Annotated in this window: 116 protein-coding genes (2 of these 116 cut by a window edge); 39 read left to right on the forward strand and 77 right to left on the reverse strand. The window is 36.3% G+C overall.

The features are described 5' to 3' along the window. The 6 genes in view from mraY to mraZ are tightly spaced (at most 24 nt apart) and all read right to left on the reverse strand, a layout consistent with a single transcriptional unit that may run on beyond the window. Positions 1-460, reverse strand: partial view of a phospho-N-acetylmuramoyl-pentapeptide-transferase gene (gene mraY / locus BM201_RS12305; protein ID WP_092543068.1) — the start only. Its footprint begins 779 nt before the window's first position; only the first 460 of its 1239 coding nucleotides appear in the window; its start codon is at positions 458-460; the stop codon falls past the left edge of the window. Between the two features lie 24 nt (positions 461-484). Next, positions 485-1951: a UDP-N-acetylmuramoyl-L-alanyl-D-glutamate--2,6-diaminopimelate ligase gene (locus tag BM201_RS12310; RefSeq protein ID WP_092543070.1), complete on the reverse strand. Its 1467-nt coding sequence runs from the start codon at positions 1949-1951 to the stop codon at positions 485-487. Further along, complete coding sequence (locus BM201_RS12315) at positions 1948-3939, reverse strand: penicillin-binding protein (protein ID WP_092543072.1); 1992 nt, start codon at positions 3937-3939, stop codon at positions 1948-1950. Before BM201_RS12315 ends, BM201_RS12310 begins: the two co-directional genes overlap by 4 nt. 4 nt (positions 3940-3943) lie before the next feature. Then, a complete protein-coding gene (locus tag BM201_RS12320) occupies positions 3944-4261 on the reverse strand; it encodes an FtsL-like putative cell division protein (RefSeq protein ID WP_092543074.1) in 318 nt (105 codons plus the stop codon). 15 nt (positions 4262-4276) lie between these two features. Beyond that, entirely contained in the window at positions 4277-5173 is an 897-nt protein-coding gene (gene rsmH / locus BM201_RS12325) for a 16S rRNA (cytosine(1402)-N(4))-methyltransferase RsmH (RefSeq protein WP_092543076.1), read from the reverse strand. After that, positions 5160-5633, reverse strand: coding sequence for a division/cell wall cluster transcriptional repressor MraZ (gene mraZ / locus BM201_RS12330; protein WP_092543078.1), 474 nt, complete (start codon positions 5631-5633; stop codon positions 5160-5162). The genes rsmH and mraZ overlap by 14 nt, the downstream gene beginning before the upstream one ends. Positions 5634-5924: 291 nt before the next feature. On the opposite strand from mraZ, the gene BM201_RS12335 reads away from it, so the two are divergent. From BM201_RS12335 to BM201_RS12345, 3 genes are all read left to right on the forward strand, one after another. Continuing rightward, the gene (locus BM201_RS12335) at positions 5925-6689 is read left to right on the forward strand and encodes an alpha/beta fold hydrolase (RefSeq protein ID WP_092543080.1); all 765 of its coding nucleotides are present in this window, start codon (positions 5925-5927) and stop codon (positions 6687-6689) included. Positions 6690-6699: 10 nt separating this feature from the next. Then, on the forward strand, positions 6700-7302 hold the full coding sequence (gene yihA, locus BM201_RS12340; RefSeq protein ID WP_092543082.1) for a ribosome biogenesis GTP-binding protein YihA/YsxC: 603 nt from the start codon (positions 6700-6702) through the stop codon (positions 7300-7302). A 121-nt stretch (positions 7303-7423) separates the two neighbouring features. Next, positions 7424-8083, forward strand: coding sequence for a hypothetical protein (locus BM201_RS12345; RefSeq protein ID WP_092543084.1), 660 nt, complete (start codon positions 7424-7426; stop codon positions 8081-8083). 18 nt (positions 8084-8101) lie between these two features. Here BM201_RS12345 and BM201_RS12350 read toward each other — a convergent pair whose 3' ends face one another. From BM201_RS12350 to gldB, 3 genes are all read right to left on the reverse strand, one after another. Next, a complete protein-coding gene (locus BM201_RS12350; protein WP_092543086.1) occupies positions 8102-8464 on the reverse strand; it encodes a GTPase in 363 nt (120 codons plus the stop codon). Between the two features lie 184 nt (positions 8465-8648). Then, positions 8649-8987: a gliding motility protein GldC gene (gene gldC, locus BM201_RS12355; RefSeq protein WP_084841360.1), complete on the reverse strand. Its 339-nt coding sequence runs from the start codon at positions 8985-8987 to the stop codon at positions 8649-8651. Then, positions 8987-9949, reverse strand: a complete 963-nt coding sequence (gene gldB, locus BM201_RS12360; protein WP_092543088.1) for a gliding motility lipoprotein GldB — start codon at positions 9947-9949, stop codon at positions 8987-8989. Before gldB ends, gldC begins: the two co-directional genes overlap by 1 nt. Before the next feature lie 109 nt (positions 9950-10058). On the opposite strand from gldB, the gene nadE reads away from it, so the two are divergent. Together nadE and BM201_RS12370 are read left to right on the forward strand one after the other, a co-directional pair. Further along, positions 10059-10850: an NAD(+) synthase gene (gene nadE, locus BM201_RS12365; RefSeq protein ID WP_092543090.1), complete on the forward strand. Its 792-nt coding sequence runs from the start codon at positions 10059-10061 to the stop codon at positions 10848-10850. Positions 10851-10950: 100 nt separating this feature from the next. Next, positions 10951-11592, forward strand: a complete 642-nt coding sequence (locus BM201_RS12370; protein ID WP_092543092.1) for a response regulator — start codon at positions 10951-10953, stop codon at positions 11590-11592. A gap of 15 nt (positions 11593-11607) precedes the next feature. Here BM201_RS12370 and dnaG read toward each other — a convergent pair whose 3' ends face one another. The 4 genes from dnaG to BM201_RS12390 form a co-directional block, all read right to left on the reverse strand. Next, on the reverse strand, positions 11608-13590 hold the full coding sequence (dnaG, locus tag BM201_RS12375) for a DNA primase (protein ID WP_092543305.1): 1983 nt from the start codon (positions 13588-13590) through the stop codon (positions 11608-11610). 97 nt (positions 13591-13687) lie between these two features. Beyond that, entirely contained in the window at positions 13688-14749 is a 1062-nt protein-coding gene (locus BM201_RS12380) for a hypothetical protein (RefSeq protein WP_092543094.1), read from the reverse strand. 103 nt (positions 14750-14852) lie between these two features. Further along, complete coding sequence (locus BM201_RS12385) at positions 14853-15695, reverse strand: hypothetical protein (RefSeq protein ID WP_092543096.1); 843 nt, start codon at positions 15693-15695, stop codon at positions 14853-14855. After that, positions 15682-16242 (reverse strand): RNA polymerase sigma factor, encoded by a 561-nt coding sequence (locus tag BM201_RS12390; protein ID WP_084841353.1) that lies wholly within the window; start codon positions 16240-16242, stop codon positions 15682-15684. The genes BM201_RS12385 and BM201_RS12390 overlap by 14 nt, the downstream gene beginning before the upstream one ends. 243 nt (positions 16243-16485) lie before the next feature. Between BM201_RS12390 and rluF the strand changes: the two genes are divergently transcribed. The 9 genes from rluF to BM201_RS12435 all read left to right on the forward strand — a co-directional run bounded on the left by rluF (position 16486) and on the right by BM201_RS12435 (position 23534). Then, positions 16486-17316, forward strand: coding sequence for a 23S rRNA pseudouridine(2604) synthase RluF (rluF, locus tag BM201_RS12395; RefSeq protein ID WP_092543098.1), 831 nt, complete (start codon positions 16486-16488; stop codon positions 17314-17316). Between the two features lie 62 nt (positions 17317-17378). After that, positions 17379-17615 (forward strand): DUF7218 family protein, encoded by a 237-nt coding sequence (locus BM201_RS12400; RefSeq protein ID WP_092543100.1) that lies wholly within the window; start codon positions 17379-17381, stop codon positions 17613-17615. A gap of 1 nt (position 17616) precedes the next feature. Next, on the forward strand, positions 17617-18039 hold the full coding sequence (locus tag BM201_RS12405; protein WP_092543102.1) for a VOC family protein: 423 nt from the start codon (positions 17617-17619) through the stop codon (positions 18037-18039). A gap of 39 nt (positions 18040-18078) precedes the next feature. Then, positions 18079-19098: an AI-2E family transporter gene (locus BM201_RS12410; RefSeq protein WP_092543104.1), complete on the forward strand. Its 1020-nt coding sequence runs from the start codon at positions 18079-18081 to the stop codon at positions 19096-19098. A 19-nt stretch (positions 19099-19117) separates the two neighbouring features. Beyond that, the gene (locus tag BM201_RS12415; protein WP_245758633.1) at positions 19118-19525 is read left to right on the forward strand and encodes a YkvA family protein; all 408 of its coding nucleotides are present in this window, start codon (positions 19118-19120) and stop codon (positions 19523-19525) included. 312 nt (positions 19526-19837) lie between these two features. Further along, complete coding sequence (locus BM201_RS12420; protein ID WP_092543108.1) at positions 19838-20131, forward strand: hypothetical protein; 294 nt, start codon at positions 19838-19840, stop codon at positions 20129-20131. Between the two features lie 11 nt (positions 20132-20142). Beyond that, entirely contained in the window at positions 20143-20811 is a 669-nt protein-coding gene (locus BM201_RS12425; RefSeq protein ID WP_092543110.1) for a succinate dehydrogenase cytochrome b subunit, read from the forward strand. A 3-nt stretch (positions 20812-20814) separates the two neighbouring features. After that, positions 20815-22740 (forward strand): fumarate reductase/succinate dehydrogenase flavoprotein subunit, encoded by a 1926-nt coding sequence (locus tag BM201_RS12430; RefSeq protein WP_092543112.1) that lies wholly within the window; start codon positions 20815-20817, stop codon positions 22738-22740. Between the two features lie 44 nt (positions 22741-22784). Continuing rightward, entirely contained in the window at positions 22785-23534 is a 750-nt protein-coding gene (locus tag BM201_RS12435) for a succinate dehydrogenase/fumarate reductase iron-sulfur subunit (RefSeq protein ID WP_092543114.1), read from the forward strand. Positions 23535-23666: 132 nt separating this feature from the next. On the opposite strand, the gene BM201_RS12440 is transcribed toward BM201_RS12435, so the two are convergent. The 3 genes from BM201_RS12440 to argS all read right to left on the reverse strand — a co-directional run bounded on the left by BM201_RS12440 (position 23667) and on the right by argS (position 27940). Continuing rightward, on the reverse strand, positions 23667-24560 hold the full coding sequence (locus BM201_RS12440; protein ID WP_092543116.1) for a bifunctional 5,10-methylenetetrahydrofolate dehydrogenase/5,10-methenyltetrahydrofolate cyclohydrolase: 894 nt from the start codon (positions 24558-24560) through the stop codon (positions 23667-23669). 67 nt (positions 24561-24627) lie between these two features. Continuing rightward, positions 24628-25956 (reverse strand): signal recognition particle protein, encoded by a 1329-nt coding sequence (ffh, locus tag BM201_RS12445; RefSeq protein ID WP_092543118.1) that lies wholly within the window; start codon positions 25954-25956, stop codon positions 24628-24630. A 205-nt stretch (positions 25957-26161) separates the two neighbouring features. Continuing rightward, complete coding sequence (gene argS / locus BM201_RS12450; protein WP_092543120.1) at positions 26162-27940, reverse strand: arginine--tRNA ligase; 1779 nt, start codon at positions 27938-27940, stop codon at positions 26162-26164. Positions 27941-28196: 256 nt separating this feature from the next. Between argS and BM201_RS12455 the strand changes: the two genes are divergently transcribed. Together BM201_RS12455 and BM201_RS12460 are read left to right on the forward strand one after the other, a co-directional pair. Next, the gene (locus BM201_RS12455) at positions 28197-28622 is read left to right on the forward strand and encodes a hypothetical protein (RefSeq protein ID WP_092543122.1); all 426 of its coding nucleotides are present in this window, start codon (positions 28197-28199) and stop codon (positions 28620-28622) included. Between the two features lie 181 nt (positions 28623-28803). After that, complete coding sequence (locus tag BM201_RS12460) at positions 28804-29439, forward strand: MarC family protein (protein WP_092543124.1); 636 nt, start codon at positions 28804-28806, stop codon at positions 29437-29439. A 6-nt stretch (positions 29440-29445) separates the two neighbouring features. On the opposite strand, the gene BM201_RS12465 is transcribed toward BM201_RS12460, so the two are convergent. After that, on the reverse strand, positions 29446-29649 hold the full coding sequence (locus BM201_RS12465) for a hypothetical protein (RefSeq protein WP_084841338.1): 204 nt from the start codon (positions 29647-29649) through the stop codon (positions 29446-29448). 84 nt (positions 29650-29733) lie between these two features. Between BM201_RS12465 and BM201_RS12470 the strand changes: the two genes are divergently transcribed. Then, positions 29734-31179, forward strand: a complete 1446-nt coding sequence (locus BM201_RS12470; protein ID WP_092543126.1) for an SDR family oxidoreductase — start codon at positions 29734-29736, stop codon at positions 31177-31179. Further along, entirely contained in the window at positions 31148-32671 is a 1524-nt protein-coding gene (locus BM201_RS12475) for a BCCT family transporter (RefSeq protein ID WP_394333746.1), read from the forward strand. Before BM201_RS12470 ends, BM201_RS12475 begins: the two co-directional genes overlap by 32 nt. Here the strand turns inward: BM201_RS12475 and ctlX are convergent. The 38 genes from ctlX to rpsL all read right to left on the reverse strand — a co-directional run bounded on the left by ctlX (position 32668) and on the right by rpsL (position 57496). Beyond that, a complete protein-coding gene (gene ctlX / locus BM201_RS12480; RefSeq protein ID WP_092543128.1) occupies positions 32668-33594 on the reverse strand; it encodes a citrulline utilization hydrolase CtlX in 927 nt (308 codons plus the stop codon). The two genes, BM201_RS12475 and ctlX, sit on opposite strands and share 4 nt — an antisense overlap. Position 33595: 1 nt before the next feature. Continuing rightward, a complete protein-coding gene (locus BM201_RS12485; RefSeq protein WP_092543130.1) occupies positions 33596-34543 on the reverse strand; it encodes a dimethylarginine dimethylaminohydrolase family protein in 948 nt (315 codons plus the stop codon). Between the two features lie 42 nt (positions 34544-34585). After that, a complete protein-coding gene (locus tag BM201_RS12490; protein ID WP_092543132.1) occupies positions 34586-35869 on the reverse strand; it encodes a citrate synthase in 1284 nt (427 codons plus the stop codon). Positions 35870-36006: 137 nt separating this feature from the next. After that, positions 36007-37548, reverse strand: coding sequence for a glycogen synthase (locus tag BM201_RS12495; protein WP_092543134.1), 1542 nt, complete (start codon positions 37546-37548; stop codon positions 36007-36009). Positions 37549-37699: 151 nt separating this feature from the next. After that, positions 37700-38989 carry a phosphopyruvate hydratase gene (eno, locus tag BM201_RS12500; RefSeq protein ID WP_092543136.1) on the reverse strand — a complete coding sequence of 430 codons (1290 nt, stop codon included), beginning with the start codon at positions 38987-38989 and terminating at the stop codon, positions 37700-37702. Positions 38990-39193: 204 nt separating this feature from the next. Beyond that, the gene (gene carA, locus BM201_RS12505) at positions 39194-40306 is read right to left on the reverse strand and encodes a glutamine-hydrolyzing carbamoyl-phosphate synthase small subunit (protein ID WP_092543138.1); all 1113 of its coding nucleotides are present in this window, start codon (positions 40304-40306) and stop codon (positions 39194-39196) included. Between the two features lie 119 nt (positions 40307-40425). Next, positions 40426-40917 (reverse strand): 50S ribosomal protein L17, encoded by a 492-nt coding sequence (gene rplQ, locus BM201_RS12510; protein WP_092543140.1) that lies wholly within the window; start codon positions 40915-40917, stop codon positions 40426-40428. 34 nt (positions 40918-40951) lie between these two features. Further along, positions 40952-41944, reverse strand: coding sequence for a DNA-directed RNA polymerase subunit alpha (locus BM201_RS12515; RefSeq protein WP_013073240.1), 993 nt, complete (start codon positions 41942-41944; stop codon positions 40952-40954). Between the two features lie 20 nt (positions 41945-41964). Then, on the reverse strand, positions 41965-42570 hold the full coding sequence (gene rpsD, locus BM201_RS12520; protein ID WP_092543142.1) for a 30S ribosomal protein S4: 606 nt from the start codon (positions 42568-42570) through the stop codon (positions 41965-41967). 86 nt (positions 42571-42656) lie between these two features. Further along, complete coding sequence (gene rpsK / locus BM201_RS12525) at positions 42657-43049, reverse strand: 30S ribosomal protein S11 (protein WP_092543144.1); 393 nt, start codon at positions 43047-43049, stop codon at positions 42657-42659. An 8-nt stretch (positions 43050-43057) separates the two neighbouring features. Continuing rightward, entirely contained in the window at positions 43058-43432 is a 375-nt protein-coding gene (gene rpsM, locus BM201_RS12530) for a 30S ribosomal protein S13 (protein WP_013073243.1), read from the reverse strand. 2 nt (positions 43433-43434) lie between these two features. After that, positions 43435-43551 (reverse strand): type B 50S ribosomal protein L36, encoded by a 117-nt coding sequence (ykgO, locus tag BM201_RS12535; protein ID WP_010519235.1) that lies wholly within the window; start codon positions 43549-43551, stop codon positions 43435-43437. Positions 43552-43668: 117 nt separating this feature from the next. Continuing rightward, positions 43669-43884 (reverse strand): translation initiation factor IF-1, encoded by a 216-nt coding sequence (gene infA, locus BM201_RS12540; protein ID WP_013073244.1) that lies wholly within the window; start codon positions 43882-43884, stop codon positions 43669-43671. Between the two features lie 2 nt (positions 43885-43886). Beyond that, a complete protein-coding gene (secY, locus tag BM201_RS12545) occupies positions 43887-45221 on the reverse strand; it encodes a preprotein translocase subunit SecY (protein WP_092543146.1) in 1335 nt (444 codons plus the stop codon). Positions 45222-45232: 11 nt separating this feature from the next. Then, positions 45233-45685 (reverse strand): 50S ribosomal protein L15, encoded by a 453-nt coding sequence (gene rplO / locus BM201_RS12550; RefSeq protein ID WP_092543148.1) that lies wholly within the window; start codon positions 45683-45685, stop codon positions 45233-45235. 9 nt (positions 45686-45694) lie between these two features. Then, on the reverse strand, positions 45695-45877 hold the full coding sequence (gene rpmD, locus BM201_RS12555; RefSeq protein WP_217643063.1) for a 50S ribosomal protein L30: 183 nt from the start codon (positions 45875-45877) through the stop codon (positions 45695-45697). A 13-nt stretch (positions 45878-45890) separates the two neighbouring features. Next, entirely contained in the window at positions 45891-46415 is a 525-nt protein-coding gene (rpsE, locus tag BM201_RS12560; protein WP_084841321.1) for a 30S ribosomal protein S5, read from the reverse strand. A 6-nt stretch (positions 46416-46421) separates the two neighbouring features. Continuing rightward, positions 46422-46778 (reverse strand): 50S ribosomal protein L18, encoded by a 357-nt coding sequence (gene rplR / locus BM201_RS12565; RefSeq protein ID WP_092543152.1) that lies wholly within the window; start codon positions 46776-46778, stop codon positions 46422-46424. Between the two features lie 12 nt (positions 46779-46790). Beyond that, positions 46791-47333, reverse strand: a complete 543-nt coding sequence (gene rplF / locus BM201_RS12570) for a 50S ribosomal protein L6 (protein WP_092543154.1) — start codon at positions 47331-47333, stop codon at positions 46791-46793. An 18-nt stretch (positions 47334-47351) separates the two neighbouring features. Continuing rightward, positions 47352-47750, reverse strand: a complete 399-nt coding sequence (rpsH, locus tag BM201_RS12575) for a 30S ribosomal protein S8 (protein WP_092543156.1) — start codon at positions 47748-47750, stop codon at positions 47352-47354. Positions 47751-47805: 55 nt separating this feature from the next. After that, on the reverse strand, positions 47806-48075 hold the full coding sequence (rpsN, locus tag BM201_RS12580) for a 30S ribosomal protein S14 (RefSeq protein WP_013073252.1): 270 nt from the start codon (positions 48073-48075) through the stop codon (positions 47806-47808). A gap of 3 nt (positions 48076-48078) precedes the next feature. Beyond that, entirely contained in the window at positions 48079-48630 is a 552-nt protein-coding gene (gene rplE, locus BM201_RS12585; RefSeq protein ID WP_092543158.1) for a 50S ribosomal protein L5, read from the reverse strand. Positions 48631-48632: 2 nt separating this feature from the next. Continuing rightward, positions 48633-48944: a 50S ribosomal protein L24 gene (rplX, locus tag BM201_RS12590; protein WP_092543160.1), complete on the reverse strand. Its 312-nt coding sequence runs from the start codon at positions 48942-48944 to the stop codon at positions 48633-48635. Between the two features lie 12 nt (positions 48945-48956). Then, the gene (rplN, locus tag BM201_RS12595; protein WP_013073255.1) at positions 48957-49325 is read right to left on the reverse strand and encodes a 50S ribosomal protein L14; all 369 of its coding nucleotides are present in this window, start codon (positions 49323-49325) and stop codon (positions 48957-48959) included. A gap of 2 nt (positions 49326-49327) precedes the next feature. Beyond that, entirely contained in the window at positions 49328-49585 is a 258-nt protein-coding gene (gene rpsQ / locus BM201_RS12600; RefSeq protein WP_089373243.1) for a 30S ribosomal protein S17, read from the reverse strand. Positions 49586-49603: 18 nt separating this feature from the next. Beyond that, positions 49604-49795 carry a 50S ribosomal protein L29 gene (gene rpmC, locus BM201_RS12605; RefSeq protein WP_084841314.1) on the reverse strand — a complete coding sequence of 64 codons (192 nt, stop codon included), beginning with the start codon at positions 49793-49795 and terminating at the stop codon, positions 49604-49606. Between the two features lie 12 nt (positions 49796-49807). Next, positions 49808-50227 carry a 50S ribosomal protein L16 gene (rplP, locus tag BM201_RS12610; protein WP_092543162.1) on the reverse strand — a complete coding sequence of 140 codons (420 nt, stop codon included), beginning with the start codon at positions 50225-50227 and terminating at the stop codon, positions 49808-49810. A gap of 16 nt (positions 50228-50243) precedes the next feature. Further along, positions 50244-50960, reverse strand: coding sequence for a 30S ribosomal protein S3 (gene rpsC / locus BM201_RS12615; protein ID WP_092543164.1), 717 nt, complete (start codon positions 50958-50960; stop codon positions 50244-50246). 7 nt (positions 50961-50967) lie between these two features. Continuing rightward, a complete protein-coding gene (gene rplV / locus BM201_RS12620) occupies positions 50968-51375 on the reverse strand; it encodes a 50S ribosomal protein L22 (protein ID WP_092543166.1) in 408 nt (135 codons plus the stop codon). Between the two features lie 8 nt (positions 51376-51383). Further along, positions 51384-51662, reverse strand: coding sequence for a 30S ribosomal protein S19 (gene rpsS, locus BM201_RS12625; RefSeq protein WP_092543168.1), 279 nt, complete (start codon positions 51660-51662; stop codon positions 51384-51386). Positions 51663-51668: 6 nt separating this feature from the next. After that, the gene (gene rplB, locus BM201_RS12630; RefSeq protein ID WP_092543170.1) at positions 51669-52496 is read right to left on the reverse strand and encodes a 50S ribosomal protein L2; all 828 of its coding nucleotides are present in this window, start codon (positions 52494-52496) and stop codon (positions 51669-51671) included. A gap of 9 nt (positions 52497-52505) precedes the next feature. Continuing rightward, positions 52506-52796: a 50S ribosomal protein L23 gene (rplW, locus tag BM201_RS12635; protein WP_092543309.1), complete on the reverse strand. Its 291-nt coding sequence runs from the start codon at positions 52794-52796 to the stop codon at positions 52506-52508. Positions 52797-52805: 9 nt separating this feature from the next. Beyond that, entirely contained in the window at positions 52806-53432 is a 627-nt protein-coding gene (gene rplD, locus BM201_RS12640) for a 50S ribosomal protein L4 (protein ID WP_092543172.1), read from the reverse strand. After that, positions 53432-54043 carry a 50S ribosomal protein L3 gene (gene rplC, locus BM201_RS12645; RefSeq protein ID WP_092543174.1) on the reverse strand — a complete coding sequence of 204 codons (612 nt, stop codon included), beginning with the start codon at positions 54041-54043 and terminating at the stop codon, positions 53432-53434. The genes rplD and rplC overlap by 1 nt, the downstream gene beginning before the upstream one ends. A 142-nt stretch (positions 54044-54185) precedes the next feature. Then, the gene (gene rpsJ / locus BM201_RS12650) at positions 54186-54491 is read right to left on the reverse strand and encodes a 30S ribosomal protein S10 (protein ID WP_092543176.1); all 306 of its coding nucleotides are present in this window, start codon (positions 54489-54491) and stop codon (positions 54186-54188) included. A 10-nt stretch (positions 54492-54501) separates the two neighbouring features. Beyond that, positions 54502-56613: an elongation factor G gene (fusA, locus tag BM201_RS12655; protein WP_092543178.1), complete on the reverse strand. Its 2112-nt coding sequence runs from the start codon at positions 56611-56613 to the stop codon at positions 54502-54504. Between the two features lie 6 nt (positions 56614-56619). Next, complete coding sequence (rpsG, locus tag BM201_RS12660; RefSeq protein ID WP_092543179.1) at positions 56620-57096, reverse strand: 30S ribosomal protein S7; 477 nt, start codon at positions 57094-57096, stop codon at positions 56620-56622. 25 nt (positions 57097-57121) lie between these two features. Continuing rightward, a complete protein-coding gene (gene rpsL / locus BM201_RS12665) occupies positions 57122-57496 on the reverse strand; it encodes a 30S ribosomal protein S12 (protein ID WP_010230128.1) in 375 nt (124 codons plus the stop codon). 855 nt (positions 57497-58351) lie between these two features. Here rpsL and BM201_RS12670 point away from each other — a divergent pair. The 3 genes from BM201_RS12670 (at position 58352) to rlmB (ending at position 64121) form a co-directional block, all read left to right on the forward strand. Continuing rightward, positions 58352-61618, forward strand: a complete 3267-nt coding sequence (locus tag BM201_RS12670) for a SusC/RagA family TonB-linked outer membrane protein (protein ID WP_092543181.1) — start codon at positions 58352-58354, stop codon at positions 61616-61618. Beyond that, positions 61618-63048, forward strand: a complete 1431-nt coding sequence (locus BM201_RS12675) for a SusD/RagB family nutrient-binding outer membrane lipoprotein (RefSeq protein WP_245758634.1) — start codon at positions 61618-61620, stop codon at positions 63046-63048. The genes BM201_RS12670 and BM201_RS12675 overlap by 1 nt, the downstream gene beginning before the upstream one ends. 338 nt (positions 63049-63386) lie before the next feature. Continuing rightward, positions 63387-64121 carry a 23S rRNA (guanosine(2251)-2'-O)-methyltransferase RlmB gene (rlmB, locus tag BM201_RS12680; RefSeq protein WP_092543183.1) on the forward strand — a complete coding sequence of 245 codons (735 nt, stop codon included), beginning with the start codon at positions 63387-63389 and terminating at the stop codon, positions 64119-64121. On the opposite strand, the gene BM201_RS12685 is transcribed toward rlmB, so the two are convergent. After that, positions 64118-64864 carry a rhomboid family intramembrane serine protease gene (locus tag BM201_RS12685; RefSeq protein WP_092543185.1) on the reverse strand — a complete coding sequence of 249 codons (747 nt, stop codon included), beginning with the start codon at positions 64862-64864 and terminating at the stop codon, positions 64118-64120. The two genes, rlmB and BM201_RS12685, sit on opposite strands and share 4 nt — an antisense overlap. 85 nt (positions 64865-64949) lie before the next feature. Here BM201_RS12685 and BM201_RS12690 point away from each other — a divergent pair, with 85 nt between their 5' ends. After that, positions 64950-66224, forward strand: a complete 1275-nt coding sequence (locus BM201_RS12690; RefSeq protein WP_092543187.1) for a replication-associated recombination protein A — start codon at positions 64950-64952, stop codon at positions 66222-66224. Here BM201_RS12690 and BM201_RS12695 read toward each other — a convergent pair. Genes BM201_RS12695 through BM201_RS12720 form a run of 6 tightly spaced genes read right to left on the reverse strand, consistent with a single transcriptional unit; the run spans position 66221 to position 72046 of the window. Next, positions 66221-67054: a hypothetical protein gene (locus BM201_RS12695; RefSeq protein WP_092543189.1), complete on the reverse strand. Its 834-nt coding sequence runs from the start codon at positions 67052-67054 to the stop codon at positions 66221-66223. The two genes, BM201_RS12690 and BM201_RS12695, sit on opposite strands and share 4 nt — an antisense overlap. A 59-nt stretch (positions 67055-67113) precedes the next feature. Continuing rightward, positions 67114-67803, reverse strand: a complete 690-nt coding sequence (locus tag BM201_RS12700; RefSeq protein ID WP_092543191.1) for a YjjG family noncanonical pyrimidine nucleotidase — start codon at positions 67801-67803, stop codon at positions 67114-67116. Beyond that, positions 67790-69079, reverse strand: coding sequence for a polysaccharide deacetylase family protein (locus tag BM201_RS12705; protein WP_245758635.1), 1290 nt, complete (start codon positions 69077-69079; stop codon positions 67790-67792). The genes BM201_RS12700 and BM201_RS12705 overlap by 14 nt, the downstream gene beginning before the upstream one ends. Before the next feature lie 11 nt (positions 69080-69090). Then, positions 69091-69789, reverse strand: coding sequence for a RadC family protein (gene radC / locus BM201_RS12710; protein WP_092543193.1), 699 nt, complete (start codon positions 69787-69789; stop codon positions 69091-69093). A 49-nt stretch (positions 69790-69838) separates the two neighbouring features. Beyond that, entirely contained in the window at positions 69839-71191 is a 1353-nt protein-coding gene (locus tag BM201_RS12715) for a UDP-N-acetylmuramate--L-alanine ligase (RefSeq protein WP_092543195.1), read from the reverse strand. Between the two features lie 54 nt (positions 71192-71245). After that, complete coding sequence (locus BM201_RS12720) at positions 71246-72046, reverse strand: tetratricopeptide repeat protein (protein ID WP_092543197.1); 801 nt, start codon at positions 72044-72046, stop codon at positions 71246-71248. A gap of 282 nt (positions 72047-72328) precedes the next feature. Between BM201_RS12720 and BM201_RS12725 the strand changes: the two genes are divergently transcribed. The 4 genes from BM201_RS12725 to BM201_RS12740 all read left to right on the forward strand — a co-directional run bounded on the left by BM201_RS12725 (position 72329) and on the right by BM201_RS12740 (position 86077). Then, positions 72329-77062, forward strand: coding sequence for a T9SS type B sorting domain-containing protein (locus BM201_RS12725; RefSeq protein ID WP_092543199.1), 4734 nt, complete (start codon positions 72329-72331; stop codon positions 77060-77062). Between the two features lie 22 nt (positions 77063-77084). Further along, entirely contained in the window at positions 77085-78023 is a 939-nt protein-coding gene (locus BM201_RS12730) for a PorP/SprF family type IX secretion system membrane protein (protein WP_092543201.1), read from the forward strand. Between the two features lie 11 nt (positions 78024-78034). After that, positions 78035-79645, forward strand: coding sequence for an OmpA family protein (locus BM201_RS12735; RefSeq protein WP_092543203.1), 1611 nt, complete (start codon positions 78035-78037; stop codon positions 79643-79645). Positions 79646-79849: 204 nt separating this feature from the next. Next, a complete protein-coding gene (locus BM201_RS12740; protein ID WP_092543205.1) occupies positions 79850-86077 on the forward strand; it encodes an alpha-2-macroglobulin family protein in 6228 nt (2075 codons plus the stop codon). Here BM201_RS12740 and BM201_RS12745 read toward each other — a convergent pair. The 4 genes from BM201_RS12745 to BM201_RS18345 form a co-directional block, all read right to left on the reverse strand. After that, positions 86074-86601, reverse strand: a complete 528-nt coding sequence (locus BM201_RS12745; RefSeq protein WP_092543207.1) for a DUF4136 domain-containing protein — start codon at positions 86599-86601, stop codon at positions 86074-86076. The genes BM201_RS12740 and BM201_RS12745 overlap by 4 nt on opposite strands. A gap of 150 nt (positions 86602-86751) precedes the next feature. Continuing rightward, positions 86752-87768 carry a GTPase ObgE gene (gene obgE / locus BM201_RS12750; RefSeq protein WP_092543209.1) on the reverse strand — a complete coding sequence of 339 codons (1017 nt, stop codon included), beginning with the start codon at positions 87766-87768 and terminating at the stop codon, positions 86752-86754. A gap of 14 nt (positions 87769-87782) precedes the next feature. Further along, entirely contained in the window at positions 87783-88355 is a 573-nt protein-coding gene (locus BM201_RS18340; RefSeq protein ID WP_092543211.1) for an adenylate kinase, read from the reverse strand. A 10-nt stretch (positions 88356-88365) separates the two neighbouring features. Beyond that, positions 88366-88896: a phosphoribosyltransferase gene (locus tag BM201_RS18345; protein ID WP_092543213.1), complete on the reverse strand. Its 531-nt coding sequence runs from the start codon at positions 88894-88896 to the stop codon at positions 88366-88368. 120 nt (positions 88897-89016) lie between these two features. Here BM201_RS18345 and BM201_RS12765 point away from each other — a divergent pair, with 120 nt between their 5' ends. The 5 genes from BM201_RS12765 to BM201_RS12785 all read left to right on the forward strand — a co-directional run bounded on the left by BM201_RS12765 (position 89017) and on the right by BM201_RS12785 (position 94192). Beyond that, positions 89017-90177, forward strand: a complete 1161-nt coding sequence (locus BM201_RS12765) for a 5-(carboxyamino)imidazole ribonucleotide synthase (RefSeq protein WP_092543215.1) — start codon at positions 89017-89019, stop codon at positions 90175-90177. 123 nt (positions 90178-90300) lie between these two features. Then, positions 90301-90789, forward strand: a complete 489-nt coding sequence (purE, locus tag BM201_RS12770; RefSeq protein WP_013073294.1) for a 5-(carboxyamino)imidazole ribonucleotide mutase — start codon at positions 90301-90303, stop codon at positions 90787-90789. A 373-nt stretch (positions 90790-91162) separates the two neighbouring features. After that, complete coding sequence (locus tag BM201_RS12775) at positions 91163-93193, forward strand: M3 family metallopeptidase (protein WP_092543217.1); 2031 nt, start codon at positions 91163-91165, stop codon at positions 93191-93193. Between the two features lie 181 nt (positions 93194-93374). Further along, positions 93375-93926 (forward strand): sigma-70 family RNA polymerase sigma factor, encoded by a 552-nt coding sequence (locus tag BM201_RS12780; protein ID WP_092543219.1) that lies wholly within the window; start codon positions 93375-93377, stop codon positions 93924-93926. A 2-nt stretch (positions 93927-93928) separates the two neighbouring features. Then, entirely contained in the window at positions 93929-94192 is a 264-nt protein-coding gene (locus tag BM201_RS12785; protein WP_092543221.1) for a zf-HC2 domain-containing protein, read from the forward strand. Here the strand turns inward: BM201_RS12785 and BM201_RS12790 are convergent. Beyond that, positions 94170-94994, reverse strand: coding sequence for a UbiA prenyltransferase family protein (locus tag BM201_RS12790; protein ID WP_092543223.1), 825 nt, complete (start codon positions 94992-94994; stop codon positions 94170-94172). The two genes, BM201_RS12785 and BM201_RS12790, sit on opposite strands and share 23 nt — an antisense overlap. 191 nt (positions 94995-95185) lie before the next feature. Between BM201_RS12790 and gcvP the strand changes: the two genes are divergently transcribed. From gcvP to BM201_RS12810, 4 genes are all read left to right on the forward strand, one after another. Continuing rightward, the gene (gcvP, locus tag BM201_RS12795) at positions 95186-98035 is read left to right on the forward strand and encodes an aminomethyl-transferring glycine dehydrogenase (protein ID WP_092543225.1); all 2850 of its coding nucleotides are present in this window, start codon (positions 95186-95188) and stop codon (positions 98033-98035) included. 134 nt (positions 98036-98169) lie between these two features. Further along, positions 98170-99228, forward strand: a complete 1059-nt coding sequence (locus BM201_RS12800) for a 3-oxoacyl-ACP synthase III family protein (protein ID WP_092543227.1) — start codon at positions 98170-98172, stop codon at positions 99226-99228. 1 nt (position 99229) lies between these two features. Next, positions 99230-99748, forward strand: coding sequence for a methyltransferase (locus tag BM201_RS12805; RefSeq protein WP_092543229.1), 519 nt, complete (start codon positions 99230-99232; stop codon positions 99746-99748). A gap of 40 nt (positions 99749-99788) precedes the next feature. After that, a complete protein-coding gene (locus BM201_RS12810) occupies positions 99789-100286 on the forward strand; it encodes a hypothetical protein (RefSeq protein ID WP_092543231.1) in 498 nt (165 codons plus the stop codon). Positions 100287-100520: 234 nt separating this feature from the next. Here BM201_RS12810 and BM201_RS12815 read toward each other — a convergent pair whose 3' ends face one another. Then, entirely contained in the window at positions 100521-102686 is a 2166-nt protein-coding gene (locus BM201_RS12815; protein WP_175487035.1) for a TonB-dependent receptor, read from the reverse strand. Positions 102687-103211: 525 nt separating this feature from the next. On the opposite strand from BM201_RS12815, the gene BM201_RS12825 reads away from it, so the two are divergent. Together BM201_RS12825 and BM201_RS12830 are read left to right on the forward strand one after the other, a co-directional pair. Continuing rightward, the gene (locus BM201_RS12825) at positions 103212-103652 is read left to right on the forward strand and encodes a hypothetical protein (RefSeq protein WP_092543235.1); all 441 of its coding nucleotides are present in this window, start codon (positions 103212-103214) and stop codon (positions 103650-103652) included. Between the two features lie 127 nt (positions 103653-103779). Then, positions 103780-104634 (forward strand): glycosyltransferase family 2 protein, encoded by an 855-nt coding sequence (locus BM201_RS12830; protein WP_092543237.1) that lies wholly within the window; start codon positions 103780-103782, stop codon positions 104632-104634. 69 nt (positions 104635-104703) lie between these two features. Here the strand turns inward: BM201_RS12830 and pafA are convergent, their stop codons facing one another. After that, positions 104704-106344: an alkaline phosphatase PafA gene (pafA, locus tag BM201_RS12835; protein WP_092543239.1), complete on the reverse strand. Its 1641-nt coding sequence runs from the start codon at positions 106342-106344 to the stop codon at positions 104704-104706. Between the two features lie 115 nt (positions 106345-106459). Here pafA and BM201_RS12840 point away from each other — a divergent pair, with 115 nt between their 5' ends. Together BM201_RS12840 and BM201_RS12845 are read left to right on the forward strand one after the other, a co-directional pair. Further along, on the forward strand, positions 106460-107197 hold the full coding sequence (locus tag BM201_RS12840; protein WP_092543241.1) for an MlaE family ABC transporter permease: 738 nt from the start codon (positions 106460-106462) through the stop codon (positions 107195-107197). A gap of 2 nt (positions 107198-107199) precedes the next feature. Continuing rightward, positions 107200-107964 (forward strand): ABC transporter ATP-binding protein, encoded by a 765-nt coding sequence (locus BM201_RS12845; RefSeq protein ID WP_092543243.1) that lies wholly within the window; start codon positions 107200-107202, stop codon positions 107962-107964. Here the strand turns inward: BM201_RS12845 and BM201_RS12850 are convergent. The 8 genes from BM201_RS12850 to porV form a co-directional block, all read right to left on the reverse strand. After that, positions 107961-109379 carry a DUF389 domain-containing protein gene (locus BM201_RS12850; RefSeq protein WP_092543245.1) on the reverse strand — a complete coding sequence of 473 codons (1419 nt, stop codon included), beginning with the start codon at positions 109377-109379 and terminating at the stop codon, positions 107961-107963. The two genes, BM201_RS12845 and BM201_RS12850, sit on opposite strands and share 4 nt — an antisense overlap. Positions 109380-109401: 22 nt before the next feature. After that, positions 109402-110001 carry a SprT-like domain-containing protein gene (locus BM201_RS12855; protein WP_092543247.1) on the reverse strand — a complete coding sequence of 200 codons (600 nt, stop codon included), beginning with the start codon at positions 109999-110001 and terminating at the stop codon, positions 109402-109404. 9 nt (positions 110002-110010) lie between these two features. Next, positions 110011-110694, reverse strand: coding sequence for an SDR family NAD(P)-dependent oxidoreductase (locus tag BM201_RS12860; RefSeq protein WP_092543249.1), 684 nt, complete (start codon positions 110692-110694; stop codon positions 110011-110013). A gap of 1 nt (position 110695) precedes the next feature. Further along, a complete protein-coding gene (locus tag BM201_RS12865) occupies positions 110696-111643 on the reverse strand; it encodes a M28 family peptidase (protein WP_092543251.1) in 948 nt (315 codons plus the stop codon). A 69-nt stretch (positions 111644-111712) separates the two neighbouring features. Then, positions 111713-113338: a pyruvate dehydrogenase complex dihydrolipoamide acetyltransferase gene (locus tag BM201_RS12870; protein WP_092543253.1), complete on the reverse strand. Its 1626-nt coding sequence runs from the start codon at positions 113336-113338 to the stop codon at positions 111713-111715. A 5-nt stretch (positions 113339-113343) separates the two neighbouring features. Further along, positions 113344-114342, reverse strand: coding sequence for a pyruvate dehydrogenase (acetyl-transferring) E1 component subunit alpha (pdhA, locus tag BM201_RS12875; protein ID WP_092543255.1), 999 nt, complete (start codon positions 114340-114342; stop codon positions 113344-113346). A 109-nt stretch (positions 114343-114451) separates the two neighbouring features. Beyond that, entirely contained in the window at positions 114452-114934 is a 483-nt protein-coding gene (gene cdd / locus BM201_RS12880) for a cytidine deaminase (RefSeq protein ID WP_092543257.1), read from the reverse strand. 91 nt (positions 114935-115025) lie between these two features. Further along, positions 115026-115343 carry the 3' end of a type IX secretion system outer membrane channel protein PorV gene (porV, locus tag BM201_RS12885; protein WP_092543259.1) on the reverse strand. The gene runs 837 nt beyond the window's last position, so only the last 318 of its 1155 coding nucleotides appear in the window; its start codon lies off the right edge, out of view; it ends in the stop codon at positions 115026-115028.

Here is a 115343-nt window from a genome sequence, read left to right on the forward strand (position 1 = left end):
CGTGAAAATACATGATGCTTCCAACGATCAAACCTAGCCCTACCTGTCCAAGAATTTTAAACTTACCTGGCAAGCCTTCCTTATCTTTTTTGAATGTTTTTATATAATCATCCAAAAAACCAATGGCACCCATCCAAATGGTAGTGATGATCAATAAAATCACATAAATATTCTCTAATTTGGCCAATAGCAACACTGGTATCAAGGTTGAAATTATGATGATAATTCCTCCCATCGTTGGAGTGCCGGCTTTTTCGGTTTGCCCTTGCAAACCAAGCTCTCTTACGCTTTCGCCGATTTGTTTGGTTTGCAAATAGTTGATTATTCGCTTACCATAAATCGTTGAAATTAACAGCGATAAAAGTATTGCGATTGCCGAGCGGAATGAAAGATATTCAAACAGCTGGGCTCCCGGGAACTGATATTTATCTTCTAAAAATTGAAACAAATAATAAAGCATATCCTTAAATTCTGCCTTTTGGCGTTACTTTTTTAGCTGTTTTAAAAATTCACTCACGATCTTATAATCATCAAAATCATGTTTGTCACCATTAATTTCCTGGTAGGTTTCATGACCTTTCCCGGCGATTAAAATGATATCGTTGGCTTTTGCCATTTGGCAAGCCGTTTTGATCGCCTGTTTTCTATTAGTTACTGAAACTGTTTTATTAAAATTTTGAGGTTCAACCCCTTCTTCTATTTCTTCGATAATGGCATCTGCATCTTCAGTTCTTGGATTATCACTGGTAAAAATTACCTTAGAACTTAAAGCCGAAGCAATATGCCCCATTTTTGGTCTTTTAGTTCGATCTCTATCGCCACCACAACCAACAACCGTAATTAGCTCTTCATTCTTTGTTCTAATTGCGTTAATCGTTTCTAACACATTTTTTAATGCATCTGGGGTATGTGCGTAATCTACAATTGCGGTAATTTTTTCTTCGGAAGAAATGAAATACTGAAAACGCCCATTAACGGAATGTAGCTCACTTATAAACTTCAGGTTTTCTATAGTTTCTAATCCAAGTAATTCCGCAGCGGCATAAATCGCCAAAATATTGTAAGCGTTGAAGCTTCCGATTAACCGAGACCATACTTCCTGGTCGTTGATCTTCAGCAATAATCCTGTAAATTGATTTTCCAGAATTTGAGCTTTATAATCGGCATAATTTTTAAGTCCGTAGGTATACTGTTTCGCGTTGGTATTTTGCAGCATCACTTCGCCATTCTTGTCATCTACATTGGTTAATGCAAATGCTGAAGCTGGCAATTCATCAAAAAACCGCTTTTTCACATCACGATATTCTGCAAAGCTGTTATGATAATCTAAATGATCATGACTAAGATTGGTGAAAATTCCGCCAGCAAATTCTAATCCAGTTGTACGGTGCTGATCGATCCCGTGAGAACTTACTTCCATAAAGCAATATTCTACACCTTCTTCGTTCATTTCAGATAAATAATAATTGATCGTTACCGAATCTGGTGTTGTGCGCACCGCATCATACATTTTGTCGCCAACCATCACTTTTACCGTTGAAAGTAAACCAACTTTAAATCCTGCTTTGGTAAACAGATCATACAATAATGTTGCGATAGTTGTTTTACCATTGGTGCCGGTAACGCCAACCAACTTTAGTTTATCTGAAGGATTTCCGAAGAAATTAGCGGCCATATACGCCAAAGCTTCCTTAGAATTCGCAACCTGAACATAGGTCACTCCATTAACGATGTTTTCTGGAAGTTCTTCACAAATAATCACTAAAGCTCCTTTATTGATCGCTTTTTCGATAAAATTGTGACCATTAGAAAGGCTTCCGGTAATTGCTACAAAAACATCGTTCATTTCAACTTTTCTTGAATCGAAATGAATAGTATTAATAGCTACTGCAGTGTTTCCCACTACAGATTCCATTCTTACTTTGTATAATATGTCCTTAAGTATTTTCAACTTAACTTCAGATTTACTTGTTGGTTACTTTTTATTTTCTGGCCTGCGGTGATCGACTGACTTCTAACAATCCCATCGCCGTTAACCTGTACTTTTAAGCCAAGATTCTCTAAAAGCGGTATAGCATCCATTGCCGGCATACCTTTTACATTTGGCATCACCACTTTTTCTCCCTGAACCTTGGTATAATATTTTTCAAAATCCTGTTCTACTATTTCGCTTTCTACCTCTAAAGAAGGAAGCTCATCCATAATTGGAGTATCTGTATAGATCTTTTGTGCGATTCTTTTAAAAACAGGTGCCGCTACAATATTACCGTAGTAGCCTTTACTTCTTTTCGGCTTATGTACTACCACAATGCAAGAATACTTTGGATTATCTGCCGGAAAATATCCTGCGAAAGATGCAATATATCTTCCTGGTTCTATCCAATATTCGGTTTGACAAGTCCCTGTTTTTCCCGCCATAGAAAAATTAGGTGTATAGATATTCGCTGCAGTACCGCGTTTCACGGTATTCTTCATCATCTCGCGAACTTTTTTTGCAGTTTCTGGAGAACAGATCGCAGGATTAATAACCTCCCGATCCATTTTCACAATGGTCTTATCCCACTCTTTTACTTCTTTGATAAAACGTGGTTTCACCATTTCACCATCATTAGCAATCGCATTGTAAAACGCTAAGGTTTGCAGCGGAGTAATAGCAACGCCGTAACCAAAGGCCATCCAGGGTAGACTTAAACCGTTCCAACCTTTATCATCTGGATGCGGGATGCGAGGTGTTCCCTCTCCTTTTATCTCCAGACCAATTTTACGGGTAACACCCATATCGTCTAATCGATCCACGAATTTCTCAGGGTTATTCTTATATCCCTGCGTGATCATTTTTGTAAAAGCTGTATTCGAAGAAACTTCGAAAGCTCTGGCTGCAGAAATTTTGCCGTAGCCACCATGATGAGAATCACGTACAGCTCTTCCGTAGAAACGAACAACGCCATTTTCTGTATCCACAACCTGGTTAGTATCAATCACACCATCTTCTAAACCAGCAACCATCGCCATTAACTTGAAAGTAGATCCCGGCTCGTGCGCTTCGTAAACCGCATAATTTCTTTTTTCGTAATAGGTCCCTTCATCTGTACGACCAAGGTTAGACATGGCTTTGATCTCGCCTGTTGCGGTTTCCATTACGATTACGGTACCATGTTCAGCTTCAAAATCTTCAAGCTGTTTTAATAGAGCATGATGCGCAATATCCTGAATATTCACATCGATGGTAGAAATCACATCATAACCATCCTTAGGCTCAACTTCATTATTATCGCTAATTGGCTTCCACTGTCCTTTAGCTATCTTTTGCTTTAAACGATGCCCATCTGTTCCTCTTAGATAAGGACCAAAAGCACCTTCTAAACCTACTCTTGTAAAATACCCCTCATCATCCTGTCTCTCGTATCCAACGGTACGCTCGGCCATTTTACCTAGCGGATGCTCTCTAACAGTGCGCTGCTCTACTATAAGTCCGCCTTTGTAAGCTCCCAGATTAAAAATTGGGAACGTCTTGATCTTGATATATTCTGAATATCCAAGACCTCTTGTTATTAAAACATATCTTTGATTATGCGCTCTGGCGGTTCTTAATTTATGTACATAATATGAAGATGTATTTCCCAACATCTTGGCTAACTCTTTAGAAAGTGGCAGCACATTTTCTTCGAATACCTCATCTGAAACTGTTACTGCATCAAACCTGATATCATATTTTGGCACTGAAGCTGCTAAAAGACTTCCGTTAGAATCATAAAGATTCCCACGGTTTGCAGGAATAGTGAAATTTCGATAAACACGTTCTTCTGAAAGTTGTTTATAATGTTCTCCCTCTACAAACTGAATATCCATTAGCTTCACACCAACAGCTATCGCAAAGATGAACATGCATCCTGCAACAAAATATAACCTGTTTAATATGCCTTTATCGGTTGTTGCCATACAACTACTCGCTAACTTTTACTCTTAATTTATATGGTGGAATATCTGAAGGACCAATCCCAATTTTCTTCATTTCGTTGGTAACGGTAGATTCCATTTTGATTTTCATCAAATTAGAACGTCCTTCTAAAAACTCGCTTCTTAACTCTAAAACTTCTTCGTGTAATCGTGCAATTTCATGCACTTTACGCTCTGCGCTATGTGAACTTGCTATCATTATAATGGCCAAAACAGTACAAAAAACGATAAAACGCCAGTTTTTAAAGGCGTCTTCGTTAATCAAAAAATTGGCTTTAAGAATATTGTAAAAACCTTTCTTCATAAATCTACCCCGGTTTTATAGCTTTTTAGCTATTCTTAATTTTGCACTTCGCGCTCTATTATTCTCGCTAATCTCTTTTTTTGAAGGCACAATAAGCCCCCCTACCTTTTTAAAGGGCACTGAAATATTTCCGTAGAAATCTTTTTCAGGCTCTCCTTCAAAAAGTCCGCTTCTTATATATCTTTTCACCAAACGATCTTCCAAAGAATGGTAAGAGATTAAACTAATCCTCCCATTTTTCTCCACTATTTCTTCCGTTTGAAGCAAAAATTCTTTCAGCACTTCTATTTCCTGATTCACCTCTATGCGAATTGCCTGGTAGATCTGCGCTAAAATTTTATTCTCTTTTCCTTTAAATAAGTGAGGCTTTATAAGTTCATTTAAATCTTCACTATTTTCGATTAGATTATTTTTTCGTTCAGCAACGATGATTCTTGCTAATTTTGGAGCATTTTTTAGATCGGCATATTGATAGAATAAACTTTTTAATTGCTCTTCTTCATATTCATTTATAACCTGGTAAGCACTAAGAGAGCTCCCCTGGTCCATTCGCATATCGAGTTTAGCATTAAATCGAGTAGAAAAACCTCGTTCTGCTTCATTAAACTGATGCGAGGAAACTCCAAAATCACCTAAAATTCCATCTACTTTTTTAATACCATAAAACCTCAAAAATCGCTTTAAGAATCTAAAATTTTCATTGATGAGTGTAAAGCGAGGATCATCTATTATATTTTGTAAAGCATCGGTATCCTGATCAAAACCAAAAAGTTTCCCCTTCTTCCCCAATCTGCTTAAAATTTCACGTGAGTGACCACCGCCACCAAATGTAACATCTACATACACGCCATCGGGTTTGATATTCAAACCGTCTACAGACTCCTTTAATAATACCGGATTATGATATTCCATCAACATCGAAATCGTCAATTCCCATTACCTCTTCTGCCAGATCTGCAAAATCATCGCTTGCAGCCTCGATTGCTTCTTCGTACTTATCTTTATCCCAAATCTCCACAATGTTTATTGCTGAAGAAAGCACAATCTCTTTCTTAATACCTGCAAAACCAACAAGATCTTTTGGAATAAGCAACCTGCCATTTCCATCTACCTCTACGGTTTTTACACCAGCTGTGAATCTTCGAATAAAGTCGTTGTTTTTCTTTTTAAAGCGATTAAGTTTGTTCATTCGTTGCATAAGTTTATTCCACTCTTCCATGGGATACAACTCTAAACAAGACTGAAAGACAGCCCTTTTAATCACAAAACCTTCCTGAAGCATAGGCATAAGTTGTTTCTTAAGGGCTGAAGGCACCATAAGCCTACCCTTAGTGTCAACTTTACACTCGTATGTTCCAATAAGATTTACCACAAATTTGCTTTACAAAGTCAAATATATTGAAAATATTACCACTTTTTACCACATCTTCCCACATTGTTGATAAGTTTTCCCGCCGTATTTAACTGAAACACTACCAAATAGCGCTATTCTCTTCGGTTCCAAGAGTTTATTTTCTCCGCTTAAATTTGTGTTAAAATTCCCACTTCCAAATTGCGTTAATAAATATTACTGAAAACCGCTAATCACTTTGCTATTGCTCAAAAATGATTATACTTGTAATGAAATCGCTATATTTGCGATTGCTAACCGCAAAGGGTATCAATGAAAAATAATTTAAGGAAAGAGGGAAAATTCACATATTTAGAGATAGGCGAAGGAACTCCGATAGTTATTTTACACGGACTTATGGGCGGCCTAAGTAATTTTGACGGAGTAGTAGATTATTTCCCTTCCAAAGGATATAAAGTCTTAATCCCAGAACTTCCGCTTTATTCTATGTCCCTTCTTAAAACAAGTGTTGGAACTTTCGCTAAATATTTGAAGGAGTTTGTAGATTTTAAAGGTTTAAACGAAGTTATTCTATTAGGAAATTCCCTAGGTGGGCATATCGCACTGTTAACAACTAAACTTTATCCAGAAATCGTAAAAGGTCTTGTGATCACAGGAAGCTCTGGTCTTTACGAAAATGCAATGGGCGAAAGTTACCCGCGTCGTGGTGATTACGAATTTATAAAAAAGAAAGCCCAAAACGTATTTTATGATCCTGCGGTAGCTACTAAAGAAATTGTAGACGATGTTTATGAGACCGTTGGTGATCGCAATAAACTGGTAAAAACCTTAGCCATTGCAAAAAGTGCTATTAGACACAATATGGCCAAGGATCTACCAAAAATGACTACTCCTACCTGTATCATTTGGGGAAAGAACGATAATGTTACTCCGCCTGAAGTTGCTGAAGATTTTCACCGACTTCTACCAGATTCAGACCTTTATTGGGTAGACAAATGTGGTCACGCCGCCATGATGGAACATCCAGATCTTTTTAACGAGTTATTATCTGACTGGTTAACGAAAAGAAATTTCTAAACATATATCGATGAAGATCAATACTGCTGAATTTGTAATTAGTAACTCTAAAGTTGCTAAATGCCCAAACAGCCCATTACCAGAATATGCTTTTATTGGGCGTAGTAATGTGGGAAAATCTTCATTAATAAATATGCTTACCGGTCGTAAAAGTCTGGCAAAAACCTCAGCAAAACCAGGAAAAACTCAGCTTATTAATCATTTCCTGATCAATAAGAACTGGCATCTTGTCGACCTACCGGGTTATGGTTATGCTAAAGTTTCAAAATCTGCTAAAAGAGTATTTCAGAAATTTATCACCAATTATTTCGAAGAACGCAAGCAATTGGTTTGTGCTTTTGTTTTGATCGATAGTCGTCATAAACCACAGCCTATCGACATGGAATTTATGCAATGGCTAGGCGAACATGCGATCCCATTTTGCATGATCTTTACCAAAGCAGATAAATTGAAGCCTAAAGAGTTAGAGAAAAACATCCAGAATTACCAGCAGGAAATGCTTCAGTTTTGGGAACAAATGCCGCATTTTTTTGTCACATCTTCTACTGCAAAAACCGGCGGAGAAGATATTCTTGAATTTATCGATAATCTTAACAACGAAGTTACCGAGTAAGGTTTAAGTTTTTTTCAGCTATTACTGAAAAAGGAACATAATAAATTCCCTACATTAGATTTCACACATAACCACCCTTGGTGTTTACCAACATCTCCGGGTTTAAGTTTAATATTTCATAATGAATAATCATTTCTATGTATTCGCTTTTATCGTTTTAATACTACAATCTTGTGTAACTCCCAAAATAACAAAAAGTTATCTGGATGAAAATGGGAATACTATTTCAAGAAACAAATTTTACAATGAGTGGCACCATAACGCCAGCAAAGGAAGGTGGGATACAAAAAAAGGGGATACTATTGAAGCCAGATTAACTGCTAAACCTAGAATAGAAAGACTTGAAGGGAATTACCAGTTACTATCTATCATTCTTGAAGAATTAAGCCATAAAAGATATCCTCGCAATACTATTTTTCTAATCTCATACTACTTCAAAGACGATTTATGTAATCCAGCGCGTAATAGCAGTAATAACAATTGGCAAAAACACAGAGTTGCAGCGCTAAGAAAGCACGTAGCACCCCAAAAAGTAACTATAGAAAAACAGTACAAAAATGTAGAAACTTTAGTTATAACTCAGGAAGGGATAAATTATGAACCTATAAAGAATTTTGATTATTTATTTACAGATACTAATAATCGAATATTTAATCATATTTTTAGAGAACCTAGTCTTTGTGGTGGTTTTGCTATTATTAAACCAAACGGTCAGATTTTAGTTTCTAACGGAGAATCAAGATTAGATTTTACCGCACAATATATAGATCCTGAAGTTTGAGAAAAATCTTTCTAAAATTCAAACTCGATTTTCGATAATTTCGATCAATTTTTCTACGGAAGAAATCTCATTAAATTCCTTTGCCGAAATTAGCACCTGAAGATCTCCAATTTCAGCAAAAAGTATCGCCGGAAAATCAAACTTCAGTAAATATTTTGAAGCAAAAGCACTTAGAAACTCATCTTTATGATAAAACTCCATTTCGAGATTCGACGATTTTCGATAGTTTTTCCAGGCTTTCTTTTCTCCAGCCAAACCATGAGTTACCGCACAAAGTTTACAGGAATAGGTTTCTGGTTTCAAAAACTTATGAGCCGAGTCTAAAACAGAATTCCACGTCCCCGAATTTGCGTTATAAACAAAGATGAGTTTCTTATGCAAGATTACTTTTTTAAATGTCCATAATGAGTCATAATGGGCTACCGTTACCCTGAACTTGATTCAGGGTCTCATCCTCAAGGTATGGTTTTATAAATCTCTATGAGATTCCGGATCAAGCCTGCCTCGCCGGCTGGCAGGTCCGGAACGACAAAATCATTAAATATCATAAATAACGGAAAACCAATTACTTTTTGGTTATTTCTAATTTCTCTGCGAAATAATCACAAAAATCGCCCATTGTATCGGCCATTTTATCATCTTGTGTAGCGCGATAGTAAGTCTCTTTCATAGAAACTAAGGTTTGATGAAAGAATTTTTTCATCTCGTCTACCGGCATTTCCTTAGTCCAAAGATCGATTCTAAGCGTTTCCTGCGATTTGCTATCCCACACAGAAAGCATTAATGCTTTAGCCTCTTCTTTATGAATATTACCATCTTCTGCACTCCAATAAATTTCTTCAGGAACCTTGTTTTCATCGGTGATCACTTCAATATTTATATCAGATTTTTTATAAGCTGCCATTATTTCTTTGGTTTATAATTTGCGTTATTAAAAATTGTTTCAGCATCTGCCTGCAACATTTGTTTTACAGAAACTTCGTTTTTATCCATATACGATTTTACCATTTGCCAACCAATATACTGCCCCAGTCTGTCGGGAGTTTCTGCATCTAATGACAAATAAAATTTAGAAAATGGTGCAGGGTATAAAAATCGAGGTGCTAAATTAGAATCTGTATCAAAAATAAGCTCATTATCTACAAAATATCGCCAGATCATTTCTTCGTTATCTTCAGCAAATTGCCATTGCGATTCAGTATAACCAATTTTACGCCAATTTGTTTGCTGTGGAAGCCAAATGTCTTTTAAATACAATAGCTTGCCAAAATAGATCATCTGCGCTAAAAAAGTCCTGGATTTTGCACGCGGAACATACTTTTCAGCAATACTATTTGCCGCATCTGGCACAATTTGATCTTTGGTAAAATTCCGCTTAAAATATTCAACGATACCAATATAGAATTTATGGTCTTCACCAAGATAGGTATCCAGCGACACAAAAAGATAATCGCCGGTATAAATTGTTTTATTTTTATAATCTACTTCTGAAGTCACCGTAATTACATCGGGCGCTTTAAACTCTGGAAAATAATATTTTACATGTTGAAAAAGTGAATAAAACTCATCTTCAGATTCGCTAAAATCGGCATACTTTTTTGCTACTTCCCGGTTAATTTCCAGCTGAATCGTATCCTTCATTTTATTGATCCAAACACTATCGGGATACTGCTGCGGAAATAGATAAGGAAAATCATTTTTTAACTGCGGAAGATCTTTTGGTGAAGCTTCAGCAAAAAGCCTGTCAAAACGTGTAATATCAAAATCTACATCAACTTTAGCTATTTCCTGCTCCTTTTTTGATGCAGAATCACACGAAATTAGACTTAGAAATAGAAAAAAGGCAAATAAAATTCTCTTCATCATAAGCTTTTGTCAAAAATCACGGGTTTTGGCTTTTGCCCTTTTATTAATAATGTTTAAGTATTAGATTTGTGTGCAAAGGTATTATTTACAAACTAATTCACCCAACATTATGCAAACCACAAAAGTAATCGATCACATTGTAAACTGGTTAAAGGACTATGCTAAAAACGCCAAAATGAACGGATTTGTTGTTGGGGTGAGTGGCGGAATCGATTCAGCTGTAACTTCAACACTTTGTGCAAAAACGGGTTTAAATGTTTTGGTTTTAGAAATGCCTATTCACCAGGATCCTTCTCACGTTAGCCGTGCACAAAAACATATTGCTTCTCTAAAAGAACGATTTTCGAATGTTAGCAGCGAACGTGTAGATCTTACGCCGGTTTTCGAAAGCTTTCGAAGTGCTTTACCAGAAGTTGAAGCATCTGCCAATGTAGACCTAAGTTTAGCAAATTCTCGAGCGCGTTTAAGAATGACTACTTTGTACTATTTCGCCGGATTGCATAAGTATTTGGTTGGCGGTACCGGGAATAAAGTTGAAGATTTTGGCGTTGGTTTTTACACAAAATATGGTGATGGCGGTGTAGATCTTAGCCCAATCGCAGATCTTATGAAAAGTGAGGTTTATGCATTAGGAAAAGAATTGGAGGTAATCGAAGACATTATGATCGCCGCACCAAGTGATGGTTTATTTGGTGATAGCCGAAGTGACGAAATGCAACTTGGCGCCAGCTATGATGAATTAGAATGGGCAATGAAAATGCAGGATACCGGTAAAACTGAAGCCGATTTTGAAGGTAGAGAAAAAGAAGTTTACACCACCTATTTAAAACTAAACACAGCGAATTCACATAAAATGGATCCTATCCCGGTATGCGAAATACCTGTTCATCTTAAAAATTAAACGTTTTATCGAAATTGCAGCGATTACAGGAGGTTTATTAGCATTATCACTTAATTTTAGATTAGAGTTACACTTTAAACATAGCTAACTATATCCTAAAATGAGTACCGTTTTAATTGCCGATCAGCACCCCGTAATCGCCGAAAGTATTAAGTATATCTTAGAAACTAACGATTTTATCAACGTCATTGGCCATGCTGCCACAGGTAACGAGCTTTTTAGATTTCTGGAAAACAGGCGACCAGATGTGCTAATGATCGAAATCGATCTGCCGCAATTAAATGGAATTCATGCGTTGCGACAAATTAAACAACAATACCCACATATTAAGATTTTGGTGTTTAGTTGTCATCCAGAGGAAATGTATGCACTAAGTGCTATTAAAGCTGGTGCTGCAGGATATATTTCGAAAACAAATTCGGCTGAAATTGTAAATAAAGCGATCAAACAGGTGGCTCGCGGTGGTATCTATTTGAATGAAGAAATTACTCAGAAATTAAATAGCGGTATATCCAAAGGACAAAATCAGATTTCTAGATTTAAGAAACTTTCTTCTCGTGAAACTGAAGTTCTAAATTTACTTAGTAGTGGTAAGCGTAATAAAGATATTGCTGAAGCTTTAAATATTAACGAAAAAACGGTAAGTACGTATAAAGCGAGATTGCTTAAAAAATTAGATGCCGATAGTATCGCAGATCTTATTACCCAATCCCGACTTTTACAAATAAGTCCTGTAGTTTAAATTCGTGTAGTTGGATTAACTAGTAACTCTATTAAGCTTTTCCTCTATAGTTTTTCGAAGCTGAATATAATCCATTATTTCTTCCAGTTTTTCTGAATTATCAACTTCTGCATTCAACTCGGTTATAGAACCTTGTAACTCCTTGATCTTACTCATCAATAAATGACGACGGAAGTTTAAAATAGTTTCTGAAACCAATCGATCTATCTGCTCATCTTTCGATTTTACGGGAATATCCTGCCGCATCCAGTCACTTAACTGGTATTGTTCCTCAGCCATAAGAATATCGGTCACAATTGCCGATTTTTCAGGTGGCATCTCACTTATAAATTTCTCAATAACTAGCTTTTCTTCCCGATTGTAATATTCAATTAACTGCTCGTATATCGCTCTAAAATCTGGATTGGCCAAAGCAACCTCATCTTCCTGAAGGTCCAGGTAGATCTTACGAGAAACTTTTCGTTCTACGTTCGCACTTTTTAAGATCGGTTCGCCAGATTCATCAGCTTCCAAAAACATTTCTTCAAACTCTCGCTTTTCATTTCCGTAGAGTAATAGCGCACTTACAATGCCTTTTTCAAGCACATGTAATTCGTCTACTCGACGTATAGTTTGTTGTTCTTGTTTTGGTTGATCATCTCTTACAACCTGAAAGCTTTTTTGGTCTTTTTTTGCCGCTCTTTGTTGATCCTGGGCTCCTTTTTTTGTGAGTTGCGCCAGCGTAGAAAATAAAACATCTTCTGAAATATCCATGATCCTGGAACATTCCTGAAGATATACTTCCTGCTGAATGGTATCTGGTATTTTTGCGATACTACTTACCATATCCCGAATTAAAGCCGCCTTTTTCACAGGATCGTTCTTAGCATCTTTCATTAATAAAGACGCCTTAAAACTTATAAAATCGGTCGCGTTTTCTGCTAAAAACTCTTTTAACTCCTCTTCAGAATTTTTACGCGCAAAACTATCGGGATCTTCACCTTCAGGGAAACTGCAAACTTTAACGTTCATTCCCTGCTCCAGGATCAAATCGATCCCGCGCAACGAAGCTCTAATGCCGGCGGCATCGCCATCAAAAAGTACTGTAATATTCTTAGTTAAACGGCTAATCAAACGAATTTGCTCGTTTGTTAATGCTGTTCCCGAAGAAGAAACCACATTCTGTACCCCGCTTTGATGAAACTGAATAACATCTGTATAACCTTCAACCAAATAGCAATTATCTTCTTTTGCTATGGCCTGCTTAGCATACGAAATACCATACAGCACTTTACTTTTATGGTAAATATCACTCTCTGGCGAGTTTAGATATTTTGCAGCTTTTTTATCTGAAGTTAAAATTCGGCCTCCAAAACCTAAAACCCGCCCAGACATCGAATGGATAGGAAACATCACCCTGCCTTTAAAACGATCGAATTGTCGCTCGCCTTTTACGATCGATAAACCAGTTTTTTCCAGGTAGTCCAGTTTATAACCTTCAGCTAAAGCTTCTTTGGTAAAAGCATCCCATTCGTCTAAGCAATATCCAAGCTGAAACTTTTTGATGGTTTCATTCGTAAAACCGCGCTCTTTAAAATAGCTTAGCCCAATAGCCTGGCCGGCATCGGTTTTATGCAGAATCTTCTGAAAATATTTATTGGCAAATTCAGAAACCAGATACATACTTTCACGCTCATTGGCCTGCTCTTTCTGCTCATCGGTTTGCTGAGTTTCTTCAATTTCGATCCCATATTTTTTTGCCAGATATTTTATGGCTTCGGGATAGGTAAAATGTTCGTGCTCCATTAAAAAGGCCACAACATTTCCTCCCTTTCCGCTAGAGAAATCCTTCCAAATTTGTTTTACCGGCGAGACCATAAAACTTGGTGTGCGCTCGTCTGTAAACGGACTTAATCCCTTAAAGTTTGTTCCCGATTTTTTAAGCTGAACAAAATCCTGGATCACCTCCTCTACTCTGGCGGTTTCAAAAACACTATCTATGGTACTTTTAGAAATCAAATTTGGATGTTTTTTGAAGGTTTTCTTATTCTCAGAAAATAGAAAAGACCTCATCGCATAGGCGACAAGGTCTGCAAAAATACAAATTATATAGTGACTAGTCTACATCAAATCTTAGCCCTAGAGAGAAATTATTAAGCTCTGTATTTGGGCTGGCAAAAATAGGGTTAAGATCATATTTTGCGTAAAGCGCTGTACCGCCAAAACTTAAATATGCACTTAAACCATAAACAAATTCGTTAGTATTAAAACTACTTTTATCTTTTATTTTTTGATCGTCGCCATCATTAAATTTTAGCTTTTGGCGCTCACCAATATTAAAACCGGCATAACCTCCAAAACCAATTTTTATCTGATCGTCTGTAGAAAAAGTTCTGTAACCATTTGTTTCCCCTCTTGAAGACGGACCAATTTCAAAATGAATTGGCACTACAAGATTATCCATTCTGAACTTCGATTTATCTAAATCGTATTCAAATTCTTCTAATCTTGTGACATCACCATCCTGCACAAAATAGCGGTTATCTGTAGGTTTTAATCCGTTTAACTGAAAAGACAATCCGTATTTCATTCTTAACCAATTGGTATTTTCGAAAACTCTAGTGGTCCACGCCCAACCAATTTCAAAAAATCGACTTCCTGCCAGCTTAAAACCTGAATTATTTATAGATTGACCACTTTCTAAGGCATTATTGAAACCAAAGGCAAGCACTAAATCGTTCGTTGTTCTTTTTTGGGATCTTTTATTATCGTCAGATTCCTCTATCCCTAAACCTAATCTCCCATCGGTAAGTTTAAGTTCAAGATATTTCCCGTCATGACGATTACGCTCGTCCATATCAACTTGGTTCGTAATAATCACGATTCGGTTTTTGATGTTTTCAGCCGCTAATTTTGCAGCTTCCTTCTTTCTCTTTTCGGCTTCTTCTTCATCGCACCAGCCATTTTCGAGGCTTTTATTAATATATTCGATTTCCTTTTTAAGCTTTGCTTTTTCCTCTTCTGTTGCAATTTTTATTTTTCGCTCTTTAATTTCCTGCACTCGAGCAATCGAATCTGTTGTGTGCTCCTCTTTATCGGTTGTAGTTTCCTGCGCCTCCATACTGCCAATAGCAAAAGATGAAATTAAGAAGGCAAAATAGATGATAATTGTTTTCATAGTAAGTATTAGTTTTTAGTGTCTTAAAGCTTAAGCTCTAAAACAGATTGATGAATGACCCCTTTTTTGGGTGATGATATTTAAAGGTTTATTTGTGCGTTACTTAATCTAGTGCGACTGCATTTTTAGCTTTAGAATAGCCTTCTTTTAGCAATTGAAAGATCTTATCTCTAAAGGATTTCTCGATTTCGTGTTCGGCTTCTGCCAGTAAAGCTTCAGCACTGTATGGATTGGCAAATTCTTTTTGATAATCCTGATCCAGATCGCTCGCTGCTGCCAATAACAAAGCATTAACCTCTGCATCGCTAACCGAATCTTCACTATTTGCCTCTAGAGATCTTATCACTTCTTCTAATTTATTCTGAATCAAATTCTCGTTTTGCGCAATAAAATCTTCTTCCGTTTTAGTAGGATTTATAAAATTAGGGTTGATTTTATCGATTTTCGGCACGATTTGTTCTGAAGTTTCTGTCTTTACTTCTTGTACATCGATCGTTGCTACACCTATTTCATTATGCACCGGAATTATTTTTTCTGAATCTCTTTTAAGCTGATTTTGGATAATTTCAGGCGTAGTTTTTTCAGTTTCTTCTTTAATTTCTTCCTTCACTTCTTCCGCAGCAATAGCCGAATTATTTTCTTTTTCTCTGGAAGGAATTCCTGATTTCTCTATTGGTTTAGTGATTTCTTCTGAAGTTTTTTCAGAAGGTGTATCTACAATTTGTTCTTCTATAGTTCCGTTTTCAGACTTCAGCATAAAACCTCCTGCAGAAATGGCAATTACAAGTAAAGCTGCAATCCCCAACCACCATTTTTTATTCGATTTTTGTCGATTTTCGTTTTCGTCTAATCGCGCATTAAGTTTTTCCCAACTCGATGCGGACGGAGAAATACGACGCTCTTCCAACTGCTCCTTTATATGCTCTTCAAATTTAATTGGCGCCATAACCTGTTCCTTTATTCGTTAATTTTTCCTGTAATAATTTTCTCGCTTTAAAAAGCTGAGATTTAGAAGTTCCTTCAGTAATATTTAGCATTTTAGAAATTTCCTGGTGCTTATAGCCTTCTACCGCATACAACACAAAAACCATTTTATAACCTTCAGGCAGATCGTCGATAAGCTGCTGTATATGCGCTACGCTTAATTGCTCGTCGATATTATTAGAACTTTCTGTATAATTACTAAATTCATCTTCCTGAAATTCGAGATTCTTTTTCTTCCGAAGAAAACTTATCGCTTCCCTAATCATAATCCTGCGAACCCAACCTTCAAAACTTCCTTCGAACTTAAAATCCTTTAAATGCGTAAAAACTTTAAAAAAGGCGCTTAACATTACATCTTCGGCATCGTGTAAATCTCTAATATACTGCCGGCAAACGCTTAGCATTTTACCCGAGTGAATCTCATACAGCTTTTGTTGCGCTTCGCGATTGTTTTGCGCAGCACGTTTAATAAGCTGAGATTCATTTTTAAAAAGTTGAATTACTTTCACCTGATGATTTTAATTTCCCTAATAAGGGTTTAAGTTTCCCTAAGCTTGCCTTGAACTCGATGACCTGCATTAAGGTTCTTAATTAATTGATGTTTTTTTGATCGCCATCTTACCAAAAGAGCTTCTATTTACATAGACGCAGAAAAGTTACAAAAGGTTGCCCGGGTTTTAATTTTTTTTCAAAGTTTTTAAATATGGGCATCAATTCTTAATCTTGTATCTTTGCGAAACACTTGTTTTATAATGGCTGAAGAGAATTTAACCCGAATAAATAAATTTTTAAGTGAAGCTGGATATTGTTCCAGAAGAGCTGCAGATAAACTTATCAACCAGGGACGCGTAACCATAAATGGTGTTGTTCCTGAAATGGGAACAAAAATAGCTCCCGGAGACGAAGTTAGGGTAGATGGTAAATTAATTGCCATAGAAGAAAAGGAAAAGCCAAATGTATACATCGCATTTAATAAACCTGTAGGGATCGTTTGTACAACCGATACAAAACGCGAGAAAAATAATATTATAGACTACATTAATTATCCTGAACGTATTTTCCCTATTGGCCGTTTAGATAAACCCAGCGAAGGATTGATCTTTTTAACCAGCGATGGTGATATCGTGAACAAAATCCTGCGTGCGCGAAACAATCACGAGAAAGAATATATTGTAAAAGTTAACAAATCAATTCAGCCAGATTTCGTCAAAAAAATGAGTAATGGTGTTCCCATTTTGGATACCGTAACCAGAAAATGTTTTGTAGAGCAAACCGGCGAAAAGGAATTCAGGATCATCTTAACGCAGGGACTTAATCGCCAAATTAGGCGAATGTGTGAATATTTACACTACGAAGTGACAAAACTTAAGCGTATCAGAATTATGAATGTTCCGTTAGATGTTCCTATTGGAAAATGGCGACATATCACAGAAGCCGAGCTTGAGGAGATCGATCGTTTGGTAAATACCTCATCCAAAACCGAGGAAGCTTCTCATTTTTCCGAAGAAAAGAAAAGCACCAAACCTAAAGGAATTAAACCTAAGAACAGCTACAAAGGGAAACGACCTCGCAGAAAATCTTAACAGAGAATTAGCGAAAATCCTGATTTAAATGGTGTTTATCTTTCTATTTTTAGTACAAAAAGATGGCGAAACGTGTAAAAAATCAGGAGCAGTACGAAGCCTTAAGAGACCAGGGCTATAGCAAAGAGAAATCGGCCAGAATTGCCAATACTCAAAACTCTGGAGAAAAAGGTGGTACAGCAGAAAAATACGAAGAACGCACCAAAGAAGATCTTTACGAGCAAGCTAAAAAAGTAGGCATTGAAGGGCGTTCTAAAATGACGAAAAAAGAACTTATTAAAGCACTTAGAAATAACTAATATGAAAGTACAACCATTTCACCTGGCAATACCTGTTTACGATCTTAAATCCTGTAGAAAATTTTACGGTGAAACTTTAGGCTGTGGCGAAGGCCGAAGTAGTGATCATTGGGTAGATTTCAATTTTTTTGGACATCAACTAGTGATTCACTACAAACCAAAAGAAGAAATTGCAAGTGAACATAGTAACCCGGTAGATGGTAAAGCGGTGCCGGTACCACATTTTGGTGTAGTTTTAGAATGGGAAGTTTTTCAGGAATTCGCTAAATTACTAGAGTCTAAAAATATTAATTTTATCATAGAACCTTATATACGATTTGAAGGTCAGGTTGGCGAACAAGCCACTATGTTCTTTAAAGATCCCTGCGGAAATGCATTAGAATTCAAATCTTTTAAAAATATGGATCAGCTTTTTGCCAGTTAAAACCAAAAACTATTATAAACAACTACTAACCAAATCTATATGAACAAATTAAGACCGGCATTAGTACGGCAAATCTTCGTATTACTGCTTATTTTATTTTTAACGGTTTTAATTTTTAAAGAAATCGTCCCTTATCTTTCAGGCGTTTTGGGAGCAATCGCTCTTTACGTTTTGTTGGTGAGATGGATGAACGCTCTTGTAAATAGAGGCTGGAAACCAGGATTAGCCGCAACGGTTTTAATGGTAGGCTCTTTTCTTGGAATATTGGTTCCTATTGGCGGCATTGTATTAATGCTAAGCTCTAAGATTACTGAAGCCGTAGAGAATTCTTCTAAAGTAGTACAGGCCACTAAAAGCCAGCTTACACATTTAGAAGAATACGTAGGTTACGATATTTCTGGATCTATAGATACCTCGGCAATCGCAAATTGGACATCTACCCGATTGCAAAGTCTTGCTGGTGGTACGTTTAATGCTTTTATCGCCATTGGTATCATGTATTTTTTGCTTTACTATATGCTAATTAGTAAAGAAAAAATGAAAGAAGGCCTAATGTCTTATATTCCTATTGGCAGCGATAACCTAAAGATCATTGCAAAAGAAAGTAATAGCCTTGTAAAATCAAATGCTTTAGGGATTCCGCTTGTTGCTATTTGCCAGGGAATAATTGCACTTATTGGTTACCTGATCTTAGGAGTTTCAGACCCATTTTTTTGGTTTGTGATTACCGCCATAGGATCTATGATCCCATTTATAGGAACCGCAATTGGTATTGTTCCTGTCGCTATTTTATTATTCGCAAGTGGCCAGGACTGGCAGGGAATTGCAATAATTATTTATGGTTTTGTGGTTGTGGGCTCTACAGACAATTTAATTCGGCTTTATGTTCTAGAGCGACTGGCTAGTGTGCATCCGCTTATCACCTTATTTGGAGTTGTTGTGGGTGTCCCTTTATTTGGATTTATAGGATTGATCTTTGGACCTTTATTGGTTTCCCTGTTTTTATTGATTCTGAAGATCTATAAAAAAGAATACGGAAATGATAAAGACCGATTATAACTAAAAACGAACTGAAATTATGAATATGTTTAGCAAAAAGAAAAAAGAAGTAAACGAAGAATATTTTAAGGAAGGCGTAGTAAGTGTAGATGAAGGTGATGTAGAATTAGCTGCCGATTCGCAAGAAGAAGTTGCCGATAAGATCATTAATTCTGGTATGCTAAAAAAATATACTGAAATTGGTAAATTAATGTATGCCATGCTTAATGATTACCGAAAAGGAATATACAAAGATGTACCGTGGTTTACCATCGCAGCTATTGCCTTTTCATTTTTATATATTCTTAATCCTTTAGATGTAGTTCCAGATTTTATTCCTGGTTTAGGATATATCGATGATTTTGCGATCATAACTTTTGCGATCCGTTTTATTGAATCTGATATTCATAAATACCTTGATTATAAGCTAGCAGAAACTGAATCTTAAGAGTTTTTCTCACTCTCTACTCTTATTTTATCTTTTCTATTCTTATATTTTAGCTCAAAGGTTTTTGAGGCTAGCTTTGCCTTCTTAATTTCAGCATCCTATTTTTTATACTGAAAAAAATAACAGGCTCAAATTGTACATTTTCAGCTTATATTTTTTCACTTATAACTATACATTCTCCTGCCAGTCCAGACATTCTCAGAATTCATTTTCAAACATTTGAAATATTTCTATATCCTCCAGAATTCTGATATATATCATAAAAATTAATGTTTTTAATACCGAATTTTAGTCTCCTAAATTCGGCATATCATGTGGCTTTTAATAGCAAAATTGGAAACTCTAGAAGTCTTTTTATGCTTCAGCATAATTTCTTCTTTTAACCTAATTTTTTGGCTAAAACCAAGTCAACTTCTTAGTAAAAGACCATTTTTCCATGTTGTTGCAGCTTCAGTAAAATTCCGTAGAACCATTCAGAAAATGATGTTCTCTCTTAAGCACTTGCTTAAAAAATTCCGCAGAAAAAACAACCAAAATCAACTTTATAAGATCGTAACCTATTTTAGAAATCAGCACACAACTACGTACTCAATCATGTTCACTTAAATCAACCAACAATGATTATTTATTTTAAAAATGCCCTAACCCGAAAGAACCTCATGGCGCTAACCGGTTTGTTTCTTTCTTTTTTTCTAATCATACATCTTTTAGGGAATCTTCAATTATTGCTGCCGGAAGAACAGGCACAGTTACAGTATAATGCATACAGCCACTTCTTATCAGGAAACATCGTTATTAAGCTTGTTTCTTATGTTCTTTACGCCTGTATTCTTTTACACACTTTAGATGCTATTTACCTTGGTATTAAATCGAAGAGGGCCAATGGGCAAAAACTTTCGAGAGATCGACGATCCAGAGCAAGTACCTGGCAATCTCGAAATATGATGTTTTTAGGCATCATTATTTTTCTTTTCCTGGTAATCCACTTTAAGGATTTTTGGTATCAGTATAAATTCGGAGAACTTCCAAAGGACGCAAACGACAACAAAGATCTTTATACGCTCGTGGTAAACGCTTTCGACAGTATTTGGTATGTGATTTTATATTCCATCTCCTTTTTGGCACTTGGCTTCCACCTGGTGCATGGCGTGGCAAGTGCACATAGAAGTTTAGGTCTTTACCATCCATTTTACTCGAAGCTTGTACGCATTGTTGGATATATTTTCTCTATTTCAATAACACTGGGATACCTTATCATTCCTATTTTTATTTACCTAAAACATTAAGCTATGCAAAAGCCTTTTTTAGATACAAAAATTCCTGAAGGTCCACTTGAAAAAAAATGGAGCAATTATAAACAGCATGCAAAACTGGTAAACCCAAACAATCGTAAAAAATTAGAAATTATCGTAGTTGGCACGGGGCTCTCTGGAGCATCGGCAGCAGCTTCTCTTGCTGAAATGGGATACCAGGTAAAAAGTTTTTGTTTTCAAGACACTCCAAGAAGAGCACACTCGGTTGCTGCACAAGGTGGTGTAAATGCTGCTAAGAATTACAAAAATGATGGTGATAGTGTTTACAGAATGTTTTACGACACCTTAAAAGGAGGTGATTTTAGATCTCGGGAAGCCAACACTTATCGCTTAGCCGAATGTTCTGCCAGTCTAATCGACCAGGCTATAGCGCAGGGAGTTCCGTTTGCTCGTGAATATGGCGGCTATTTAAGAAATAGATCTTTCGGTGGCGTGCAGGTTTCGCGAACATTTTATGCCCGTGGCCAAACAGGACAACAATTACTTTTGGGCGCTTACCAGGGACTAATGCGGCAGGTAAAAGCTGAGAAAGTAAAACTTTACACTCGGCACGAAATGCTAGATCTGGTTTTAATAGACAATAAAGCGAAAGGAATTATTGCCCGAAATTTAGACACCGGAGAAATAGAACGTCATGGCGCTCATGCTGTGGTATTGGCAACAGGTGGTTTTGGAAAGATCTACTACCTCTCTACTTTAGCGATGGGATGTAATGCTTCTGCGATTTGGCGCGCACACAAAAAGGGAGCTTTTATGGCTAATCCCAGCTGGACGCAAATTCACCCGACTTCCTTACCACAAAGCGGACCTTATCAATCTAAACTAACCTTGATGTCTGAATCACTTCGAAATGATGGACGTATTTGGGTTCCTAAGGATCAAAACGAAAAACGCAAACCTAATGACATTCCAGAAGAAGATCGCGATTATTATTTAGAACGTAAATATCCATCTTTTGGGAATCTAGCTCCACGTGATATTGCCTCACGTGCTGCTAAGGAACAGATTGATGCTGGTAAAGGTGTTGGTGCACTTAAAAATGCTGTTTATCTTGATTTTTCTCGTGCTTTAAAAGAATATGGAAAAAATATTATTAAAGAGCGTTATGGAAATCTCTTTGATATGTACCGAAAAATCACCGGCATCAATGCTTATGATGAACCTATGAAGATCTCACCTGCAGCTCACTTTTCGATGGGCGGATTATGGGTAGATTATGAATTAATGACCAGTATAAACGGACTTTTTGCTATTGGTGAAGCTAATTTTTCAGATCACGGAGCGAACCGTCTTGGAGCAAATTCACTTTTGCAAGCTTGTGTTGATGGATATTTTATTTTGCCATACACGCTTTCTAATTATCTAGCCACTGAAATTAAAGTTCCAAAAACCGATATTCAGCATAAAGAATTTGATATTGCTGAAGCCAATTGCAGCAAACTACTGGAAGACTTTTTAACTACAAAAGGAACTAAAACAGCAGAAGAATTCCACAAGGAACTGGGAAAAGAACTTTACGATAAATGCGGACTATCACGTTCTAAAGAAGGTCTGGAAAAAGCGATCGAAAATATTCAAAAATTAAGAAAAGAATTCAAATCCAATTTGATCGTTCCCGGGGATGCTGCTGAAGTTAATAGCGAACTGGAAAAAGCCGGCCGGGTTGCAGATTATCTTGAAGTAGCCGAGCTAATGTGTATTGATGCACTACAACGTGACGAATCTTGTGGCGCTCATTTTAGGCAAGAATATCAAACTGAAGATGGAGAAGCAAAACGCGATGACGAGAACTTCTCTTATTCGGCTGCATGGGAATGGACCACAAATCCTTCTAAGCCAAATTTGAATAAAGAACCACTAATTTTTGAATTCGTAAAACCTACAGTTAGAAGCTACAAATAACCCAGCTTCCTAATTGTAAATTTTAACCACTAAAATGTATTCCGATGAAAATATATTTAAAAATATGGCGCCAAAAAGATAATCTCAGCAAAGGAAGTTTTAAAGATTACACCGTTGAAGATGTTAATAAAGACATGTCTTTTCTGGAAATGCTGGATACGCTAAACCTTAAATTGGTAAAACAGGGAGAAAGACCTGTAGAATTTGATCATGATTGCCGTGAGGGAATTTGTGGTCAATGCGGAGTTATGATTAATGGAATTGCACATGGACCATTAAAAAACACCACGACCTGCCAGCTACATATGCGATCTTTTAAAGATGGTGACACCATTTATATAGAGCCTTTTAAAGCTGAAGCTTTCCCAATTGTTAGGGATTTAAAAGTAGACCGTTCTTCTTTAGACCGAATTATAACTTCAGGCGGATTTGTTTCTGTAGATACAGGACAGGCTCCAGAAGCCAACAGCATCCCAATTACTTACGAGGAAGCTGAAGCTGCATTCGATGCTGCCGCTTGTATTGGTTGCGGCGCTTGTGTTGCGAGTTGCAAAAATTCTAGTGCTGCTTTGTTTACCGGAGCTAAGATCACTCATTTAGAACTTTTACCACAAGGCCAGAAAGAAACGCATAAACGTGTTGCTGAAATGGTAGAACAAATGGAAAAAGAAGGCTTTGGCCATTGTAGCAATACAGAAGCATGCCAGGTAGAATGCCCGGAAAATATTTCAGTATTAAATATTGCCAGAATGAATTTTGAATACAACAAATCGAAACTACTGGTAAAAAAATAAAGCTTAAACTTTAAGTCGATTTTCGATATTTTGAACATCTTTTTTAATACTGAAGTTGAACATAAACTTCAGGAAACAAAAAACCTCACATTTATAAGATGTGAGGTTTTATTATTTAAGACTACAAACGTATTATTTGCTTTCTTTTCTTTGTCTGTGACGTTCTCTAGCAAGTAAAGTATTCTTCAGCAACATAGAAACCGTCATTGGCCCTACTCCACCAGGAACCGGAGTGATAAATGAAGCTCTTTTACTTACATTTTCAAAATCTACATCTCCTTTTATAACATAGCCTTTTTCAGCATTATCATCCGGCACACGAGTAATCCCAACATCAATAATCACAGCATCATCCTTAATCATTTCTCCTTTTAAGAAATCTGGAATTCCTACTGCGATAATAATAATATCTGCCTGAGAAGTGATTTGGGTAATGTTTTTAGTGAATTCGTGCGTAAGTGTTACAGTAGAGTTTCCTGGGAAACCACTTCTTCCCATTAAAATACTCATTGGGCGACCTACGATATAACTTCTACCAATTACAACAGTATGCTTTCCTTTAGTAGGAATGTCGTAACGCTCTAAAAGTTCTAAAATCCCGAATGGTGTTGCCGGAATAAAGGTTGTCATATCCAATGCCATTTTTCCAAAATTAGTAGGATGGAAACCATCTACATCTTTATCTGGATCTACAGCATTTAAAACTTTTTGCGTATCGATTTGCGGTGGTAATGGCAACTGAACGATAAAGCCATCGATATCATCATTTTGATTTAGTTCTTCGATCTTATCTAGAAGCTCGATCTCGCTAATCGTAGATGACATTCTAAAAAGTGAAGACTCAAAACCTACTCTTTCACAAGCTTTCACCTTGCTATTTACGTAAGTTTTACTTGCCCCATCATTTCCAACAATAATAGCAGCAAGATGTGGTACTTTTTCACCACGCTGCTTCATTTTTTCAACTTCAGCAGCGATCTCATTTTTGATATCGTTACTTACTTTTTTACCGTCTAAAATTGTCATTTCTTGAGTTATAACTATAATTAAAAAAGGCCAAACATTTTCAGTTCAGCCTAAAATATATAACGTATTAACGCATTCCTTTCATCATATTCATCATCTGGCGGCCACCGCCTCCCTGCATCATCTTCATCATTTTACCCATCTGGTTGAATTGCTTCAATAACTGATTCACTTCCTGTACAGAAGTTCCAGAACCTTTTGCGATTCTCTTCTTTCTACTAGAATTAATGATCTTTGGCGTACTTCTTTCATCTGGTGTCATTGAATGAATAATCGCTTCGATACCTTTAAAAGCATCATCGTCTATATCTACATCTTTAAGCATTTTACCAGCTCCAGGGATCATTCCAAGAAGATCTTTCATAGATCCCATTTTTTTGATCTGCTGAAGTTGCTTTAAGAAATCATCAAAACCAAAGGCGTTTTTAGCGATTTTCTTCTGAAGTTTTCTCGCTTCTTCCTCATCATATTGTTCCTGCGCACGCTCTACAAGAGACACAACGTCTCCCATCCCTAAGATCCTATCGGCCATACGAGAAGGATAGAACACATCGATAGCATCCATTTTCTCACCAGTACCAATAAATTTAATAGGTTTATTTACTACAGATTTAATTGAAATCGCCGCACCACCACGAGTATCACCATCTAATTTAGTTAGAATTACTCCGTCGAAATTTAAACGATCATTAAAAGCTTTAGCTGTATTTACCGCATCCTGTCCCGTCATTGAATCTACTACGAACAAAGTCTCGTGAGGTTCTATGGCAGTGTGAATGTTTGAAATTTCAGTCATCATCGCTTCATCTACGGCAAGACGACCAGCGGTATCAATAATCACTACATTATGGCCATTTTCTTTAGCATGCGCAATTGCAGCTTTAGAAATTGCCACGGGATCCTGATTTCCCTCATCACTAAAAACCTCAACTCCAATCTGCTCTCCCACCACATGCAGCTGATTGATCGCTGCAGGACGGTAAACATCACAGGCCACTAAAAGTGGTTTTTTCGTTTTCTTATTTTTAAGGTAGTTAGCCAGCTTACCAGAAAAAGTTGTTTTACCACTACCCTGCAAACCAGACATCAAAATCACTGAAGGATTTCCGCTAAGATTCACTCCGGCGGCTTCTCCTCCCATCAATTGAGTAAGCTCATCTTTTACAAGCTTCACCATTAATTGACCTGGCTTCAAGGCTGTTAAAACGTCTTGCCCTAGTGCTTTTTCCTTAACAGTTTTGGTAAAATCTTTAGCGATTTTATAGTTAACATCGGCATCAACAAGGGCTCGACGTACCTCTTTAAGCGTTTCTGCAACGTTAACTTCGGTTATTTGTCCATGTCCCTTTAAGACATGTAAGGCATTATCTAACTTATCACTTAAATTATCAAACATATGCTTTCCTGTAGTTTAAGATTTCCGCCATTGTGATAACGGGTTTGCAAATTTAATGATTTGGTAGTGAAGTGAAAAGTTTTTTATCCTCACTAATTGCTTAAGAATCGATTTTATGCTGAAGTTTCAAAAAATTATAAAAAACATGGGCTGAAATTGTACAATTTCAGCCCATGTTTTTTGATTTTATTCTTAAATATTTCGTTTACATTCTATCAGGAACCTGGATTCCTAATAACCTAAACGAACTTTTAATGATATTCGCCACCACTTTAGAGAGTTGTGTTCTTAATTGTCTTTCCATATCCTTTTCAGCTCCCAAAATCGAGACATTTTGATAAAATGAATTAAATTCTTTTACCAAATCGTAAGTATAATTAGCAATTAGCGCCGGACTATGATTTTCTGCAGCTAACTGAATAGTTTCTGGATATAGCTGAATTTGCTTGATCAGCTCTTTTTCTTTATCCTGAAGTTCGTACTCGCTTACCAGCTGAGATTCGTACTCGAAATCGGCTTTTCTTAAGATCGACTGAATTCTGGCGTGTGTATATTGAATAAACGGACCAGTATTTCCTTGAAAATCTACAGATTCTTCAGGATTAAACAAGATTCGTTTTTTAGGATCTACTTTTAAAATATAATATTTAAGCGCTCCCAAACCGATCATTTGGTAAAGCTCTTCTTTATCTTCTTCACTTAAACCATCTAATTTTCCTAATTCTTCAGAAATTGTTCTGGCAGTTTCGGTCATTTCCTGGATTAGATCATCGGCATCAACCACAGTTCCTTCCCTACTTTTCATTTTTCCGCTTGGAAGATCTACCATTCCGTAGCTTAAATGATATAGATATTCTGCCCAGGCAAAACCTAACTTTTTCAGAATTAAGAATAGAACTTTAAAATGATAATCCTGCTCGTTACCAACAGTGTAAACCATTCCGTTAATCGCAAAATCTTCAACTCGCTGAATTGCGGTACCAATATCCTGCGTCATATATACCGCAGTACCATCACTACGCAAAACGATCTTTTCATCTAAACCTTCATCGGTTAGATCGATCCAAACGCTACCGTCTTCTTTTCTATAAAAAACACCGTTTTCTAAACCTTTGTTCACCACATCTTTTCCTAAAAGATACGTGTCACTCTCGTAATAATTCTTATCGAAATCTACGCCAAGGGCTTTATAAGTTTCTTCGAAACCATCGTAAACCCATTGGTTCATGGTTTTCCAAAGTTCTACAACCTCTTTAGCACCAGCTTCCCATTTACGAAGCATTTCTTTAGCCTCTAATAAAATGGGCGCTTCAGCTTTTGCTTCCTTTTCGGTTTTACCTTCAGCAATTAACTGTTCTATTTCCTTTTTATATTCCTGATCGAACTTCACATAATAATTCCCAACCAGTTTATCTCCTTTTAATCCGGTAGAATCTGGTGTTTCACCGTTTCCAAAACGTTGCCAGGCCAGCATCGATTTACAGATATGGATTCCGCGGTCGTTAATGATCTGTGTTTTATAGACTTCATTTCCTGCAGCTTCTAAGATTTCAGCAACCGAAAATCCTAATAAATTATTACGAATATGGCCAAGATGAAGTGGTTTATTGGTGTTTGGCGAAGAATATTCTACCATGATCTTTCTGGCATCTTTTACATCTTTCACAAAACCAAATTCAGGATCGTTTTTGATCTCATTGAAAAAATCGAGGTAATACGCATCATTTAAGACGATATTCAAGAAACCTTTTACCACATTAAAACGGTTTACAATAGTTACGTGTTCCTGCAGGTAATTTCCTATTTCTTCACCTAGTTTTACAGGATTTGTTTTTACCTGTCTTAACATTGGGAAACAAACAACGGTAATATCGCCTTCAAAATCCTTTCTTGTTGGCTGAAACTCTACCGTTTCCAGAGTTACATCGTAAATATTTTGCACTGCGTCTTTTACGTATGCAGTTAGCATTTCCTGAATATTCATTATATCATGTTTTTCACTCACTACGTGAGATTAAAATTTTAAGCCTGAAAATTTCAATATCCATTTCAATTAGAAATATCGAAATTTTATACATTCCTGTAACACCAAAATCGCAATAAAGGTAGTGTACAAAGACGCTGCAAAGATAACAGAAATTGAACTTTAAGCTAAAGCTTGCTTTGTAAATCCTTATATTTTGATCAATCACCACAGAATAGTCACTAACTCCCGGAAGTTTCTTATCTTAAAAAAAAAAATGCTACTGAATGTTTCTTATAATAATCCAGACATTAAAGAGAAGATCGATCGTGAAGTTGGTAAAACCCTAACTCTTGTAGATCGATTTAAATTGAAAGGTAGTGGATCGCCCCGCTTAATAATCACCACGGTAAGTATCGATATTCATAATTTGCTAATCTTAGATAACAACCGTAATACCTGCAATATCGAAATTAGACCTAACGGAATTATTGTAAGGTTTCGGTCTATTTTAGAAACTTATGCTTTGGTGATTCCGTTTTGGAAACTCAAAATCTACAAAGGTAAAGCTGAAGAGTACTCGATCTATCGCGATCATTATTTTATCAAAGTGGAAGCAAAAGACGAAAACGTACATAAATTCTTTAAAAAATTGATATCCTATAAAGATGATAATACCCCTACTCGTATTGATGATCTATAAGCTAGATTGAAATAATGCTAAGACGGCTAATTGATAATTGTTTATTGTTTATTGTATACTGATTATTGTCTCTTGAGACTCGCTTAACATTGCACCTCTAAACATCGATTTTTGATAATCTAAGGCTAATTTTTATTTAATTCTTAGCTATTGATCTTAGCGCATATTTGCCGAAAAAATTATGGATCTATTTATCTATGTTTTTGCGGCATTATTTTCAGTCATCAATCCGCTTGGCACAATTCCTATTTTTGTAGGATTAACTACAGAAGATTCCGCAAAAGAGCGTTCCAGGACTTCACTGCTTACAGCAACTAATATTTTTGTAATTCTTACGATCTGCTTTTTTACCGGCAGGTATATTTTACAATTTTTCGGGATAAGTATTGAATCTTTGCGTATCGCCGGCGGTTTAATAATCGTAACTTCTGGATTTGCGTTGCTTACCGGGTCGTTTTCTAAACACAAAGGAATGAATGAACGTGTGAAAGATGATGCGCACCAACGTGAAGGTATTTCTTTAACCCCGCTTGCAATCCCAATGCTTGCCGGGCCGGGCTCGATTTCTCTTTTAATAGGAATGTATGAGGACTACAGTTTAACCTCAGAAAAACTGATCACGATTTTAGCGATTTTCGCAGTTTGTCTTTCAACTTTTTTAATGCTGAAAAGTGCGCATTATATTGCGAAATTTCTGGGCGCTTCAGGAATAAACGCGATTTCAAGAATTATAGGATTTATTGTAATTGCGATTGGGATAGAATATATAAGCTCTTCAGTAATGACGGTTCTGGGAATTACCTTCAGCAATAATTAATTTTGTTTAACGCTTCCCAAAAGCCAGACCGGCAATAAGCGCTAGCAAACCAAATCCCATCATCGCATAAGACTGCGTGTTATCACCTTGAGCTTCAACTGTAATTGGGCCGGCTTCTAAAGAAACTTCCGGAGAAATTAAGGTATATAAACCATATCCCACCAATCCTATCCCAATAACTAAAAGTGAGATTTTCAGGACGTTATTCATTTTATAAAGTTTTATTAATCCTACGGGAAGGTAGTAATTAAAATACTAATTTGAGGAGATTAATTTTAAAAGAATACTTGATCTATGCGAATTTTACTTACCGGTGCTAATGGTTACATAGGAATGCGATTGCTGCCTGAACTTATTGAACAGGGACATGAAGTAATTTGCGCCGTTCGCAATAAGAACAGGTTTTCCAGCAAAGAACTTATCAACCAGGTAGAGATCGTTGAAATTGATTTTTTAGAAGATTCAGAAACTCCTGAAAAAATCAAGAATATCGATATTGCTTATTATCTTATCCATTCGATGAGTGGGAATACCAAAGATTTTGACAGCCAGGAAGCTGAAGCTGCCAAAAACTTTAATAAACTTATGAGCCAAACCAGCGTTAAACAGGTAATTTACCTAAGCGGAATGGTGAACCAGGATAAGCTTTCCAAGCATTTAAAATCTCGTAAGGCGGTTGAAGACATACTCTATAAAGGTGATTTTCATCTTACTGTTTTACGTGCTGCCATTATTGTAGGTTCTGGAAGTTCTTCTTTCGAAATTATTAGAGATCTATGTGAAAAGTTACCGGTAATGGTAACTCCGCAATGGGTTCGCACCAAATGCCAGCCAACAGCAATCAGAGATGTTATTAAGTTTTTAACGGGAGTGATTGGTCACGAAGAATGTTATGATCAATCATTTGATATTGGCGGTCCCGATATTTTGACCTATCAGGAAATGATGGAGAAATATGCTGAAGTACGCGGACTTAAAATCTGGATATTAAGCGTACCGGTAATGTCTCCAAAACTCTCGTCTTACTGGCTATATTTTGTAACCTCAACATCTTACAAGCTAGCGCAAAACCTTGTGGATAGCATGGAGGTTGAAGTTATTGCTCGTGATGATAAGTTGGCAAGAATCTTAAATATTGAGACTATTTCTTATAAAGAAGCGATTGAAATGGCCTTTTATAAAATTGAACAAAATCAGGTAATTTCAAGCTGGAAAGATTCATTAAGTAGTGGCCGATTTAAAAAAGAACTTAACAAATACATTAAAGTTCCTACCTATGGCTGTCTTTTAGACAAGCAACAAAAGAAAACCGATAATCCTGAAGAGGCTTTGAAACGAATTTGGTCCATAGGCGGATTAAATGGCTGGTATTACGGAAACTGGCTTTGGAAAATTAGAGGCTACCTGGATAAAGTTGCAGGCGGAGTAGGTTTGCGCCGCGGTCGTACACACCCTACAGAACTCGCTCCCGGAGATTCTTTAGATTTTTGGCGAGTTCTTTTAGCCGATAAAGAAGAAAAGCGATTACTCCTTTTTGCTGAAATGAAAGTTCCCGGTGAAGCCTGGTTAGAATTTTGTATCGATGAAGACAACATAATTCACCAAACTGCGACTTTTAGACCTAAAGGTTTGCTGGGAAGAATGTACTGGTATTCGATGTATCCATTTCATTATTTTATCTTTGATGGAATGATCACGAAGATCGCTAATGCCAAATCTGAAAAACAACTCGCAGATTAACTTTAAAAAGTTTAATACCGAAATCAAAAACAATCCGCTGTTTTACTGCGCCGGGTTGATATTGTTTATTTTTTCGGTATTTATTTTTTCTTTTACTGCGGAATTTTACTCATTTATAGACACTGCTTCGATTTGGGTGCGAGAATTTTTTGGTGAATTTTATTTATGGCTGGGATTAGCTTGCGTGCTTTTTCTTTTACTAATAGCTTTTTCTAAATACGGAAGAATCCGTTTAGGGAATTCTCCACCGCAATTCGACCGACTTTCATGGATCGCGATGCTTTACAGCGCAGGTATGGGCGCAGGGATTTTACTGCGGGCGGTACAGGAACCGGTTTATATGTATCAAAATCCGCCTTTAAAAACTGGTTATCCTAATGATATTATTGCTTTAGAATTTACTTTCTATCAATGGGGATTTACAGCCTGGGCGTTCTATGGGATATTCGCTCTTTTTATTGGCTATTCTTTATTTGTTCGAAAAAACAATATTCTACTCGGCAGCAGTTTACCTCAGCTTAAAAAACTAAAAGGAATTCCACAAAGCATCGATCTTTTAACGATTTTGACCACAGTTTTTGGTTTGGTTGCTGCTATTGGACTTGGAACTACGCAAATAGAAGGTGGTATTAGTCATCTTACCACAAAAAATCCGGGAACACTTTGGATCGTCATTGCGTTGGTTTTTCTAATCTGTTTACTTGCATTTTTTTCAGCTTACGCGGGAGTAGAAAAAGGAATTAAGCGAATTTCTAACTGGAATATTTATATTACCATCGCATTATTGATCTTTATTTTCCTACAAGCCGATATTGTTGAAATTTTAGAGCAATTTTTAACGGCAACCTGGTATTACATCAAAGACTTTTTTCAGCTAAGTTTAGCTATTGGCGATTTTAATCCCGGAAAACAATTTTTAACCGACTGGACCTATTATTACTGGGCATTTTGGTTGGCTTGGGCACCCTTCACCGGAATTTTTATTGCAAGGATTTCACAAGGTCGTACCATACGCGAGATGATATTGGGCGTTTTAATCTTGCCTTCTTTAGGTAGTTTTTTATGGTTTAGTGTTTTTGGTGGCTCTTCATTTCATCTTATTGAAAGTATGCCGAGTTACGATGGAGAGTTTAGCAACGTGTTTACTTCAATCTTTAAATTTTTTGAGGCTTTTCCGCTTTCTAATATTACAAATATCGTAACCGTGTTATTGCTGATAAGTTTTTTGGTGACCTCAGTAGATTCGGCTATTTACGTGTTGAGTATGTTTAGCGATAAAGGCAATGAAAATCCCAATAAAAAATACCGCCTGATTTGGGCGGTATTGATACTTATTTTTTCTGAAGCTATCATTCTTTTGGGAAATGTAAAACCAGAAAGTGACGTTTTAGACGCCATGCAAAAATTCCTGATTATTGGTTCACTCCCCTTTGCCATTTTCACAGCAATAATGATGCTTCTATTTGTTATCGAAAATCGAAAGAAATATTAGGCTTTTGGCAAGAAAACTTCAGCAAGCATACATCTTGCACTACCGCCGCCACAGGTTTCAATCACATTAAGATCGCTACTTAATATTTCTGAATACTTTTCAATTTTGGCCACCTGATCTGGTGTTAAACTTTGGTGAGCACGCTCACTCATCACTAAATACTTTTTATCAAAAGCACCACGAACCTGAAGCATATTCCCTGCGAATTGATGCATTTGCTCCTCAGAAATAACTATTAATTCTTTATGATCCTGCTTTAAATGTTTCAGCACATTCTTACGCTCTTTTGCATCATCTATGGTGTCTAGACAAATTACAGCAAACTCTTCAGCAACACACATCATCACGTTAGTGTGATAAATTTGCTTTCGCTTCCCTTGTACTGTTTGGTACGCATTAAAGATTACCGGAGTATATTCAAAATCTTCACAAAATTCGATCAAAAGATCTTCATCAGCTCTTGGTGATAATGCACAATAAGCTTTTTCGTTTTCACGATCTAAGATCAAGCTACCAGTTCCTTCAAGAAAAATATCATCATCTTCTGCAGAAGTATAATCGACGATATTGGTGATTTTAAAGCCTTCTTCTTCAAGATTCGCAAAATAATCTAATCGACGCTCTTTTCGTCGGTTTTCAGCAAACATAGGATACAATGCGATCTCTCCGTTTTCGTGAAAAGACACCCAATTATTAGGGAAAATCGAATCTGGCGTATTGTCCTTAGCAACGTCATCTACAACAACAACCTTTACTCCTACACTTTTCAGTTTAGTTACAAAAGCATCAAACTCGGCCTGTGCTTCTTGATTGACATCTTTCCCTTTTAAGTTTTTCTGAAAATAATTATTTACCGCAGTCTCTTCATTCATTCTAAAAGCTACTGGACGCACCATTAAAACGGTATCTGTAATCTGTTTCATTTTAATCTCTAATTAAGGGTAAAGTTGAACAACGCAATAGACCTTCCTGCTTTGCGATTTGGGAGTAAGGAACCTCTTCTACGGTAATTCCGTGAGATCGAAGCCAATCGTTTAGACGTATAAATTTTTCTTCGGAAATAACCACGTTTTCAGAAATAGAAAATATGTTCGAATTCATATTATACATCTCATCTTTGGTAATTTCGAAGATATTTTTTTCTCCAAATAGATTAACCAGCCATTGATATTCTTTAGAATCCAAAAAGCCGCCTTTGTAGATAATTGCCTTGTCTTTTCCTACTGGCTGAAAACAGCAATCCAAATGCAGTGCATTTTCTTTTGGATCTACATTGCTTTTTTTAAGATTGAAAGAAACTACTTTTTTCTTCGGAAATAATTCCTGAAGTGCGTTTACAGCCTGTGTATTTGTTCTAGCCGTAATATAATCTGGATAATCATCTCCGCTATAAGTTCCTACCAAAATGTAATCGCCAAAAGGCATTACATCACCTCCTTCGATATGCGCCTCTTCTGGAAGTTTTACAATTTTCTCTGGAGCAATCTGGTCGATCACATGCTGAATTGCTTTAATCTCTTTTTCGCGATCTGGAAGAATGTTTGCTTTCACAAATTTATCTTCGATCACAAAAGCAATATCTCTGGTAAAAATCTGGTTATAATTTTCGATAATCTGAGGACGAAAAACTTCTACGTCATATTTCTTCAAAACATTCGCTACCGCTTCCATCTCTTTCACCATATCTTCTTCTTGCGGGTATGTACCAGCTTTAATATGTTCTATAGATTTTGGATCGTAAGCTTCGTCAAGTTCGGGCGCTCCACCGTTACTTTTAGCGGTACCTAAAACAACGGCTCTAAGCCTTGAAGTTTCGTTATTGATCTTTAAGTGCATCACTAAAAATTTTTCCAAATATAGAAAAAGCCCCATTTAATAATGGAGCTTTTTAAATTATTTATAATTAAGCAAGGCTTATCTTTCGCCTACTGGTTTAAAATCTCTAAGATTTGCACCAACATAAATTTGGCGTGGTCTACCAATAGGTTCTTTCTTAAGTCTCATCTCTCTCCATTGAGCGATCCATCCAGGAAGACGACCTAAAGCAAACATTACTGTAAACATTTCTACTGGAATACCTAAAGCTCTGTAGATAATTCCTGAATAGAAATCTACGTTTGGATATAATTTTCTTTGTACGAAATAATCGTCTTCTAAAGCTTCTTTTTCTAAGCCTTTTGCGATATCTAATACTGGATCTTCGATACCTAAACCTCCAAGAACTTCGTCTGCAGATTTCTTAATGATCTTAGCACGTGGATCGAAGTTTTTGTAAACGCGGTGTCCAAAGCCCATTAAACGGAAAGGATCTTCTTTATCCTTCGCTTTTTGCATGAATTTGTGGGTATCACCACCATCTTGCTTAATTCCTTCTAACATTTCAATCACTGCCTGGTTTGCTCCACCATGAAGTGGTCCCCAAAGTGCTGAAATACCAGCAGAAATAGAAGCAAATAAACCTGCGTGAGAAGAACCTACCATTCTTACAGTAGATGCTGAACAGTTTTGTTCGTGATCTGCATGAAGAATTAATAATTTATCTAAAGCATCGATCACAGATTGATCTACATTATATTTTTTACCTGGCTTTTCGAACATCATTTTATGTAGATTTTCTACATATCCTAATGAATCGTCACCGTAGTTTAATGGAAGACTATTTTTCTTTCTTAAAGTCCATGCTACAAGTACTGGGAATTTACCTAGTATCTTTACAATCGCTTTGTACATTTCTTCTTCAGAATCTACATTTACTGAAGATGGATTAAAAGCAATTAACGCACTCGTTAACGAAGAAAGAACGCCCATTGGATGCGCCGACTTTGGAAAACCATCCAAAATCTTTTTCATTTCTTCATCTACTTCAGACTCGTCTCTAATATCTGCAGAGAATTTATCTAATTGCTCTTTATTTGGCAATTCACCAAAGATCAAAAGATAAGCTACTTCAAGAAAATCTGCTTTTTCAGCAAGGTCTTCGATAGCATAGCCTCTATACCTTAAGATCCCTTTTTCACCGTCTAAAAAAGTGATGGCACTCTCACAGCTTCCTGTGTTCTTGTAACCACGGTCTAAAGTTATCATTCCGGCTTCAGATCGAAGGGTTTTAATATTTATACCCAGTTCACCTTCGGTTCCCTCTGTTACTGGAAACTCATATTTTTTTCCCTGATATTCTAATATAGCTTTATCTGACATTGTATTGAATTACAAAATTTAAATTAATCGATTGCGAATTTAATAAAATCTAAGCTTATATTCAATTAAAACCAAGCTATTATGCTATTATTAACAAGGGTTTCAAGAGATTTAGCTTATTTAAATATAAGAATCTTTTATGCTGGTAATTTATAGAGTGATTTATAGTAATCGTCTACAGACTTCTTCCAGGTGAAACGTTCTTTTTTAGCGTTTTGCTCTATTGTTCTCCATTTGGCTTTATCCTCGAAAAACAGGTTTAAGATCTGTTCAAAGGATTGGACCATATTCGATACCTTTTTATCGTAGCTTGTTCCATCAAAAACAAAACCGGTCTCTAAATGCTTTACTGTGTCGATAAGACCACCCGTATAATGAACCAAACAAGGATGTCCATTCCGCATCGCAAGCATCTGGCTTATACCACAAGGCTCAAACAAGCTTGGCATAAAATAAAGATTGGTTTCCAGATAAATACTATCGATCACATCTTCATTTTGGCCATTTATGAATAAAAAGTTTTCTTTCTCGTGACTTATTTTGCGTAAAAGCTCTTCGTATTCCGGCGCGCCTGTACCTAGGAGTATAAATATTCCATTGACTTCAGCAAGAAGATCAAGTATTTCTAAAAAAGCTTCTGGAGAACGTTTAAAAAAGTAAAATTTTTGCTCGGTCAGTCTTGCCACACTAGAACACACAAATTCTGGCTTTCTTTTTAAATAAGGCATTACTTTCTCTCCTGTATGCGCTAAGAAATCTGCTTTATACTTTTTAGATTCCTGCTGCATCCATTTAAAGATCGCAGAAGCTATATTGAAATATAGATTATTTTTTCTCGCTCTGCGGATATTTCTATAATTACAGCCATTAAGAATCCCTATGAATCTTCCCTCTCTATCAGCGTGTTTAAGATCTTCTTCTAAACCTTCTCCGCCAATAAATTCTGGTGGATTACTAGGATAAAGCACATCTCTCTTATAACTTGGAGAAACGGTATGTACGGCATCAGAAAAGCGAATTCCTAAAGCCATCATATTTATACAATCCTGGTAGCGTCTATCTTTAAGCTCATCGTAGTTAAAATCTACATCTGGAAAGAAATTCTTAATAGACGAATAATTATCGGCAAAAGGACGAATTCCCTGTATGGCCAAATTATGAATGCTATAAATCACACGAATATCCTGCAGACATTTAAAATCCTGATGATATCTTCTTAAGAATAAAACCATACTTGCATGCCAGTCGTGCAGATGAATTACATCCAGATCTCCAAAAACTCCTATCTTAACGGCCTGAGCTACGGCTGTACAAAAGATAAAATACTTTATAGCATCTGTATAAAATGGTTCAGCAAGATCATTGTGATAAATATGAGCAATGTCGCCCGCTTCAATTTCTGGATGATGAATCACATAATGAGTTATTCCCGGAAAATCTTTTTTAGGGGTAACCTCATAGATCTCGGCCATATAATCGACTCCGCGAAGCTTAAAATTTAAATTTGAAATGAAATTAGCATTTTGATGAAGTCTCGAATAAGAAGGAACAACCACATGAACGGTATCGCCTTTTTGAGAAATTTGCCTGGGGACATCGCGTATTACATCACCCATGCCTCCGGCCTTGCAGTGAGGAATAGCATCATTTTCTGAAGCTACGAATAGGAAATTATGCATTGAAATCTGGTTAGGATTGGTTAGAACATTTATTCCGCAAAAGTTAATTATTAATCTTCAAACATTTGATTAAAAGAATATTAAATTAAAATAAAAAAGCCTTCCAAATTAATGAAAGGCTTTCTAAAAGAATATTATTGTAAATAATATCTTATTTCAGCTTAAAAGCTTTTTCTTTTGGGAAATAAGCTACACTTCCTAATTCTTCTTCAATTCTTATTAATTGATTGTACTTAGCCATACGATCACTTCTTGAAGCTGAACCAGTTTTAATTTGTCCTGTATTTAGTGCTACCGCTAAATCTGCAATAGTATTATCTTCAGTTTCACCAGAACGGTGAGACATTACTGAAGTATAACCTGCATTATGCGCCATATTTACAGCTGCGATAGTTTCAGTTAACGTACCAATTTGGTTTACTTTAATAAGGATAGAGTTTGCGATACCTTCTTCGATACCTCTAGATAAACGCTCTACATTAGTTACGTAAAGGTCATCTCCTACTAGCTGAACTTTATCTCCTACTTTATCTGTAAGAGCTTTCCATCCATCCCAGTCGTTTTCGTCCATACCGTCTTCAATTGAGATGATAGGATATTTAGAAGCTAATTCAGCAAGGTAATCTGCCTGCTCTTCGCTAGTACGAACAACACCCTTATCACCTTCGAATTTAGCATAGTTATATTTGCCTTCTTCGTAGAATTCTGCTGAAGCACAATCTAAAGCGATCATAACTTCATCTCCTCCTTTGTATCCAGCTTTTTCGATAGCTTTTAAGATTGTTTCTAAAGCATCTTCTGTACCATCTAAAGTTGGAGCAAATCCTCCTTCATCACCAACAGCTGTACTTAAACCTCTATCGTGCAATACTTTTTTAAGGTTATGGAAGATCTCTGTTCCCATTTTGATCGCTTCTGAAAAGCTTGCTGCTTTTACTGGCATGATCATAAATTCCTGAAATGCAATTGGAGCATCACTGTGAGATCCACCGTTTATAATGTTCATCATTGGTACAGGAAGCGTATTTGCGCTTACACCACCAACGTAACGATATAAAGGAAGACCAAGTTCATTTGCTGCTGCCTTAGCTACCGCTAAAGAAACACCTAAAATTGCATTAGCACCCAATTTAGATTTATTCGAAGTCCCATCAAGATCGATCATTGCCTGGTCGATTAAATTTTGTTCGAATACTGAATATCCTAGTAGTTGCTCTGCAATTTTTGAATTCACATTTTCTACGGCAGTAAGAACACCTTTACCCATAAAGTCGTCCCCACCATCGCGAAGTTCTACAGCCTCATGCTCACCTGTAGAAGCTCCAGAAGGAACTGCTGCCCTTCCTAATATTCCGTTTTCTGTGATTACATCTACTTCAACTGTAGGGTTACCTCTGGAGTCAAAAATTTGACGTGCATGAATATTTACTATAGCACTCATAGTCTGAATTATAATTTAATTAATTGATTAGTCTGCAAGATACGAATACAGCAATAAAAAAACGAGGAATAATTTATAATATAACAAGTATTTTACCTAAAACGTTTTCGATAAAATAAAATTAGTGTTCTATCGATAGGAATTTGTTAAACAACTAATTACTAAGAATAAAAAAGCCGGAAATAAATCCCGGCTTTTCAGTTTCTATGCTTTTACCTGCTTTATACGATCTAAAAACTCATCGAATAAATAACTTGCGTCATGAGGTCCGGGACTGGCCTCTGGATGATATTGTACAGAAAAACAGTTTTTATTTGTCATCTGCAATCCACCTACAGTACTATCATTTAAGCAGATATGAGTGATCTCTACATTTGGATGAGATTCTGTTGCTTTCTTATCTACGGCAAAACCGTGATTTTGAGAAGTAATCTCTCCTTTACCTGTTTTTAGATTTTTTACAGGATGATTTATACCTCTATGTCCATGATGCATTTTATAAGTAGGGATTCCATTTGCCAAGGCAATAATCTGGTGGCCTAAACAAATACCAAATAATGGATGATCCTTCTCTATAATATCTTTAGCTAATTGAACAGCACTTTCTAAAGGTTGTGGATCACCAGGACCATTTGAAAGAAAGTAACCATCTGGATTCCATTCACTCATATCTTCATACGTGGCATCGTAAGGAAAGACCTTTACGTAAACGTCTCGCTGAGCAAGATTTCTGAGGATATTTCTTTTAATACCTACATCTAAGGCAGCAACTTTATAAGTAGCATCTTCTTCTCCAAAGTAATATGGTTCTTTAGTAGAAACTTTAGATGCTAATTCTAAACCATTCATATCTGGCACTTCGGCCAATTCAGCTTTTAAAGCATCTATGTTATCTACATCTGTAGAAATAATGGCATTCATTGCTCCATTTTCGCGTATATAAGTAACCAAAGCTCGAGTATCTACATCTGAGATGGCGAATAAATTACTTTCATCAAGAAACTCTTGTAACGTTTGATCTGCAGCTGGTCTGGATTGGTCGTAACTAAAATTTTTACAAATTAAGCCTGCGATCTTTGCTCCGTCAGATTCATTTTCACCTTCATTGGTACCATAGTTACCAATATGTGCATTGGTAGTAACCATTAACTGACCAAAATAAGATGGATCTGTAAAGATTTCCTGATAACCGGTCATTCCTGTATTAAAACAAACTTCTCCTACAGCGCTACCTTCTTTGGCACCTACTAATTTCCCATGAAAGATGGTTCCGTCTGCTAATAAAATGATGGCTTTTTTTCTTGTTTGATATTTCATACTAAAAAATAATACGATCTAAATTTAAGGAATATTAAAAATGAATGCTAATTAGATATAAAAAAAGGACAAACCCAGAGAGTTTATCCTTTTAAAAATTATTGATAGTAAAGAATCATTTATTCTTCTTTTTTATCGTCTTTTTCTTCTTGCTTCGTTTCTTCAGCTTTTGAAGCTTCAGCCTCTGCAGTGTTTCTCTTACCAGCTCTACGAGTTGATTTCTTTTTAGCAGGTTTATTAACGTTATATGTTTCGTTAAAATCTACTAATTCGATCATTGCCATATCAGCGTTATCACCAAGACGATTACCTAGCTTGATAATTCTGGTATATCCTCCTGGACGATCTCCTACTTTAGGAGCTACTTCACGAAATAATTCACTTACAGCATATTTATCACGTAATTTACTGAAAACGATTCTTCTATTGTGAGTAGTATCTTCTTTAGACTTAGTTACTAATGGCTCAATAAAAACTTTTAAAGCTTTTGCCTTAGCCACAGTAGTATTGATGCGCTTATGCTCAATTAGTGAAGACCCCATATTTGCCAACATCGACTTACGATGAGCGGTCTTTCTACCTAAATGATTTATTTTCTTTCCGTGTCTCATTACTATTCTTTTTAGAGTAATTCACAAAAGTGAATTAGTCCTTATCTAATTTATATTTTGAAAGATCCATACCAAAGTTTAATCCTTTGTTACTTACTAGCTCTTCAAGTTCTGTTAAAGACTTCTTACCGAAGTTACGGAACTTCATAAGATCATTTTTATTGTAAGAAACAAGATCACCTAAGGTATCAACTTCAGCCGCTTTTAAACAATTTAATGCTCTAACTGAAAGGTCCATATCTACTAATTTTGTTTTTAGTAGCTGTCTCATATGAAGAGATTCTTCATCATAAGTTTCAGTTTGTGCAATTTCATCAGCCTCTAACGTAATTCGCTCATCAGAGAACAACATGAAATGGTGAATTAAAGTCTTGGCAGCTTCAGTTAACGCATCTTTAGGATGAATAGAACCATCACTGATAATTTCAAAAACAAGTTTTTCATAATCAGTCTTTTGCTCTACACGATAGTTTTCGATACTATATTTTACATTTTTTATAGGAGTGTAAATAGAATCTGTAAAAATCGTTCCTAAAGGAGCATTGGCCTTTTTATTTTCTTCTGCCGGAACATAACCTCTACCCTTTTCAATAGTAATCTCCATATTGATATTAACTTTACTATCAAGATGACAAATCACTAGTTCAGGGTTTAATACCTGAAAACCAGAAATAAATTTCTGGAAATGACCAGCGGTTAGTTCTTCTTCACCAGAAACAGAAATTGTAACGGCTTCGTTATCTATTTCATCAATTTGCCTTTTGAATCTTACTTGTTTAAGATTCAATATTATTTCTGTAACATCTTCTACAACTCCAGGAATTGTTGAGAATTCGTGATCAACACCTTCGATACGAACCGAAGTGATCGCGAATCCCTCTAAAGATGATAACAGCACTCTTCTTAAAGCGTTACCAACGGTTAACCCATATCCAGGTTCTAAAGGACGAAATTCAAATTTCCCCTCAAAATCTGTAGAGTCAATCATTATAACTTTATCGGGCTTCTGAAAATTTAGTATTGCCATATTACGACTTCTGTGAATTATTATTTCGAATATAATTCGACGATGAATTGTTCATTAATGTTTTCTGGAATCTGAACTCTTCCAGGTACCGAAACAAACGTTCCTTGTTTAGTTTCGTTATTCCAAGTTATCCATTCGTAAACATTGCTATTATTAGCTAATGAATCTTGAATAACCTGTAGAGACTTAGACTTCTCTCTTACACCAATAACATCACCAGCTTTCAAGTGGTAAGAAGGAATATTTACTAACTCTCCGTTAACAGTAATATGTCTGTGAGAAACAAGTTGTCTAGCAGCCCTTCTTGAAGGAGCAACACCTAATCTAAATACAACATTATCTAATCTTGATTCACAAAGCTGAAGTAAAACCTCACCAGTAATTCCCTGAGAACTTGTAGCTTTTTCGAACATATTTCTGAATTGACGCTCTAGTATACCATAAGTATATTTAGCTTTTTGCTTCTCCATAAGCTGGATCGCATATTCAGATTTTTTACCTCTACGACGGTTATTACCGTGTTGTCCTGGAGGATAATTTCTTTTTTCAAAAGATTTATCATCTCCAAATATAGCCTCACCAAATTTACGAGCTATTTTAGTCTTTGGACCAGTATATCTTGCCATTTAAAATTGATTTATTGAAGAGGGATTATGAATTAAGGCATACGTCCTTCGATAATCGTAATTTCCTCTTCTATTTATATAATTAATTATACTCTACGTCTTTTAGGAGGACGACATCCATTATGAGGTAATGGAGTAACATCAACGATCTCTGTAACTTCGATACCACTATTATGAATAGATCTAATAGCAGATTCTCTACCATTACCAGGTCCCTTAACGTATACTTTTACCTTACGAAGACCAGCTTCGTGTGCTACTTTAGAAGCATCTTCAGATGCTAACTGTGCAGCGTATGGAGTATTTTTCTTAGATCCTCTAAAGCCCATTTTACCGGCTGATGACCAAGAAATAACATCTCCTTTTTTGTTAGTCAAAGAAATGATAATGTTATTAAAAGAAGCAGTAACATGAGCTTCTCCAATAGACTCAACGTTTACTTTACGTTTCTTTTGAGCTGATTTTGTTGACTTTGCCATATTACTTATTATTTAGTTGCTTTTTTCTTATTAGCAACAGTTTTTCTTCTACCTTTTCTAGTTCTAGAGTTGTTCTTAGTTCTCTGACCTCTTAATGGCAACCCAGATCTATGACGAATACCCCTATAACATCCAATATCCATTAGACGCTTGATACTCATTTGAACTTCAGTACGTAATTCTCCTTCGATTGTGTAGTTACCTACAGCTTCACGGATACGACCAATTTCATCATCGTTCCAGTCTGAAACTTTTTTACTCTCATCAACTTTGGCTTCTGCAAGTATTTCCTGAGCCCTGCTTTTGCCAATTCCGAAGATATAGGTTAACGCTATAACTCCTCGCTTTTGTTTAGGTATATCTACCCCTGCAATTCTTGCCATAATTAGCCTTGTCTTTGTTTAAATCTAGGATTCTTTTTGTTAATCACGTAAAGGCGCCCTTTTCTGCGTACTATTTTACAGTCGGCACTTCTTTTCTTTATTGATGCTCTAACTTTCATCTTTCTAGTTTTTTATAAACGCCAGATGCAATAATAAATTCACATTCGGCTTTTTGCCTAATAATTTTTTCAGGATGCAAAAGTAATGAAAAAATTATTAATAGCTTAATTTACTTCTTAGTATCTGTAAGTTATGCGCGCCTTACTTAAATCATAAGGGCTCATCTCTAATTTCACCTTATCACCTGGCAACAATTTAATGTAATGCATACGCATTTTACCAGAGATATGAGCAGTCACAACGTGACCATTTTCTAACTCTACACGAAACATTGCGTTAGACAATGCTTCGATTATAGTTCCATCTTGTTCAATTGCTGGTTGCTTTGCCATAATTAAGCTACTGCTTTTCTGTTTTTACCTGTTTTCATTAATCCGTCATAGTGTCTATTCAGCAAATAAGAATTTACCTGCTGCATAGTATCGATTGCAACTCCAACTAAAATTAATAGAGAGGTACCTCCAAAAAACAGTGCCCATCCTTGTTGAACACCTAACAACTTCACGATTATTGCAGGGAAAATTGCAATAATAGCTAAGAATACAGATCCAGGAAGTGTAATTTGAGACATAATACGATCTAAATATTCCGCAGTTTCGGTACCTGGACGAATACCAGGAATAAAACCTCCACTACGCTTAAGATCATCAGCCATTTTATTTGTTGGTACAGTGATCGCCGTATAGAAATACGTAAAAACAATAATCAATAAGGCGAAAACTAAATTATACCAAAAACCAAAAATATCACTAAAAGCAGCTGTCACACCCTGTGCTGCATCAGAATCTGAAAGGCCAGCCAAAGCTACCGGTATAAACATAATAGCCTGAGCAAATATAATTGGCATAACACCCGAAGCATTAAGCTTTAAAGGAATATATTGCCTTGAACCAAATACGTTTTTCTCATAACCACCTGTAGCAGATCTTCTAGCATACTGCACCGGAATTTGGCGCACGGCCATCACCAACATTACAGCAGCCAAAATAATAGCGAACCAAATAGCTAACTCGATCAATACCATAATAAGTCCACCACTACCATCAAATCTTGAGGCAAATTCCTGAAGAAATGCTTGCGGCAGCGTAGCAATGATACCAACCATAATTAAAAGGGAAATACCATTACCAATTCCTTTATCTGTTATTTTCTCACCTAACCACATGGCAAAAATTGTTCCTGTAGTAAGGATAATCACAGAAGAAACGATGAAAGATAAACTATCACCTAAAAGAAATGCATTTTGCGGTAATGTATTGAACAGATTATAGATATAACCTGGACCCTGAACTAAAGTTATTGCTATGGTTAACCATCTGGTAATTTGGTTTATTTTCTTACGACCACTCTCACCTTCTTTTTGAAGCTTTTGCAGATAAGGAATAGCAATTCCCATTAACTGCACAACAATAGAAGCCGAGATATATGGCATAATACCTAACGCAAATATCGATGCATTAGAAAATGCACCTCCAGTGAAAGCATTAAGTAATCCCAATAAACCACTATCTGTCTGATTAGCCAAATTTGCTAATTGACTAGCATCTATCCCAGGAAGTACAACCTGAGTTCCAAATCGATAAACTAAAAGTAAACCGAGGCTTACTAAAATACGGTTTTTTAGCTCCTCGATTTTCCAAATATTTTTTATAGTATTGATGAATTTCATTTGGCTATCTATTATAAAGTAACAACTTCACCTCCAGCAGCTTCAATAGCTTCTTTGGCTGAGGCCGTAAATTTATGAACAGATACTTTTAATTTAGCCTTTAATTCACCTCTACCTAAAATCTTAACTAGTTCGTTCTTTCCAGCCAAACCGTTTTCTACAAGTACACTTAGATCTACCGTATCCTTTACTTTACCATTATCAACTAATGTTTGTAAAGTATCTAAATTAATACCTTGATACTCTTTACGGTTTCTGTTATTAAAACCAAATTTTGGTACACGGCGTTGAAGTGGCATCTGTCCTCCTTCAAAACCTATCTTCTTAGAGTAACCAGAACGTGATTTAGCCCCTTTGTGACCACGAGTTGCAGTCCCACCTTTACCGGATCCTTCTCCACGGCCAACACGCTTATTGTTACTTTTAACTGAACCTTTTGCAGGTTTTAAGTTACTTAAATCCATGTAAACCTATTATTTTGTTTCCTCTACAGAAACTAAGTGTTTAACTTTATTTATCATACCAAGGATGTTAGGGGTATCCTCATGCTCTACAGTATGTCCCATCTTTCTAAGACCTAATGCTTCTAAAACTCTTTTCTGATTCTGAGTTCTATTAATAGCACTTTTTACTTTAGTAACCTTAATCTTTGCCATCTTATCCTTGATTTTATCCTTTGAAAAGTTTCTCCAACGTGATTCCTCTTTGTTTAGCAACTGTTTCTGCACTTCTTAATTGAAGCAAAGCATCAAAAGTAGCTTTCACAACATTATGAGGGTTAGAAGAACCTTGGTTCTTAGACAGTACGTCATGAACTCCAACAGATTCCAAAACCGCACGAATAGCTCCACCGGCAATAATCCCGGTACCAGTAGCTGCAGGTAAAAGTAAAACTCTCGCTCCACCATACTTACCTTTTTGTTCGTGTGGCAATGTACCTTTATGTAAAGGAATACGCACTAAATTCTTCTTCGCATCTTCTACGGCTTTAGAAATAGCATCGGCAACCTCTTTAGATTTACCTAAACCATGTCCTACAACACCATTTTCGTCACCTACAACTACTATAGCAGAAAAACCAAATGCTCTACCACCTTTAGTAACCTTAGTAACACGTTGCACTCCTACCAAACGGTCCTTAAGTTCAAGACCTCCTGGTTTTACATGTTCTACGTTTTTATAATCTTGATACATATCTTCTTAGAATTTTAGTCCTCCTTCACGAGCACCGTCTGCTAATGATTTAACTCTACCGTGGTACAAGTAACCTCCTCTATCGAAAGAAACTACTTCTACTCCAGCCTTTTTTGCTCTATCTGCTAAATTTTTTCCAACTAATTCAGCGATTTCACTTTTGGTACCTGAAGCATCGTTCAGTTCTTTATCTCTAGAAGAAGCCGCAGCTAAAGTCTTTCCAGCTACATCGTCTATGATTTGAGCATAAATCTCTTTATTACTTCTATATACAGACAATCTTGGACGGCTTTCAGTTCCGCTAATATTCTTTCGAATACGCTTTCTTATCTTTAATCTTCTTTTTTCTTTTGAAAATGCCATAACTACACTTTATTAAGCTGATTTACCTGCTTTTCTTCTAATTATTTCTCCTTTAAACTTAATACCTTTTCCTTTATAAGGTTCTGGTACTCTGAAAGAACGAATCTTTGCAGCAACCTGTCCTAAAAGCTGTTTGTCATGAGAAGTAAGCTTAACAACTGGGTTTTTTCCTTTTTCAGAAATTGTTTCAACCTTAACTTCTGGAGCTAAATCTAAAACAATATTATGGGAATACCCAACAGCTAAATCTAATTTTTGTCCTTGATTCGAAGCTCTGTAACCTACACCTACTAACTCTAATTCTTTAGTAAATCCATTAGTAACACCTTCGATCATATTATTTACTAACGCACGATAAAGACCATGCTTAGCTTTTTGATCACTTTTTTCAGAAGAACGCTCAAAAGAAATTACATTTTCTTCAACACTAACATTGATATCGTTAACCTCTTGCTTAAGCTCTCCTAATTTTCCTTTTACCGTTACAAAACCATCTTTAAAGTCTACATTAACACCTTCTGGAATTGTAATTGGGCTTTTACCTATTCTTGACATGTTTTCTTATTTTAAGAATTAGTAAACGTAACACAATACTTCACCACCAACATTCTCTGCTCTAGCTTGCTTATCTGTCATTACTCCATGAGAAGTACTTATGATAGCAATACCTAAACCATTTAATATACGTGGCAATTCTCCAGCACCGGCATATTTACGTAAACCAGGTTTACTTATTCTCTGGATATCTTTGATTACAGAGTCTTTAGTATCTTTATCATACTTAAGAGCTATCTTAATAACACCCTGCGCGGTGGTATCCTCGAACTTGTAACTAAGGATATATCCTTGATCGAATAAAATTTTTGTAATCTCTTTTTTAACATTAGAAGCAGGAATTTCAACAACTCTATGATTTGCTGCTACTGCGTTTCTAATACGCGTTAAAAAATCTGCAATTGGATCTGTATTCATTTATATTAATTTGCGACTATGGTTTTCCATAAGGAACCTATAATCAATTTATAATTTACCAACTAGCCTTCTTAACCCCAGGGATAAGACCATTATTGGCCATTTCTCTAAACATTACACGAGAAACACCAAATTGTCTCATATATCCTTTTGGCCTACCAGTTAGCTTACAACGATTATGCAAACGTACCGGAGAAGAGTTCTTTGGTAATTTTTGTAAAGCTTCATAGTCTCCAGCTTCTTTTAAAGCTTTTCTCTTTTCAGCATATTTATCTACCAATTTTTGTCTCTTAACCTCACGGGCTTTCATTGATTCTTTAGCCATGTCTTAATTCTTTTTAAAAGGTAAACCTAGTTCAGTTAATAAGGATTTAGCTTCCTTATCAGTTTCAGCAGTAGTAACGAAAGTAATATCCATACCTGCAATTCTGTTCACAGCATCGATATCGATCTCTGGGAAAATAATTTGCTCAGTAATACCTAAGTTATAATTCCCTCTACCATCAAAACCATTAGCTTTAATTCCATCAAAATCACGTACACGAGGTAGTGCAGATGTAATCAAACGATCTAAGAATTCGTACATTCTATAACCACGTAAAGTAACTTTGGCTCCAATTGGCATTCCTTTACGTAATTTAAATGTAGCAACATCTTTTTTAGAGATAGTTGCAACAGCTTTTTGACCAGTAATTGCAGTTAATTCATCTACTGCATGATCAATAAGTTTTTTATCTGCAACAGCACCTCCTACACCTCGGCTTATAACGATTTTCTTAAGCTTTGGCACTTCCATTACATTACTGTAACTATATTCTTCTGTAAGAGATGATTTTATTTTGTCATCATACTCTTTTCTAAGTCTTGGTACGTATGCCATAACTATAATACTTCATTTGATTTTTTAGAAAATCTCACCTTCTTTCCGTCTTCTTCTTTATAGCCAACTCTGGTAGCTTTACCATCCTTAGTCACTAAAGAAAGATTAGAAATGTTAATTGGTGCTTCCTTCTTTGTAATTCCGCCTTGTGGATTAGAAGCGCTAGGCTTCTCATGTTTAGAAATCGTATTGATTCCTTCCACTATAGCTTTATTCTTGTCTGGAAATACTTTTTGTACTTTACCTTGCTGACCTTTATGGTCACCTGCGATAACTAGAACTGTATCTCCTGATTTTATTTTAAGCTTTGTCATTTTTTTAATGTATTAAAGCACTTCAGGTGCTAATGATACAATTTTCATGAATTGCTTATCACGAAGTTCTCTTGCCACAGGACCAAAAACACGCGTTCCACGCATCTCTCCAGCTGGGTTTAATAGCACACACGCATTATCATCAAATCTAATGTAAGATCCGTCTGGTCTGCGCACTTCTTTCTTGGTACGAACAACAACTGCCGTAGAAACTGCACCTTTCTTAATGTTACCATTTGGTGTAGCTTCTTTTACACTGACAACAATTTTGTCTCCAACAGAAGCGTATCTTTTCTTTGTACCTCCTAATACTCTAATCGCTAAAACTTCTTTAGCCCCAGTATTATCTGCTACTTTTAGTCTAGACTCTTGTTGTACCATAATTACTTCGCTCTTTCAATTATTTCTACTAATCTCCAACATTTTGATTTACTCATAGGACGAGTTTCCATAATCCTAACAGTATCTCCTTCGTTGCAGTCGTTTGTTTCGTCGTGAGCTACATACTTCTTAGTCTTTAATACGAACTTTCCGTACATAGGGTGTTTTACTTTTTTAACTTCAGAAACCACTATAGATTTCTGCATTTTGTTACTAGTAACTACACCTATTCGCTCTTTTCTTAAATTTCTTTTTTCCATCTTTCAGCAGAATAACACTTATTGTTGTTCTCTTTTAGTTAACTCGGTAGCTAATCTCGCTATACTTCTCCTTACAGATCTTAACTGTATTGGGTTCTCTAATGGCGAAACAGCATGAGCCATTTTTAAATCTGCATATGCTTTACGAGATTTACCAAGCTCTTCCTGCAATTCTGCAACAGACAATTCTTTAACTTCTGATTGTTTCATAATTCAAAAAAATTATTCTTGATAATCTCTAGCTACGATAAATTTAGTTCTAACAGGAAGCTTCTGTGCAGCAAGACGTAAAGCCTCTTTAGCAGTTGCCATAGGCACACCACCAATTTCGAACATAATTCTTCCTGGTTTTACAACAGCAGCCCAATATTCCACAGCTCCTTTTCCTTTACCCATACGAACCTCAAGAGGCTTTTTAGTGATAGGCTTATCTGGAAATATTTTAATCCACAATGAACCTTCCCTTTTCATATAACGGGTAGCAGCAATACGAGCAGCTTCAATTTGACGAGCCGTAATGAAACTAGAATCAAGAGACTTGATACCAAAAGTTCCATTTGAAAGACGGTGCCCTCTCTGAGCAACACCCTTCATACGCCCCTTCTGTTGCTTACGATATTTCGTTCTTTTAGGTTGTAACATTTTTCTTTACTTTAAATTACTTTCTACGACGTGATTTATTACCACCTCGTCCGGAATTTTTACCACCCTGCTTCTTAGCTAAACCAACAAGCGGAGATAATTCTCTTTTTCCGTAAACTTCACCTTTCATGATCCATACTTTAACTCCTAATCTACCATAAGTAGTATGAGCTTCAACTAAAGCATAATCAATATCGGCCCTAAAAGTAGACAAAGGAATTCTTCCATCTTTATATGCCTCAGAACGTGCCATCTCAGCTCCATTTAAACGACCTGAGATTTCAATTTTGATTCCTTCAGCATTCATTCTCATTGCAGCCGCAATAGCCATTTTGATAGCACGACGATAAGAAATTCTATTCTCAATCTGTCTTGCTACACTAGCACCCACAAGGTGAGCATCAAGTTCTGGCCTTTTAATTTCGAAGATGTTAATTTGAACTTCTTTGTCAGTGATCTTCTTAAGCTCTTCTTTAAGCTTGTCTACCTCTTGCCCACCTTTCCCGATAATAATACCAGGTCTAGCAGTAGTGATAGTAACGGTCACAAGCTTAAGGGTACGCTCTATTATTACCCTAGATACACTCGCTTTAGAGAGGCGAGCATGGATGTACTTTCTAATCTTATCGTCTTCGGCTAATTTATCACCGTAGTCATTTCCTCCGTACCAGTTGGACTCCCATCCTCTAATGATACCAAGGCGATTACCGATTGGATTTGTTTTCTGTCCCATACTCTTCTTAGCTTTGTGTATTATTGTTTTCGCCAAGCACTAATGTAACGTGATTGGATCTTTTTCTAATTCTGTGTGCACGACCCTGTGGAGCAGGACGAAGTCTTTTTAACATACTCCCTCCATCTACACGAATCTCTTTCACGAACAATTCAGCATCCTCAAGACTAGCATCTTCGTTTTTAGACTGCCAATTAGCTATAGCTGACAATAATAGTTTCTCTAAACGACCTGCAGCCTCTTTTTGACTGAATTTTAATATATGAAGCGCTTTTTCTACTTTTTCACCTCTTACTAAATCCGCAACTAAACGCATTTTTCTTGGTGAAGTAGGGCAGTTATTCAACTTAGCAAAAGCCGTCTGCTTCTTAGCTTCTTTTATTTGCTCTGCTCTTTCTTTTTTACGAACTCCCATAGCTTCAATTATTTTCTTCCTTTATTTTTAGCACCAGCATGACCTCTAAAAGAACGTGTTGGTGAAAATTCTCCTAACTTATGACCTACCATATTCTCAGTAACATAAACTGGAACAAATTGCTTTCCATTATGAACGGCTATAGTTTGCCCAACGAAATCTGGTGTTATCATAGAAGCTCTAGACCAAGTTTTGATCACGGCTTTTTTCCCAGACTCTACATTATCAGCTACTTTTTTCTCTAATTTATAGTGAACGAAAGGTCCTTTTTTTAATGAACGTGCCATACTCTATTATTTCTTTCTACGTTCTACAATATATTTATTACTCGCCTTTGTTCTTGTACGGGTTTTAAAACCTTTTGCAGGTAAACCTTTTCTAGAACGAGGATGACCTCCTGAAGCTCTACCTTCACCACCACCCATTGGGTGATCGATTGGGTTCATCGCTACTGGTCTTGTTCTTGGTCTGATACCTAGCCAGCGTTTTCTACCAGCTTTACCAGAAATTTGTAATTGATGATCACTGTTAGATACTGCACCAATTGTAGCTAAACATACAGAAAGCACCCTTCTAATTTCTCCAGAAGGCAACTTAATAGTTGCATACTTTCCCTCTCTAGCTAGCAATTGAGCAAATGCACCAGCACTACGTGCCATCACAGCACCTTGACCAGCTCTCAACTCGATACAAGAAACAATTGTTCCTAAAGGAATATTTGCTAAAGGCATTGCATTCCCGATTTCAGGGGCTACTGCTTCATTAGAAGAAACAATATTTTGACCTACCTGAAGTCCATTTTGAGCAATAACATACCTTTTTTCACCATCTTGATAATTCAATAAAGCTATAAAGGCCGTTCTGTTCGGATCATATTCAATTGTTGCTACAGTTGCAGGAACGCCATGTTTATCGCGTTTAAAATCTACTATTCTGTAACGTCTTTTATGACCACCACCTTTGTAGCGCATGGTCATTTTTCCTTGACTGTTTCTACCGCCTGACTTTTTTAACGGAGCAAGTAAAGACTTCTCCGGCTTATCAGTAGTAATGGCGTCAAACCCATTAACTACTCTAAAACGCTGCCCAGGAGTAATTGGCTTTAATTTTCTTACTGACATTTTTTAATCTTAAAGATTACTGTATAAATCAATAGTTTCACCTTCCGCCACCTGTACCATAGCCTTTTTATAAGCTTTAGTTTTACCAGTGATCATACCAGACTTTGTATATCTGGTTTTACGATCTGGGCGGACGTTAATAGTACGAACAGAAGTTACTGAAACGCCGTAAGCAGATTCTACTGCATCTTTGATTTCAATCTTATTCGCCTTATTACTTACCTCAAAAGAGAAACAATTGTTAAGTTCGCTCTCTGCGGTAGCTTTTTCTGTAATAATTGGTTTTATTAAGATACTCATAACGCTCATTTAACTTAAATTCGACTCTAATCCTTCTAGAGACCCTTCCATAAACACAATACTATTTGCATTTAATATTTTGTAAGTACTTAATTCTGAAACACTTACAACTTCGGAGCCTTTTAAATTACGTGACGACAAATATACGTTTTTATTTGACTCACCCAACACTATAAGAGATTTTTTCTCCTGAATACCAATGGCTTTCAAAACTTCAATGAAGTTTTTAGTCTTTGGAGTATCGAAAGAAAAATCTTCTACGATAGTGATCGCTTTATCATTTGCTTTGATCGATAAAGCAGATTTTCTCGCTAAACGCTTCAAATTTTTATTTAATTTGAAACCATAATTTCTTGGGCGAGGACCAAAAATTCTACCACCACCTCTAAAAACAGGTGACTTAATACTACCTGCTCTGGCAGTACCAGTTCCCTTTTGCTTTTTAAGCTTACGAGTAGAACCAGTGATTTCTGCACGCTCCTTTGCCTTATGAGTACCCTGTCTTTGATTAGCAAGATATTGCTTAACATCAAGATATACAGCGTGATCATTAGGCTCTATTCCAAAAACAGAATCAGAAAGGTCTACCTTTCTACCTGTTTCTTTTCCTTTTATATCTAAAACTGCTACTTCCATTACTTTCTAATGATTACGTAAGAGTTCTTGTGTCCCGGAACACATCCTTTAACAACTAAAAGATTTTTCTCAGTAACTACTTTTAAAACTCTAAGGTTTTCAACTTTTACTTTTTCACCACCCATTCTTCCGGCCATACGCATACCTTTAAATACGCGTGCTGGATAAGAAGCGGCACCAATAGAACCAGGAGCTCTTAAACGGTTATGCTGACCGTGAGTAGATTGCCCTACACCACCAAAGCCGTGTCTTTTTACAACCCCCTGGAAACCTTTACCTTTTGAAACACCAGAAACATCAACAAACTCACCTTCTTTAAAGTGCTCTACATTAATGGTATCACCTAATTTATAATCTCCTTCAAATCCTTGGAATTCAACGACTTTTTGTTGCGCAGCAACACCCGCTTTTTTAGCATGCCCAGTAGCAGCTTTATTTGCAGTCTTTTTGTCATCGAAACCAAGTTGAAGCGCTTCGTACCCGTCAACCTCATTGGTTCTGACTTGGGTAATTACACATGGACCAGCTTGTATAACGGTACATGGGATATTTTTCCCATTCTCGTCGAAAATACTAGTCATGCCTATTTTTTTTCCTATTAACCCAGACATAATTATTAATTATTATTACTTATTTATTAAAAAAACAGGACAGAAAAATACTTCTGTCCTGAATGTATCTTTCCCGTTTTTCCTTCGCGAAACGCTTAGGACATTTTACCTATTCCTAAAATCAAATAGGTTTTTTATTCGATCACACTTTGATCTCAACTTCTACACCACTAGGAAGCTCTAATTTCATTAAAGCATCAATAGTCTTAGAAGAAGAACTGTAGATATCTAGTAACCTTTTGTAAGAACTAAGTTCAAACTGCTCTCTAGACTTCTTGTTCACGTGAGGAGATCTTAAAACAGTAAACACCTTTTTATGTGTTGGAAGTGGAATTGGACCAGTTACAACCGCCCCAGTTGTTTTAACCGTTTTTACAATCTTCTCAGCAGATTTATCTACTAAATTATGATCGTAGGATTTTAATTTTATTCTGATTTTTTGACTCATTACCCTAAAATTATTCGTTTGATGCCCCTTTTGCTGCTTTAATAACTTCTTCTGAAATATTAGAAGGAGTTTCAGCATAGTGAGAGAATTCCATAGTTGAAGTTGCTCTACCAGAAGAAAGTGTTCTCAATGTTGTTACATATCCAAACATCTCTGATAATGGAACATCAGCCTTTACTATTTTCGCTCCAGATCTGTCAGACATGTTATTTACCTGACCTCTTCTTCTATTAAGATCTCCTACGATATCTCCCATATTTTCCTCTGGAGTTACCACTTCGATCTTCATTACAGGCTCAAGGATCACAGCTCCAGCTTTTTTAGCGGCAGCTTTGAATCCCATCTTCGCAGCAAGTTCAAAAGAAAGTTGATCTGAATCCACAGGATGGAAAGATCCGTCTTTAAGAACTACTTTTAAAGTATCAACCTGGAACCCAGCTAAAGGTCCATTCTTCATTGCTTCCTGAAAACCTTTCTGAACAGATGGAATAAATTCTTTAGGAATACGTCCACCTTTAATTTCGTCAACGAACTGAAGACCTTTTCCTTCAAAATCTTCATCAACAGGTCCCATTTCAAATACGATATCAGCAAATTTACCACGACCACCAGATTGTTTCTTATAAACTTCTCTATGATCTGCAGCTCTTGTTACTGTTTCCTTATACTCTACCTGAGGCTGACCTTCATTAACTTCTACTTTGAATTCACGCTTTAAACGATCAACAAGAATTTCAATATGCAACTCACCCATTCCTGAAATCACAGTTTGACCTGAAACTTCATCAGTTTTCACTTGGAATGTTGGATCTTCTTCAGCTAACTTAGCAAGCGCCATACCCATCTTATCAACATCAGCCTTTGTTTTAGGCTCCACTGCGATACCAATTACTGGCTCTGGGAAAGACATTGATTCAAGAATAATTGGCTTATCTACATCAGTTAACGTATCACCAGTTTTAATATCTTTAAATCCTACAGCCGCTCCAATATCTCCGGCCTCGATCTTATCGATAGGCTCTTGTTTGTTTGAATGCATTTGATAGATTCTCGAAATACGTTCTTTCTTACCAGAGCGAACATTAAGAACATAAGAACCAGCATCTAAGGTACCAGAATAAACTCTAAAGAATGCTAAACGACCTACGAATGGATCTGTAGCAATCTTAAATGCTAAAGCTGAAAACGGAGAATCAACATTAGGTTTACGACTTTCCTCTTCACCAGTATCTGGATTCTCTCCAACAATAGCATCTACATCTACAGGAGAAGGTAAATATCTCATTACCGCATCAAGCATAGCCTGAACTCCTTTGTTTTTAAACGCAGAACCACACATCATTGGGATAATAGACATATCACAAGTTGCAGCTTTTAATGCAGCAATAATTTCGTCCTCTGTAATAGAATCTTCATCTTCAAAGAACTTTTCCATTAAAGCTTCATCATACTCTGCAACAGCTTCAACTAGCTCAGCTCTATACTTATTTACATCTGCCTGAAGTTCTTCCGGTATATCGATAGTCTCGTAAGTCATACCCATATCCTCTTCGTTCCAGATAATCGCTTTTTTAGAAATAAGATCTACAACACCTTTAAAATCCATCTCTTCCCCAATTGGTACTTGTAATGGAACAGGGTTACCACCTAACATTTCTTTAACCTGACGACAAACGTTAAAAAAGTCTGAACCCTGACGGTCCATCTTATTAACGAATCCTAACCTAGGTACACGATACTTATCAGCTTGTCTCCAAACAGTTTCAGATTGTGGCTCAACACCATCTACAGCCGAAAATAAAGCAACAACACCGTCTAAAACACGAAGTGAACGCTCTACCTCTACAGTAAAATCAACGTGACCAGGAGTATCGATGATATTCACAGTATACTCATGACCATTGTAAGGCCACGTACAATGTGTAGCCGCAGAAGTAATGGTAATACCACGCTCCTGCTCCTGCTCCATCCAATCCATAGTCGCAGCACCATCATGAACTTCTCCAATCTTGTGACTGATACCTGTATAATAAAGGATACGCTCTGTTGTTGTTGTTTTACCAGCATCAATATGAGCCGCAATACCTATATTTCTTGTAAATTTTAAATCTCTTTGTGCCATTTTATTTTAGAATCTAAAGTGAGAGAATGCTTTGTTTGCTTCTGCCATTTTGTGAGTATCAACTCTCTTCTTAACAGCAGCTCCTTCTTCCTTAGCTGCAGCTAAAATTTCTGCAGCAAGTTTAGCGGCCATAGTTTTTTCATTTCTCTTACGAGCAAAACTAATTAACCATTTCATCGCAGTAGACACTTTTCTATCTGGTCTAATTTGCATAGGAATTTGGAAAGTTGCACCTCCAACCCTTCTACTTCTAACTTCAACATGAGGCATCACATTCGATAGAGCATCTTTCCAGATCTCTAAAGCAGTTTTTTCCTCATCCTGTTTTTTATCTTCTACGATTGCAATAGAATCATAGAAAATTTTAAAGGCAACAGATTTCTTACCATCCCACATCATCATGTTCACAAAACGCGTAACAAGTTGATCATTAAACTTAGGATCTGGCAAAAGTGGTCTTTTCTTAGCCTGTCTTTTTCTCATTTCTTTACATTAAAAGTTTAATAAATTACTTCTTAGGGCGTTTTGCACCATACTTAGATCGACGCTGAGTTCTACCCTCAACACCTGCGGTATCTAAAGCACCACGAACAATGTGATACCTTACACCTGGTAAATCTTTTACCCTTCCACCTCTAACTAATACTATCGAGTGCTCTTGCAAATTGTGACCTTCACCAGGTATGTAGGCATTAACCTCCTTACCATTGGTTAACCTTACCCTTGCTACTTTTCTCATAGCCGAGTTAGGTTTCTTAGGAGTAGTTGTATACACACGAGTACACACACCCCTTCTTTGAGGGCACGAATCTAAAGCAGCCGATTTACTCTTCTTAGTTATCTTGGCTCTTCCTTTTCGTACTAATTGTGAAATTGTTGGCATAATTTCTTTTACAATATTTATTAATTTAAACCACCTTCTTTAAAAAAGGTGTGCAAAGGTAGAAATAAATTTCAAGTATTCAAATAGTTAGAGATAAAAATAAAATAGGGAAATCAAACATCTCCTAACGCGCAGTTTTCACTTATACTTTATATAGAAATCAGAATGAAACAAATCTAAATCACTAGTACAGATACAAGCAAAAATTTTTACTAATATTAAAGATTAAAAATCCCAATTATTATTCCTGTATAGTGCAATTACCACCAGAATCCCACCAATGATTTTTGAATAGTGATCAATTGTTTTATCAGTAATATTTCCCACACTCCAAACACCGTAAAAATTTATCCATAGTGAGATTCCTAACAACGTTACTTCAATTTTGAAAATTCTTGTCGAAGCTTTTTTAATGTTTTTCAGTAAGCTTCTTCCATATAATACTTATATTCAATTTTGCGCATATTTAATGTTCAGATAAATATGATCGAAACTTTCCATCTTTAAGTAAATTATGTCGAAATTATGTTGTTCAAACGAAATGATAAAGTGATATAACTTACAAGACTCCCCTTTCTTTGATAACTCACAAAACAACAAATAGAGATTTTTTTTCGAAATTTCAAAGTATACGTTAAATCACACTAAATAAGTACCATTTCTAGAAAAACGAAAATGTTAATTTCGCAGAAAAAACAACATTTAACACTAATTCTTAACTCACTAAAAGGCAACACTTTACATAAATATATAACGTTTTAGTTTAAAATATTAATAAATTCACAATATGTATAAATTTGATTTCTTAACGATTTATTATCACATTTGAAGCTGGCTAATTCAAACAAATTCAAAATGAAAGTAAAATTAAGTAGTATTTTAACACTTTTATTAGTGTTAATTGCGCATATTACGTTTGCGCAAGAACGTACGATTACCGGAACAGTCACCGACGACGATGGCTTACCACTTCCTGGCGTTACAGTACTTGTTAAAGGCACAAACAACGGTACTCAAACAGACTTCGACGGTAATTATTCGATTTCCGCACAAAGCGGCAGTGTTTTAGTTTACTCTTTTGTCGGTATGACAACTCAGGAGTTCACAGTAACTGAAAGTAGCACGATAGATGTTACACTTCAAATGGATTCTGCACAGTTAGATGAAGTTGTAGTGACTGCTCTGGGTATTGAAAGAGATAAAAAATCTTTAGGGTATGCAACTCAAGAGGTTGATGGAAGCGCTGTATCTGATGTCCCTACTCAAAACTTCGTAAATTCTCTTTCTGGGAAGGTTGCTGGTTTAAAAATTTCCAATTCAGGAACTATGGGAGGTTCTTCTAACGTGGTTATTCGTGGAAACTCTTCATTAACTGGGAACAATCAAGCACTTTTTGTAATTGATGGTACACCTATTAGTAATGCAAACAACAATAGATCCGGCCAAGCTTCAGGACGAGGGGGGTACGATTATGGAAACGCAGCATCTGATATAAACCCAAATGATATTGCATCCATAAACATACTAAAAGGTGCCGCAGCAACTGCATTATATGGTGCTAGAGCAGCTAATGGAGCTGTTATTATTGAAACCAAAAAGGGCCAAAAAAACAAAGGTATTGGTATATCAATAAGCTCAACTTTAATGACCAGCCATGTGAACAATAAAACTTTACCAGAATACCAAGATCAATATGGAGCTGGATACGGTGCTTATTACCAATCTGAAGATGGCTATTTCAATTTAGCGGATATTGATGGAGATGGTAATCTAGATAGAACGACACCCTTTACTGAAGACGCTTCTTTTGGAGGGCGATTCGATGGGAGTCCAGTATATCAATGGAATTCTATTTACCCTCAGCTAGCAGGTACAGATTATGACTATTATCAACAAGCCACGCCTTGGGAAGCTGGGGAACATACTCCTAACGATATTTGGGAAACAGGTCACACTAGCATTAATACTGTTGCCTTGGATGGAGGAACAGATAAAAGTTCATTCAGAATAAGCGCAACAAATTTCATGCAGGAAGGTAATTTACCTAATAGTGAGATTAAAAGAAATACAATAAAGTTTAGTGGAGCTCATGATTTTACTGATAAGTTTTCTGCACAAGCGAATATAACCTTCACTAAAACCGATGGTAAAGGTAGATATGGAACTGGGTATAGTTCAACAAATATAATGCAGCAATTTAGACAATGGTGGCAAACAAATGTCGATCTATATGAACAAAGAGCTGCATATTTTGCGACCGGAGAGAATATAACTTGGAACCCAAACGGACCAGATAATCTATCACCAATATACTCTGACAATCCCTATTGGACTCTATACGAAAATTATCAAACAGATACACGAAATAGATATTTCGGAAACATCAATTTAAACTATGAAATTAGTGATGTTTTTAGTGTATTAGGTAGATTTTCATTCGATACTTACGATGAGTTACAAGAAGAAAGAAGGGAGGTTGGTAGTGCAGACCTTGGTTACTATTCAAGATTCAACAATAGAGCTGCAGAATACAATTACGATTTAATATTAAATTTCAATAAAGATATTTCAAGCGATTTGAACTTAGATGGAAATTTAGGATTCAATCTACGTAGGAACGAAAGAAGCTATATTCTTGCTTCCACCAACGGAGGTCTAAACGCTCCTAACTTTTTCGCGCTTAGCAACTCAGCTTCACCAATAAATCCACCCTCAGAATACGAAAATGATCGTATGTTAGACGGTATATATGCACGAGCTGGTTTAGGATATTTAGATACTTATTATATTGAGGGAACAATAAGAAGAGACCGTTCTTCTACACTACCTAAGGAAAATAATACTTTCTATTATCCTTCTGTTTCAACTTCAATAATTCTTTCAAACTTAATAAATGCTGATTGGCTAGGTTATACAAAGTTTAGAGCAAATTACGCTGAAGTTGGTAATGACACTAGTCCATATAGAGTATTTAATACTTACCAAATTTCTGCTCCTTTCGGTTCTGCAGGATGGGCAAGTAATAATTCCCAACTAGCAAACCCTAATTTAGATCCAGAAAGAAAAAAAGCATATGAGATTGGATTAGAAGGTAATTTCTTTGATAGAAGATTAGGCTTTGATTTATCATACTACAACTCTCAGACAGAAAACCAAATTACTCCAGTACCTGTATCAACTGCAACGGGATTCTCTCAACAATTGTTGAATGCTGGGACTATAGAGAACAAAGGTATTGAAGCATCTCTTACGCTCAACCCAATTAGAACAGACGATTTTAACTGGATAATGAATATTAATTGGGCGCAAAACAGAAGTGAGGTAGTTGAACTGGCTGACGGGATAGATAATTTACAGTTAGCAAGTGTACAAGGTGGAATCTCGATAAATGCAGCTCCGGGTGAACCTTACGGAGCAATTAGAGGTTCAGCATACGTTTATGATGATGCAGGAAATCGTGTAATAACTGATGCAGGTTATTACGAAAGAACACCAAACGCAAATTACATTATTGGTAATATTCAACCAGATTGGACAGGAGGTGTATCAAACACATTCTCATACAAGAACCTTTCTCTTAATTTCTTAATAGATGTTCAAAAAGGTGGTGATATTTTCTCTCTTGATACATGGTATGGTAGAGCAACTGGATTGTATGAAACAAGTGTGGGACTAAACGACTTAGGAAATCCTAAAAGAAATACTCTTGAAAATGGAGGAGGAGTTATTCTAGATGGTGTACAAGGTGACGTTTCTTATAACAGCGACGGATCTTACGAAGTAACAAACACATCTGAGAATACCACAAGAGCTAGAACAGATTACTACGGAAATCCTTTTGGATATGGTAGAGATGCTAATGAAGGACACGTTTACGACGCTTCTTTTGTTAAACTTAGAGAAGCTGGTATAACTTATAATTTTGGACCTAGCGTTATAGATGCAACTCCATTCACAAGAGCATCTCTTTCATTGATAGGAAGAAATTTATGGATTATTCATAAAAACATTCCATACTCTGATCCAGAGGCAGGATTAAGTTCAGGAAATATTCAGGGATACCAATCAGGAGCTTATCCGGCAGTTAGAGAAATAGGTGCTAGTATTAAACTTAACTTTTAATGAAAATTACAATGAAGAAATATATCATAGCTTTAACAGCTCTCGTTACACTTTGGTCTTGCCAAAGTGACGAAGAGTACGAAGATTTGAATAGAGACCCTAAAAACCCTACACAAGTTGCATCAGACTTTTTATTTACTGCTGCAACAGTAAGCTTAAGCGATAATATGGCTACGCCTAGTGTAAACCAGGGTTTATATAGATTTTTAGCTCAATATTTTACAACTACTACCTATGTAGATGAGCCTAATTACAATTTCACATCTAGACAAAACCCAGACAACGTTTGGTCTGAGCTTTACCGAGATGTAATTTACGACCTGCAGGATGCCAAAAGAATAGTTGCTGCAAACACTGAATTAGAACAATCTGAAAAAGATGCTCGAACTGGACAATTAGAAGTAATTGAAGTTTATGCATGGCATGTTTTAGTCGATGGTTTTGGAGACATACCTTACACCGAGGCTGGGCAAGCTAATGATTTTTCACTGCCAGCATATGATGATGACATGATGATTTATGAAGATCTAATATCACGTCTTAACAATGTGGAAGCTTTACTTTCTGCTGGGCAAGGTTACTCATCAGCAGATGTAGTATATGGTGGAGATATGGGCTCATGGATTTTATTCGCCAATTCTCTTAAACTTAGATTAGGAATGAGAATTTCTGATGTTAACCCTGAATTGTCTCAATCTACTGTGGAATCTGCAGTAAGTTCAGGTGTTTTTACATCAAACGATCAAAATGCTACAGTAGTATACCAAGGAAACGATCCTTATGGTAATCCATTATGGGAAGATTTAGTTTTAAGCGGAAGATCAGACTTTTTAGCTTCTAACACTATAGTTGACTACATGAACTCTTTGGATGATCCAAGAAGAATGGTATATTTTGATGAAAACTTACCAGATTACGAAGGTGGTATTTACGGCGCTAGCAATAACTACGGTGATTACACCCATATTGGAGACCCATTTTTAGAGCCTACAAGAGAAGGTATTTTATTAGATTATGCGGAAGTTAGATTTAATCAATCAAAAGCTGCTGAATTAGGATATTCTGTATCAGGTGATGCAGAAACACATTATATTGCTGCCATTACAGCTTCAATGAATTATTGGGGAGTTGACGATGCAGAGGCAACTTCATACCTAAACCAAGCAGAAGTTGCATATGATGGTACAGACGAACAATTTGCAACCCAGTATTGGATTGCTATGTTTGATAATCCTTTTCAAGGATGGTCAGTTTGGAGAAAATACGATGCTCCAACACTAAATATACCTGCAGAGTTTGAAACTGATGTCCCATTAAGATATACATACCCTGTGGATGAAACTAACCTAAATGAAGCAAATTACATTGATGCTTCAGAAGCAATAGGTGGTGACTCTACGCAAACAACCATTTTCTGGGATGTAAACTAATTAGTAGTTACATATTAATATTAAAAACCTGTAGCTGGCGCTACAGGTTTTTTTTTGCAAGTTAAACATTTAAAGACAAACAAGATCTAATCGAAATTTACATCGACAACAATAACATCGATGTTGAAACAGCTGCAGACATGGTTCCTGTTGCAGGATACTACCACAGCCTATAAAATTAATATTAAAAATAATTGATGAAATCAGAATAGAACTAAAACCTCTATTCTGATTTTTTTGTTAGTACGTATCTTCTAAAAGCATTAACTCTTTTCAACTTTAAATTTCATTTTTGTTTTTAGAGGGATAAATTGAAATACTTCTCCTATTTTTGTCGCATGAAAGATGCTACAACTATTTTTGGAATTAGAGCCGTTATTGAAGCTATCGAAAGCGGAGAAACTATAGATAAAATTTTTATTCAGAAAGGACTTTCAGGAGACCTTTTTTCTGAACTTAAAAGAACTTTATCTAAAGGGAACTTCAATATCTCCTATGTTCCACAGGAAAAACTTTACAATTTAAGCAAAGGTAATCACCAGGGAGTTGTAGCTAAAATTAGTCCTGTAGCTTTTAAGGGACTCGAAGAAACTATAGAGCCAATATTAGAGAAAAAAGAAGCTCCTTTTTTCTTATTGTTAGATCAGGTAAATGATGTTCGTAACTTTGGTGCGATCATACGAACGGCTGAATGCTGTGGTGTAGACGCGATTATCATTCCAGAGAAAGGTGCGGCACCAATTAATGCTGATACCGTAAAAACTTCGGCAGGTGCAGTATTTAAAATACCGATCTGCAAAGTTAACCACATCAAAGATGCAATGTTCTATCTTCAATCAAGCGGAATACAAACCGTTGCCGCTACAGAAAAAACAGACAATCTAATCTACGATATCGATTTTAAAAAACCTTCAGCAATCATAATGGGTAATGAAGCCAAAGGAGTTTCGCCCTCAATTTTAAAAACGATAGATCATAAGGCCAAATTACCTATGCACGGCGAAATAGCATCGCTAAATGTATCTGTAGCTTGCGGGGCATTTCTGTATGAAGTAGTGCGACAACGTATTTAAGCCTCTTTATCTTGTTTCGGTTTATAGATATAATTAATTTTTATATCGTCTGTTTGCTCATTTTCGTCGATTTCGTCGGGTAATTTTTCAATAAAATTTCCGTGTTCGTCAAAATGACGCATAAACTCATCCTGCTCTTCATCATAATCTGGTTGTTCCCAAACATATTTAGGTTCCTTCGCAATATTTTTCTTGAAAACAAAAGCAAACAATAAACCTACGATAAGACCGGAGAGATGACCTTCCCAGGAAATCTCTGGATCTATTGGTGTAACATACCACAACATCCCTCCGTAGAGAAAAACTACAATAAGAGAAAGGGCAACTAATCGATAATGTTTTGAAAAAATTCCTTTGAAAAATAAGAAAGAAGCCAGCAAATAAATGATTCCGCTAGCGCCGATATGATAAGCTGGCCTTGCAATTAACCAGGTCAATAAACCTGTTAGTAAAAAACCATAACCCAAGAGCCTCCAACTAATGCTACGATAAAAATAAAAAAGAGCCATAGAAAGCACCAAAAGTGGTATCGTATTATTGAACAAATGTTTTATTCCGCTATGAATAAAAGGAGAAAAGAAAATACCTGGTAATCCACTGCTCTTTCTTGGATAAACCCCGAAATCATTAAAATTCACTCCAAATCGAACTTCGACCCAAAACACGATCCAGATCGCAAAAACAAAAATGATTGGATAACCCACAACACCAGGAGTAAAATTAAAATCTTGTTTTGGCTTCACCGTTTTTACTTTAAAATAATACTACAAAAAAATAACCAATATTGCTTAGCAGAGATTTTGTCATTCTAATTTTTACATTTGCAAAATGAACCAGCCATTAGCAGAAAGACTAAGACCAAAAACCTTAGACCAATATCTAAGTCAGACACACCTTATTGGCGAAAAAGGTGCTTTACGCCAACAAATTCAACGTGGTATTATACCATCAATGATCTTTTGGGGACCTCCTGGTGTAGGCAAGACAACCTTAGCCAATATAATTGCTAATGAATCTGACCGTCCTTTCTTTACTTTAAGCGCTATTAGTAGTGGCGTTAAAGATGTGCGGGAAGTGATTGAAAAGGCCAAAAGAAGTGACGGCTTATTTACGACAAAAAGTCCGATTCTTTTTATAGATGAGATTCACCGTTTTAGTAAATCTCAGCAAGATTCACTTTTAGGTGCTGTCGAAAAAGGTTGGGTTACGCTTGTAGGCGCCACTACAGAAAATCCCAGTTTCGAAGTGATTTCAGCATTACTTTCCAGGTGCCAGGTTTACGTTTTAAAGCCTTTTTCTAAAGATGATCTTATTGCACTACTAAATAGGGCAATGAAAGAAGATAAAATAATCGCTTCAAAAAACATCAAATTAGAAGAAACTGAAGCCATTTTAAGGCTGAGTGGTGGTGATGCACGAAAGCTACTTAACATCTTTGAGTTACTTGTAAATTCTAGCGACGAAGGTGCTGAAATCACCAATAATATGGTTTTTGAAAAAGTGCAGCAAAACACCGTGCTTTATGATAAAACTGGAGAGCAACATTATGATATCATTTCAGCATTTATAAAGTCGATTCGTGGCAGTGATCCTAACGGCGCTGTTTACTGGCTAGCCAGAATGATAGAAGGCGGAGAGGACGTAAAATTTATAGCACGCAGAATGCTAATTTCAGCCAGCGAAGACATTGGCAACGCCAATCCTACTGCTTTAGTGATCGCTAACAACACTTTTCAAGCCGTAAATACCATCGGCTACCCTGAGGCAAGAATCATCCTTAGCCAATGCGCTACTTATCTTGCAACTTCACCAAAGAGTAATGCTGCTTACGAAGCGATTGCAAAAGCGTCTAGCTTAGTAAAACAAATGGGGAACTTACCAGTTCCTCTGGATATAAGAAATGCCCCTACAAAATTGATGAAAGATCTTGGTTATGGCGAAAATTATAAATACGCTCACAATTACGAAGGCAATTTTATAAAGGCAGAATTTTTACCTGATGAGATCAGGAATACCATTATATACGAACCTGGAAATAATTCGCGAGAAAACTCTCAACGTGAATTTCTTCGGAAACGTTGGTCTGGTAAATACAATTATTAATCCTGAAGCCTATAGGTTGTTTTCACGGTTTTACCGGCCTGGCGATCAAATATCTCAACAATAAGATCTCCTGTTTTTGAAAAATAAGCCATTCCCTGTTTGGTTAAAGAATTGTATATAAAGTTATCTGATCCATCAGACTTTATCAGCATTGCAAAAGGCTCTGCCATTCCTTTTTGGTAAAAACCGTAACCAGATTGGTTTTCTTCCAAGAAATAAACTGCATTATCATTGGTGTAGAATGTACCATCAATAACTGCTTCTATCGCATCATCTTTATTCACTTCGTTTTCTTCAACCACTTCAACCTCTTCTTCCGGAGTATTAGAAACTTCCGCAGTGGCAATAGCTTTTGCTTGTTTTGAGGCTTGTTTTTTAGGAGCTTCAGCAACAACTGGATCTTCGCTATAGGTATAATCTAAATCTTCCAATGAAGTAAATGCATCTCTTAAAGCTTCGTGATAAGCGTTTTTATAATCTTTCTCTCTACTTCTGCCCTCTTCTGTGGCATAAATCACGTTCCCGTAGCAATCTTTTAGCTGCAATACCAGCTTAGTAACAAATAAGCCCGAATTATTCTCTACATCTGCTTCTAGCGCTAAACAATTATTAGATTGAAGTTCCTTGGGCTTTTCTTCACTTTTCATTACAGTTGAAAAACCGTATTTTTCTAACAAAAATTTAGTCAGCGCATTAAGTTGATACTGATTTTTCTCCTTCGAGAATTCGTACTTCTCTGGCACAATCACATATTTATAATCATTGATTGTTTTTTGCCCGTAAGTTATTGCTGTAAATAATATTGCGAATAAAACTGATAGTTTTTTCATAATCTGGATAATTTAAAAATCTGCTTAAAAATAACGAATATCGATCGTATTGCCTTATTTTAAAGATATAGATTGAGGTTCTTTAAATTCTTTATCCCTATAACATTGTTGTATGCCGACTTATTGTAATAATCGAAATAAATAGTTTGTAAACCAAAATCTGCTGCACCAATAATATCAGCTTCATAATTATCGCCAATCATTACCGATTTTTCTGGTAAGGCATTAGCTTTCTTTAGCGACATTTCGAAAATAGTGGGATGTGGTTTTTTAACTCCGGCTTCTTCAGAAGTTGTTATGGTATTGAAATAGTTTAGAATATTGGAATTTTTCAATTTTTTATGCTGAACTTCTTCAAATCCATTAGTAATAATATGGAGTGTATATTTATCAGAAAGATAATCCAAAGCTTCAACTCCTCCGTCCAATAGATGATTATATTCAGAAAGATAAAGGATATAATCATTAGATAACTTATCGATAATCGTATCATCTACCCGGTAAGAAAGCGCCGTAAATGAATCTTTTAACCTACCGTAACGCAGTTTTTCTTTAGACACCAGGTTTTTGCGATAATTCTCCCAATAGTCAAAGTTTATAGGTATATAAACCTCGAGAAACCTAGAAAGTTCTAAGTCGATTTTATTTAATTTGAAAATATATTCGAAAGTAAGAGCCGAGTTTTTATCGAAGTCCCATAAGGTATGATCCAGATCGAAAAAAACATGCTCTATATTATTCAATTTCATGAATTTGCTTTAATAATGAGTAATATCGTTTGTTATTATAATATTCAGAAAAGTCTTCATTTTTAAAGATAGCCCTAAACGTTCCTCCAACATTCTTTACTCGTTCGTGAATTTTAGCGATCTCTTTTTTTAATTCTTCGGAAGAATATTTTTTCCCAACTTTTGAATTAAATATGTAAGGATGTATTTGAAGCGGACTCGTAATTTCCATATTGATATCGTAAAATAAATAGGAAGAACAGGTTCCTGCTCTAAAACCAAGATCATCTGGATACCCCATCGAATAATCATTCTCAAACTCTAATTCTGCCAACGTATTAAAATGTTCTGGAATACCAAGATCGTAACTGGCATTCAATATATTTTCGAGCGGATAATGAATAATGTTCTCTAAACGAAATTTTTCGCTTTTCAGGACTTTTAAAGTTTGTGAAGAATAATGACCTAAAAGCAAACCGATTTTCGCATAATCTGAAACATATTTAATATTAGATCGATACGGTATCCTGTTATAATTGATATTGCGATCATAAAGTGTAAAATCTGCCACTTTAAACATGAAAATTGTCGAAAGCGAGTGTTTTTTTATGAGATGCACCAATTCATCAAATACATCGAAAGGATCTTTTTTAATTTTCATCCATGACTTAATGCGATCGAAAAATCGATGAAAATGAAGCTTTACAAGATCGTTTCCCCAGCCCACCATGCTTCTAATAATCCCCTTATTATTAAACACAAAGCCATGCTCTATCGCAAATATACTTTCTACATGAAATTCAATCTTTTTGAATTCCATTTCTGGGAATTTTTGCCGCAAAACCTGTTTAAACTTTTGCACCCAAATATCGACCACCGGCGTTTTTAAAAAGCTCTCCCTAAAAGCCAAACTTTCTGAAACAGGGAATCGACCTGCTTCATCCTTTACGTGAGGTAAATATTCTTCGTAACGCGTTAAGAGGTAAAAAGAAGCTGCAAAAATATCGAATGGTAAATCACTATTATCACTTACCGGAAAGAAACAAACCGTATTTCCCCAGGGTTGCACTTTAATTTCTAACTCCCCAAAACCATGCTCTAATAAAATATCTGTATTCTGAATAAAAAATTCGTTTCCTAATGCCTGTTTCCCGTAAGACATTTTAAAGCCATCATGAGCTACAAACTCCTCGATTTTAGAAGTAAATTTAATCTGAACCCCAAGCATATTTGTGCAGATATGCTTAAAGATATAGATGATTCTTGGAGTAACTTTTTGGGTGTAGACCAGTAGCATTAAGGGTAATTTTATAAGATCGCTTCGTCTGCAAAGCTAAAATAGGACATTTCAGTTACAATTATATGATCCAGCACTTTTATATCAAGACTTTCTGAAGCTGTTTTTAGTTTTTGGGTTAAATTCTTATCGGCCATACTTGGTTTTAAAGTTCCTGAAGGATGATTGTGCGCAAGGATCAAAGAAACTGCTTCAAGTTCTAAAGCTTTCTTTAAAGTAAGCCGAACATCTACCAAAGTTCCTGTGATCCCGCCTTTACTTAGCTGAAGTTTATCGATCACTTTGTTAGAATTATTCAAATAAATAATCCAAAATTCTTCGTGTGGTAATTCTCCAATAATAGGTTGCATTAATTCGAATACAGATCTGCTAGAGGTGATTTTGGTTCTTTCCAGAGCATTTTCTAAACGTCTTCTTCTACCAAGCTCTAAAGCCGCAATAATCGTAATTGCTTTGGCTTCACCAATTCCATTAAATTTACAAAGCTGATTAACTGAAAGTTTTCCTAACTCACTAAGATTATTCTGCGTAGAAGCTAAAATTTGCTTGCTTAATTCTACGGCGGTTTCCTTTCGATTACCAGAACCTATTAAAATAGCGATCAATTCAGAATCACTTAAAGCAAGTTTCCCTTTTCTGAGTAATTTCTCGCGTGGCCTATCGTCTATCGCCCAATTTTTAATACTAAAACCTTGTGACTCCTCTCCCATCCCGTTAAAATACAATAGATTAGAAAAGCAATAAAGATTTTAACCAATTTTATAATTCGGTTACGAGTTGCTCTAGATCAATTCCACCGTAATTTCCGCTACTCATAAAAAGTAATACAGAATTATCGAAATTTGATGTTTTAAGATGTGTTTCTAATTCTGAAGTTTCTGTAATAATGCTTAGATCTTCGCGTTCAAAAGCAGATTTTATAGCTTCAGCAGAAATGGGTTCTAATTTTTTATGCGTAACCGCTTCAAAAGAATAAAATACAATGGCTTTATCTGCAGCATCTAGTGAATTTTCATATTCAGCAATAAAACTTTCATTTAAACTGCTGAATGTGTGCAGTTCTAAACATGCGATAACTTTTTTTTCCTGAAATTGTTCCTTCACGGCTTTTACACTCGCCTTTACTTTAGACGGACTATGAGCAAAATCTTTAAAGGCAATAAAATCCCCAGATTCTTTAATTTTCTGAAGTCTTTTTGAAGCTCCTTTGAATGTTGAAATGGCCTCGTAGAAATCTTCTTCATCTATTCCCATATGCTGGCAAACCCATTTTGCACCGGCAAGATTGCTAAGATTATGTTTCCCAAAAACTTCTAAAGGCATATCCCCTTCTGGAGTTACCAGAATGGTTTCACCATCCTCGATATAATATTCTGGCGTTTGGTAAGGATGTTTTCTAATAGGATTTGCACTATTTTCAACGATATTTTTAAGTTCCGCATCCTCTTCATTATACACCAGGATTCCGCCATTCACGATCTTATTTACAAAAATACTGAACTGCTCTACATAATTTTCGTAAGTAGGAAACACATTGATATGATCCCAGGCGATACCACTTAACAACGCAATATTAGGTTCGTACAAATGAAATTTTGGCCTACGATCTATTGGAGAAGATAAATACTCATCACCTTCAATAACAATAAAGTCATTATCATCATTTAGTTGAATGGTATTTTCTAAGCCATCTAACTGCGCACCAACCAGATAATCTACATCTCGATCGTGATAATGCATCACATGTAAGATCATACTGGTGATTGTTGTTTTACCATGAGAACCACCTATTACTACACGAGTTTTGGTTTTAGACTGTTCGAAAATAAACTCAGGATAAGAATAGATTTTTACGCCTAATTCCTGAGCTTTTAGTAATTCTGGATTATCTTTTCTGGCATGCATCCCAAGAATAACCGCATCAAGATCCTTTGTGATTTTCTCTGGAAACCAACCAAATTCTGCAGGTAAGATTTCGCAGTTTTGAAGTGCAGTTTTTGAAGGCTCAAAAATAGCATCGTCACTTCCTGAAATTTTAAAACCTTTTTTATGAAGTGCTATGGCCAAAGCATGCATTGCGCTCCCTCCTATAGCTATAAAATGAATGTTCATTATATCGATTTTCAGCAAATGTACTTATTGCTTTTATAATCGCGAAGCGAAGACTTACATATCCTGAATATCTTCTTGAAGTTCTAAAGCAATTTCAGCTTTAGCATCATAGTCTAAAGACTTTGAAATATATTTTATTGCGGCTTTCTTATTTCCTCTTTTTTCTGAAAGTTGTGCTAATTTAAGATAAGCTTCTGCTGGTGTTTTTAGATCCAAGTAATTAAATCCTGAAATATATTTCTTCATTAGCCAATCAACCTCTGAAGCTGCAACCTTATAACGAACAGCTTCCTGCGCCAATTCGAAGTACATGTAATTACGTAAAATAAGAGATGGTTTGGTTTGAGATTTCTCAATAGCTTTCTTTATCATTTCTCCTGAAATCTCCTCTTTATCTTTATAGGCATAGATAGCAGCCATTGCAATGCGATAATCGAGTTCATTTAGTTCTTCCAACTTTTTTGTGTGCGCTAAGGATTTATCAAGGCCTCCACCTAGAACAGAAGGTAATTCCAGGTACAATTGCGCTAAAGCTCTGCGACTCTCTATATGCTCTGGATCTAAAGCAACAGCTTTTTCTAAATATTTCTTAATATCCGGAATAAGAAATGCTGCCTGAAACTTATTGATTTCCATAGCTTTCATCCCCATAGCTCCACCCATTTTGAAATTGTATAAAGCCGAGTTTGGATATAATTCTACAAGTTTTTCATAGTAGGATATGGCTTCGTCCCAGTGTTTTAAATGACTGTTTATGTCCCCTAAATACAATATACCAAGCTCGGAGTCACTATGATTTTCCTCTAAAATCTCTAGAGCCGCAGTAAAATTATTTTGCTCTAACTGAAATTCCATAGATTTTAGGTTTTCCTGACCGAAAATTGAAAAATTACATCCCAAAATAAAGAACAAAAAAAGCGCTTTTAGCTCCAAACGTTAATTTTTTTAAGAAATTGACTACTATTTTTAAGAATTATATCCAAATGATTTTAACACAAAATCCAGAATAAGGGGAAAAATACTAATTATTACCAAATACAGAAGGTTTTACAACGCAGATATTAAAAATTATTATAATATTTGTGCTACAAACAATTTAAACTTTATTATTTATTATTCGAATTTAACACCTAGCCTATGCAAAATTTTACTTTGAGGATTAGGGGAACTAAGTTGTTCCTTCTGTCCTTTGTACTATTTATGGGAGGTTTGTCGATGTATGGTCAAAGTGACTGCCCTACGCCGACAGGTACCCAAAACAATCAGACTTTCTGCTATCTGCAAACCGTTGATGCAATTGTAACTGATGGTACAACAATTTACCGATCGGAAGATGGTACAAACCCTGTTCCGGATAACGAACTTTTGGAGGATGGATTTACCTATTATGTGGGTAACGCTGACGGAACTTGTACAACAAGACTTCCAGTTACTGTTACAGTAACTTCTTCTCCAGCCCCAGTAACTGGATACGGAACTACTTTTTCTCCTGCTTTAGGATCTACTGCAGATTCTTATGATGTAGATGATTTAATCGCTACCCTTCAAGATGATAATCCAGGGGACAACCTTGTTGTTTTTGCAGGACAGTTTGATGAAACTCCTTTAGCAGGAAACACCGAATTAATTGCAGAAAACTCTTACTTTGTCGGAATCGACAATGGAGGCTGTCCATCTGAAAGATTAGCAATGCGTTACGATCCTATCGTTGCAGTTGCTCCTACCGGAGATGCTGCACAAACTTTTTGTGACGGTGCTACTGTTGCAGATTTAGTTGCTCAGGGAACAAGCGAAAATACAACAGCTATCCGTTGGTATAGTACAGAAACTTCAAACCCTAATTTGGGTGATGATGTTGTATTAGTGAATGGAGAAACTTACTATGCTACCCAGATTATCAACAATGTTGGTTCTGCTTTACCTCCAACAGAAAGTGAAGAGAGATTTGAAGTTACCGTTACCGTTATCCCTCCTGTAAATGCTGGTGATGACGCTAGTACTGAGGTATGCTCAAATGACGCTTCTCTAGATCTATTTACTCTTCTTTCTGGAGATGCCGATACAGATGGTACATTTACTCTAGACGGCGCTGATATTAATGGTCAATTTGATCCTGCAAACTATACTGCTGGAACATATACAATTACATACACTGTAGCAGATGATTGTACTACAGATGATGCTACATTTACAATAACACTTACAGATCAACCAGAAGCTCCGGTTGTTGCAGACCAGGAGTTTTGTGAAACTGAAAATCCAACAGTTGCTGACTTAGCAGTTGATTCTGGTGTTCTTATCTATGATGATGCTTCTTTAGCAACAGAACTTGATCCAACTACAGCTTTAGCTACTGGAACTTATTACGCAGTGGCTACTAATGGTCCTTGTGCTTCTGTTTCAACTGCATTTGAAGTTACAATTTCTGAGCAACCAGATGCGCCAGTTATCGCTGATATGGAATTTTGTGAAACAGATAATGCTACTGTTGCAGATTTAGGAACAGATACTAACGTTTCTGTTTATGATGATGCTTCTTTAACAACAGAACTTGATCCAACCACAGCTTTAGCAACTGGAACTTACTATGCAGTGGCTACTAATGGTTCTTGTGTTTCTGATACAACTGAATTCGAAATTACAATTTCTGAACAACCAGATGCACCTGCAATTACAGGAGCTGAATTCTGTGAAACAGATGATGCTACTGTTGCAGACTTAGGCTTAACAGATGTAATGATTTACGATGATGCTTCATTAACTACTGAACTTGATCCAACCACAGCTTTAGCAGAAGGCACTTATTATGCCGTTGCTACCAATGGGTCTTGTACTTCTGAAGCTACAGAATTTGAGGTAACTATTACTCCTGCTGTAGCAGCTGAAGCTGGTGATGATATGGCATTTGATGCTTGTATCAATGATACTGTAGATTTAACTGCATATTTAAGTGAAGATGCTTTAACAACTGGTGAATTTACCGGAACAGGCGTTACAGGTACTACTTTCACTGCTACTACTGCAGATACATATACCATAACTTACACGGTAGATGAAACAAACAGCTGTGTTACCACAGGTTCTTCAGACACTGCTACTTTTACAATTACCGTAAATTCACCTGTAGACGCTGATGCTGGAGAAGATATGGATTTTGACATATGTGTTAATGAAACTGTAGATTTACTTTCGTACTTAGCAGATAGCACAAATGATTCTGGTGAGTTTACAGGTGACGGTGTTACCGGTTCTTCTTTCACTGCAACAGCTGCAGGAACTTATACGGTAACTTATACTGTAAATGATCAGGATAACTGTGTTACTCCAGGAACTTCAGATTCAACTATATTTACGATCATTGTTAATGAGCCATCTGATGCTGAGGCTGGTGACGATATGGAAATCTCTGCTTGTGTAAACGAAACCATTATGCTTGCTGATTACCTAAGTGATGACGCTATTACTTCTGGTGAATTCACTGGAGATATGGTAACTGATGGGATGTTTACTGCTACAACTGCAGGAACTTATACTATTACCTATACTGTAGATGAAGATGATACTTGTGTGAACGCAGGAACTTCAGATTCTGCTACTTTCACTGTTACAGTTAACGCTCCTACAGCTGCTGAAGCTGGTGACGATATGGCATTTGATGCATGTATCAATGATACAGTAGACCTAGCAGCTTACTTAAGTGCCGATGCTAATACAACTGGTGAATTCACTGGTGATGGTGTTACAGGTTCAACTTTCACTGCTACTACTGCAGGAAGTTATACAGTGACATATTCAGTTGATGATGAAGACTACTGTGTAACTACGGGAACTTCAGATTCTGCTACATTTACGATCACTGTTAATAATCCTACTCCTGCTGATGCTGGTGAGGATATGGAAATTGATGCTTGTGTAAACGAAAATGTAGATCTTCTTTCTTACTTAGCAGATAGCACAAATGCTTCTGGTGAATTTACAGGTGAAGGTGTTACAGGTTCAACTTTCACTGCTACTACTGCAGGAGATTACACAATTACTTATACGGTAGATGACCAGGACAACTGTGTTACTGCTGGAACTTCAGATTCTGCTACATTTACGATCACTGTAAATACGCCTTCTGATGCTGAGGCTGGGGACGATATGGAAATCTCTGCTTGTGTAAACGAAACTATTATGCTTGCTGATTACCTAAGTGATGACGCTATTACTTCTGGTGAATTCACTGGAGATATGGTAACTGATGGGATGTTTACTGCTACAACTGCAGGAACTTATACTATCACTTATACAATAGATGAAGACGATGCATGTGTTGCTGATGGTACTTCAGACACTGCTACTTTCACTGTCTCAGTTAACGCTCCTACAGCTGCTGAAGCTGGTGAAGATGATGAAATTTCAGCTTGTGTTAATGAAACTATCGACCTAAGTTCTTACTTAAGTGCTGATGCTAATACAACTGGTGAATTTACTGGTGATGGTGTTACAGGTACATCATTCACTTCTGCTACTGCAGGAACATATACAGTAACCTATTCAGTTGATGACGAAGATTACTGTGTAACTGCAGGAACTTCAGATTCAGCTACTTTTACAATCACTGTTAATGAGCCTTCTGAAGCTGAAGCTGGTGATGATGCTGCGTTTACTTTATGTGTAAATGAAAGCGTTGACCTATTTGAATACTTAAGTGACGACGCTATTACCTCTGGTGAATTTACTGGAGATATGGTTACAAATGGAATGTTCATGGCAACAACAGATGGCACTTATACCATTACTTATTCTTTAGATGAAGATGATACTTGTGTTACTGCTGGAACATCAGATTCAGCTACCTTCACAATCACTGTAAACCCAGATGCTAATGCTGGTGAAGATGTAACTGTTGCAGATGGTATTTGTGTTGCAGATACGACTGTGGATCTAAGTATGTACTTAAATGGTGCTGATGACAACGGTATTTTCTCTTTAGATGGAACTGATCTTGCAGATGCTAATTTCGATATTAGTACGGCTGGTGTATATGAATTCACTTATACGGTAACTAATGATTGTGGAACAGATTCTTCTACTCTAACAATTACTGTTAATGAAGTGCCTGATGCACCTGTTGTAACAGATGGCGATTTTTGTGCAATCGACGGCGCTACTTTCGCTGATCTTGATATCGCTGGAGATAACATTGGTTATTACTCAAGCGCAGATGCTAATCCAGATAATATGATCGAATCAACCGATGTTCTAACTTCAGGAACTTATTACGTGACTCAAATGAGTGCTGCTGGTTGTGAATCTGAAACAGCTGCTATTACAGTGACTGTTAACGATCCAGGAACTCCAACAATCGATGCTAGTCAATTTGAAATCTGTGAGTACGACGAAAGAACTGTCGCTTATTTAACTGATGGAATTACAAGTGGTGGAGATATCACATGGTACGATGCTGCTGAAGGTGGAAGTGCGATTAGTGAAAGCGCTCTATTGGTAGACGGCATGACATACTATGCCAGTGCGTACAATAGCACTACAGGTTGTGAGAGTGCTGTAAGATTAGCTTATACTGTAAACTTTACAGACTGTACAATTAGATTCCAGGAAGGTATTTCACCTAATGGAGATGGTCTAAATGATACTTTCGACATCCAATATCTTGAAGATGAATATCCAAACTATGCGATAGAAATCTATAACAGATGGGGTAATATGGTTTACAAAGGAAATGCTAGTACTCCAAACTGGGATGGTACGCCAACTGAATCTTCTCTTGGAGATGATGTACTACCTGTGGGAGTATACTTCTACGTGATTGAATTTAATGACGGATCAACTCCTGCTAGACAAGGAAAAGTATACTTAAGCAGATAATCAGGATAAACACTAGAAAGAAATGAAAAATACAATCACAAAATATCTAATATTTATAGGCATTATCCTTTTTTCTGTAAAAGGTATGTCTCAACAAGATCCAGTGTTCACACAATACATGTATAACATGAGCGTGGTGAACCCTGCATATGCCACAGATGATCCCGGGATGTTAAATCTTGGGGGTATCTATAGAGCTCAGTGGGTAAATGTTGACGGTGCACCTCGCACCGCCAACTTCTTCGCTCACACTCCTATTAGCGAAAGAATCGAACTTGGTTTAACCGTAGTTCATGACGAAGTGGGAGATTGGGTAAAAGAAAATAATATTACTGCAGATTTCGCTTATGTTTTACCATTAAGCCAAAACAGCAAATTATCTTTTGGTGCCAAAGCTGGGGTTACAACTTTCGATTCTAACACAAACGGAATCGTTCTTAATAATCCATTAGACCCGGCATTCCAAAATTATAGTGAAGCATTTCCTGTATTTGGTGTTGGTGCATTCTGGTTTAGTGAGAACTATTACTTAGGTGTTTCTGCTCCTAACCTATTTACCTCTACTCACCTTGAAAATTCTCAAGGAATCCAGGGGATTGGTGAAGAAGCAATTCACTACTACATTACTGGGGGATACGTTTTCGATCTTAGCCAAAATGTGAAGTTAAAACCTGCATTTATGGCTAGAGGAGTTAAAGACTCTCCAATATCTGTAGATGTAACTGCAAATGTTCTTTTATACAATCGCTTAGAAGCTGGTCTTGGATATAGATTCGACGAATCTGTAACAGGATTAGTGAACTTTAAGATCACTCCTCAACTTCGTGTAGGATATGCTTACGATTATACTACTACGAATTTTGGGAACTACAACGACGGTACTCATGAGATCATGGTATTGTTCGATATAGATTTATTCGGTTTAAACAAAGGATACGACAAGTCTCCTAGATTCTTCTAAAAAAGATTAATATGAAAAACATTTATAGCACATTAATAATACTTCTTGTAAGCATCGCAGCTTTCGGTCAAAAGGCCGAAATTAGGAAAGCAGACAAGCTTTTTGCTCAGCGTGCTTATGTAGATGCTGCCTCGACCTACGAAGGTGTGGTAGACAAGAACCAGAAAGTTCTTCAGAATCTTGGAGATGCCTATTTCTACACAAATCAAATGCAAAACGCAGCTGAAGTTTATGGAACATTATTCTCTAGACATGAAGCTACAGTAGAGCCAGAATACGAATTTAGATATGCTCATTCTCTTCGTGCTACAGGCCAGGATGATGAAGCAGATAAATATTTCGCTTCTTATTATGATAAAGATGTAGATATTACTGAATTTGAGGAAAGCATTGTAGACTCTAGCAACCTTTACATCTACGAGCCAGAAATGCTTCCAGCTGAAAATGCTGCATCTTCAGATTTTGGAATCTCTTATTTTGGTGAAGACAAGATCACTTTCGCTTCAACCAGAAATACTGCTCGCCCTATCTATCCTTGGAACAAGAAACCTGCATTAGATCTATATACAGGTGAAATTTCTGAAGAAGGTGAGATCAGTAACATTGTTCTTTTCTCAGACGCTATTAATACAGACGAGCACGAAAGTTCTGCTGTATTTAATGAAGAAGGAACTGTTATGTACTTCGATAGAACTAATGAAAAGCGTTTTAAAACTGAAGAAGGCTTAAGAGTAGCTAACATCAGAATTTATAGAGCTGAACTAGTTGGTGACGAATGGACAAATGTTGAAGCACTTCCTTTTACAAGCGAAGAGTTTTCTACAGAGCATCCTGCACTTAGCCCAGATGGTTCTACACTTTTCTTTGCTAGTGATATGCCAGGAGGACAAGGATCTTTTGACCTTTATAAAGTAGCGATCAACGAAGATGGGACATATGGAACTCCAGAGAACTTAGGTCCTGGAATTAACACTGAGCATAGAGAGCAGTTTCCTTTTGTAAGTGAAGACAACATTCTTTACTTCGCCTCAGACGGTCACCTAGGATTTGGTAATCTAGACGTTTACAAATCTGAAGGAAATTATACTGAAGCTGAAAACTTAGGAAGCTCTGTAAACAGTGCTTATGATGATTTCGCTTTCATCATTAACGAAGGTGAGAAAAAAGGTTTCCTAACTTCTAATAGAAGTGGTAACGATAATCTTTATTCTTTCACAAGAACTAAGTATGTTAAGAAAACAAGACAAATTGATATTCCTCACGAAAACAGAATTTACTTTGAATTCGATAAATCTAAAGTAACTGAAGAATACCAGGAAGTTCTTGATAAAGTAATCGACATCCTTAAAGGTAGCGACGCAACAGAGATCAAAATTGCTTCTCATGCCGATGCTAGAGGTACTGAAGAGTACAACCTTAAATTGTCACAAAGGAGAGCCGATGCCACCAAAGACTACTTAGTAGCTCACGGTATTTCTTCTGAAAATATTACTACAAAAGGATATGGTGAATCTCAACCAGTAAATGATTGTACTGAAGAGAGAGGATGTTCTGAAGAAGAATATGCTAAAAACCGTAGAAGTGTAATTACATTTACTACAATGGAAGTTGTAGAAGACTAATTACATTCCTAAAAACAATTTAAAAGCTCCGGTAATCCCGGAGCTTTTTTTATTTACAGACTTTTCGTAAACTAGCTCGAGACAAGTCCATGAGGATTTTATTAGAAAATATTTTAATTTAGAGACAAATCTCGGAGTATTTAATCTCGATTATCGAGTAAATTACAATAGACCTCCCTACGCGTCATCAACAAATCATCTATCATGAAAAAAGTTATCGCGTTTCTCATCCTTTCGATTATTAGTCTATGGAATTTAACTGCCCAGGATTTTTACAAAGATCAATGGACTAAAATTGAGGAACAGGAAATCTTAGGGAATACCAAAACAGCAAACGATCTGGTAGAGAAAATTGCAATAAAGGCGAAAATCGATAAAAATGACGCCCAATCTATAAAAAGCCTTTTCTACCTTTCAAAATTTGCAATGGACTTACAAGAAGAATCAGCTACGGTTATCGTCCAAGAAATTCATAACAGAATTCAGAATTCAGATTCGATCTCTAAATTCATTCTTTATTCCATTTTAGCCGATTTTCAATCGCAATATCTTCAGAAGAACGCTTACCGAATTAAGGATAGAACTAGTGTTGAAAATGACACTGCTAACTTTCAGTTTTGGAGTACTGATAATTTTAATTCAGAAATAATAGAAAGTTATCGAAAATCGATCTCAGAAAAAGAAAGCCTCGAAACCACCAATATCGATAATTATTCTTACTTACTAAATACACTCCATGAGCCAACAATACACTTCAACAATATTTACCAATTGCTCATTAATCGAGCATTAAATTACGGAAAAAGCAACAACCGTTATCTTTCCAAAAACTCACAATCGTTTAAGATCACTAAAGATCATTTAGTTTCAAGTGATAGATTTACAAAAACCGACTTAAATACTTCAGAAGAAACAGATAAAGACTATTTCACTTTGAAATGCTATCAGGAGCTTGAAAAATCTCTTCTAAAAAATAACGAAAATCAACTTCTAGCCTATTTTACTCTAGATCGCTACAAATACATAAAATCGAAAATCGCTATTTCTGAAAGTGATTTTTTAAAAGCATTGAACGATCTAGATCCTAAATTTGAAGATAAACTCGCAAAAGATCTAATCGCTCTCGAAAAGGCACTTACACTAAAACGAAGAGCAAGCAAACAAGATTTCCCTCAAGACAACATCAATGCGATTTCACTCTCAGAAGAAATTCTCAAACATGGTTTCAATTCGTATTTAAAGAACAACGCACAGAATATTATTTCAGACATTAAGAAAAAAGAATTTAGCGTTCAGGTAAATCCATATCAAAGCCCGCAGAAAAACTTTCCAATTTTTATTTCATACACTAATCTGGACTCCCTGCAATTCCAGATTTACAAATTGAATAAAACAGATTTCAATTTTTTGGATAAGCACAATTTTTATACGGAAGAACAAAAAATTAAACTCAAAAAACTATTAAAGAAACTCAATTCTGAAACTAAAGAGTTTTCAAATTGGATCAAGCTACCTAACAAAAGCCAGCACTTTAAAAGAACTACAGAAACAATTGCACCTAAACTTAAAATTGGCAAATATGTTATTTTACTCAAAGATAAAAGCCTCGACGATCTATATGCGTTAAAAACGATTCAGGTAAGTGAACTAAGTTTAATTTCCAATCAGGATGAAAATATAGATCTTAAAGTAGTTAATCGCGAAACTGGCAAACCAATCGAAAACGCAACGGTAAAAGCTATTCTTCATTCTAACAACAATACAAATTCTTATGAGCAAACTTCAGATAAAAACGGAAATTTAAGCTTCTCACCAGAAGTAGATTATCTCAGAAATATCGAATATAACATTACAAAAGATCAGGATGAAATCATATTGGAAAATCGGTATTCTTACTACAGAAATACTTACGAAAACGAAGATGAAGAACGCGGATTCTTATTCACAGATCGAAGTATTTACAGACCCGGCCAGCAGATTTATTATAAAGGTGTATTAGTTTCTAAAATAGGTGATTCGAGCAAAGTACTTTCCGGTAAAAAAATAGCGATTCGTTTTTTAGATGCTAACCGAAGCGAAATTGAAAAAAGACAGGCAAAAACAAACAATTTTGGTAGTGTATCTGGAAACTTTGAAATCCCAACAGGCTTAAAAACAGGGCAGTTTACCATCCAAATTCAAGAAGAAAGCGGTAAAGAAAGACCAAATTTTTATGCCACGAAAAGAGTTTCTGTGGAAGAATACAAAAGACCTAAATTTAAAATAGCATTTAAACCTATCACTCAATCCTTCGCTTCAAATGATTCTGTTAAGATTAATGGATATGCTGAAAGTTTCTCTGGAGCGCGCTTAAGTCATGCTAATGTAACTTATCGAATTCTAAGATTTGAGAATTACGGTTATGCATCTAGATACAGAAAAATTAATCCCCAAGAAATTGACAATGGAGAATTACAGACCGACGAAAATGGTGATTTTCAGATTAAATTTTTAGCGAAAGCTGAAAACTCCGAAATTCAAGACCCAGATCAAATCTACTCGTATAACATTGAAGTTTCAGTAACCGATATTAATGGTGAAACACAATCTAAAGAAACCACGGTAAATGCCGGAAGCAAACTAAACATTCTTAGTATTTCAGGAAATTATGAATTTTATAAAAAAGATGGAATAAATTTCATCCCAAAAGTCACCAATCTTAATTATGAAGATGTTGATTTGCCCGTGACTGTTGAGATCTACAAACTACAAGCTCCTGAAAGAATCTTAAACTTTGGTAGTGACCTACCTAATCCAGACACTTTAAATATTAGCAAAAACAAGTATAAAAACTTTTTACCACATACTGCATTTTTGAATGAAGATAAAAAATCGAACTGGAAAAATGGCAAACTATGGCATGAAGCAACAGCAACTTCTAATAAAAAAATTAAGCTCAAAAACATCAAAAAATGGCCTCCAGGAAGCTATAGAATCATCCTAAAAACCAAAGACAAAAAAGGAAATAAAATCGTTCAGGAAAAAATTATTGATTTAAAAGATAGGCAGACAAACAAGGCTTCAGATAATCAACTTTTTGAATACATAATCGCAAATAAAGATTTTACCAAAGATGGTTTTATTGAAATTTCCTTACTTACCGCTGCTAAAGATTTATATGTAAACCTGGAAGCTTATATTGAAGGCAAGGCTGTTTTTCAGCAATACGTCGATCTAAAAAAAGGAGCTAAAAACATCGAAATTCCGATTAAAGATTATGTTGGAAAAGAAGTCAGCTTAAGATTCAGCAGTATTAAATATAATTCGACTTTTACAAGCACAGAGCGAATCAAGCTAAAAGACAAAAAACCACAACCTGAAATTATTTTAAGCACTTTTAGAGATAAGATCGAACCGGGCAGCAAAGAACAATGGAGTTTAAAAATTAAACCAAAAAACAACAAAGATCAATTTGAAGTTCTCGCTGGGATGTACGATGCTTCCCTAGATCAATTTAAAGAACATTCCTGGCCAGAGCATATTAATATTGGTGGTAGATACTATAGACTACCTAATTTAGGTTTTCTCGAATTCTCTCCTGCAGATTTCAGTTTACATAACCGCAACTATTTCTATTTTGCCTACGAACAACCAAGATTGCCCAAACTAGATTATTTTGGATTTAGCTACAATAATACTCGAAAAGAAAATCGTGATTACCTGCTAAAATTACTGTTTCGAGGCAAGGATTTTACCACAGATTATGTTTCTAAAGGCGGAATTATTAAAGGCAAGGTAATCGCCATTTCAGATCGAAAACCATTGCCAGGAATCACTATCGAAGGTTCAAACACTGGGACGCAAGCTAATTATGACGGCGAGTTTGATATTAAAACTAAAGAAGGAGATCAATTAAAAGCATCTTTTATTGGATTTCAAGCATCTTATTTTATAGTAAATGAAGATAAAAGTATTACTATTTTAATGGCTGAAGATATAGAAGCTTTAAATGAAGTGGTAACTGTTGGAAATTCTGTAAAGATTAGAGGTATGAGTTCCGCAGCGGTAGAAGAAGTTGCTATGGACATTTCTAGAGATCAGGTTATGGGTTATACAACTCAGGATTCTACAGCTGGAGATCAAAAAGAGCTTTCGGTTAAAGCCAGACAAAATTTGAATGAAACCGCCTTTTTCTATCCAAATCTAAAAACCGATAAAGAAGGAAATATCAATTTAGAGTTTACTTCTCCTGAAGCTCTAACCCAATGGCGACTAATGCTATTTGGACATAACAAAGAAGCTGAATCTGCCTATAAAGAAGCTTTTACTGTTACCCAGAAAGAACTGATGCTTACACCAAATGCACCACGGTTTTTAAGGGAAAAAGATAGCATTGTTATTTCAGCTAAGATTAGCAATTTGAGTGACGAATTTTTAAAAGGAAAAGCGCAATTAAAATTGTTTAATGCTGAAGATGAATCTAGAATCGACACTAACCTCAGCAATACAAATGCTATTCAGGAATTTAATGTAGCAGAAAACGGAAATACGCAGCTAAGCTGGAAACTTTACATTCCGGAAGATTTCAACTTAATTCGCTATGAAATTGTCGCAAAAACTGAAGAATTTGAAGATGGTGAAACCAATTTATTACCGGTGCTTAAAAATAGAATGCTGGTGACCGAAACCATCCCAATTTGGCTTCAGGGACAGGAAGAAAGAGAATTCAGTTTAAGAAAAAATGATTCTAAAACGTTACAAAATCACCAAATTACTTTAGAATATACTGCTAATCCGGCTTGGACGGTACTTCAATCGCTCCCCTATCTTATCGATTATCCTTACGATTGTAGCGAGCAGACCTTCTCTAAATATTTCGCAAAGGCTATTTCAGAAAAAATACTGAAAGAAAATCCGGAGATCGCCGAAGTCTTGAAGAAATGGAATGAAAATTCAGCAACAAGCAATTTAGAGAAAAACGAGGAGCTAAAAAGCATACTTTTACAGGAAACGCCCTGGGTAAATGATGCTAAATCTGAGACCGAAAACATCCAAAACCTATCAAAATTATTAACCACCAAAAACCTGCAATCTTACCTTTTAAAATTGCAGAATATGCAAAATGGCGATGGTGGTTTCCCGTGGTTTAAAGATGGACGATCTAGCTTTTATATTACCAGCCATATTCTTGGAGGTTTTGCGTATTTGCTTCAGAATAACTCGATAGAATTAAATAAAACTTCCGAAGAAATTATCGAAAACGGACTCGGCTTCCTTAAAAATTACATGTTAGAGCATCACGCTAATAAGTTTGATAATAACATTACCGGTACGCGATTCTCTCCAAACGAAATTCTATATCTCTACACCAAAACTATCCTGGCAGATGAATTTTACTTCGAGGAAAAAGAAGAAGATTTTATCGATAAAATGATACAAAATCTGAAACAAAACTGGCTTGATCTCAATCTACAAACTAAAGCTATGCTAGCCGTAAGTTTCAACAATTATTATGAAGAAGAGGAAGCTACAAAAATCGTCAACTGGTTTAAACAAAACAGTATCGAAGATGATAAGGGCGGTATGTATTTTAAAAATAATGCTGCAGGAAAGTTTTGGTATCATCATCCTATAGAAACACAGGCAAAGATCATCGAAGCTTTTGCAGCCGTAAATCCTGAAGATAAGGATATCGATAAACTGAAAAACTGGTTATTGCAACATAAACGTAAAAATAGTTGGGCAACTACAAAATCGACTACGATGGCGGTAAACGCATTTCTTTCCTACGGAAAAAACTGGCTTAAGGAAAGTAGCCAACCTGAGATTAAAATGAATAATGAATCGGTTAAACTGGATTCCATATTTAAAGAGAAAAGCGATTTAGGGCATGTAAAGAAAACCTGGAATGATGAAAAAGAACTTCAAAAAATAGCGAATTTCAGTATAAAAAATAACAACGATGCCCCTGCCTACGGCGGTATTTATCATCAATACTTTGAGGATTTAGATAAGATCGAGCGATCTAAAGGCGAAGAGATCATTATCAACAAAGCTTTATTTCTGAAGGAAAACACCAGCGAAGGCCCACAATTAAAATCGCTACCAGAAGTGCTAAAAGTTGGCGAATTAGTTACGGTGAGAGTCACCATCGATGTAAAATCTGATTTTAAATTTGTGCATTTAAAAGATATGCGTGCCAGCGGACTAGAACCTACAAGCGTACTTTCCAGGCATAAATATCAAGACGGGCTCCGCTATTATCAAAGTAAAAAAGATGCGGCTACACATTTCTTCTTTGATTATTTACCTAAAGGAACTTATGTTTTTGAATATGATCTAAGAGTAAATAACGCCGGGGAATTTTCTAACGGAATTACGCAAATTGAAAGTATGTATGCACCAGAGTTTTCCAGCTTTTCTAAAGGCACAAGGATTAAAATTGAAAATTAATCCTTTGGAGGGTATGCTTCTAAAGCTTTAGCAAAAACTTTATCGAATAATACCTGACGCTGATCTGGAGTTGCGTTATAGTTGAATTTTACCTCAACTTCAGCTTTCCAGACTAAGGCGTCTTTTTCGACATCGATAAAATCGATAATAAACCGAACGTAATCTTTTGGGCCACCAAGCGGAATTCCGCCAGAAACCCCTACTCCAACATTTCCGCCGCCGCTTCCTACACCAACACCCAGCGTGTTATTGTTTTGTTCCTGAAATTTTTCAGTATACACATTAACGTATAGATCTGGATTTTCTTCAGCTAAAGCTATGTTTTCCTGGCGCATAAAATGATCTAAACTGCTAATGATCCTTTTCTCGTCAAGCTGACTCATCTCGGTTCGAAAATCTGGAAACAGCTGATAGGTTTTATATTGATCGAAATTAGTTTGCGCATCGTAATCGAAAGTGGTTCTTGGCGTATTGCAAGAAACCAGCAACAAACAGAAAAAAACAAGCTTAGCGACTAACTTCATATTGGATAATTTTAAACTACTTTTTAAAATTAAGCAAAAATCATCCCACTTCTTAGTTTGCAATAGATTTTACAAAAAGAAGCTTTAAAAATCAACAATATCGACAAAAGCAGTTTATTCGACAATCGATATTAAGTTCTCTGAAGTAGTTTATTTCTTATTCTCTGGATCTTTATTAAGCATTTCCCAAAGCTTATCTTTAAGCTCGGTTAATCCTTGTTGCGCTACTGAAGATATAAACAGATATGGCACCGGAAGATTTTCGTCTAATTCAGCTTTCAATTCGGCTTTTAGCTCGTCATCCAGCATATCGGTTTTAGAAACAGCTATTAAACGATCTTTATCCAGCATTTCTGGATTATAACGTCTAAGCTCATCTAATAAAATTTCATATTCCTTCGCAACATCTTCAGCATCGGCAGGAACCAGGAATAATAATGTCGAATTTCGTTCAATATGTCTTAAAAAACGATATCCAAGTCCTTTTCCTTCCGCAGCACCTTCAATAATTCCGGGAATATCGGCAACTACAAAAGATTTGAAGTCACGATATTTTACGATCCCAAGATTAGGTTTTAATGTAGTAAATTCATAATCGGCAATTTTAGGTTTTGCCGAAGTGATTACCGATAGTAAAGTAGATTTCCCTGCGTTAGGAAAACCTACCAAACCTACATCGGCTAAAACTTTAAGCTCTAAAGTAATATCTAATTCCTGCCCATCGATACCCGGTTGCGAGTAACGTGGTGTTTGATTGGTAGATGATTTAAAATGCCAGTTACCACGGCCACCCATACCGCCTTCTGCGATAATGATCTCCTGACCATCTTCGGTAACTTCATCTATAATTTCCTGGGTTTCGGTATCTCTAATTACCGTCCCCAAAGGAACATCTACAATTTCGTCCTGCCCATCGGCACCAGAGCTTCTTTGCTTACCTCCGTTACCGCCATGCTCGGCGCGAATATGTCTTCTAAAACTAAATTCGAATAAGGTCCAAAGATTTTTATTTCCACGTAAGATCACGTGACCACCACGACCTCCATCTCCTCCATCTGGGCCACCTTTTGCTACATATTTTTCACGGTGTAAATGCGAAGATCCAGATCCTCCATTTCCCGAAGATACATGCAGCTTTACGTAGTCTATAAAATTCCCTTCTCTCATTATCTAATTTCGAATTATAATTTATCGATTACGTTGCTAATTCTTTCGGTAATTTCTTCTACAGAACCTACCCCATCAACACCGTAATATTTGTCTTGTTTTTTGTAATACTCTTTTAAAATGGCAGTTTCTTCATAATACACCGTAATTCTGTTTCTAATCACAGCCTCATCTGCATCATCTTTTCTTCCAGAAGTTTTCCCTCTTTCTAACAAACGCTTCACTAAAACCTCATCTTCTACCTCTAAAGCGATCATTGCTTTAACTTCAGTACCTTTTCCTTTAAGGGAATTTGCCAAAGCATCTGCCTGATTTTCTGTTCTAGGAAAACCGTCAAAAATAAAGCCTTTAGCTTCAGGATTTTTATCAACTTCAGCATTAAGCATATTAATCGTTACCTCATCTGGCACTAACTGACCTTTATCGATAAACGATTTTGCGGTTAAACCTAATTCTGTTTGATTTTTGATGTTGTATCTAAAAACATCTCCGGTAGAAATATGTACTAACTGATATTTCTCTTTAAGAATATCTGCCTGAGTTCCTTTGCCCGCTCCCGGAGGGCCAAAGAGTACCAAATTTGTCATGTGTATTTATTTACGATTTACGTTTGTATACAGAAGTAAGATTACGGCCAAGACCATCATAGTCTAACCCGTAACCTACTATAAATTCATTCGGAATTTCGATTCCTGTATAATCTAATTTGAATTTTTCGCGATATATGGAAGGTTTATGAAAAAGCGTTGCAACTTTATAATCGGCCACACTCTTTTCATTTAAAATCTGATCGAGTTCTTTAAGCGTGCCTCCAGTATCCACAATATCTTCTAAAATTACCACTTTCTTACCGGCCAAAGATTTAGTAAGTCCAATTAAGGTTTTTACATCTCCGGTAGATTCGGTTCCTTCATAAGATCCCAGCTTCACAAACTGAATATCACATTCTCCTTTATATTTCTTCATAATTTCAGAAGAAAACATGAAAGAACCATTTAAAACACTAAGAAAAACTGGTTGCTCGTCTTTATAATCTGCATTTAGATTATCTGCTATTTTAGTGATTGCTTCATTGATTTCTTCCTCACTTACATAAGGTTCAAAAACAAGATCGTGTAGTTTTACCAAAACTTCAATTTTTTAAAGAAGCAAAGATAAGGAATCTCATTTACACCACTCTACCAATTTCTATAAGAATAAATAGGGCAATCTGATGTAAAAATTTATTTTTGCACAAACATCGCAAATATGATTAATTACTTTTCTTCAGATTTTAAACTAGGAATTCTTGGTGGTGGCCAGTTGGGTAAAATGATGCTTTACGATACCCGTAAATATGATATTCAGACTTATGTTTTAGATCCTAGCGACGAAGCTCCCTGCAAAATTGCTTGTAATTATTTTGAGCAAGGTGATCTTATGGATTATGAAACGGTTTTAAACTTCGGAAGAAAAGTTGATGTGCTTACTTTTGAAATTGAAGGAGTTAATGTTGAAGCTTTAAAAGCACTGGAAGCTGAAGGAATTAAAACCTTCCCAAGTGCTGCAACCTTAGAGAAAATTCAGAATAAAGCCGTACAAAAACAGTTTTATACTGAAAAAGATATTCCTACCGCGCCATTTAAAACCTATCAAAAAATAGAGAATCTTATCGCAGATGTTGAATCTGGAGCTAGATCTTTACCTTTTGTTTGGAAAAGTGCCACAGGTGGTTATGACGGTAAAGGTGTTTCGGTGATCAAAGAAGCTGAAGCTTTAAAAGAATTACCGGATGCCGAGTGTATTGCTGAAGAAATGATTCCTTTTAAAAATGAGCTTGCGGTGATCGTTGCCAGAACACCAAGTGGCGAGGTTAAAACCTATCCTGTGGTAGAAATGGAATTTCATCCAACGGCCAATCAAGTAGAATATGTGATTTGCCCGGCAAGGATCGAAGATCATGTTGCTGAAAAAGCAAGAGCAGTAGCACAAAAAGTATCTGAAGCTTTTGAACATGTTGGGCTTTTAGCGGTTGAAATGTTCCAAACAAAAGAAGATGAAATCCTGGTCAACGAAGTTGCTCCACGACCTCACAATAGTGGTCACTATAGCATTGAAGCTAGTTACACCAACCAATTTGAACAACATTTACGAGCTATTTTAGATTTACCATTAGGAAACACCGATAGTAAAGTAGGCGGAATTATGGTGAATCTTGTTGGTGATAAAGATCACGAAGGCGAGGTAGTTTATGAGAATATCGATAAGATTATGAAAATGGACGGTGTTACTCCGCATATCTACGGAAAAAAGATCACTCGCCCTTTTAGAAAAATGGGACATGTAACTATTGTAAACGAAAATATCGACGAAGCTAGAAAAGTGGCCGAGCAGGTTAAAGGCGAAATTAAAGTAATTAGCAGAAGTTAGAAGTTTTTCTGAATCTTTTTTGGGTTTCAAACTCTAAAATATTGAAGCCTACCCTCAATAGTAAACTGATTAATTAAAATTAAAAGCTAATTGCTTATAGCTGTTAGCTAAAAAATACAAATTATGAGCAAAGTAGGAATAATAATGGGAAGCACCAGCGACCTGCCGGTAATGCAGGAAGCGGTAGATATTTTACAAGGATTTGATATCGAAGTTGAAGTAGATATTGTTTCAGCACATCGAACTCCGGAGAAATTATTCGACTACGGAAAAAATGCTCATACTCGCGGAATTAGCGTAATTATCGCTGGCGCCGGTGGAGCCGCTCACCTACCGGGAATGATCGCGTCTCTTTCTCCTCTACCCGTAATAGGAGTGCCGGTAAAATCAAGAAACTCCATCGATGGATGGGATTCTGTTTTATCTATTTTACAAATGCCAGGCGGAGTACCGGTTGCAACTGTTGCTTTAGACGGAGCTAAAAACGCCGGAATCTTAGCCGCACAAATCATTGGTGCAGCTGATAAATGTGTTCAGGATAAAGTTTTAGTTTATAAAGAAGGTCTTAAGGAAAAAGTGATCAAAGGTGCTGAAGAGGTTAAGAAGAAGTAGTTTCTAGATCGCTGCGCTTTTAGATCTTAGATCGCGTTGTTGTTAGTATTTAGAATTGAGTATTTAGATTGCTTTTTTTATATTCCAGAATCTAGAAAATAGATTTTAGATTACTTATTAATGAATGAGATTTCTTCATTTCTTTAGAACTAATCTGTAATAAAATTAGCTGATTGCTGAAAGCTAAAGGCTGCCTGCTAATTGATCACTGTTTATTGATTATTGCTAATTGACATCCTGCCAATTCGTCCGAAAAAGTAGGCTCAAAATCGATAATTCTGGCAATCAATCTTTAAAACCTGAAATAACATACCTTTTCTAGTTTATGGCTTAGGCTTTGCTCATTTTATTTTCGAAAAAAATTGAAGGTATTATGAGTACAAATAACCCGCTATTGCAGGACTTTAAATTTGCTCCGTTTTCTAAGATTGAGACCGAACATTTTAAGCCTGCAATTACCGAAGCCATACAATTAGCAAAATCTGAAATCGAAAATATTGCTTCAGCTGAAACTGAGCCAACTTTCGAAAATACTATAGAAGAATTAGAATTTTCAGGAGAAAAACTGGATCGTGTGAACAGTATTTTCTTCAACCTTAATTCTGCTGAAACTAATGCTGAAATCCAAAAGATTGCACAGGAAGTTTCTCCCCTTTTATCAGAATTCAGAAATGATATTATTTTAAATGAAGCTCTTTTTAAACGCGTAAAAGCGGTTTACGATCAAAAAGATCAGTTAGATCTTACGACAGAGCAAAAGACGCTTTTAGATAAAAAATACAAGGCTTTTTCTAGAAATGGTGCTAATCTTCCGAAGGAAAAACAGGAAGAATTACGGGAAATCGACAAGCAACTTTCTGCGTTAAGTCTAAATTTTGGTGAAAATGTTTTAGCTGAAACCAACAAATTCGAGCTACAGATCACCAACGAAGAGGATCTTGATGGCTTACCAGAGAGTTTTAAAGAAGAAGCGAAAGGCGTAGCAGAATCCAGAGATAAAGAAGGCTGGATCTTCACTTTAGATTATCCAAGTTACATCCCGTTTATGAAGTATGCGAAAAATCGTGAGCTTCGTAAAAAAATGGCGATCGCTTTTGGTGCTAAGGGATTTCATGGTGATGAATTAGATAATCAGGAAAATGTACTGAAAATCGCTAAACTTAGGTATCAGCGAGCACAACTTTTAGGATTTGACACGCACGCGCATTTTGTCTTGCAGGAACGTATGGCTGAAACTCCGGAAAAAGTGGATAGTTTCTTAAATGAACTGCTTGAAAAGGCAAAACCTGCTGCGGAAAAAGAATTTGCAGCGCTTGAAAAATTCGCGAAAGAATTAGATAATATCGACCGACTGGAAAAATGGGATTCGGCTTACTACAGCGAAAAATTGAAGCAAAAATTATTCAATTTGGATGATGAGAAGTTGAAACCTTATTTCAAATTAGAAAATGTGATCGATGGCGTTTTTACGGTTGCAGGCAAGTTATACGGACTTCAATTTAACGAAACCAGCGAGGTTGAAAAATATCATCCAGATGTAAAAACCTACAATGTTACTGACGAAAATGGTAAAGATGTAGCTTTATTTTATGCCGATTTTCACCCAAGACCGGGAAAACGTGGTGGCGCCTGGATGACCGAGTATAAATCTCAGTATATAAAAAATGAAAAAGAAGAACGCCCGCATGTTTCGATCGTTTGTAATTTCACGAAACCTACAAAATCTGAACCTTCATTATTAACTTTTAATGAAGTGACCACGCTTTTCCATGAATTTGGGCATGCGCTGCACGGAATGTTAGCCAATACGGTTTATCCAAGTTTATCGGGACCTAATGTGTATTGGGATTTTGTTGAATTACCTAGCCAGGTTTTAGAAAACTGGTGCTACGAGAAAGAAGCACTTCAATTATTTGCAAAACACTACAAAACCGGCGAAGCCATCCCGATGGAATTAGTAGAGAAGATCAAAGAATCTTCTAATTTTCAGGAAGGTATGCAAACCGTTCGGCAGTTGAGTTTTGGAATGCTGGATCTAAGCTGGCATGCTATCGATCCTACAGATATAAACGATGTAAAAGCACACGAAAATAAGGCTTTTGAGCCTACCAAATTATATCCAGATGTTCCTGAGAATTGTATGAGTACCGCATTTTCTCATATTTTCCAGGGAGGATATTCGGCTGGATATTATTCGTATAAATGGGCAGAAGTTTTAGATGCCGATGCTTTTGAATACTTCAGTGAAAAAGGAATTTTCAGCAAAGAAGTGGCCGATAAATTCAAAAACAATATTCTTTCTATGGGCGGGACAGAGCATCCAATGACGCTTTACAAACGCTTCCGTGGAAAAGAACCTCAGCCAGAGGCTTTGTTAAAAAGAGCCGGATTGATCGAGAAGTAAATTTCTCAATATAGTCATCCTGAACTTGATTCAGGATCTCATCCACATATTAAGTGATGAGATTCCGGATCAAGTCCGGAATGACTAACACTTTAAATCCAAAAAAATTTCTAGCATATAAACCATTATTCAGAGTAAATAAGTTTTCTTATTTTTGACTGATAATCTCACGACAAAAACAATGTCAACGCATACCATAGATCCTACAAAGTGGGTAGACAAATACTCAGATTATCTCTTCAATTATACGATTGTAAGAGTAAATGATCGTGAGATTGCCAACGATCTTATTTCAGAAACTTTTCTTGCCGGTCTTAAATCGATGGAGAATTTTAAGGGAGAAGCCAGTGAACGAACCTGGTTAATTTCGATCCTTAAAAGAAAGATCATCGACCATTACCGCAAGATGAATTCGAAAAAAGGTCAGGCCGAAGTTCATATTAATTATCGTGATGGCGAAAATGACGGTGACTGGCTGGAAGAACAGGTTGCCGATCAATTTGATAAAACCGCCGAAGACGATATGGAAAATACCGAACTTGGGATGGCAATTTTAGATTGTTTAGAAAAAATAAATTCTAAACACGCTGAAATCTTTAAGATGAAAACGATAGATGGTGTAGATACCGAAGTTATTTGTAAAGAATTCGACATTACTCCGTCTAACCTTTGGGTGATAATCCACAGAGCCAGAACGGCATTAGCTGCCTGTCTGGAACAAAATTGGTTTTAATTATGCAGGAAGAAAAGAAATATATTGATTGTGATAAGGCTGAATGCTGTTGTGATAAAGGCCAGTATAAAGAAGCCGATAAAATTGAAAAACTTCAGTTGCTAGAGCATTTGGCAGAATGCCCTCGTTGTAGAGAATACAGTGAGAAGAACACCAGGCTTACAGAGCTTATCGAAAAAGCAAAACTTAAGTGTTGTAGTGAAGATGAAAAAGAATGCTGGCGTAACGCTATTGAAGAAGAACTTAAAAAATCTCATTCAGAATAACTAATATAAGCACCCAGAAAATGGGCGCTGCTTCTACCCAAAACGCAGCATAAAAAGGTTTTTGCTTTATTCTTGAAGCCAAAAGCATCCCAATTACTACCACAGAAAAAGCACACAAACCGGCAAAGCTTTGGTTTCCGATATTTGTTCTAAAAATTGAAATACCTACCGCAATTAGCATTAATACACTTCCAAAAATCTTGGTATTTTTTACGCCAAACAATTGCGGAATAGTTTTAAGGGAAGGATCATCGAACTTAAGATCCCGAATCTCGAATGGAAGCATCAGCACTATATGAATCAAGATTCGTTGAAAAACGACTAAAATTTTATCCTGAAGCGAGATCTCATATTGGTGAAGTAAAGGCAATAAAACTCCGGTTCCCGTCGCTGTTATAGCAATTACAAAAACCTTAATCCCGGCGATATTCCTTAAATTTTGATGTCCTTTTAAAACCGGCGTCGCATAAAGCAATGTGAGCATTCCCAAAATTGAAGACACAAACAAAGTTTTATAATCCTGCTTCAGCGTAAACCACAAAAGCGCTATAAAACAAAAAAAAGAAAAAACCTGTATAATTTTAAGGTTTTCAGCTAAACTAGAATGATGTAATCTGGCTACACTAGCATATTTTACAAAATTATAGCTGCTAATTGTTCCGAAGAAAATAAAACCCAGCAGATTTTGGTCGATTTCTATTCCAAATTCCAAAAATGTGACCAGCGTAAAACAAAGCACCGCAATCCCGGTGTGGATACTAGAATTTATATAAAGTTTAAAGAGATTTTTAAGCCATTTCACTCGGCTAAAATAGCGATTTAAAAATTCAGTTTAATATTCGCTAAAATGAGATTCAATTCATATTCAATTTCATTAAATATCAACAACTTAGCAGACGTTAAAAAATGTTTAAAAGTGTCTCCCCTAATCTTTAAATATTTACGTTGAAATTATGTAATTTCGCGGCATCAAAAACACAACTATTTTATTTAATGAGAACAGATTCTTTTGCCCTTCGACACATTGGTCCTAAAGAAGAAAATCTTAAAGAGATGCTTCAAACTATCGGTGTTGATAGTTTAGAGCAGCTTATCTACGAAACAATCCCAGACGATATTCGTTTAAAACAGCCCCTAAATTTACCAAAAGCGCTTAGTGAAAATCAATACGCAGAGCATATTGGGAAACTGGCGGCTAAGAACAAGGTTTTTAAATCTTACATTGGCCTAGGTTACCACCAGGGAATTTTACCTGCGGTAATACAGCGTAATATTTTAGAAAATCCAGGATGGTATACGGCTTATACCCCATACCAGGCAGAAATCGCCCAGGGAAGATTAGAAGCTTTATTGAATTTCCAAACCATAGTGAGCGATCTTACTGGGATGGAAATTGCCAATGCTTCTCTTTTAGATGAATCTACTGCAGCAGCCGAAGCTATGGCATTGTTGTTTGCAGTTAGAGATCGTAAACAAAAGAAAGACGATGTAAATAAGTTTTTTGTTTCTGAAGAGGTTTTACCACAAACCATCTCATTAATTAAAACTCGTGCAGAATTTTTAGGTATCGAAATCATACTTGGCGATCATGCTGAATTTGATTTTTCAGCTGAATTCTTTGGAGCTTTAATTCAGTATCCAGGGAAATATGGCCAGGTTTTCGATTATGCCGATTTTGTAAATAATTGTAACGAAAATTCTATAAAAGTAGCAGTAGCTGCAGATATTTTAAGTTTAGTAAAACTTCAGGCTCCTGGTGAATTAGGTGTAGATGTAGTGGTAGGAACTACGCAACGTTTTGGAATTCCGTTAGGTTATGGTGGCCCGCACGCGGCATATTTCGCGACCAAAGAGGCTTACAAAAGAAACCTTCCTGGTCGTATCATTGGAGTAACAAAAGACACCAATGGTAATCATGCCTTAAGAATGGCATTACAAACCAGGGAACAACATATTAAGCGTGATCGTGCTACTTCTAACATTTGTACGGCACAGGTTTTACTTGCAGTCATGGCTGGAATGTATGCTGTTTATCACGGACCAAAAGGATTAAAATATATCGCTGATACCGTTCATTATTCTACTACTAATTTAGCTTCTCAACTAGAGAAATTAGGTTTTGAACAGGTAAATTCAGCTTATTTTGACACTCTTCAGGTTAAAGCAGATGCTGAAAAAATTAAAGCTGCTGCGGAAGCTAAAGAATATAACTTCTATTATCCAGATGCTGAAACTGTTGTTATTGCTTTAAACGAAACAACGACCACAGAGGATGTAAATACGGTAGCTTCAATTTTTGCTGAAGTAGCCGACAAAGAAACTGAAGCACTTTCAGCATTAGAAGAAATCAACGCTATTCCTGAAGCTGTTTCAAGAAAAACAGATTTCTTAACTCACGAAGTTTTTAACGCATACCATTCAGAAACTGAATTAATGCGTTATATCAAAAAATTAGAGCGTAAAGATCTATCGTTAAATCATTCGATGATCTCTTTAGGTTCTTGTACCATGAAGCTAAATGCAGCTTCAGAAATGTTACCACTTAGTAATCCACAATGGGGAAATATTCACCCCTTTGCTCCTGTAGAACAAGCTGAAGGTTACCAGATCGTTCTTAAAGAATTAGAAGATCAATTAACCGAAATTACAGGTTTTTCAGCTACTTCTTTACAGCCAAACTCTGGTGCACAGGGAGAATATGCAGGATTAATGGTAATTAGAGCTTACCACGAATCTCGTGGCGAAGGACATCGTAATGTTTGTTTAATTCCTTCTTCTGCACACGGTACTAACCCAGCGTCTGCGGTAATGGCAGGAATGAAAGTGGTGGTAACAAAAGCAACAGAAAACGGAAACATCGATATTGAAGACCTAAGAGAAAAAGCGATTGAGCACAAAGAGAATCTTTCTGCTTTGATGGTCACTTATCCTTCTACTCACGGTGTATTTGAATCTGCCATTAAGGAAATTACACAGATTATCCACGATAATGGTGGGCAGGTGTATATGGATGGTGCAAATATGAACGCTCAGGTTGGTTTAACCAATCCAGGAAATATTGGCGCAGATGTTTGTCACTTAAACCTTCATAAAACTTTTGCTATTCCTCACGGTGGTGGTGGTCCAGGTGTTGGCCCTATCTGTGTTGCAAAACAATTGGTTCCGTTTTTACCAGGAAACCCAGTAATTAAAACTGGTGGAGAACAAGCAATTGGAGCTATATCTTCAGCGCCATGGGGATCTTCTTTGGTGTGCTTAATTTCATACGGATATATAAAAATGTTAGGAAGTGGCGGATTACAAAAAGCTACTGAATACGCCATTCTTAACGCAAACTATATTAAAGAAAGACTTTCTGGCCATTATAAAACCTTATATTCTGGAGAAAGAGGACGTGCTGCACACGAGATGATCTTAGACTGTCGCCCATTTAAAGAAAATGGAATCGAAGTTACAGATATTGCAAAACGTCTTATCGATTATGGTTTCCATGCGCCAACAGTATCTTTCCCGGTTGCCGGAACGGTAATGATCGAACCTACGGAAAGTGAAAGTAAAGCCGAATTAGATCGTTTTTGTGATGCTTTAATTTCTATTAGAAAAGAGATCGAAGAATCTAATGCAGACGAGTCGAACAACGTACTTAAAAATGCTCCGCATACGATCAAAATGCTTACCGCAAGCGAATGGAATTTCCCATATAGTAGAGAAAAGGCTGCATTCCCATTAGAATATATTGCAGATAATAAATTCTGGCCTAGTGTACGTCGAGTAGATGAAGCATTTGGTGACAGAAATCTAATGTGTACTTGCCCTCCTATCGAAGAGTATATGGAAGCATAAAGATTAAAAAATTATTAAATTGAAAGGCTATCAAATTTGATAGCCTTTTTTTATAGATAATAGAAAAAGGCATTAACATTTTATTAGCAAAACCACATATAATTATTATCTTCACTTAATAATTGAAACGCAAGATGAATATTAAGATCACTGGAACGGGAAGCTATATCCCTAATGTCATAACGAAAAATGCCGATTTTCATCAGCATGAATTTAAAAATCTGGATGGAACTGAATTTCCTCATTCTAACGAGGAAACAATTCAGAAATTTAAAGATATTACCGGTATTGCAGAACGCCGTTACCTGGACGACACTCTAAATGCATCAGATATCGCATTTCTTGCAGCACAAAAAGCCATTGAAGCCTCTAACGTAGACATAGAAACCCTGGATTATATTATTGTAGCCACTAATTACGGTGATGTAAAAAAAGGGTCTATACAAAGCGATACCGTTCCAAGTATGGCGACCCGTGTAAAATATCGCCTGCGTATTAAAAACCCTGGATGTGTGTGTTACGACGTCCTTTTTGGTTGTCCTGGCTGGATAGAAGGAATGATACAGGCACAAGCATTCATTAAGTGCGGCATGGCTAAAAAATGCCTGGTAATAGGATCTGAATCTTTATCCCGAGTAGTAGATAAACATGACCGTGATAGCATGATCTTTTCTGATGGTGCCGGTGCTGCAATTCTAGAAGCTAGCGAAAATGGTGGCGGTATTTTAGCGCACGAATCGGCTACTTATTCTTATAACGAAGCCAATTATATCTACTTTGGTAAATCTAATGATCAGGAATCAGATCCCAACGTGCGGTATATAAAAATGAATGGACGTAAGATCTACGAATTCGCATTGATCAACGTTCCTAAAGCCATGAAATCCTGTTTAGAGAAAAGTGGTAAAAGCATTAAAGATCTTAAGAAAGTCTTTATCCATCAGGCCAACGAAAAAATGGACGAGGCAATCTTAAAGCGTTTTTATAAACTATTTGGAGAAAAAGTTCCAGATGGCGTGATGCCAATGACGATTCAGGAATTAGGAAACAGCAGTGTTGCTACGGTGCCTACTCTTTTGGATTTAGTGATCAACAAACAAATCGAAAATCAGGAATTGCAAAAAGGCGATATTATCCTGTTGGCCAGTGTGGGTGCAGGTATGAATATTAACGCCATAGTTTACGAATATTAACATGTACGAACATACCTATCCCAGCAAACGATTCCAGAAGACATTAGAATTTTTAAACCAACACGTTACAGCTCCATCTCACATTTTGGATCTTGGTGTAAAAAATCCATTTTCTGAAATTATGCTGAAAGAAGGTTATAAGGTTACCAATACCGGCGGAGAGGATCTGGATGAGAAATTCGATATTGTAAAACAAGATTTTGAAGTTGTTACCGCTTTTGAAATTTTCGAACATTTACTAAATCCTTATACGATCTTAAAAAATACAAAAGCTGAAAAGTTAGTTGCCAGCGTACCGCTTAGATTATGGTTTTCTGAAGCTTATCGAAGTAAAACAGATATGCGAGATCGCCATTATCACGAGTTTGAAGACTGGCAATTTGATTGGCTTTTAGAAAAATCTGGCTGGGAAATAAAAGACCGCTTAAAATGGACCAATCCCGTTAATAAAGTCGGAATTCGCCCAATTTTGCGACGATTCACTCCGCGTTATTATGCCGTCTATGCTGAACGAAAATAGAACAAACTAAAATTGTTATCGTTAGTTAGCACAAGCTCCTATGAAAAAGATCATAATATTATTCCTAATCTTTTTCGGATTTTATGGTTGCTCCGTTTTTAAAAAAGACAAAATCATTTGTTTAAATGTAGTTGGCCTACCATCTGAAATTTTAGTAGAAAAAAAAGAACTGAAGAGAAGAAAAGAAAATAACGAAATAAAAGGAATTGTTTTAAATAAAGAAGATTCGATTCCCTTAGAAAATGTAAAAATTATAATTTCAGAAAAGAATAAAATAGTAAACATGCTAGAAACTGATTCATTAGGAAAATTTGAAACTGAACTAAAGAATGGAGAATATTCTATAGAATTTGAAAAACAATTTTTCAGACCTATTGGAGATAGTTTGAGCATTAAAAAAACAAAACAAATTTTAATTAAAACGTTTTTGGGTCAGCAGGATTTAGAAATTTTTTATCAGACTGATTCGCCAAGATTATTGAAGCAAAGAATTGAGCTTCAAAATCAAAAAAGAAAAAAGAGATATTTCGAAACTTGAGCCAGTGCCTAACAGCGCATAACTCAAATAGCGCGTATTTTGGTGAAAATGATTATTTTAGAAACCATTTAAAAAATCAATAAGCCGACAACTCCGAGTCCAATTTCCCGCGACTTGTGTTATGCGCGGCCGTTGTGTGCAAGCGGACAAAAATCCTAGATTCAAAAACTCATTAAAAATAACAAGCCTCTGGAATTAAATCCAGAGGCCTGATATTCTTAAAAAATTTAGGCTTTAAATTTTTATTTTAAAGCCTCCATTAATTATAAAGCCATCTACCGGGGCATAAATATCTTTGAAATTGGGATCATTTAAAGTTCCAGTATACAAACTATCAAACCGACTTTGGCGTGTATCAAGAATATTTTCAAAATTCAGGAATAATGAAAATTTTTCTCCAAATTTCTTCTCAGTCATTACTCCAAGAATCCAATAAGGCTTACCTGTAGTTCCATCTGTTAATTGCTGTTTACTGTAGTAGTAACCCTCCAGACCTATCCAAAAATTGTCATGTTTCTCGTACATTAAAACATTATTTAGACGATGTTGGGCTACTAAAGGATATTGCTGTGTATCGTCATTATAATGCTGATTAACATCAGCCAGAGTATAGCCTACAAATAACTTTAAGTCATGATACTTCCATCGCATATTAGCTTCAATTCCTTTACTGTCTAAATAACCATCCGGCTGAGTGAATTCATAAAATGCACCCGTCCGATTGAGAACTAAAGGATCGTTAATCCTGGTGTAAAACAACAATAAATTAGCAGAGAGATTGAGATCATTGGTAATTGACCATTTATAATTTCCGTCTAAATTAAAACCTATAGATCGTTCAGCATCTGTTTCATCAACATCTATAGGCAGCACTTTTTGAAATTGCAGCCGTTCTACGTCTTCGGTAAATATGCTAGGAGTCTTGTACCCCATTCCACCACCAGCTCTAAACGTTAACTGGTTGGAAGGTTCGAACATTAAAGAGATTCTGGGTAACAAATAGAATCCATAATTACTTTGATAATCACCACGCAGACCTGTTTCCAGAGTCCATTTTTTTTCAATATCCCATATATTCTGAACAAAAGCTCCCAAGGTATAATTAGTAAAACTAAGATCCTGATTTGGATCTCCCTGCTTTTGATCAAAATTTTCGGTCCATAGATTAAGTCCAGCTATCCATTCAGTTTTTTCCTGAATAGTTGAAAGATTTAATTCTGAAAAAGAAGAAACCTGGTAACCGGTAAAAGCATAGTCAGGAATTTCAATTTGTCGTTCAAAAAGACTGATACTATTTTTTACCTGAAGAGACGTTTTATCAGAAAAATGATGATTCCCCAATAGCTGAGTAGAAAAACGCTCGGTATTATTCATTTCAAAATAACCCGTTCCGCTTTCATTTTCAGCATAATCCATAGCTCCGCCTAATCGATCCTCAGTAACAAAATTAAAGCCTATATTTAGATCGGTATTTTCACTTAGATCAGCATATAATTTGGGATTCAAGGTAAAACGTTCAAATTTCGGGATTGCAGTTAAACCATTATCAGCAGGATCGTACGGTGTACCTAAATTATAAGAAGCAAAAACTGTAGTTCCTAATTTGCCAAAATTTTCAGAATAGAAGCCACTAAGATCCAATCCCAATGCTGAAGTTAAATTAGCCATAAAACTTAATTCCTGCTCGTCTTCCGGAGTTTTGGAAATCAAATTTACCAGTCCAGCAATCGCTCCACCACCATACAGTGTTGAAGAAGCTCCCTTGATTACCTCAACCTGTTTAAGATCTAAAGGTGCGATTTGCATTAGGCTTAACCCACCAGAATATCCCGAATATAAAGGAAGCCCGTCTCTTAATAATTGTGTATATTTTCCATCTAAGCCTTGAATCCTGATACTAGAATTATAACTGGTTGCCGATGTTTGTTGCGTTTGAATACCAGTACTTTCATTCAGTAGCATACGAATGTCTCCGGGTTTCATATTTCCCTTTTCTGCGAGCTCTTCACCGGCTATAAACTCAACTCTAGTTGGAATATCTTGAAAAGTTCTTGAACTTCTAGTAGATTCAATAAAGACAGTTTCCATCTGTTCTTCAGAAGGATGAAGCAAAATTTCCTGATCATTTTCTTCTTCAGGTAAGGGGAATGTTCTGTTTAGTGATAATGATTCAAAGCCTATATATCTAATTATGATTTGGTGTTTTCCATCAGGTATATTTCGAAGAATGGCCTTTCCTTCTTCATTTGTTGTAGTTCCTATATTGAGTTCTTGAATGCCTAAGGTTACTCCATAAAGTGGTTCCTTGGTTTCAGCATTAAGTATGATAGTCTCAAATTGATTTTGAGCTAAAATTGTATTACTGACAAAAAACAGCAATACGAAAATGATTTTTTTCAAACTGATTTTTTTTATGATTATATAACATTTATATCACTTTACGTGAACTAAACTAATTTATATAATCTTGGCTTTGGTGGTTTAAAATCAGGATTCTGGTACGCACTTTTGAATAATTCTTGGTAAGAAGGTAATACGGTAAGTGATAATTCGTCTTGAATAAATGTAATTTCTAAATATTCCTGAATAGCAAATCCAGTACAGCTTCCACAATTAAGAAAGGGAGAACAGACTTCGTTACTACTAGGGTCGTCTTGAGAATTAGATGAATTTTCTATACAAACTGAATTTTCTCCCACTTCCTCAAGTAAACAACAAGGGAAACTGGATAAGGACAAAACTAAAAATGATATAAAGAAAATAACTAATCTCATTGGTGCAAAAGTACATTATTATCAAATAATATAAAATTCAATAGAAGCTGAGAACTAGCCGCAATAGCAACAACGGTTAACCGCAAATAGCGGTTTTTAGACAAAAAACTATAAATTTAAAGTTACAAGTCCATCTCCTTATCTCTGCCACTTGGGACAATCGAAGCCATTGTATAAGCGAAAAAATATCAAACAAGGAATTAAAACAATTTCTCTAACTGAAAATCCGAATTGGAAAAACCTGATTAACAAAACAATTACAAAAATAATTGTTCTTTGGGATGAGATCGTTAGTCAGAAAACGAGCACATACTTTGTTCCAATGGGTGTAAAAAAGAAAATCACTTTACCGCAAACCTGGCAAATCGAATTCGGAAATGAAAAATTATGGATTTCAGCACTCGAGTTAAAAGAAGATGGGATTAACTCATATTGGGCTGACCATTTGACTATTTTTTTAATAATAGTGAACAAGAAAAATATCAACTTATTAAGAACGCTAGCAAACAAAAACGTGTATAACCAATTACGTTTGACACTTAGTCAATATTCGAAGTTTTTAGCTATATTTATTCAAGTGGTCGCAATGTGATAAGCTTACACAAGTAGCATTGGTATAAAATCATTCTCCTTTAAAGGCATCTCTTTCGAAAAAGTTCAGTTTATAAAATTTATACTGAAATTATAGAATATCGTAAGTTTACGCTAAACTTTAGCTTTTGAGAATTTATATCGTCATTCCGGCACATAACGAGGCAGATTTTATTGGTTTAACGCTTCAGTCTTTGGTGAAACAAACATTTTTACCTTCAAAAATTGTGGTGGTAAACGACCAAAGCACCGATGAAACTCCAAAAATTATTCAGGAATTTATCGAAAATCATCCTTTTATTCAGCTAAAAAACACAACCTCATCTGAAGCGCATCAACCTGGAAGTAAAGTAATTAATGCTTTTAATGCCGGCTTAGCAGATCTTGATGAAGATTATGATTTGATCTGTAAATTTGATGCAGATCTTATTTTTCCTGAAAACTACCTGGAAACTATCATCGAAATCTTCAGAAAAGATCCAAAAATTGGGATGGCTGCAGGCCATTGTACCATCGATAAAAATGGAGAATGGATCATCGAAAATCTAACCGATAAAGATCACATTAGAGGAGCTTTAAAAGCCTATCGTAAAGATTGTTTTAAAGCTATTGGCGGATTAAAACCTGCCATGGGTTGGGATACTGTAGATGAACTTTTAGCTCAGTTTCATGGATGGAAAATACAAACTACCGAAAAATTGCACGTAAAACATCTAAAACCAACCGGAGCAAACTATAACACCAAAGCTTCCCGCTACAAACAGGGAAAAGCTTTTTATCGCTTAGGTTACGGGTTTTTGATTACAACAATTGCTTCAGCCAAATTGGCGACTCTAAAAAATGATCTTAGTTTATTTCCGGCGTATTTAAAAGGTTATTTTCAGGCGAAAAAAGGAAATGAAAATTTATTGGTTTCCGAAGAAGAAGCAAAATTCATTAGAACCTTACGTTGGAAAAAAATGAAGGCTAAAATCATAAAATAATGATATAAAAAAGCTCCTAAAATTATCGAATTTCAGGAGCTTTTTTATTTGAGTTTCTTTCAGAAGAGATTATTCTGAAGCTTTATCGAGCATGATCGCTAATGGTTTTCCGCTTGTTCCGTTAGGATATTCGATTCCCATCAATGCGGCCATAGTTGGCGCGATATCTATAATTTCTGAACGCTCGTAAGTTTCTCCATGAGGAACTCCTGCTCCAAAGAATAATAACGGCGTATGTGTATCGTAATTGAAGGCACTACCGTGAGTAGAACCACGACCATAACCACTACCAGGATGTTCTACGATCATAATATCACCACTTCGCTTTTGGTTGAACCCGTTTTGGATCAAATAACCAATTCCGTTAGAAAAATTATTTGATTGTAATTCTGATCGGGTATACACCTTATAGACTCCTGGTTGCTGAATTAAAAAATGTTCGATCTTAGTTTCAACCTCTTCAGGATCTAATTCTTCATTTGCCATATACTCGTAATCCAAAAAGATCTGATCGTTAGATACATTTTGAATTAATCCGTCTCCAAATTGCTCTGTCGCAAAATCTTTAAAAGCCCTTTGCAGCTTTCCGTAATCTAAATTACCGGTTGGAATTTTCTTAGAATTCAAATATCCACCTACATGACCACCAGCGTGATCTGCGGTTAGAAAAACGGTATACTCACCTTCTCCAATATTTTTATCTAAATACGCTAAAAGATCTGATATGTTTTTATCTAATCTTAGGTAAGTATCTTCTACTTCTTTAGAGTTCACTCCAAAATTATGTCCCACTTTATCGGTACTCGAAAAACTTAAAGCAAGAATATCAGTATCTTCATCTTTACCTAATTCTTCAGCTTCGATAGCTGCAAGTGCGAAGTCTAGAGTAATATCATCACCAAATGGTGTTTGTGGTATGATATTGTAATTTCCGTTTTCCTTACTCAGTTTTTTTAGATCATAAGGAAAAGTCGCTGTTTCTTTTCCGCGGAAACCTCCTTCAAAATCATTTTCATCTACACCACTTTCAGTATAAGTTTCAATATCCAGAAAGGTATCCCATTCTTTTAAATACGAATCTGCTTTTCCAGATTTATTGAATTTTTGGACCCATTTTGGCAATTCTTCCATATAATATGTGCTACTGATGAATTTACCATCTTCCCCACCAGAAAACCAATATGCTGCATTGGCTGTATGACCAGCAGGTAAAATCGCGCCACGGTCTTTGATAGAAACACCAATCGTTTTTCCTCTAAACTGCGTATGCAATCTATTTTGATCTGTTAGCGTTGTAGTTTGCATACGATGTGGAGACATTTTCCCTGCATTGGTTTTAGTTCCCAAAGATGCTACGCTATCATCTTGCGCACAATACACCATCTCTCCAGAAAATTTATCGAACCAATCGTTTCCAATAATCCCGTGATTCATAGGGCTTGTTCCTGTCCAAACCGATGTATGTCCCGGCCCGGTATAAGTTGGCGCGTAATTGTAATGATTATTTCTGAAATTAAATCCTTCCTGGATTAATCGTTTAAATCCGCCTTTTTCATACTTATCCCAAAATTTATTTAAGTAATCATAGCGCATTTGATCGACTACAATTCCAACCACAAGTTTGGGTTTATCTGCATTAGTATTAGGGCTTTGTGCTTTGGATGAAAAAGCAAATAACAGCATGAAAGCTGCTGAAAATATCCGTCTCATAATATTTTTTTTGAAGAACACCCCAAAAGTACTAAACTTAAGAAGTTAAAGTTTAATTCTACGTTAAATACTTTCGGGGTAAAATTTAGTATTTTAGCTTTACAAAAATTGTTGAATGACCTATCTCCACTCAATCGGTGAATATTTTTTAATGCTGAAAGGTGTCTTTGGCAGAATGACCAAACGATCGGTTTTAAAAGATCTTATTTTTAAAGAAATAAATGAGCTTATCATTGGATCTTTAGGGATTGTATGCTTTTTATCATTTTTTATTGGAGCTGTTGTAGCGATCCAAACGGCATTGAATTTAAACAATCCTCTTATCCCAAAGAGTCTGGTTGCTTTTGCCGCGAGACAATCTGTTATACTCGAGTTCTCGCCAACTTTTATTTCTATTATCATGGCAGGAAAAGTTGGTTCGTTTATAACCTCCAGTATTGGATCGATGCGCGTAACCGAGCAAATCGATGCTCTAGAAGTGATGGGAATCAACTCTAAAAACTATCTTATTTTTCCAAAGATCATCGCTATGTTAACCTATCCCTTTGTGATCGCGATATCTATGTTCTTAGGAATTTTAGGAGCATATGTTGCAGCTGTTTTGGGAGGATTTGTAAAACCAGATGCTTTCATAACTGGTTTACAGGATGATTTTGTGACATTCCATTTAATTTATGCTTTCATAAAAACCTTTTTATTCGCTTTTATCCTTGCCACGGTACCAGCTTATCATGGCTATTACATGAAAGGCGGAGCTTTAGAAGTAGGACAGGCCAGTACAACGGCTTTTGTTTGGACTAGTGTTGTCCTGATCATTACCAATTATGCAACCACTCAATTATTACTTAGTTAATTATGATAGAAGTAAAAGATTTACATAAATCATTTGATGGTGAAGAAGTTTTAAAAGGACTTAACTTTGTTTTTGAACGTGGAAAAACCAATCTTATAATTGGCCAATCTGGATCTGGAAAGAGTGTATTTTTGAAAAATATGCTCGGAATCTTTACTCCGGAAAAAGGTATCATTGAATACGATGGGAAGCCTTATAGCCATTTTACAGATGAAGAACGCCGTGAGCTTAGAAAGGAAATAGGAATGGTATTTCAGGGCGGTGCATTATTCGATTCGATGACCGTAAAAGAAAATGTGATGTTTCCACTGAAGATGTTCACAAAGATGAAAAAATCTGAAATGGAAGAACGTGTAGACACCGTTTTAGATCGTGTAAATCTTGTGGGGGCAGATGATAAAATGCCTTCAGAAATAAGTGGTGGTATGCAAAAACGTGTATCTATCGCCAGGGCAATCGTAAACCAGCCTAAGTATCTTTTTTGTGACGAACCTAACTCTGGTTTAGATCCAACAACAGCGACGGTAATCGACAATTTAATTCAGAAAATTACGCATGAGTTTGATATCACCACGATAATCATAACTCACGATATGAACTCGGTATTAGAAATCGGCGAAAAAATTGCATTTTTAAAAGACGGACTTTTAGCCTGGACAGGTACCAAAGACGAAATCTTTAGAACCGAAGATAAAACCGTAACCGATTTTGTATATTCTTCAGACCTATTTAAAAAGGTAAGAGATGCACAATTGAAAGGTTATTAATTAACCGATTTTACTGTAAGCGTATCTAAGGCTAATCGCACATTTAACCAGTTTTCGAATTTCTGCCTGTTCTCTTCCTTTTCTCTAGAAGAAACATTGTTTTTCCAGGTTATGGAAAAAGTAGGAATGGTATCTGTATTTTTAAAATCTGTAATAATCTGATTGGAATAGCCTAGATTTTCGATCTCTTCATAATTTGCCTGAGCCTCTTTACTTAGACTATTAAAATCGAAAAGAGACGTTCTATAGCTGTTAATACGATCTTCCAAAAGCCTGATTCGAGAATCCTTATCTTCAATCACTTCCTGGTTTTTAAGATATAGATCTTCTAAAATACCGCTTCTAACCTGCGTAGATAGTTCATCTAAATTGCCGCCTTCTTCAGCACTTTGATGTACGATCAATTTTGATTCTTTTAGTGCTTCAATTTCAGTTAATCTAGCTCTCCAGGTTGCTACTGTAGCTTCAGGAACACGTTTTCCTATCAAATAGATATCAATGGTTTTATCGTCAAAATCGGCTTCCTGCTTTAAAACCTCAGCCCCTAAATAGCGAATATCGTTAGAAACAAAGTCTTTCGCCTTGGTTTCAAACAATGTCTTATTCAGCAGATTTATAAAAAGAATAATACTGGGAATCATCACAATTACCGCAACCGCCGATGCTACCTGTGCAGTTCTTCTTCTACGTTTACTGTTTGCATAACGCACCAAAGGAAAACCAAGTAATTTGGTAACGGCAAAAGTAGATAAGGCGATAAATACAGCATTTATCGAAAATAGATAGAAAGCACCGCCAGCATTTTGCCATTGAGAATTTGCCAGTCCAAAACCAACTGTGCAAAGTGGTGGCATTAAGGCAGTAGCGATCGCTACTCCAAGGATCACACTGGCAATCGTTCCTTTTTTAGATTTCCCAACGATTAACGCGAGACCACCAAAAATAGCCACTAAAACATCTAATATCGTTGGATAGGTTCGAGCTTCCAGCTCTGGAGTGATCTCTGTAACCGGAGAAATTTTGAAATATACGAAAGCTGTAAGCACACTTAAAACAACCATAATTCCAAGGTTTTTAAGTGACTTTCTTAAAGTGTCAACATCATTAATAGCCACAGACATTCCTACCCCAACAATTGGCCCCATAAGGGGTGAAATAAGCATCGCTCCAATAACAACTGCTGTACTACTTACATTAAGCCCAATGGAAGCCACAAAAATGGAGAAAATAAGAATCCAGGCATTATGTCCTTTAAATGAAATATCTTTTCGTACAGCCTCTAATGTCGACTCGCGATCACTATCGGTACGTATATCTAAAAGATCATTGACAAAAACCTTCGTACTTTGCAAAAAGCCTTTTGCCTGCACATGGTATTCTTCCTTCTTTTCTAAATTTTCATTCTCGTTTTCCATAACTTCAGAAAAATATCAAATACTAAGCTTTTAGAAGTTCTACTTCAGCATTTGGTTGAAATAGATAGATCTTCCCTGTGCTTACTTCCAGACATTCGTATCGTTTAATTCGCTTTGGTCCTTTCTTAAAAACCTTACCGTTATAAATTCGAAATAAGGCTCCTGCCGGAACTTCAAAAATATAGTTTTTATCGTTTGGCTGATCAAAACTTTTTAGAGCGATAGATAATCGAGCATCTGTATCACTACTTGCCGTGGGATTCCTAAAATGACTTGCTATTATAGGAAGTAATTTAGACGGAAATATCTCTGGCCGAATAAACGGCAACATTAGATTTCTAAAGGTAAGTTTCCATTCCTGCCCATGTGGTTTTATCCTCCTTCCATATTTTTCGAAAGCCAGTAAATGGGCAATTTCATGAACCAAAGTAATTAGAAATCGATATTTATTCAGGTTGGCATTAACGGTGATTTGCTGTGTACCATCTGGCATCCTGCGATAATCACCATGCCGCGTTCTTCGCTCGTTCACAACCTTTAAATGAACATTATTATCTCTAATAAGCATAAAAGCCGGCTCTACCGCATGGCTTGGTAAATATCTAGATAAAACCTGATTCATTTTGAAATCTTAAGGCGTGCTATTGGAAACCTGAAGTAGTTTCCCATTATAGAATTTGCTTCCTGTAATACTGAAATTCTTAATATATAAAGCCATTTCTGCTGCTGAAAGTGGCGCTTCTAATCCCGGAAATGCTGCAGCCAGCATCTCGGTTTGAACCGCCCCAAGGGCCAAAACATTAAAAACAGGACCATTTTCTTTGTATTCTTCGGCGAGTAATTCGGTTAATGTGATAATTGCGGCTTTACTTGAAGAATATGCCGATAAACCAGCGAATTTCATACTCCCCTGCACTCCTCCCATACTACTAATGCTAACAATATGAGATTCAGAAGTCATAAATGGCAGCAACATTTGAGTTAAACCTATTAAACCGAATACATTTACCTCGTAAATGGCTCTAAACTCTTCTAATTTGGTTTCCTCGAATGGCTTATTCAGAAAAGCACCCGCGTTATGAATAAGAATATCAACTTTACCATTCCATTCATTTTGCACAAATTCTGAAGCTTTTTTTAAATCGGCTTCCTGTCCAAGATCAAAAGAAAAGCTGCTAATATTATCGAATTTCAGCTTGGCTACCGGCGCATCATTTCTAGACAGCGCCAGCACATTATAATTTTCTTCAGCAAAAAGTTTTACCAGTTCAAAACCAATTCCTCGGCTGGTTCCGGTAATTACAACATTCTTCATTCTAATTCATTTTTATCTCTTTCTCTGGAGTATTCAGGATTTGGTGAATACCAGGAATAATTGCTTCAACAACTTTAGCCATATGCTCTGGATTCATTTCTGAAACCTCATCTTTTACGTGATGGTAATATGAATAATTTGTAAAATCGAACGTACAAATAGTTTGTGAAGGCACATTAAATTCAGCATAAAAAGGATAGTTATCGCTTCTTTTGAAAAGATTCATTTGCTTAGCTCCTGCAAAAAATCCTATAGTTTTTTCTCCTGTATATTGATTAAACTTTTCAGCAAGATTCGTTTCTTCGAAACCAGTTACATAAGCAAGGTAATCTTTACCTTCCATCGGCACACCGATCATCTCCAGGTTGATCATAGTATAAAGGTCAAGGCCATCTTCTTTAAGCTTCTTTGCACTATGCGAAGAACCTTTTAAGCCCATTTCTTCCCCACTAAAAAGAATGAATAAAATACTACGCTTATTATCGTCGATACTGGCAAAATGTTTAGCTAATTCTACAACTGCCGTCGTACCGGCTGCATTGTCATTAGCGCCATTCGCAATGGTATCGCCATCTACTTCTTTACCAATACCAATATGGTCGTAATGCGCACCAATAATTACAAATTCATTTTTTAATTCTGCATCATTACCTTCTAAATATCCAACGATATTAAAAGCTTCTACACCGCCAATTTTAAAATGATCACGATAAGTATCATAGTAAGGTTTCACCCCGTTTTCTTCAAATATATTCGTGATAAAGCTGGCTGCTTTTTCAATTCCTTCGGTACCGGTTTTACGTCCCATTAACTCATCTGAAGCCAAATACTCCAAATTCGTTTTCATTTCTTCCGCAGAAACATCGACAGTTGTATCCTGAGCATTGCAGGACAGCATTCCGGCTAAACCTATAGCCAGAACTCCTAAGTTTTTAAGTGGTTTTCTCATATTAGCTAAAATAAAAAAATCCCGCGAGTAAACGCGGGATTCCATAATATTCTAAAATTACCGGCTCGATTAAGCAAGCATAGTAACTGGATTCTCGATATAAGTTTTAAGATCCTGTAAGAACGCAGCACCAGTAGCACCGTCTACAGTTCTATGATCACAAGCTAAAGTAAGCTTCATTGTGTGACCAACTACGATCTCTCCGTTTTTCACTACAGGCTTCTCTACAATTGTTCCTACTGAAAGAATTGCCGAGTTAGGCTGGTTGATAATACTTGTAAATTCAGTAATACCAAACATTCCCAAGTTAGATACGGTAAACGTACTTCCTTCCATCTCTTTTGGCTGAAGTTTTTTGTTACGCGCTTTACCTGCAAGATCTTTTACGTTACCTCCAATTTGCGTCATAGACATTTGATCTGCAAATTTAAGAACAGGTACCACAAGACCTTCTTCTACAGCAACAGCAACCCCCATATGGATATGCTTGGCAATTTTCATTGCATCACCTGTCCATTGGCTATTAACCTGAGGATGCTTACGAAGTGCCATTGCACTTGCCTTAATTACCATATCGTTGAAAGAAACTTTTACATCTGGCATTGCATTGATTTGCTTTCTAGATGCCATTGCATTTTCCATATCAACCTCTATAGTAAGGTAGTAATGAGGAGCACTAAATTTAGATTCTCCAAGACGCTTAGCGATCGTCTTTCTCATTTGAGAATTCTTAATTTCCTCGAAGCTCTCTTCCCCAGCAGGAACATAAGGAGCAGCTACAGAAGTTTCTGCTTCTCTCTTAGTTGTTTCTTCTTTAGCAGCAGGAGCAGCAGATGGCTTGTAAGATTCGATATCTTTCTTAACGATTCTTCCATTTTCTCCTGAACCTTCTACTTTAGATAGATCGATTCCTTTATCTTCAGCCATTTTCTTAGCTAAAGGAGAAGCGAAAATTCTTCCACTTTCTGAGGATGAATCTGATGAAGTTGAAGTAGTTTCTTCTATCTTCTCTTCTTTAGCTTCAGACTTTTCTTCTTTTTTAGGAGCTGTTTTTTTACCAGCAGAATCACCAGTCACATTAGAAACATCGGTTCCTTCTGGACCAATAATAGCTAATAAACTATCTACAGGAGCAGTCTCTCCTTCTGGAATACCAATTTTAAGAAGTGTACCTTCATAAAAAGATTCGAATTCCATTGTTGCTTTATCAGTTTCGATTTCAGCAAGGATATCTCCTTCTGCAACCTTATCACCTTCTTGTTTTAACCAGGAAGCAACTGTACCTTCTTCCATAGTATCACTAAGGCGAGGCATTTTTACGATCTCTACACCTTCTGGAATTTCTCCAGCTTCTGATGCGCTATCATCCTCTGTAGTTTCTTCTTCGGCTGCAGCTTCTTCTTTAGCTTCATCAGCAGAACCGCCTTCGCCATTTAGTAAACCAGAGATATCTTCACCTTCTTCACCAATAATTGCTAAAAGCGTATCTACCGGTGCAGTTTCTCCTTCTTCGATCCCTATATGTAAAAGTGTACCTTCATAAAAAGATTCGAACTCCATCGTCGCCTTATCGGTTTCGATTTCAGCAAGAATATCTCCTTCAGCAACTTTATCTCCTTTTTGTTTTAACCATTTTGCCACAACACCTTCTTCCATGGTGTCGCTTAATCGCGGCATGTTAATTACTTCTGCCATAATTATTATAGTTTATGTGGTAAGAAAGGGTAATCCTCTTGTTCGTAAACCACATCGTACATTACATTCTTTTCTGGGAAAGCCGATTCTTCTGCGAATTCTTCACATTCTTTTACTTTGTCCTTAACTCGCTTGTCGATCTTCTTGATATCATCTTCTGTCGCATACTTTTTATCAATAAGAATATTTCTAACCTTAGTGATTGGATCTATCTTTTGATATTCTGCAACTTCATCTTTAGTTCTGTAATGCTGCGCATCACTCATTGAGTGACCTCTATAACGGTAAGTTTTTAATTCTAAGAAAGTAGGACCTTCACCTTTTCTTGCACGAGCTATAGCTTCGTCTAAAGCTTCAGCCACTTTTTCTGGATCCATAGCATCTACAGGCGCACATGGCATTTCATAACCATTACCTAATTTATATATATCTGTACTTCTAGCAGTTCTAGCTACAGAAGTTCCCATCGCATATCCATTATTTTCTACACAGAAAACTACAGGAAGGTTCCAGTTTACAGCCATCGTTAAGGTTTCATGTAATGAACCCTGACGAGTAGCTCCATCGCCCATAAAAGTTAAGGTAACAGCATCTCTTTTAAAATATTTATCTGCAAAAGCAAGCCCGGCTCCTAGAGGAATTTGTCCCCCAACGATACCATGACCACCATAAAAACGATGTTCTTTAGAGAAAATATGCATAGAGCCTCCAAGACCTTGCGAAGTACCAGTTCCTTTACCATACAACTCTGCCATAACTCTCTTAGGATCTACTCCTAATCCAATTGGCTGAACGTGGTTACGATAAGCCGTGATCATACGATCCTTATCAGTATCCATCGCATGTAAAGCACCTGCCAGGATAGCCTCTTGCCCGTTATACAAATGTAAAAAACCTCTTACTTTTTGCTGAATATAAACTTGCGCAAGCTTATCTTCGAACTTACGCCAAAACAGCATATCCTCATACCACTTTAAATACGTGGCTTTTGTTATTTTCTTCATTTACTTTAAAAATTTTTATGGCTTTACAGATAGATTTCGCCAAGCGAGTAACAAAAATACTATTTATAATAAGAATGGAAAACAGTTTTACTGCAAAATCTTGATTAAACTAAAGATTAAATTTATCGAATATAAATGGCAATAAGTCCTTTATCGATTTCGCCTTGTAAACCTTTCCTTTTTCTCCCATAAAATAAATTGGAATTCCTTTTTCCTGATTTACCTCATATTCTGAAATGGCCTGGCGGCAGGCACCGCATGGCGGAATAGGTGAAGCTATTTCTCTATTTAGTGATTTTGCTGAAATTGCCATAGCATTTATAGCCTTTTGCGGATATTTTGCGCCAGCGTAATAAATCGCTGTTCGCTCTGCACATAAACCTGAAGGATACGAGGCATTCTCCTGATTACTACCAATTACGGTCTCATTATTCTCCAACAAAAGCGCCGCACCTACCTTAAAAGATGAATATGGCGCATAAGCATTATCTCTCGCTTCAATAGCTTGAGACATTAAATGCTGAATTTCCTGCGGCAATTTTGATCGATCCTCAAAAACATCTAATTCAGCTGAAAATTTTATTTTTTCCATAGTTTTAATTTCGGGAAACCAAAATAAACAAAAAAAGCACCAATTTCACATTGATGCTTTTTCAAAGATTTATACGCTATTTTATCTAATATCAATTAATATACTCATCTCCTAAGTTGAAAGTCAATCCAAATCTTAATGTTTTATCTAAGGGACTAGGAAATTGAGAGGTTGAAAATAAGTATGAAATATCGATAATAACAAATTCTTCATATTTAAAACCCCCACCTACAGAAACAAATTTTCGATATCCTTTTTCGTCACTTTCGTTAAAATAACCTGCTCTTAATTTAATAGCATCTCTAAAAGTATACTCGGTTCCCAAAGCCCAGGTTACTTCTTTAAGTTCTTCGCTCAACCCATCTGGAGCATCAGTAAAAGATTCAAAAATTCCGCCTATAGAAGTTGT

The sequence above is a fragment of the Zunongwangia mangrovi genome, from assembly GCF_900112105.1.
In the GTDB taxonomy this organism is placed as follows: Bacteria; Bacteroidota; Bacteroidia; order Flavobacteriales; family Flavobacteriaceae; genus Zunongwangia; species Zunongwangia mangrovi.

Bases quoted from the DNA above. Each gene is read 5' to 3' on its own strand.
- pdhA (WP_092543255.1), bottom strand. From the start codon at position 114,342: ATGAAGAAAATAACAAAAGCCACGTATTTAAAGTGGTATGAGGATATG.
- BM201_RS12465 (WP_084841338.1), bottom strand. From the start codon at position 29,649: ATGAATAACGTCCTGAAAATCTCACTTTTAGTTATTGGGATAGGATTG.
- BM201_RS12425 (WP_092543110.1), top strand. From the start codon at position 20,143: ATGATTATTTATTTTAAAAATGCCCTAACCCGAAAGAACCTCATGGCG.
- BM201_RS12470 (WP_092543126.1), top strand. From the start codon at position 29,734: ATGCGAATTTTACTTACCGGTGCTAATGGTTACATAGGAATGCGATTG.
- BM201_RS12320 (WP_092543074.1), bottom strand. From the start codon at position 4,261: ATGAAGAAAGGTTTTTACAATATTCTTAAAGCCAATTTTTTGATTAAC.
- BM201_RS12765 (WP_092543215.1), top strand. From the start codon at position 89,017: ATGATTAATTACTTTTCTTCAGATTTTAAACTAGGAATTCTTGGTGGT.
- gldC (WP_084841360.1), bottom strand. From the start codon at position 8,987: ATGGCAGCTTATAAAAAATCTGATATAAATATTGAAGTGATCACCGAT.
- BM201_RS12855 (WP_092543247.1), bottom strand. From the start codon at position 110,001: ATGAATCAGGTTTTATCTAGATATTTACCAAGCCATGCGGTAGAGCCG.
- BM201_RS12455 (WP_092543122.1), top strand. From the start codon at position 28,197: ATGCTACTGAATGTTTCTTATAATAATCCAGACATTAAAGAGAAGATC.
- rpsE (WP_084841321.1), bottom strand. From the start codon at position 46,415: ATGTATCAAGATTATAAAAACGTAGAACATGTAAAACCAGGAGGTCTT.
- purE (WP_013073294.1), top strand. From the start codon at position 90,301: ATGAGCAAAGTAGGAATAATAATGGGAAGCACCAGCGACCTGCCGGTA.
- rplB (WP_092543170.1), bottom strand. From the start codon at position 52,496: ATGTCAGTAAGAAAATTAAAGCCAATTACTCCTGGGCAGCGTTTTAGA.
- rplW (WP_092543309.1), bottom strand. From the start codon at position 52,796: ATGAGTATCTTAATAAAACCAATTATTACAGAAAAAGCTACCGCAGAG.
- rplE (WP_092543158.1), bottom strand. From the start codon at position 48,630: ATGGCATACGTACCAAGACTTAGAAAAGAGTATGATGACAAAATAAAA.
- BM201_RS12745 (WP_092543207.1), bottom strand. From the start codon at position 86,601: ATGAAGTTAGTCGCTAAGCTTGTTTTTTTCTGTTTGTTGCTGGTTTCT.
- BM201_RS12695 (WP_092543189.1), bottom strand. From the start codon at position 67,054: ATGAAAAAACTATCAGTTTTATTCGCAATATTATTTACAGCAATAACT.
- BM201_RS12690 (WP_092543187.1), top strand. From the start codon at position 64,950: ATGAACCAGCCATTAGCAGAAAGACTAAGACCAAAAACCTTAGACCAA.
- BM201_RS12840 (WP_092543241.1), top strand. From the start codon at position 106,460: ATGACCTATCTCCACTCAATCGGTGAATATTTTTTAATGCTGAAAGGT.
- BM201_RS12495 (WP_092543134.1), bottom strand. From the start codon at position 37,548: ATGCATAATTTCCTATTCGTAGCTTCAGAAAATGATGCTATTCCTCAC.
- BM201_RS12460 (WP_092543124.1), top strand. From the start codon at position 28,804: ATGGATCTATTTATCTATGTTTTTGCGGCATTATTTTCAGTCATCAAT.
- rplP (WP_092543162.1), bottom strand. From the start codon at position 50,227: ATGTTACAACCTAAAAGAACGAAATATCGTAAGCAACAGAAGGGGCGT.
- secY (WP_092543146.1), bottom strand. From the start codon at position 45,221: ATGAAATTCATCAATACTATAAAAAATATTTGGAAAATCGAGGAGCTA.
- pafA (WP_092543239.1), bottom strand. From the start codon at position 106,344: ATGAGACGGATATTTTCAGCAGCTTTCATGCTGTTATTTGCTTTTTCA.
- BM201_RS12785 (WP_092543221.1), top strand. From the start codon at position 93,929: ATGCAGGAAGAAAAGAAATATATTGATTGTGATAAGGCTGAATGCTGT.
- infA (WP_013073244.1), bottom strand. From the start codon at position 43,884: ATGGCAAAGCAACCAGCAATTGAACAAGATGGAACTATAATCGAAGCA.
- BM201_RS12345 (WP_092543084.1), top strand. From the start codon at position 7,424: ATGAATAATCATTTCTATGTATTCGCTTTTATCGTTTTAATACTACAA.
- BM201_RS12440 (WP_092543116.1), bottom strand. From the start codon at position 24,560: ATGACAATTTTAGACGGTAAAAAAGTAAGTAACGATATCAAAAATGAG.
- eno (WP_092543136.1), bottom strand. From the start codon at position 38,989: ATGAGTGCTATAGTAAATATTCATGCACGTCAAATTTTTGACTCCAGA.
- rpsN (WP_013073252.1), bottom strand. From the start codon at position 48,075: ATGGCTAAAGAATCAATGAAAGCCCGTGAGGTTAAGAGACAAAAATTG.
- BM201_RS12715 (WP_092543195.1), bottom strand. From the start codon at position 71,191: ATGAACATTCATTTTATAGCTATAGGAGGGAGCGCAATGCATGCTTTG.
- rpsQ (WP_089373243.1), bottom strand. From the start codon at position 49,585: ATGGAAAAAAGAAATTTAAGAAAAGAGCGAATAGGTGTAGTTACTAGT.
- BM201_RS12705 (WP_245758635.1), bottom strand. From the start codon at position 69,079: ATGCTACTGGTCTACACCCAAAAAGTTACTCCAAGAATCATCTATATC.
- gldB (WP_092543088.1), bottom strand. From the start codon at position 9,949: ATGATGAAGAGAATTTTATTTGCCTTTTTTCTATTTCTAAGTCTAATT.
- BM201_RS12335 (WP_092543080.1), top strand. From the start codon at position 5,925: ATGAAAAATAATTTAAGGAAAGAGGGAAAATTCACATATTTAGAGATA.
- BM201_RS12515 (WP_013073240.1), bottom strand. From the start codon at position 41,944: ATGGCAATACTAAATTTTCAGAAGCCCGATAAAGTTATAATGATTGAC.
- rpmD (WP_217643063.1), bottom strand. From the start codon at position 45,877: ATGGCAAAGATTAAGGTTACTAAAGTAAAAAGTGCTATTAATAGAACT.
- yihA (WP_092543082.1), top strand. From the start codon at position 6,700: ATGAAGATCAATACTGCTGAATTTGTAATTAGTAACTCTAAAGTTGCT.
- rpsH (WP_092543156.1), bottom strand. From the start codon at position 47,750: ATGAATACAGATCCAATTGCAGATTTTTTAACGCGTATTAGAAACGCA.
- rpsD (WP_092543142.1), bottom strand. From the start codon at position 42,570: ATGGCAAGATATACTGGTCCAAAGACTAAAATAGCTCGTAAATTTGGT.
- BM201_RS12410 (WP_092543104.1), top strand. From the start codon at position 18,079: ATGAACAAATTAAGACCGGCATTAGTACGGCAAATCTTCGTATTACTG.
- argS (WP_092543120.1), bottom strand. From the start codon at position 27,940: ATGAATATTCAGGAAATGCTAACTGCATACGTAAAAGACGCAGTGCAA.
- rlmB (WP_092543183.1), top strand. From the start codon at position 63,387: ATGAAAGATGCTACAACTATTTTTGGAATTAGAGCCGTTATTGAAGCT.
- BM201_RS12675 (WP_245758634.1), top strand. From the start codon at position 61,618: ATGAAAATTACAATGAAGAAATATATCATAGCTTTAACAGCTCTCGTT.
- BM201_RS12490 (WP_092543132.1), bottom strand. From the start codon at position 35,869: ATGTCAGATAAAGCTATATTAGAATATCAGGGAAAAAAATATGAGTTT.
- rpsJ (WP_092543176.1), bottom strand. From the start codon at position 54,491: ATGAGTCAAAAAATCAGAATAAAATTAAAATCCTACGATCATAATTTA.
- BM201_RS12485 (WP_092543130.1), bottom strand. From the start codon at position 34,543: ATGGGGCTTTTTCTATATTTGGAAAAATTTTTAGTGATGCACTTAAAG.
- rpsK (WP_092543144.1), bottom strand. From the start codon at position 43,049: ATGGCAAAGTCAACAAAATCAGCTCAAAAGAAACGTAAAGTAAACGTT.
- carA (WP_092543138.1), bottom strand. From the start codon at position 40,306: ATGAAATATCAAACAAGAAAAAAAGCCATCATTTTATTAGCAGACGGA.
- BM201_RS12730 (WP_092543201.1), top strand. From the start codon at position 77,085: ATGAAAAATACAATCACAAAATATCTAATATTTATAGGCATTATCCTT.
- rplV (WP_092543166.1), bottom strand. From the start codon at position 51,375: ATGGGAGTTCGTAAAAAAGAAAGAGCAGAGCAAATAAAAGAAGCTAAG.
- rplN (WP_013073255.1), bottom strand. From the start codon at position 49,325: ATGGTACAACAAGAGTCTAGACTAAAAGTAGCAGATAATACTGGGGCT.
- BM201_RS12870 (WP_092543253.1), bottom strand. From the start codon at position 113,338: ATGGCAGAAGTAATTAACATGCCGCGATTAAGCGACACCATGGAAGAA.
- BM201_RS12385 (WP_092543096.1), bottom strand. From the start codon at position 15,695: ATGGCGCCAATTAAATTTGAAGAGCATATAAAGGAGCAGTTGGAAGAG.
- BM201_RS12845 (WP_092543243.1), top strand. From the start codon at position 107,200: ATGATAGAAGTAAAAGATTTACATAAATCATTTGATGGTGAAGAAGTT.
- rplO (WP_092543148.1), bottom strand. From the start codon at position 45,685: ATGGATTTAAGTAACTTAAAACCTGCAAAAGGTTCAGTTAAAAGTAAC.
- rpsM (WP_013073243.1), bottom strand. From the start codon at position 43,432: ATGGCAAGAATTGCAGGGGTAGATATACCTAAACAAAAGCGAGGAGTT.
- rplC (WP_092543174.1), bottom strand. From the start codon at position 54,043: ATGTCTGGGTTAATAGGAAAAAAAATAGGCATGACTAGTATTTTCGAC.
- BM201_RS12775 (WP_092543217.1), top strand. From the start codon at position 91,163: ATGAGTACAAATAACCCGCTATTGCAGGACTTTAAATTTGCTCCGTTT.
- rplQ (WP_092543140.1), bottom strand. From the start codon at position 40,917: ATGAGACACGGAAAGAAAATAAATCATTTAGGTAGAAAGACCGCTCAT.
- BM201_RS12315 (WP_092543072.1), bottom strand. From the start codon at position 3,939: ATGGCAACAACCGATAAAGGCATATTAAACAGGTTATATTTTGTTGCA.
- BM201_RS12865 (WP_092543251.1), bottom strand. From the start codon at position 111,643: ATGAGAAAACCACTTAAAAACTTAGGAGTTCTGGCTATAGGTTTAGCC.
- BM201_RS12670 (WP_092543181.1), top strand. From the start codon at position 58,352: ATGAAAGTAAAATTAAGTAGTATTTTAACACTTTTATTAGTGTTAATT.
- BM201_RS18340 (WP_092543211.1), bottom strand. From the start codon at position 88,355: ATGACAAATTTGGTACTCTTTGGCCCTCCGGGAGCGGGCAAAGGAACT.
- BM201_RS12850 (WP_092543245.1), bottom strand. From the start codon at position 109,379: ATGGAAAACGAGAATGAAAATTTAGAAAAGAAGGAAGAATACCATGTG.
- cdd (WP_092543257.1), bottom strand. From the start codon at position 114,934: ATGGAAAAAATAAAATTTTCAGCTGAATTAGATGTTTTTGAGGATCGA.
- rsmH (WP_092543076.1), bottom strand. From the start codon at position 5,173: ATGGAATATCATAATCCGGTATTATTAAAGGAGTCTGTAGACGGTTTG.
- BM201_RS12405 (WP_092543102.1), top strand. From the start codon at position 17,617: ATGAAAGTACAACCATTTCACCTGGCAATACCTGTTTACGATCTTAAA.
- BM201_RS12810 (WP_092543231.1), top strand. From the start codon at position 99,789: ATGAAAAAGATCATAATATTATTCCTAATCTTTTTCGGATTTTATGGT.
- BM201_RS12740 (WP_092543205.1), top strand. From the start codon at position 79,850: ATGAAAAAAGTTATCGCGTTTCTCATCCTTTCGATTATTAGTCTATGG.
- BM201_RS12780 (WP_092543219.1), top strand. From the start codon at position 93,375: ATGTCAACGCATACCATAGATCCTACAAAGTGGGTAGACAAATACTCA.
- ffh (WP_092543118.1), bottom strand. From the start codon at position 25,956: ATGTTTGATAATTTAAGTGATAAGTTAGATAATGCCTTACATGTCTTA.
- BM201_RS12420 (WP_092543108.1), top strand. From the start codon at position 19,838: ATGTGGCTTTTAATAGCAAAATTGGAAACTCTAGAAGTCTTTTTATGC.
- rluF (WP_092543098.1), top strand. From the start codon at position 16,486: ATGGCTGAAGAGAATTTAACCCGAATAAATAAATTTTTAAGTGAAGCT.
- BM201_RS12800 (WP_092543227.1), top strand. From the start codon at position 98,170: ATGAATATTAAGATCACTGGAACGGGAAGCTATATCCCTAATGTCATA.
- BM201_RS12415 (WP_245758633.1), top strand. From the start codon at position 19,118: ATGAATATGTTTAGCAAAAAGAAAAAAGAAGTAAACGAAGAATATTTT.
- rpmC (WP_084841314.1), bottom strand. From the start codon at position 49,795: ATGAAACAATCAGAAGTTAAAGAATTGTCTGTTGCAGAATTGCAGGAA.
- rpsC (WP_092543164.1), bottom strand. From the start codon at position 50,960: ATGGGACAGAAAACAAATCCAATCGGTAATCGCCTTGGTATCATTAGA.
- ykgO (WP_010519235.1), bottom strand. From the start codon at position 43,551: ATGAAAGTTAGAGCATCAATAAAGAAAAGAAGTGCCGACTGTAAAATA.
- BM201_RS12725 (WP_092543199.1), top strand. From the start codon at position 72,329: ATGCAAAATTTTACTTTGAGGATTAGGGGAACTAAGTTGTTCCTTCTG.
- rplX (WP_092543160.1), bottom strand. From the start codon at position 48,944: ATGACAAAGCTTAAAATAAAATCAGGAGATACAGTTCTAGTTATCGCA.
- BM201_RS12430 (WP_092543112.1), top strand. From the start codon at position 20,815: ATGCAAAAGCCTTTTTTAGATACAAAAATTCCTGAAGGTCCACTTGAA.
- rpsS (WP_092543168.1), bottom strand. From the start codon at position 51,662: ATGGCACGTTCATTAAAAAAAGGACCTTTCGTTCACTATAAATTAGAG.
- BM201_RS12435 (WP_092543114.1), top strand. From the start codon at position 22,785: ATGAAAATATATTTAAAAATATGGCGCCAAAAAGATAATCTCAGCAAA.
- BM201_RS12380 (WP_092543094.1), bottom strand. From the start codon at position 14,749: ATGAAAACAATTATCATCTATTTTGCCTTCTTAATTTCATCTTTTGCT.
- gcvP (WP_092543225.1), top strand. From the start codon at position 95,186: ATGAGAACAGATTCTTTTGCCCTTCGACACATTGGTCCTAAAGAAGAA.
- rpsG (WP_092543179.1), bottom strand. From the start codon at position 57,096: ATGAGAAAAAGACAGGCTAAGAAAAGACCACTTTTGCCAGATCCTAAG.
- rplF (WP_092543154.1), bottom strand. From the start codon at position 47,333: ATGTCAAGAATAGGTAAAAGCCCAATTACAATTCCAGAAGGTGTTAAT.
- BM201_RS12720 (WP_092543197.1), bottom strand. From the start codon at position 72,046: ATGGAATTTCAGTTAGAGCAAAATAATTTTACTGCGGCTCTAGAGATT.
- BM201_RS12370 (WP_092543092.1), top strand. From the start codon at position 10,951: ATGAGTACCGTTTTAATTGCCGATCAGCACCCCGTAATCGCCGAAAGT.
- ctlX (WP_092543128.1), bottom strand. From the start codon at position 33,594: ATGAAACAGATTACAGATACCGTTTTAATGGTGCGTCCAGTAGCTTTT.
- fusA (WP_092543178.1), bottom strand. From the start codon at position 56,613: ATGGCACAAAGAGATTTAAAATTTACAAGAAATATAGGTATTGCGGCT.
- obgE (WP_092543209.1), bottom strand. From the start codon at position 87,768: ATGAGAGAAGGGAATTTTATAGACTACGTAAAGCTGCATGTATCTTCG.
- BM201_RS12400 (WP_092543100.1), top strand. From the start codon at position 17,379: ATGGCGAAACGTGTAAAAAATCAGGAGCAGTACGAAGCCTTAAGAGAC.
- BM201_RS12700 (WP_092543191.1), bottom strand. From the start codon at position 67,803: ATGAAATTGAATAATATAGAGCATGTTTTTTTCGATCTGGATCATACC.
- BM201_RS12475 (WP_394333746.1), top strand. From the start codon at position 31,148: ATGCCAAATCTGAAAAACAACTCGCAGATTAACTTTAAAAAGTTTAAT.
- rplD (WP_092543172.1), bottom strand. From the start codon at position 53,432: ATGGAAGTAGCAGTTTTAGATATAAAAGGAAAAGAAACAGGTAGAAAG.
- BM201_RS12805 (WP_092543229.1), top strand. From the start codon at position 99,230: ATGTACGAACATACCTATCCCAGCAAACGATTCCAGAAGACATTAGAA.
- rplR (WP_092543152.1), bottom strand. From the start codon at position 46,778: ATGGCATTTTCAAAAGAAAAAAGAAGATTAAAGATAAGAAAGCGTATT.
- nadE (WP_092543090.1), top strand. From the start codon at position 10,059: ATGCAAACCACAAAAGTAATCGATCACATTGTAAACTGGTTAAAGGAC.
- BM201_RS12735 (WP_092543203.1), top strand. From the start codon at position 78,035: ATGAAAAACATTTATAGCACATTAATAATACTTCTTGTAAGCATCGCA.
- rpsL (WP_010230128.1), bottom strand. From the start codon at position 57,496: ATGCCAACAATTTCACAATTAGTACGAAAAGGAAGAGCCAAGATAACT.
- radC (WP_092543193.1), bottom strand. From the start codon at position 69,789: ATGGGAGAGGAGTCACAAGGTTTTAGTATTAAAAATTGGGCGATAGAC.
- BM201_RS12860 (WP_092543249.1), bottom strand. From the start codon at position 110,694: ATGAAGAATGTTGTAATTACCGGAACCAGCCGAGGAATTGGTTTTGAA.